This is a genomic window from Paenibacillus sp. J14 (assembly GCF_000518465.1).
Lineage (GTDB): Bacteria > Bacillota > Bacilli > Paenibacillales > Paenibacillaceae > Fontibacillus > Fontibacillus barengoltzii.
In genome coordinates this window covers 1-115,343 of the sequence record NZ_JADQ01000001.1, presented here as the reverse complement: position 1 = coordinate 115,343, position 115,343 = coordinate 1, and the positions used below count along the sequence as shown (strand labels likewise).

Sequence of the window (115,343 nt, the reverse complement as noted above, 5' to 3'; positions counted from 1 at the left end):
CAATCGCCCGGCCGCCAAATTGCTGAATGGTTTGCACGGTCTCTTGGGCCTCCGTCTCTGAACGGGAGTAATTGACGGCAACCCTTGCCCCGCGTTCAGCCAGCAGCGTTGCCGTCGCCCGGCCGATCCCCGTAGCGCCCCCGGTAATTAGCACAACTTTGTTATGGTAACTCATGCTTCCATCTCCTCCTGTAAGCGAAGTACACTCGATTTATTTTTTTCAGCCGACTGGCTGTTACTGCTTCCCTGCCAATTCACCAGGAACACCCCTACACAAGTCAAAGCCCCGCCAACATAAACGTACCAAGTGATCTGCTCACCAAGCAGCAGCCAACTGCAAATGACGCTAAAGATCGGCACAAGGAACAGGAATGAACTGGTTTTGCCTGGATCGCTGTGGCTGAGCAAATAAAACCAGATCGTAAATTGAATAATGGAACAAAAGATCACGAGCCAGATGACCACGGACGCGGACGACAGGTTCAATTCAAAGCTGGGATGCTCCCCTGCAAAGCTGAAGATTAACAGCATCACGCCGCCGAGCAGCATTTGATAGGCAGCCAGCACTCTTTTGTCAAACGCCGGACCAATGCGGTTAATGATCAACGTGGCCACCGTGAAGCTAACGGCTCCCGCCAATGCAAATACCGTACCAGGGTTAATGCTCAGGTTCATGCCAAAGGTGATAACCACACCAGCAAAGCCAATCACCACGCCAACCCATTGCCTTACGCGATAGGCAGTTCCCATCAGAGCTCCCCAAAGGATTAGCATCAACGGGCTCGTGCTTGAGATGATGGCGGACTCGCCAGAGGTAATCCAGCGCATGCTGTAAGCGGTGAACCCCATCACCCCAACCGATTGGAACAACCCGAGCAGCAAAAGCTGCAGCCAAGACTTCGCACCCTTAGGCTGAGGTTTGTTGGCGCTGAGTAAGGCGAGCAATCCCCCGGCCAATAAGAATCGGATCCCCATCAGCATGAGCGGAGTGGTATGCATCATCCCCAGTTTGGCAGCCGGATACGCCGTCCCCATCAAGAAAGTGGTCAGCAACAGCAGACCGGTATATTTGAATATATTCACGTTGTCGTTTCCTCCTTAGGTGTCACTTTCATGATTTGTATTGTATCGGAGGTTGGTGATTATGTATAATGATTGATAAAGATATCTGATATCATTTTTAGTGATGACAACGGGCCAAAAGGGAGGCATTCCATATGGATAGTGCGGAATTGCGGATATTTCAAGCCGTTGCTCGGGACGGCTCCATCACAAAAGCTGCCGCCCGGCTGGGCTATGTGCAGTCCAATGTGACGGCTCGCATCAAGCAGCTGGAGACGGAGCTGGGGACTGATTTGTTTTACCGGCACAACCGGGGGATGACCTTAACCTCCAGCGGCAAGATGCTGTTGGATTATGCAGACAAAATTATCGGTTTGCTGGACGAAGCGGCGTCGGCGCTCTCCTTCTCCGGCGAGCCGACCGGTCCGTTGCTGATCGGCTCGACGCAAACGACGGCGGCGGTGCGGATGCCTAAACTGCTCAGCCAGTATTATGAAAAGTATCCGAAGGTGGAGTTAACCCTGCTGACAGATATGTCCGATCGCCTGATGGAGAGAGTACTGCAGTATGAGTTGGATGTCGCTTTTGGCAGCTTCCGATTTAATCATGAGGATCTCACGCGCCTTCCCGTCTTTGACGAGGAAGTGGTGGTTATTTCTCCACCGGGCATTGAGAGCTTGGACGAGGCCCTGTTGAAGCCTAGCTTGGTGTACAACCGCGGCTGCACCTTCCGCGAACAACTCGAGGAGATGAAGAAGACCCACGGCCAAACCAACGTCGCCACGATGGAGTTCGGCACGCTGGAAGCAATTCTTGGCGGCGTCTCCGCCGGACTTGGCATCTCGCTGTTGCCGCGGATGGTCGCCGAGCAGAAAGCGCAGGAAGGCACTATGCGGATTCACGAAGTTCCCGAATCGATGCGCTACTTGAAAACCGAGATCATTTACCGCAAAACTGCCCAACCCACCAGCGCACTCCGCGCGTTGATTGAGTTGCTGGGAGAGCAGGAAAGGATGGTTTCGTAAGTGAGGAGCGGTGCCTGCTCCTGCCGCCGCCATAGCTCTCTGTGGAGGGGATGACAGTTGCAAGGGATGATGAATGTACGGGAAAGGTTGCGCAACAGAGTAATGGTGACGGTAGAAGCTACCTGCGACGAGTGAGGGTACGATGACGGTGAGGTGCTGCGCTCGACGCGGTGCCGTGCTAGGGACGGTGCTGCGCTAGGGCAGTGCGGTGCAAGGGGCGGTGTTGCGCAAGAGGTGGCGCTGTGCAAGAGGCATGCGGTGGAAGAAACATGCGGCGGAAAAAGCATGCGGAAGAGGCGTGCGGAAGAAGCGTGCGGCGGAAGGAGCGGCGTATGAGGCACGGCAAAATCATGAGGCGGTGCGGCGCAAGAGGCGCGGCAAAATAGCGGTAAAAAATGGCCTTATTTTGCCTTTGCCGCGGATTTGATGAAAAATAAGGCCATTTTAGGGCCTTATTTGTGGGAGGTGGCGCGGATTCCCCCCGTTTTTAGGGGGATCCGCGCCAGATAAGGGAAATTTTTGGCGTTATTTACGCCAAAAATTTGGGATTTGGCCGAATAGCGGAATGAATTACCGCTATTCGCAGGACGAGCCGGCGGGATCTCCGATCGAAGGGGAGATCCCGCCGGCTCGTTTTGGCGCGGCCGTACGCCCGGCGAGGCCGCGGGCAGGTTCGCGCGCTAGGCCTGCTCCGCCTCGTTGAGCGCCCGCAGCAGCGTGCGGCGGTCGCGCACGCGATGGGCTTCGCGCAGGCTGCGCGCGAACAGCTCCTCGCCGACGCCCAGCTCGGCGAGGGTGGACGGCCCGCCGGCCTGGCGCAGCAGGCCGCGGAGCTCGGCTTCGCCGGGCAGGTCCCGCAGCCAGGCGCGGACCTGCTCCCGGTGCTCCCGGAGCGCCGCAGGCTCGGCGCCCGGGAGCGTCCCTTCGCCCGCGGCGTGGTACACGCGGGCGATTTCCGCACAGGCAACGCCAACTTTGGCACCGTGCAGCAGCGCCCGACGGCCCTGGCGCAAATACTCCATCTCCCAATAATGGGAGAGATGGTGCTCTGCGCCGGAGGCCGGGTGCGACTGCCCGAACAGCAGCATGGCGATGCCCGATTCGATCAGCGCCGTCATCAAGGCGCGGATCCCTTCTTCCGTGCGCGCGCCGATGGCTTCGGCGTGCGACACGCAGCTGCGCAGCGCGCGCTCGGTAATCGCCGCCGCCTGTTCGTCATAAGGTTCCCCCGCTGTCAGGTGGGAGAACTTCCAATCGAACAGGCTCGTGTATTTCCCGAGCATATCGCCAAAGCCCGCAGCCACCAACCGCTGCGGGGCCGCCATCAGGATGTCGAGGTCAGCGAAAATCGCCACCGGCGGCACCGCCGGCACCGTCTTTTTGACCCCTCGCACAATCAGCGGCGCGCCCGCCGAGGTGAAGCCGTCCACGGACGGCGCGGTCGGCACTGACACAAACGGCTTGCCGGTTTTGTGGGCGGCAAACCGGACGATGTCGTGGATCGTCCCGGAACCCACCGCCAGAAGCGCACCCGTCTCGTCAGGGCGGATCTCCAGCAACAGCTGAACGAGCGCAATCTCGTCAGCAACTACATCGCCTTGCGCATCCGGTTGAATGAGAACAACGCGCGTCTTCACGCCCGCCGCTTCCAGCAACCCCATCAGCTGCTCTCCCGCCGCCGCATACGTGTGATCATCCGCTACCAGCAGGATTTGGCGATAACCTTGTTCTAGCAAGTAAGGAGCAACCTTTCGGATGACCCCGCGGTCGAGTTCAATCACCTTCAACTGCTCCAACGTTCTGTCTTGCAGCATGGAATTCCCTCCCTTGACCATCCATCAACTTCCTGCAACTTTCTGAAAACCACATCCAAAACCTCATGGTCCTACAAATGCCACACTTCCCCGATCAGCGAAAAAAGTTCCCTAACTCATCACTCGCAACACCCACGGTTCCGGCTTAAATCAGCGATTATGAACTTAGCATAAGGGGAGCGAAGCTTCCAGTCCTTACACCGTCCTTGGACAGCCCTTGAACAAGTTTCCTCACTCCCCTGCATCTTCCCTCCGCTTACTCCGCCGATTGCTTGATTCGCTTCAGCCGCTTCATCACGTCGTTTGCGCCGCGGCCGAAGTAGTCGTGCAGATGGCTGTATTCTTGATACAGCTTCTCGTATACATCAACGTGCGCCGGGATCGGCTTGAACGTTTCTTCTTTAACGCGAGCCATGTTCTGGGCTGCATCCAGAATCGAGTCGTAGCCGCCCGCTTCCGCGCCTGCCGCCACCGCTGCGAACATCGCCGCGCCGAGGGCTGGCGTCTGCTTGGAATCTGCCACAAAAATCTCGCGGTTCGTCACATCCGCATAGATCTGCATCAGCAGGCGGTTTTTCTGCGGCAGTCCGCCGCAGGCATACAACGCGTCCACTTGCACCCCATTTCGAACAAACGCATCGATAATTTTGCGCGTACCAAAAGCCGTTGCCTCCAGCAGCGCCCGATAAATCTCCTGCGGTTTGGTCAGCAGCGTCATCCCGAGGATCATGCCGGTCAAATCCGTATCCACCAGCACGGACCGGTTGCCGTTCCACCAGTCGAGCGCCAACAGACCGGTTTGTCCCGGTTTATACGCCGCCGCTTCCCGCTCCAGCCATTGGTGAACGTTCAGGCCTTCCTTCTCTGCCGCTTCTTTCACGTACGCAGGCAACGCTTCCTCAACATACCATTCAAAAATATCCCCCACAGCCGATTGCCCAGCTTCATAGCCGTAAAAGCCAGGGATGATCCCGTCCTCAACGACGCCGCACATGCCTTCCACTTGCTTCTCTTCCGTCCCCAGCAGCATGTGGCAAATGGAGGTCCCCATCGCCATCACCAGCTTGCCCGGCGTCACAACGCCAACCGCCGGTACGGCGGCATGGGCGTCCACGTTGCCCACGGCCACGGCAATGCCCGGCGTCAGGCCCATCATCTCGGCCATCTCCGGCAGCAGTCCGCCCGCGTTCGTCCCCAGCGGGATCACGTCGCCGCGCAGTTTGGTATCCGTCAAATGCTCCAGACGAGGATCCAGCGCTTTAAAATACTCCTTGCTCGGATATCCGTCCTGCTTATGCCAAATCGCTTTGTATCCCGCTGTGCAGCTGTTGCGGACGATGTTGCCGGTCATTTGCGCGATAACCCAGTCGGTCGCTTCCAGAAAAAGATCCGACTTCTCATAGATCTCCGGCGCTTCATCGAGAATCTGCCATACTTTTGCAATCATCCACTCGGACGAAATCTTCCCGCCGTATCGCGCCAAAAACGCTTCTCCCCGCTCCGCCGCAATCGCGTTGATTTTATCTGCCTCCGGCTGAGCCGCATGGTGCTTCCACAGCTTCACCCAGCTATGCGGGTTATCGGCTAACGCCGGATCGAAGCTGAGCGGCTGGCCTTGCGCGTCCACCGGCAGCATCGTGCAGGCGGTAAAATCGATCCCAATCCCGATCACATCCGCCGGATCGATACCCGATTCCTGGAGTACTGCAGGCACCGAGCGACGCAGCACCTCAATATAATCGCCGGGATGCTGCAAGGCCCAGTCGTGCTCCAGTTTGATCCCGGAGCCAGGCAACCGCTCATCAATCACATGGTGCGGATACGGCGTCACATGATCGGCGACTTCGCGTCCGTCCGACAAATCCACCAGCACGGCGCGGCCGGACTGGGTGCCGTAGTCAATGCCAATCGTGTATTTTTTCCCCTTGCTCATCGTAACCCCTCCCTGCTATGTTCTCGTTATTTCTGCCCGTAATAGGCATTGGCTCCATGCTTCCGCAAAAAATGCCGATCCAGCAGTGCCTGATCCATCGCCGGCGTATTCGGATTGATCTGCAGCATGCGAGCGGCGATCTTCGCCACCTCTTCCAACACGACCGCGTTATGGACTGCATTATGCGCATCCTTGCCCCAAACAAACGGCGCATGCGAATGCACGAGCACTCCCGGCATCTGGTTCGGATCCAGTCCCAGCTCGTTAAACCGCTCTACGATTACATTTCCTGTCTCTAATTCGTAAGCGCCTTCAATTTCGACTCGTGTCATCGGGCGCGTCACCGGAATCTCTCCATAAAAATAATCCGCATGCGTCGTTCCATACGCCGGTAACGACCGCCCTGCCTGGGCCCAGCTGGTTCCCCACGGCGAATGGGTATGCACAACCCCGCCGATATCGGGGAATTCACGATATAACACCCGATGCGTTGGCGTATCCGAGGACGGGCGCAGATTGCCTTCCACCACATTACCGTCCAGGTCGACCACAACCATATGCTCCGGCTTTAGTTCCTCATACGGCACGCCGCTCGGTTTAATGACAAACAGTCCGCTCTCCCGGTCAATCCCGCTGACGTTTCCCCACGTAAACGTGACCAGTCCATACTTCGGAAGCTCCAAATTGGCTTCCCAAACCTGCTGTTTTAAGGCTTCCAACATCGCAAGCTTCGTCCCCTTTCCTTCTCCCATGTCTTTCAACCCCATAAAAGGTACGTACAAGTTACCAAGCACCTATTCCGGCTTAAAGCGTCACCGCCCAGCCGATCTCCAGCAGGACGGTGACCGACAAGTGGTCTATTTCCCGTTGTGTCTGATCTGATAGCTCTCTTGTACCAGTTTATTTCAAAACCGTTCGTTCCAGCACCGAATCCCGTTCAATCAGCTCCGGTTCAAACACCGTATCGCCCGGCGCCTCTCCCCGTTCGATCATCCCGATTAGCTGGCGGGCGGCAAGCTCGCCCATCGCCGTTTTGGGGTGGGTCAGCGTCGTCAGCTTCGTGCCCGAGGCCGACGCCAGGCTGGAGTCGTCAAAGCCGATAACGGACAAATCCTCGGGAATCCGCAAGCCGCACGCGGCGGCAGCGTCCATCAGCCGCACCGCTAACTCGTCGTTGTAACATACCAATGCGGTTGGCCGCTGATCCTCCGATTTTTGCAGCAATTCCAGCGCTTTTTGATAGGTGTAATCACCTTTTTGCTCCGTCGTAAACGTCACCACGTGCTGCGGCGACACCGTAATCCCAAAGTCCCGATGGGCGGATAGGAACCCTTTTAGCCGGTTAACGCCCTGCAGGTCATCTCTTTTGAAAAATCCAGCGATCTGCCGGTGCCCTTTTTCCAGCAAATACAGCGCTGCCTTCCGGCCTCCCGCCTCGTCGTTCACCTTCAGGCACGGACATTCAAGCTCAGGGTATCTCGCATTGATCATCAAATACGGAATCCCCTTCTCCTGCAACTCCAAAAAATACCCCAAATTCGGGTTCCCCTCCGCACTCTTTGTCGGCTCGATGATCAGTCCGCTGAGCGGCTGGCTCGTCATGAGCTGCAGGCTGTCCCGTTCCTTCTCCTTCGTATTGTCCGTGCTCGACAGCATCAAGCGATACCCATGTTGGCGCAACTCCGCTTCCGCCCCTCGAACGATATGGGGAAAAATATAATCGGAAATGTACGTCGTCATAATGCCGATCGTCTTCACTGCTTCGCTCTCCCGGCGGGCGGGATGCCGGACAAACGTACCTTTGCCCTGGATGCGCTCCAGCCAGCCTTCCTTCTCCAGTTCGCCAAACGTTTGCCGTACCGTCTGCCGGCTTAAGCCAAACTGCTCGGCAATTTCGTTCTCGGACGGAACCTGTTTCCCAGGCTGAAGCTTTCCTTGCTCAAGCCAAGACAATAGTTCGTTTTTCAGCTGCATATATTTCGGAATTTTCCGGTCGTTCATGTTTCGTCCACCCTTCACCAATGCCACCGTTCTCTTTTTACTACCCGTTATTGTAACATAGGCCGGGCGAACGCAGAGGGCTGTTCCCACACCTTATCCAATAGCAAGCCCGTTTGGCGTCACACCGCTGTAACTCAAGTCACTGCCGCTGCGATTAGCGCAACCGGTAAGCCGCATCGCTCCAGCGCAGCTCGTTCTTGAAGCGAGGTACCGAGGTATCCTTGTCGATGATCACCGCTTCGATACCGGCCATTTCCGCCCAGTCGGACAGGTTCTCGGCCGTAATTGCGTAGGACAGCACCGTATGATGCGCACCGCCGGCCAAAATCCACGCTTCCGCCGATTCACGCAACGAAGGCTGCGGCTTCCACAACACGCGGGCTACCGGCAGCTTCGGCATCGGCTTTTCCACCTTCACGCCGTCAACCACGTTAACCAGCAATCGGAAGCGATGGCCCAAATCCACAAGCGAAGCGTTGACCGCCGGACCTGCCTGACCGTCGAACACCATCCGTGCCGGATCGGCTTTGCCGCCGATGCCCAGCGGATGCACTTCAATCGTTGGCTTCGTCGCCGCAATCGTCGGGCATACCTCCAGCATGTGCGCGCCCAAAATCATGTGATTGCCTGGCTCAAAATGATATGTGTAATCCTCCATAAACGAGGTGCTTTGGTTGTTCGCCAGTACTTTGAGCACACGAGTCAGAGCCGCTGTCTTCCAGTCGCCTTCCCCGCCAAAACCGTACCCGGCTTCCATCAACCGCTGCACAGCCAAACCTGGGAGTTGCTTGAGTCCGTGCAGATCCTCAAACGTCGTCGTAAACGCCCCGAAGCCGCCTTGCTCTAAGAAGCGTTTCATGGCAATTTCGAGCTTCGCCTGATACGCGATGGAATCGCGAACTGGCCCGCTGCTTAAACCAGCTTGCGTAATGGTGTACTGTTCGGCATATTCCTTCAGCAGCGCTTCGGCTTCCGCATCGGTGACTTCGTTTAGCACCTGCACCAGATCGCCAACGCCGTACCCGTTCACTGACCAGCCGAACTTGATTTGCGCTTCAACCTTGTCGCCTTCCGTCACGGCAACTTCGCGCATGTTATCGCCAAAGCGCGCCACCTTCAGCTGCCGGCTCTCGGCGTAAGCGACCGCCGTCCGCATCCAGCCCGCCAGCGATGCACGAACTTCCTCGTCCTCCCAATGTCCAACGACGATTTTGCGGTTGAGCCCAAGCCGAGCACCGATATGTCCATACTCGCGGTCCCCATGCGCCGATTGATTTAAGTTCATGAAGTCCATGTCAATCGTTTCCCACGGAATATCGCGGTTAAATTGCGTATGGAAGTGCAGCAGCGGTTTTTGCAGTTGAGATAAGCCAGCGATCCACATCTTAGCTGGCGAGAACGTGTGCATCCAGGTGATCACCCCCGCACAAGTCTCGTCGCTATTTGCAGCTAGAATCAGCTTGTAGATCTCGTCCGGCGTCGTCACGACCGGCTTGAATACCACCGGGAACCCAATCGCCGGGTCTTGGTCCAATTGTTCTGCGATAATACGGGAGTGATCAGCTACCTCCTCCAGTGTTTCAGGGCCATATAAATGCTGGCTGCCAGTCACGAACCAAAATGAATGCGGTTTCAATTTCATGCCAAAGCGCCTCCTTAGGTAAAATGATTGCTCCCTAACTTGTACATACCATATGATTAATTCCGACACTTTATTACTAATTGTACGTACAAGTTGAATTACCCTCATTGTACTTCCCGTGACTTCAAATGACAATAGGGTTCCCGAAATTAAAATGAATTTTTGGCAGCACGAGCCCCAGCGGCATTAGCACCATTCGGTTCCATCCAGCTCCATTCAGTTCCATCCAGCACCATTAGTTCCATCCAGCACATTGATCAACGCCAACACTATCCATCACCATGCTGCAACGCCAGCTCCACCCTGTTCCGTCACCATCCAGCGCTTCCAGCACCACCCCTGCAGTGCTAACGGACCGAGGCGCCCTTATTTTGTTCATATGCGCCTTCTCCCAATTTTAACGGACAGAGGTGACCTTAGTTGGCCCCAATCCGGTGTCTTAGGCTTGTTTTGGGCAGAATAAGCGCACTGAGGTCCGTTAGAATCAAAAATCCAGCAAAATGGTGCAAATAACGTCTCCTGTGTCCGTTAGCCCAACTCATCAAGCGGCTTTCCTACACATTAAGCTCCTTCCAAACTCATCAAGCGTACAACAGCACACCAAACTCCTTTCCAGCTCATCAAGCTCCTTTCGAGAAAACCTCATCACGAAAAAACAGACCCCATTTAAAACGGAGTCCGTTTTCATGCTCTGGACATGTCTACTATGTCTACGATTATTCTCTCCTCTATACTAGCTCTCCATCCTTTCCCTCATGCCCTCCACGCACAATCCAAACCTCAGCATCTGCCCACGGCTTGTGCCCGCGGACCGAAACTGCTGTATCTTTCCCTAGCTCAAAATCCCTGGCTGCGGAGTTACGCCAAATGCGGCCGCTAAGTCGCGCAGCTGAGCGTCGGTGATTTTTTGCAACACCGGGCGATCGCCGAGCAGCATGTAGATTTGCGCGGCCTTCTCCACCGTCTCGATCAAGCCAAACGCTTCGTCGATCGTCGTGCCGGCGGCAAAAATCCCGTGCTGCGGCCATATCACCACGCGGTGCTCACGCATCTTCGCTGCAGTCGCCCGCCCGATGTCCGGGCTGCCGGGCACCATCCACGGCACGATCCCGATGCCGTCGGGGAATACCACAAGGCATTCCGTGCACATTTCCCACAGCGTTTTCGTCAGCTTTTTCTCGTCCAGCTCATGGACAAAGGTCATCGCCAGCGTATGCGTGGCGTGGCAGTGCATAATGACCCGGTGTGCCGGATCGACCTTCAAGCGCTCGATATGGCTCATCAAATGGGACGGCAGCTCGCTGGTTGGCACCGCCCCATCCCGCAGGCCCCACAGCACCTCAATCTCATCGCCGCTATCACTCACCCGCAACACACCCAGGTTTGCCTCCGGATCGGAGATCACATTTTTGAAATACTTGCCCGAGCCCGTTACGATAAAATAACATCCCGCCAGCTCCTTCACCGGAAACGTCAGCGGCAGCTTACGGCGTACCGCAGCAGAGGCGGTTCCGATATATTTTTCTACCTCCGCCTCATGGAGCAAATAGCTGATGTTGCCGCCGTTGCGCTCATCCCAGCCCAACCGCCACATATGGTACGTAATTTCCGCCATCTCCCGGATAAACGGGACTTCCAAACCTGGGATCCGCCAACCCTTCTCCACTTCCGATAACATTGTACTCACAGTAGGTTCCTCTCCTTACTCAAATATATAATGCTAAAAAAAGCAGCTGCATGAGTTACCTTCGTTACCGCGCCGCGAGCACCTTCGTCTCGTAGTCTTTCACTTCCGCCAGCCACGCCTCCCGCACCGGCACACCTTGGGAAGCGCAGAAGTAATCCCAAATCGCACCGTACGGATACGATTTAAACTCTTCGACCAGCGCCAGTCGAGACGTGTAATCGCCGTCCAGCTCCAGCTGCTTTAACGTGTCAACCGGCTCCAGCATCGCCCGCAGCAGCGCTTTTTGAGTGTTGCGCGTACCGATGACCCAAGCCGCGATATGATTGATGCTGCCGTCGAAGAAATCGAGACCGATATGCGTGCGGTCCAGCAGTTCCCCACGCACCAGCTCACGAGCGATTTCCAACAGCTCGTCGTCCATCGTTACGACGTGGTCGCTGTCCCAGCGCACCGGACGGCTGACGTGCAACAGCAGCGCACGGCCAAACAACAGCCAGGAGGACAGCTTGTTGGAGATCGTCTCCGTTGGATGGAAATGACCGGCGTCGAAGCAAACCGCTTTGCCCCGGGATAACGCATAGCCCATATAAAATTCATGCGAGCCAACGACATAACTTTCCGAGCCAATGCCAAACAGCTTGCTCTCGACCGCGTCGATGTTGTATTTCTCGTCGATTGGCTCGGCAAAAACCTCGTCAAGCGCCTCCATCAGACGGGCCCGCGGTGAAAGCCGATCCACCGGCGAGTCCTTGAACCCGTCCGGAATCCAGACGTTGGTGACGCAAGGCTGCCCAAGCGCGCGACCAAACGATTCAGCAATTTTGCGCGACGCCTTACAGTGATCGATCCAAAACTTGCGAATCTCCGGGTCCGGATGGCTGAGCGTAAATCCGTCCTTCGCTTTTTCATGGGAGAAGCAGGTCGGGTTAAAATCCAACCCCAGCCCCCGCTCCTTCGCCCAATCGACCCAACTAGCAAAATGCCGCGGTTCCAGCGCGTCCAGCTCAACGGGTTCATCCGTATCTGCGTAAATTGCGTGCAGGTTGACTTTATGCTGACCCGGAATCAAACGAAGCGCTTGGTCCAGGTCTTGGCGCAGTTCCTCCGGCGTCCGTGCCCGCCCTGGATAACTGCCGGTAACCGCCAGGCCGCCGCCCAACTCCTGATCCTTGTTGAGGAATCCCTTAACGTCATCCCCCTGCCAGCAATGCAGCGAAATTTTGATTTGAGCCAGCCGGGCCAGCACAGCGTCGACGTCAATTCCATGGCGTTCATATAGCTTCTTCGCTTCGTTGTAGCTGGTTTGAATCGCGTTGTCCATGTTTGCTCCTCCTTTTTGGCTTAGATTCATATTCATTTAGCTATCCGCTTCATGCTCTAATCATCGATCCAACCGTCACCGCGCCAGCAAAGCCGCGAACCGTTCCCTTGCCTCTGCAATCTCATCGGCATGGTTCCCGCGAGGAACATACGTCCGGATCGAAAAAGACCGCCGAATCAGCTCACGTCCCTCGCTAATATCGCGAATGGCGCCGCTGCTAATCATCTGTACCAACAGATTCCCCAGCGCGGTGGACTCCGTTGGCCCGGCTTCCACCGGAATGCCTGCTACGTCCGCAGTCCATTGGCACAGCAGCTCATTGTTGGCACCGCCGCCAACGATGTGGAGCGTTTTCGGTTTTTGGCCGGTGAGCCGCGTCAGCTCCTGCATGTAAACGTCATAAGATAAGGCCAGACTGTCAAAAATGCACCGCGCTACCTCACCCGGTGTACTCGGAACGGGCTGATTCGTCTCCCTGCAATACTGCCGGATTTCCTCGGTCATCTGCGCAGGATTTAGGAACCGGTCATCGTTGCAGTTGATCAGGGACCCAAGCGGTGTCACAGCCCCGGCCAGCTCCACCAATTCCGCATAGCTGTGCTGTTTTCCGTAATCCTTCCGGACCTCTTGGAGCAGCCACATGCCCATGATGTTTTTCAAAAAACGGTACGTCCCGTACGCGCCCCATTCATTCGTATAATTGTGCTCCATCGCTTCCGGGGTCGCGAGCGGCTCCTGTCGCTCCACCCCGATCAGTGACCAGGTCCCGCTGCTCAGATACGCCCACGAATCACCGCTGGCCGGTACGCCCAGCACCGCAGAAGCCGTATCGTGCGTCGCCGCCACGATCAACTCGCATTCGGGCAGCCCATACTCCTGAACCAGCTCCGGCTTGATGGCCCCCAGCCGCGTCCCCGGCTCCGTCAGAGCCGGAAACTTCGATCGGGACAGCCCCAGAAGCGCGAGCAATTCCGGATCATAGTCGCGGGTTTGCAGATTCAGCAAAGAGGTGGTTGACGCATTAGTCATCTCGCTGATCCGCTGCCCGGTCAGCAAATAATGGAGATAATCCGGTACAAGCAAGATGTGCTTGGCTTTCGCCAACTCCTCACGATCGTGCGCATACAACTGATACAACGTATTAAAGGCTAAATGCTGAATCCCCGTTTTCTCATAGATCCGTGCAAATGGGATAATCGCGTGTACCTGAGGGACCGCCGCGTTCGTCCGGGTATCGCGATAAGCATATACTTCGCCGATCCGCTCACCTTTCTGGTCCAACAACGCATAGTCCACGGCCCATGTATCGATGCCCAACGTGCAGCGCTCGATGCCGAGCTTTTTCGCCTGTTGCAAGCCGCGGAGAATTTCTCGGTACAAATGATCGATATCCCAGTAACAATGCCTGTCACGCTCAGAAAACCCGTTATCAAACCGGTGGATATCCTGCAGCGACAGATGTCCGTCCTGCAGGGTTCCCCTTACCAGCCTCCCGCTGGAGGCGCCGATATCCACGGCAACGTAATCTCTCATCGCTAAACGCACCTCGCTCTGGAATGCTGCCTGTTCCTAATTTCATCCTATGTCTGTTTTTCTTTGAAGTCAACATAAACAAACAATTAATATGTTGTTTTATTTTTGTTTTTGTCTTTTTCGTGAAAATGTTCCTCTGGTCGCCTCCGCTCGCTTCCTCATAACCGGTTGCCAATCGCCCCTTTTTCTCGCTATGATGGGAAGGAATCAAGACCCTGGCGTCTTGACAATATGAACGGACCCGAGGTGAACGCCATGTTGGCGGCAGAACGCAAACAAAAAATTATCGACCTGCTGTATCAGGACAAGCGTGTTCTGGTATCCGAGCTCAGCCGGATGTTCGAAGTGACGGAGGAGACGATCCGCCGTGACCTGGAAAAGCTCGAGAAAGAAGGTATCGCAACCCGCTCCTACGGCGGCGCGATGCTGAATCGGCACACGAACGAAGACTTGCCATATACGACGCGGAACACGCTGAACGTGGAGATCAAGCGGGCCATCGCACTGAAGGCCATCGATTTGGTAAACGACGGCGACACGCTGATGGTCGACCCGAGCTCGACTTGCTTTGAATTTTTGAAGACACTGCATTCGAAGAACAACATCACCGTCATTACCAATTCCGTCAGCGTCCTCCACGAATTCGCCAGTTCGAACCTGAACATTATCTCCACCGGCGGTTCGCTGCGCGCCCGTTCCCTGTCGCTGGTTGGTCCTGCCGCCCAGGAAACGGTGCAGAAGTACAACGTCGACACCGCCGTGATCAGCTGCAAGGGCATGACGCCGGACAAAGGCATCTCCGATTCCAATGAGCCGGAATGCGAACTGAAGAAGCATATGCTTCGCCATGCCGACAAAGTGATTTTGCTGGCTGACCATACGAAGTTTGACAAGAATGCCTTCGTCAAGCTGGCCGATTGGGAGCAGATCGATTATTTAATCACCGACCAGCGCCCTTCGGAAGCTTGGCTGGAGCTGCTGCAAAGCAAGAACATCGAAGTGTTGTACTAGCACACTCGTTTCCTCACTCGGCTTAACCGACCAGCAGGGCGAACACGATGCCTGGGCCATGCACTCCAATCGTGAGATCGTTTTCAATATCCGCCGAGCGGCTGGGGCCGGAGATAAAATGGATGCCCGCAGGCAGGGCTTCACGCCCGGCTGCATCAAACGTCTCCAGCACCTCGCCCAGGCGGGTTTTTAGCCGTTCGACCGGGACGATGGCGAACAGTGCTGTCGGCAGCAGGCTGACCGAGCGCCCTTTCTCTGCCGCAGACTGAACGACCAGCGAACCGGTGTAGGCGACGGCAGAGTCCGCCGCTACGATGCCGAAGTCCGCTTCTGCGGCCCGGGCGATCCAGGCCTCATCACGGGGCCCGTTCCATACGGACACCTTAGCTCCCACGGCGGCCAACGCTTCATCCAGCCCAAGCTCCGTGAGTAACCGATCGTCCTGGCGCACGATATAACGGGCGCCAAGCTCTTGCGCCTTGACCGTGATAAACTCCTTGGCCGCCTTTAAATCGGGGAGTCGGGCAACATGCCCGCCGGCTGCTGTCAAATTGTCTTCAAATCGCGCCAAGCGCTCCTCCAGCCCCCATTCCAGCTCACGCCAATACGTTGGCGCACCTCGAAACGGATGTGCCGGTGCCTCCTGCTGCCGCGGCCGTTTCAACTTCCCGGCTATCCGGTTCATGAACTGCTCCTGCTTTTGCCGCGCTTCCGCTTCTTTCTTTTTTAGCCATGCGTTATATTCGTTATCCATCATAGGTTTGACCTTCTTTCCGTACGAACGCAGGACCAGCATGATCCCCGGCGCTTCTTTGGGTTCGATCCGCTGCTTCACGCCCTTCCACCTTCGCCGCACGCCGGTTTAACGCCGCCTTCATTCGCTCCTGTGCCGCCTGTGCAGTCACGGTTAGGGCAGTGGATGCTCGCAACTCATGCTGAAGAGTATCCCAGCGCTCACGGAACGGTTGGTTAGCCAAGCTTGGGGCAATGCGGTATTTGTTCCACCCCTTGAGCGGACCGATCCGCGCCGGAATTTCCCCGTTGCGTACAACTAGCCGCTGGACAACTCTTCCGGCCTTCAGCGCGCGATGAAATCGTTTGGAACTCGCCGTCACTGCGGCAAATCCCTTCATCCCCGCCGTCTCCAGCTTGTTGCCATAACCTTGCTCAACCTTGCGGCGACGCAAATACACAAGCATGTCGTGCAGCGGGATTTTGACCGGACAAGCTTCATAACAAGCGCCGCACAAGCTGGAGGCCGAAGCAATATCGTCCCATTCCGCTACGTTCTTGTTAAGCGCTGGCGTCAACACCGCTCCGATCGGGCCGCTGTACGTTCCGCCATAGGCATGACCGCCAATATGGCGATAGACCGGACAAGCATTCAGGCATGCGCCGCAGCGAATGCAGTTGAGCAGCTCCTGAAACTCCGGATCCCCCAGCTGCTCGGATCGGCCGTTATCGAGGATGATGATATGCATCTCCTCCGGACCATCTCCATCCGCCGTACGGCGCGGGCCGGTGATACCGGACATGTACACCGTCAGCTTCTGACCGGTGGCCGATCGCGGCAGCAGCGTAGCCATGACCTCCAGGTCACTCCAGGAGGGGATAATGCGCTCCATGCCCATAAACGTAATTTGCGTTTTGGGCACGGTCGATACCATGCGGGCGTTGCCTTCATTCTCGAACAGCACAATCGAGCCCGTCTCGGCGATGGCGAAGTTACAACCGGTCATGCCAATGTCCGCAGAGAGAAACTTCTCCCGCAGCTTCCGGCGCACAAACCCGGCAAGCACACTTGTCTCCGGCGGCAGCTCTTCCCCGGCCTCGCGGGACAGAAGTTCGGCGATCTGGTGACGGTTCTTGTGAATCGCCGGGATGATGATATGCGAAGGTGCTTCCCCTGCAAGCTGAATGATATACTCCCCCAGATCGGTCTCCACCGCCTCGATGCCCGCTTCCTCCAGCGCTCGATTGATGTGCAGCTCTTCGCTGACCATCGATTTCGACTTCACGACAGAGCGGGCTGCTTTATGAGCAGCAATCTCCAAAGCGATCTTCACCGCTTCCGCTCCCGTTTCGGCAAAATGGACATGCGCCCCATTCGCCCGGGCTTGTTCGGCAAACCGATTCAAGTAATAATCAAGATGCGCGATCGTATGCAGGCGAATTTGCCGTCCTCGTTCCCGCCATTCCTCCCAGTTGCCATGGTCTTCGGAGGCTTTGCGCTTCCCGTCCCGCAACCGTTCGGTTGTAAAGCGCACTGCTTTGCGCAAAAACTCATTGTTGAGCGCCAGCTCTGCCCGTTCCTTCACAGTCCTCATGCTCCGCTCACTCCTTCGTACAGCAGTTCAGCCAGATGCATGACTCGTACCGGCTGGCGGCGGTAGCGCAGTTGACCGGCGATATTCATCAGGCAGGCCATATCCAGACCGGTCAGCACCTCAGCGGACGTTTCCAGCACGTGATCCGCTTTTTCCGTCACCATCGCTCCGGAAATATCCGCCATCTTCACCGCAAACGTTCCGCCGAACCCGCAGCAGTCCTCCGCAAACGGAAGCGGGACGAGCTCCAGACCCTTGACGTTTTGGAGCAGCGCCATCGGCTCCTCCTGAATGCCAAGCAACCGGCTGCCGTGACAGGACGGATGATACGTGACCTTATGCGGAAACGCCGCCCCAAGATCGGTTATGCCCAGCACCTGGACGAGGAACTGGGTAAATTCATACGACTTTGCTTTCAGTTCTTCGGCCATCGCCAGCCGCACCGGGTCGTGCTCAAACAGCTTCGGGTAGTGATGGATCATCCCGATACACGAGCCGGAAGGTCCAATCACGAAATCGCTGTCCGCAAAAGCCTCCAGCAGCGTAGCCGCCGACCGCCGAGCTTCCTCCCAATACCCGCTGTTAAACGCCGGCTGGCCGCAGCAAGTCTGACCTTGCGGAAATTCCAGGCGGACCCCCACCCGGGCCAACAAACGGGCCATCGCTTCCGCGATTCGCGGGTACACCGCATCGCCGATGCAGGTAGCGAACATGGATACTTTGATGTCCGTCTTCGCCGCTGCCGTTATCGTGTCCGTTTGATTCCTCCGCTCCATCCTCGCACCTCCCATGACTTGATCTCCAACTTAGAAGCAATCTTCACATGTAAAGATTCTGCCTTACCGTACAAAAGCCGCCGGAACACCGCCATCAATCGTCAACATGCATCCGGTCGTTTTCGCCGCCTTGGACGAAGCGAAGAAGGCAACCCCTTCCGCAATATCTCGCGGATAAATATTAACCAGCAGCGTCGTACGCTTGCGGTAATACTCCTCCAATTGATCCGGCTCAATACCATAAGCGGCCGCTCGTTCGTTCCGCCAGTTGGAGTTCCAAATCGCCGAGCCCTGCAAAATCGCATCCGGCAAAATCGTATTCACCCGAATGCCAAGTTCTCCCCCTTCCGCCGCAATACAGCGGGCTAAATGAGCCTCCAACGCCTTGGCGGAGCTGTAGGCCGTAACGTTTTTGCCGGCATATACGGAGTTTTTGGAGCCAATGAACACCATGCTTCCACCGAGCCCCTGCTCCTTCATCAGCTTGAACGCTTCCCGCGCAACGAGAAAATATCCCGTTCCCAGCACCGACATATTCAGATTCCATTCCTGCAGCGACGTTTCGGTGAACGGGCTGGACGTGGCTAAACCAGCGTTGTTGACGATAATATCAACTCCACCGTAGGTCAAAGCGGTTTTGGCATACGCCTGTGCAACCTGCTCCTCCTGCGTTACGTCCATTTTCACGGCCAACGCTCGATTTTCTCCGTATTTGGCGTTGATCTCGGCAGCAACCTTTTGCGCCCCTTCCAGATTGAGGTCCGCCAGCACGACATGAGCCCCTTCTTCCGCCAATCGGCGTGCCGTTTCGCTTCCGATGCCGCCAGCGCCTCCAGTGATAAACGCAACCTTACGCGAAAATTCAGCTTCGGCAGGAGCCAGCGACAATTTGTACAACTCCAGCGGCCAATATTCAACGTTGTAGGATTCGTTTTCGCTAAGCGATACGAACCGGCCAATGGCCGTCGCGCCTTTCATCACCGCGATCGCCCGATGGTATAACGCTCCGCTGAGCTTGGAATTCACCCAACTTTTTCCAGCGTTTAACATCCCGATGCCAGGAATCAAAATTACCCGCGGTGCCGCATCAAACATCACGTCATTCGCCTGCTTGTTGCGTTCGAAATAAGCCTGGTACTGAGCTTTATACTCGGCAATGCCCGCCTGCAGCTTCTCCTTAAGCCCAGCGACATCGGCAGCATCCGGCTTCCAGTTGATAAACAGGGGAACCACTTTGGTGTGCACCAAGTGATCCGGACACGCGGCGCCAACCTGCGACAGCTCGCCTGCATCCCGGCTGCCAACGAATTCTAGCACATCCCCCTCATCGTCAAACGTCACGATGACCGGCTTCTCCCCGCTCGCGAGCCCCCGAACCAGCGGCATGATTTCGGCTGCAATGGCCCGGCGTTGCGCTTCTTCCAACGGCTTCGCAAATTGCCCGCCAAATACGCGGCCTTCCGCGGCTTGAGCAGCGCTTTTTGCTTCAATATACGCTTCCGCCTCATTGATAATGGCTATTGTTTTAGCGTAGCACTCCTCCTGCGTCTCCCCCCAGGTTACCAAACCGTGCTTCTCCATCAGCACCAGCTCCGCATTGGGGTTAGCCAGCACGCCTTCGGCGATCATTTTGGACAACTTGAAGCCCGGACGAATGTAAGGCACCCAGACAAAACGGTTGCCATAGATTTCCCGGGCAATCTCTTGGCCGTTGTCAGCGCAGCACAAGCTGATAATCGCATCCGGATGGGTATGGTCCACATGCTTAAACGGCAAAAACGCATGCAGCAGCGTTTCAATTGATGCCCGTGGATGTTTGGCGTCAATCATGCAATTTGCCAGATAAGCGACCATCTCTTCGTCCGTCATTTCCTCCCGCTCAAACAGCGGACGGATGTCGTCCATGCGCAATCCGGTGAAGTTGCCCGCCTTCATCGTCGCCAGGTCCGAGCCGCTGCCCTTCACCCACATCACCTCAATGTCACGGCCGCGGAAGTCTTTCTCGATCGTTTTACTCGATGTGTTACCGCCGCCCCAGTTACAAACCCGACGATCTGCACCAAGCAGATTCGATCGGTAAACCAGCTGCTCCAAATCTGAGGATAATACCGATGCTTTAGATGAGTCCCATAAGTTCTGTACCATGATCTCTTGAACTACCTCCATTTGGGTTTGTTTGGTTTTTTCTTTATTTTTGTTTGTTTTAATTTTAAACCATTTGGGTTGTTTTGGGTATAGCGCTTTCACAAAATATTGCTTTAGCACTCTGTCCCCCTCACTTGACCTCGCTTGACCTCTCTTACCCCTCTCTTCTGCCCCTTTTGCACCATTATCCCTTTCGCTCAGGTGGTGGTCTGGAGCTCAGGAGGTACAATTCAGAGAAAGGATCTGCATTATTTGTTGCTTCGTGAGGAACGAGAAATGGAGAATCGGTAAGGGAATGGAAACAGGGAGCGGGGAACGGCAACGGGCAACGGACTGCGGCAGCGGGTAACAGAGAGCAGAGAATAGAGAACGGAAACAGGTAACAAAAACAGAAACAGGAACAGGAACAGAGCATAACAAAGCAGAGCAGATACAAAGCAGAGCAGATACAAAGCAGAGCAGATACAAAGCACAAACAGAATCAAGCAAAACAGAAGCAGAGACAGTATCGGAATCGGAAGCAGAAGCAGGAACAGAAGTAAGAACAGAGGTAAGAACAGGAAACGTCGTATGGGGAACGCCACCCTGTTTTGCACCTGAACCTGACTAAGCGGGATAATCCTTAAAAAGACCCGCAACGAGCACCTCATCTCCACCTCCTCCATCAAAAAAAGAACTGATCCCATAAGCAACTGATGTGCTATAAGGATCAGTTCTTCCTTTAACTTATTTTGCTTTTGCAGCCCACTTGGCCCCGCCCCGCAGCAGCTTTGCCACTTCGGGATGCTGGAACGAAGGCAGATGATGCCCCGGCATCAGGAATACCACTTTGCCAAGTCCGTATGAATGCGCCCAAGCCGCCGGCCAATCCTGGCCCTCATGGCGGTACGTGAGCAGCACCTTTTTGGCACAGAACGGATCGAATTCGAAGCGGTAAGGCTCCTCCGCCAACGTAAACGGTTCGATTCCCTCCACAACCGGATGACTGGCGCCGCCAGAGTCAACTGCCACCCCAAACTCCAGCTCCGTGTAAGGCGGATGCTCTATAAATTTAGCGCCGATCAACTGGGCCAGTTCCGGGCGCACCTGCAGCGAGATTCCGTTGTGCACGACAAGCAGCCCGCCGCCATTCGCCACATAAGTGAGCAGTCCCGCTGCCTGCTCCGCGCTCACCGCCTCCTCCCAGCGGTCGGTATAGGAGATGAAGAGGTCGTATTTCTCCAAGGCACCTGAGGCCAACTGATCGTAGTCCAAGCTGGTCGTCAGCTCGAAATCGTCCTGCAGTATCTGCCGTAACTGTTCCTGTACTGCGTCCAACGGATGATACGGCGCATCCGCGTTATTCCCGATCACCAAGGCTTGCTTCCGCACATGACTCATCTTCCGTCTCCCCCTCTCTTTTTACCAAGCATAAGCTTGAGGTGCTGCACCGCCTGGGCCTGGGAAAATTTCATCCAATCGCTTCATCACCGCTTCATCCAGCTTGATCTCGACCACTCGGAGCGTATCTTGGAACTGCTCCAACGTACGCGGTCCGATAATCGGTGCAGTCATCGCCGGATGCGCCAGTGTCCAAGCTAATGCCACGTTCGCCTCGCTTTCACCCAGCTCCCGGCAAAGTGCCGAAAACGCCTCAAGCTGCGTACGGAATTTCTCGTAGCGGTTGTCATTCGCTGTGCGCGAACCCGCCAGCTTCTTCGCCGCGTTGCCGCCCAGCAATCCGCCATCCAGCGGGCTCCAGGCTACGACGCCAATCCCGAGATGCTCCGCCGCCGGCAGCACCTCCAGCTCCGGTAAACGGCAGAGCAAATTATATTTGTGCTGCTCCGAGACGAGGCCAAGCATATGGCGGTTCTTCGCCTCATATTGCGCCTTCACCAAATCCCAGCCCGCAAAGTTGCTGGACCCGACATAACCGATTTTCCCTTGGACAATCGCAATTTGGAACGCTTCCCACAACTCATCCCAGGACACATTACGATCAATATGGTGCATCTGGTACAGCTCGATATGGTCGGTTTGCAAACGGCGCAGCGAGCCTTCCAGATGCCGGCGGATTTTGTAGGACGACAATCCTGCCGGACTATTCGGACCGTCCAATGGATCGCTCATATCGCCGTGTACCTTCGTTGCCAGCACGACTTTTTCCCGGCGTCCGCCCCCTTGGGCAAACCAGCGGCCAATGATTTCTTCGGTCTTACCGGCGTTTTTGCCCCATCCATAAATGTTCGCGGTATCGAAAAAATTCACTCCCGCGTCCAGCGCCGCATCCATGATCCGGAACGCTTCCTTCTCATCGGTGTTCACGCCGAAATTCATCGTGCCCAGACACAGCTTGCTTACCTTTAAACCGGAACGTCCCAAATACGTATACTCCATTGATCATTCCTCCATTTTTTATCCATTAATTTCACTAATGAAAAAATAAGGTTCTCAACCTACCATGGTAACACCTGACCCTCTATATCGAGGAATATGGGCTTCTCCAGAGGTCTGTCTTCCCGTTCCATCGCCTCGCGGATAATGCCCCACAGTTTGCTAGCGGATTGCTCCGGTGTGAGGGTCGCCGCAGAATCCTTCTCGCCGCGCATAAACGTCTGCACCCAACCGGGATGCAGCACCAGCACTTGTCCGCCTTGCGCTTTGATGCCGTTATGTACGACGTTCGAGTGCATATTCACCGCCGTCTTCGACATCGTATAAGCGAACCAACTGTCTCTGTAGCACTGGCCAACGCTGCCCGCTTCCGAAGAGATATTGACGATCGTACGGCCGTTGCTGTTCAGGATCAGCTCAATTATGGCATTCGTCATACGCAGGCTCCCCAGTGCATTCACGTTATACACCTGCAGCATGTCTTCAAAATTCAGTTTGCCAAGCACCGTCGTTTCGATATCGCCCAGAATCGCCGCATTATTGATCAGCAAATCGAGCGAATCCGTATGCTCCTTCACTTTGGCTGCAGCAGCCTGTACACTGGTATCACTCCCCACATCCAGATCCACGAGGATAAGCCGATCGCCGTACGTTGCAGCCAGCTCCGGCAACGCCTGTTCCTGAAGGTTATATCTCCCGGCAAAAACCAGGTGCCCTTCCTCAAGCAGCTGGCGTACCAATGCCAAACCGATGCCGTGATCGGCCCCGGTCACCAATGCCGTATACCTCATTGTCGTCCACTCCTCTCCTTCGAAGCTTGCCTGTTTATGTTCATCTGACAGGGCCGCAATCTCTTTTATTGTAAACGCTTTTATCCGACGATAAAAGAGGGCATACCTTGCGGCAGCCCCCCAGATCCGTGTTTGAGCTTTAGGGTGTGACGACGCCCTTTTTCAGAATGAGATTGGCATATAACGCTCTCTCCCCGGTGGAGACGATCGCATACGCCTGTTTGGCCCGCTCGTAAAAAGCAAACCGCTCAACCTCTTCAAACGGCTGGTCCGCTGGATGATAGCGGCTTACAATTCTGCGATAGTCGTCCCAGATTGGTGTTTCCACTGGGTCGCCGGGCATCACCGCCATCAACGCTACCGGATGGTCCACGTAGCTGTCGAGCGGGAACAAGGGCAGGATCGCTTCCAGCAAATCGGGAATGCCATGACCGTCACAACGAATCAATCGCTGGGCATGGCTCGCAGCTGGAAAATTGCCGTCGGCAAGCACGATCTCGTCCGAATGCCCCATCTCCATTAAAACCTTCAGCAGTTCCGGCGAAATTAAGCTGGATATGCCCTTTAGCATGGGATCGACCTCCCTAATCGTTCGAATCGCTCATAGGCGGCAGCCCAGAGAGCGCTGCGTTTCTCGTTCTCCGGCCTGGTCGCTTGCTCCGGCTCATACACCTGTATCGGGAATGAAGCCTTCACCATTTCCAGGCCTTCTTGCAGGTCATGCAGCCAGCCGCCGGTCCGCAGCTGAACCAGCAGATTGCCGATGGCGCTGGCCTCCACCGGTCCCGCCCATACCGGGCGGCCAATTGCCTCCGCAGTTAAGCGGCAGAGCAGCTCGTTCTGAGTTCCGCCGCCCACCATATGCAACCCGGTAAATCGAGAGCCGGTCAGCTCTTCAGCCTGCTCCAGCACCTGGCGGTAGCGGAGCGCCAGGCTTTCGAGGATGCAGCGGGCGAAGGCACCAGGCGAATCCGGTACCGGCTGACCGGTATCCCGGCAATACGCCCGGATCTCCTCCGGCATATCGGCCGGATTCATAAACCGCAGATCATCCGGATCGATCAAGCTGCGCAACGGCTCGGCCTGTTCCGCCATTTCCACCAACTCGGCATACGTGTAGGCTTCGCCAGCCTGCTCCCATTTGCGTTTACATTCCTGAAGGATCCACAGGCCCATGATGTTTTTGAGCAAATGGTACGTGCCGTCTACGCCGCCTTCGTTGGAAAATTGGCGTTCCAGCACCGCCGGCGTGAGCAAAGGCTTCGCCATTTGCGTCCCCAGCAGCGACCAGGTGCCGCTTACCAAATAGGCGAACGCTGGTGTATCCGCCGGCACCGCCGCCGCAGCGGACTCCGTGTCGTGCGAAGCGACGGCCACGACCTTGATCGGCGGCACATCAAGCTCGGCGCACACCTCCGCCGTCAGCTCCCCGATCACGGTTCCAGGGGGAACCGGATCGGAGAAGATTCCGCTCGGGATGCCCAGCTCATCCATCAACGCGGCGTTCCACGCGCCCCGCCCCGGGTCGAACAGCCCGGTCGTGGTCGCCATCGTAAATTCACAGACCCGCTGGCCGGTCAGGAAATAGCTCAGCAGATCCGGCGTGAGCAGCAGCGTTTCGGCCAGATCGAGCTTGGGGGAGCCGGCTTTTTTCATGGCATATAGCTGGTATAACGTATTAAAGGGCATAAACTGCAATCCGCTTTCGCGGAACAAACGCTCTGCCCCAACCAGGGCAGACACTTCCTCCACCAATCCTTCCGTTTGACGATCCCGATAATGATACGGGATGCCCAGCAGCTCGACGTTCCGATCCAACAGACCAAAATCAACGCCCCAGGTGTCGATGGCGCAGCTTTCGGGACGATACCCGGCCTGGAACGCTTTGCGAATGCCCGACTTGATCTCCCGCAGCAGCATCGGTGTATCCCAATGCAGGTGCCCGCCAATCTGAACCGGAACGTTCGGGAAACGGTGGATTTCGGTGATGTGCAGCTTCCGAACGCCAGGCATGACAGCGGCGGCACCGGTGGTGTCATCCGGGCTTTCAGAACGGATCTCGCCGATGAACGCCCGACCGCTGCTTGCGCCCAAATCAAACGCAAGGACGCAAGGAATGCGTTGTGGTTCCGATGACATGCGTGTTCACCGTCCGATCACTTCATTTTTTGAAGCAGTGCAATCCGGTAGTCTTCACTTTCGAGGGCGGCGATGTCTGCGACCTCCTGATCCGTTAGCGGGACAGGGGTTCCCGCCGCTTTGGCGCTTAAATAAATTTTCGCGCTCTCCTCCACTACCTGGGTCCGGTAGAAGGCCTCCCGCAAATTTCGGCCCGTCGTCACCAGGCCGTGGTTCCCCAGCAAAATCGAGCTCGCTTCATTCACCTTCTCGGCGACTGCATTCGCCAGCAATTCCGTCGTTGGGATCAAATAAGGGATAAATGCCGTTCGGCCGACCAATGCGGCCTGGTCCGGGAACATGATTGGCAGCTCCCGCTCAATCAACGTAAACGCGATACAATGGGATGGGTGCGTATGCACCATTGCTCCCATGTCAGGCTTTTGGCGGTAGCCGTAAAGATGCATCAGCACCTCAGACGACGGGCGCAGGCCGATATCGGTCACCTCTCCGGTTGGGATATCCACCTCGATCCACTGCTCCGGCTCGATCTCCTCCAGCGCGAAGCCGCTGGGCGACAAGTACATTTTGTCGCCGGACCGGGCGCTGATGTTGCCCCCCGGCCCAACGACCAGCCCGCTGTCGACGATTTTGCGGGCGTATTTGCACAGTTCTAGGCGCGTTTCCATGTTTTGCATGGCGTTGTTCTCCTTTTTTATGAGGCTTGGTTGTCGAGTCACAGCTTATTTGTATAACGGCCCAAACGCAGCGCAAGCCCGGAAGTCGGCGCTCTCCGCATCCTCAGTACCGAACAGGCCCCAAGCCCGCGGGCGGAACACCTTCTCCTTCGGTACGTTGTGCATGCTGACCGGAATGCGCAAAATCGAGGCCAGCGTAATCAAGTCGGCGCCGATATGGCCGTAGCTGATGACCCCGTGGTTCGCGCCCCAATGATCCATCACGTCATAAACGCTGGTAAACGCGCCGCTGCCGGTCAGATTCGGAGCAAACCACGTTGAAGGCCACGTCGGGTCGGTCCGCTTGTCGAGCGTATCATGCACATGCTCCGGCAGGTCCACCGAGTAGCCCTCGGCGATTTGCAGCACGGGGCCAAGCCCTTTGACCAGGTTGAGCCGGGTCATCGTCATCGGCATGCCGCCGCGGGTCAAGTAGTCGGTGGAGAACCCGCCGCCCCGGAAATATTCCAGCGAAGCCGGACGGAACTGCGTGGCCTGCAGCATGCGCGCGACCTCTTCCTCGCTGATCTCCCAGAACGGCTTGATGACGGGATCGCCGTCTTTCATCTGCTCGCCGGTGCCGTCAAGCGCCGCCGAACCGGAGTTGATCAGATGCAGGATGCCTCCTGCTGCCCGGCCCTCCAGCTTGTAGCCAGTCACCCGCTCCACGGATGCCGGGCTCCAGTACGTCCGCACATCGGCAAAAATTTGCGCCGTATTCGTCAGCAAATAGCCAAACAACATGCCAACGCCGTTGAGGCTGTCATTTTCCGTAGCCACAATATAAGGCGCACGCGTCCCGTTCCAGTCAAACGACGAGTTGAGGATCGTCTCCATAAAATCGCCGTTCGGGAAATGATCCGTCCACTGGCGCTGTCCCTGGAAGCCGGAGGCGATCGCGTGATGGCCTTGCGCTTCCTCCTCGTAGCCCAATTCCGCTAGGCGCGGGTTGCCGATCATCAGGTCACGCGTGATCAGCGTCATTTTGACCACCGTCTCCCATTCCAGGTCTTTCCGCTCCCGCGATGTCTGCAAATGGGCCGGGTTATTGTCCGGACCTTCTTGGCAGTTCTGCTTCACCCAAGCCAGCGCCGCCTGGTATTCTTCGGGATCGTATATCCCTTCCTCCATCCGCCGCGTGAACTCGGTCATGTCGATATACTCGTTGCGCATCCCCAGATACTCTTGGAAAAAGGTGTCGTTCACCATCGAACCAGCAATTCCCATCGACACCGAGCCCATCGACAAATACGCTCGATCACGCATCATCGCGGCTGCCAGCCCGCTCCGGGCAAAACGCAGCAGCTTCTCCTGCACGTCCGCCGGAATCCGGTCATCGCCTTCATCCTGCACATCCTCGCCGTAGATGCCAAAGGCCGGAAGCCCTTTTTGCGCATGTGCGGATAACACGGCGGCCAAATACACCGCTCCCGGTCGGCCGGTGCCGTTAAAGCCCCACACCGCCTTTGGAATCTGCGGATCGGTATCCATCGTTTCCGTGCCGTAGCACCAGCACGGCGTTACAGTGATGGACACCCCGACTTCCGCCGCCTTGAATTTCTTCGCTGCCGCCGCCGCTTCAGCGACGCCGCCGATGCAGGTATCAGCGATCACGCATTCGACCGGTTGTCCGTTCGGATAACGGAGCTCCGCCTCTAACAGCCGAGCTACCGCTTTGGCCAAGTTCATCGTTTGCTCCTCCAGGGATTCGCGTACCCCTCTTCGTCTGCCGTCAATCGTTGGACGAATGCCGATCTTCGGGAACCCGTCCCGCCATCTGTAACCGTTTTCAACCATAGCCAACCTGCCTCCTTGGACAATGAATTATAGTCCCATTCTATCGTTCGCTCCGCCCGTTCGAGAACCTACTATTTTGCCATCTTCCCCGCACAACATCGCAAAAAAGTGAACCCTCCCGTGCCTCCGCATCTGCCTATTCCTAGAAAATCCTCCCATCCTGCCTCACATCCGTTATAATGGAGCTATCCAATGTTCGGGAGGAACTGATCGTGCCGAAAATCGAAATTCCTTATCGCAAAAGCGACCGTTTTCGTTTCAAAAAAACGCCCGAATTACTCTACGCCGGCCAGGTCGTCGACGAACGCCGCTTCTACGCGCCGCCGCAGATCCACGATTATTGCGAGATCCTGTATATCGTCGAAGGCCGCGGGGAATTCCGCATCGGCGGCACCATCTATGAAGTACATCCCGGGGATGTCGCTGTCTATAATGCCGGCGTCCCGCATGAAGAGCGTTCGATCAGCACCGAACCGTTTAAGGTCATTTATTGCGGTGTCGGCAACGTGCATATTGACGGCGTACCGCCGGGGCAGCTGCTGCCCGCCTCCGTCGACCCGGTCATTCCGTGCGAGAAATACGCCTACAAAGTGGAGAGCTACCTGTCGGAGATGCTTCAGGAATGCGACTCCCAAGTGCTCGGATACGAGACGCTCAGCAATAATCTGCTCATGTCACTGATCACGCTGCTATACCGGATCGTGGACGTGAAGCATCCGTTTGATCCGCTGAAGGACAAGAACGAAATTACCGTCCGCACCAAGCAATTTATCGATAAGAACTACACCCGCAGCATCACGCTTAAAGAGATCGCCGATACCCTCTACGTCAGCCAACACTATTTATCTCATCTCTTTAAAAAAGAACTCGGCGATTCCCCCGTCAACTACCTTATTAACCGCCGGATTGAAGAGGCCAAGCGCCTGCTCCGGGAAACCAATGCGCCGATTCACGAAGTCGCCGCCCGGGTCGGTTACGGGAACGACAAATACTTCTCGATGCTGTTCAAGAAGGTGACCGGCCAATCGCCCAGCACTTTCCGGGAAATGAACTAAGCCTTGCAGCGATAGGCTGCAAGGCTTTTATTTTGCCAATTTCAAGGCGTAACCTCCAGTTTGAATTCCATATGTGAGACAGCCTCTGGCGCCCCCGGGCGATAGGGATAAATAATTTCCACGCAGCCATCCCGTTCCCGGATGATCGGCTCTGGAGCCGCAGCTTCCACACGCAGCGCCAATCCGGGAAAAGACCAACTCGTGGGAGTCACGCCTGTTGCGGTCACCGCAGGGCCGCACACCTCAAAATAGACGTCCAGCGGTCTGTCCTGCTCCAAGATCACCGAGGCGGTCAATTTACCCGGCGACGCTTCTGCTTCCACATAATAGCCGCGCAGATGGGTGTTCCAGCTGCCCTCCGGCTCCCGGCGGATTAACCGCAACGCGTAGCGGCCTCCATCCTCACTCTGCCAATGGATCGTTGCCGGATGCAGCTGACCGTTCGTATTGCGGCTGCCTGAACATGCGCCGATCATCAGGTTCCGCCCCAGCCATGCAGTGGCCGTACACACGAAGCGGTTCTTACCGGGCTGATCCCGTTCGCACAGCTCGCGATATTGCCGAGTCACCCTCCGCTCCTCCGGCTCGCCAAGCAGCTTGGGCTTAACTGGCTCCGGTACATCCACGCCAACCAGCGCGATTATCGGATCATGCCCCGTCTCACAATTCACCCCGGCCAGATGCTTGAATCGTTCGCCAAACGCGAGATACAAGAACACGCCCAGCGAGCTGTGGGCCGTCATTTCCATCTCGTAGGCGCGGGCATAGGGGCCAGCCATATTTTCCAAGCCCGGGTGATAAAATAACGCAATCGTCTCCCACAACGCCTGCTCAATCGTATGTCCTATCGTTTTGAACCGATCGGTTCGGGCATATTTGCGGATTAGACCAAGCACGGTGAGGTCAACACCGTAATAGGTGGTCGAATTAAACTCGGCGAGCGTGCCAAATTCATGAAATTCTTCGAGGAATCGCTCTGCCTCACCGTCGGCATGACGAATCCACGCTTCATTGCCATAACGATACCCGTAATAATGGGTGATAAACAGATGCATCAGCTCGATGTTCGTATTCATCGGCACCGCATCCGACAGCCTGCGGTCGATGGAGCCGGTGACAGCTTTGACCATCGCATCATCCATGCGCTGAACCAACTCCCGGGGGAGTCTGGGCTCAAAATGCTCCAAAATCACGGCGAACGCGCAGGCGATAAACTCCCGCCAATTCGGGTCATAGCTTCGCCAGACCGGGGGAATGACTCGATCCGCCGCCCTCGCCAAGGCATCCTCTGCTTTCTTCCTGCTGACGTTTATTTTCCCGTTGCCTGCCGCACCAAGCTCCTCGGCCAGATGACCGGAGATCTTCTCCAACAGGCTTGTAACGTAGTATGCGAAGCCCGGTCCGAAACGTTTCCACGGATAACCGCCCCGGGGAGGATCTGCCGCTTGCGGTGCAGTTTTAAACGTGCCGTGAAAGATTTCGTCCGGCGCATCAAGTTGCAGGTTCAGCACCTCATTCAACACAGCGCAAGCCCGCTCCGTATCCCCTTCGCCGTTCCGGATTAACAATCCGACGGCATAATGCGCACTGCCGCGAGTTGAATGCCACTCGCTCCGCCCGTCCTCCGCATTTCGCAGCAGGTGTTTGGCCTCGTCATAATGACGGTCCATTTCCTCCATCGCCTGCTTCACCAAAAACACCTGCTCCGGTGTCATGTGCTCCAGCATGCTGCCCGCCATTTTATCATCGTCCTTCCTCGGCAGATCCAAAGGCCTTCAACTGCATCACTTCCACTGCGGCCAACATCATAATGCCGATGCCGTGATTGTCGTTCCGAACCGTCCGCAGATCCTCCATATAATAATCCGGCGAGAAGGAATACCGGGAACCGCTGCAGACGCCATGGACATTGCCCTGGCGGTCAATCGCCTGCGCGGTCAGCCCTCTCCATCCTTTAAGCGCCGCCTCAGCGTAAGGCCCCTCGCGATCAAGCCAGCCGAAGCGAACGCCGCGGGAAAAGGCATAGACAAACATCGCAGTACAGGATGCCTCCAAATAAGCGTCCGGCCGATTTAGAACCTGGTGCCATAACCCGGAATCAGATTGAAGTGCGGCAATGCCTTGACTTAATTCACGGAACATCGCCAGCAGCTTCTCCCAATCCTCATGCGTTTCGGGCAGCCGCTCCAGCAGCTCGCTTAACGAAAACAGCACCCACCCATTCCCCCGTCCCCAAGGGATTCGGGTTGGCAGGCCGTATTTAAAGTCATAAACATGGGACATGATCTGCTGTTCGCTCATAAACAGATAGCGCTTAAAACGTAAAAACTGCTTCGCCGCTTCATCGATAGCATCAGCCTCCCCCGTCACCATCGAATAACGGACGAGAAACGGGGCGCTCATATACAAATCGTCTGCCCACATCGTATCAGCCGAATATTCACCTTCACAACGCCGGTAAAAGGCTCCGTCCTCCCGACGTTCTAACCGATGCAGCATAAAGTCGGCGATCGTGTCCGCAATCTGGCGGAACTCAGCCTGCTCCGCTCCATCTAAATAAGCTTCCAGCATCGCGGATCCGAAGGAGCCGCAATTGTCCAGCATCCGCATGAGCACCAGCTGATGGTTGATCCCCGGGAAACCGTATTCCTCCCGGTCCCAAAGCGAGTATTCATACATTTCCGTACAGGTGGAAATATGGGAGAGGGCATAGCGCCGGATGTCTGGGCGATTTAATGCCTTCGCCGTGCGGAGTAAGCCATACATCGTCACGCCCAGCGGGTAATCCCAGCGCCCGAAATTGGTGGCTCCTTCTGTTGTCCACTTGTTGCTTAGCATGGCATTTTCGTAAAAAGGCCGCACGCGCATCTCCGGAGCATCCACCTCCCAGTAAATCGGGCCTCCCAAACCGTCAAACGGCCTCTTGAGCGTGCGGACCTCTTGCGGCTTCAGCATCCTTTCCGCCGGAAAGGGGCCGAGGTACAACCACGGGCTGGGATTGCCATGAACCTTCACCGGATCAGTGAAAGCCAGCGGCTTCCCCCCGGCTTCCGCTGCCAGTTCGAAGCCCCAGCGTTCCTTGGCGCTTTCCGTTCGCACCACGATCTGCCGAACTCCCGGCTGTACCTTTACTTGAATATGGAACGGTCCACCGCCCGTAACGGTGGTTGCCAGCGTATCATCCACCCAGATCTGCGTCGTTCCCCAAACGGTTCCGCTCAGTTCGATCTGATCGGCCGAGGCTGGGATGCGCACCGAGCTCCACCCATAAGCCGCTGCAGACTGGGCCAGATTTCCGTAGATTCGTTCCAGATTTGGTACGGACTGCTCCTGTTTCGCATCTGGCCATTGGGTTGCTGGCAACCATCTCAACCCGGTTGCAGCTTCGGGTTCTTGCCAATTCGGAAAAGCTTGGCCTAGGTCGCTTCCACCAAAGCAGGCCGTCTTTACCGGCTCCGAGAACACCCAGCCGGCGCTCCCCTGCCGGTCGGCAAACGGGGCCAGAACTTGCAGAATCCGCACCTTCGCTTCATCGGCACCGAATCGGCAGCCGAAGCCGGAGCGGGTATTGCGCGCCTCAATCAGTAGAGTGTTCCAGCCGGGGGTGAATGCAAGCGGTACCTTGATCCGAGCCTTAGGGTCGAGTTCGTCGACTACTGTAGAACGGTATTCCAGCTTCTCGTTCACGAACAGACGTATCGGCCCCAGCGGCTCCAAGAGACCGTCGATCTCCCGCTCCCCATCGCTCCAGACCAGCCCGAATGCATAGGCGTAATCACCATCCTCCGCATGCGGAAGCTTGGCGGGAAAGTCCATGTCATACAAGCCTTCTGCCGTCTGCAAAATTCCCGTTTTGGAGAAAGTGCGCAGCGCAAACGGGATCGGCGGATTCGCCCCGATATACCTTGCGGCGATCACTTCCAATATCCGTTCGTCTTCTTCACCGAAGCCATAATAGGAACTTTTCCGATCCTCCATATATTCGCCCAAGTTGATGTCTCCTTCCCTTCTAACCCTGGCTAGATCTTTGATTAGGGTGAAAGCTTGAGTTCAAACGTCCGGTCATAAGGTGTCAGCAGATTCACGACGAGCGCCCGGCAATTGACGGGGATCGCGGTATTGTTTAACCCTGCAGCTTGATGTTCCATCACACCGCCATGCAGCTCAATCCAATCCTCACCGGAGGAGAAGCGGACCTTCCCCTGCTTCCAGAACCACATCCCGTTCTCCGCCTGTTCCACCATCTCTTCGCCCGACATCTCGCTTTCTTGGCCAAAGAGGAACGTAAGCTGCGTTAGAATCGGTTCTTCACGGGCGCATTGAACGCGAAGGCTCCACCCCTCTGCGGTCTCCAAGACCTCGACCTCGACCCGATGCTGCTGCTCATGGGTAACCGCCCGCTGATGATGGGGCAGCAAATACCAGGGGCTCACCGGCCCACTCGCCGTTTCGGGCAAGAGCTCCTTCACAACGGGAGCATAATATCCCTTGCGTTCCGTAGCAGATAGGCGGTAGCCAGACTTTGAGCTTCGTCTCAAGCCGCGCTCCTGCACCTTACCCTGCTTCTCTCCCTGGTCGTGCACTTCCCTCTGCGCTTGTGCCTCCTCCGCCGCATGCTCAAGCACCTCCATCCGCTCCAGCTTCACGTACCCTGGCGCGAACGCAGATGCCAGCTGCACCGCCAGCAGCCGCACGCTGCCGTGTCGCAAGGCAAAGAAGGAATTCGCTTCCGTCATCACGGTGGCACTTGTCTTCCCATGCCGATGACGAGCAATTGGTGCGCCAAAATCGGGATGCAGCTTGCTGTGGTATATTCGCCCGTGGTGTCCGGCCGCCTCCATCCCGCTTAAGTATCGCTCACGTGGAAAGCTGCCGTTGAGCACGACCCGATAGTCTTCCGGCAAAGGGATAGGTGGAATCGCCGGCTGACGGAGCTCGGGATAACGAAGCAATCCCAGAAGCGCATGGTTCGGCAATCCGCCCGGATGCCTCAACGAACGGCCGGCCAGTTCGGCGATGGCCTCGAACAGCGGGTCTTTGTCGCGGTTCGCCAGCCATTTAGCCGCAAGGAAATAACCGCTCATATCAAACGGATAGCCATAATCCTGGCGTCCGGAGTAATCCGTGACCACCTCTCCGTTCGGGTGGATCAAATACACCATCATCCGCAGGTTGCGGCGAACCGGTTCAAGCAGCGCAGGCAACCCCAATTGCTCGGCAGCAAAGATCATAACGATGTCGCTGACCGCGTTATAGATTCCGTTGCTGCGTTCCGTCCACTCGCCGTCTTCCGTGCAGTCGATCCCTTCCGCAAGCCATGCTTCCGCCCGCTCCTTCAACTCCGGCCGTCCAGTCAGCTTGTACATGAACCCAAGCGCAGAGCACAATACCCAGCGATGATTGGGTGTATGACAACCGCCCGTCAATAGCACCGGCAGCGTCCGCTCCAGGAAAAGCCGAATCTTGTCTGCCGCTTCCCGAACCGGGGCATATTCGACCGTATGAGCATCGAGCAGCTCATAGACCTGGGCAAGTCCGCTTACTACAAAAGCGGTATCAGGCGGCGAATGCAAATTGGTCCAGGGCGGCGTGATTGAGCCGTCGGCATGCTGCGACCGCAGCATAAACTGGGCCGCCAGTTCCAAACGCTTCAGCAATGTCTCGCTGTGATAAAACCGGGAATCCTCGTTCACCAGAGCGCATGCCCAGATGGCCATATCCTTCGGCGTTCCGCCGTGGCTCGGCCAAGCGATTCCGTTTGCCGGGTCGATGACTCCGCCATAAAAGCGATTTTCCGGATCAAGAACCTGCAGCTCCATCGCCGCTTGCGCGAACTCATCGTTCATAGCCACCAGCTTGTCGTAAATTTCCTGTTCCAACCCGCCTCTCCCCCTCCGTGTAGTCACAGCATCAAAAAATAAACCGCTCCGTTATCCCTTCACTGCGCCAAGCATCACGCCGCTGACGAAATAACGCTGCAACCACGGGTATACAAGCAGGATCGGAATTGTCGCGAACATCACGCTCGCTGACTTCAAGCCTTCCGAAACGAGCTTCGTCATCGCACCAGCGCCTTCCGCTGCCAAGAGATCGGAAATCATGTTATTTTGGATCATCTGATACAGCTTTAATTGCAACGGGTACAACTCCGGACTGTTAATATACATCAACGTATCTTGAAATCCGTTCCACCGTCCGACCGCATAGAACAAGCTGAGGGTCGCGATCACTGGCAGCGACAGCGGCAAGATAATATGGATCAAGGTGCGAATATGACTGCTGCCATCGATCTCCGCCGATTCCTCCAGCCCCTCCGGAATGTTGTTAAAGAAAGTGATCAGGATGATCAAGTAAAATGGATTAACGAGTCCTGGAAGCACCAGAGCCCAGATCGAATCCAACAGGTTCAAGCTGCGAACCAAAATATACTCCGGGATGATCCCTCCGCTGAAGAACATCGTGATCACGACGACCGTCATAAACAATTTGCGGCCTCTCAGCTTTCGCTTGGACAACGGGTAGCCGGCAGCGATCGTCATCAACATGCACAGCAGCGTATACAACACCGTCAACAGCACCGTAAATCCCAAAGATCGAATCATTGATGGATCCTTGAACACTTGTTTATAAGAATCAAACGTCAATTCTACCGGAAGCAAGCTGACCTTCCCGGACAGAATCGGCCCTGCTGAGCTTAAAGATACGGCGAGAATATGAACAAATGGAGCAAGACACAGCAACGTGGCGACAGCAATCACGACAAAATTGACAACATCGAACACACGGTTAGCGGTTTGTTCCTTCACGTCCGTCCGCTCCTTTCCTCAACGTGCATACCACCTAAACCTCCCTATACTTCCTATATGATTCCTTCATCGGTAAGCTTCTTGGAAATATGGTTGGCCGACAGCACCATCACCAGCCCAACAACGGCCTGGAACAAGCCAACGACCGTGGCGATCGTGTACTGACCGGATTGCAGCCCGACGCGATAAACGAACGTACTCAGCACATCGGAATACTCGCGTACGGCTAGGTTGCCAATCACATATGGCCGATCAAAGCCAATCGTAATTAAGTGGCCCAAATTAATGATCAGCAGCATCACGATGGTGGATTTTAATCCGGGGAGGGTAATATGCCAGATTCGTTTTAATCTACCGGCTCCATCAATGCTGGCCGCCTCGAACAACTCTTTGTTGATGCCTGTGAGCGCCGCCAAATAGATGATCGTCCCCCAGCCTGCACTTTGCCACATGCCGATGAGCAAATATGTGACCAGCCAAATATTTTTCTCGGTGAGAAAAGGAACCGCCTCAAAGCCCATCGAGGTGATCACATTGTTGATCAACCCGGACTGCGTCCCGAACACCTGCGCGGCAATCCCGCCGATGATCACCCAAGAGATAAAATGCGGGATGTAGAGAATCGTTTGCGACAGCTTCTTAAACCATTGAACCCGCATTTCGTAAAGCAGGATGGCCAGAATGAGCGGGGCCGGAAAGGAGACGAGTAAATCCAAAAAATTCAGCATCAGCGTATTGCGAAGCGTGAGATAGAAGTCCCGCATCCCAAACACTTCCCGGAACGCCTCAAACCCAATCCATTTGCTGCCCCCGATCCCTTGAAAGAAGTTAAAATCCTTAAAGGCAATCTGAATCCCGTACATCGGGCCGTATCGGAATATCACAAAATAAGCGAGCGGTAAGGCAAGCAAAGCGTATAACTGCCAATATCTGCGGATATAAACTTTCCAGCTCACAGCGGTCCCCTCCTGATGCGTTAGTCAACTGCGAAGAGGGAGTAAAACAACCCCACTCCCCGCAGTTAACCTAACTCGATTTATTTGGATTTCATTTCTTTGTAGACAGCTGTGCGCTCGTCAAGGATCGCTTGGCCTCCGCTGGCCATATAGTCCTTCATCATCGATTCGTATACGCTTTCGAATTGCTCCGGCTTAGCCATCGTCACCTTGACGAGCATCTCGTGGAACTTCTCCTGCAACGTGGTTCCGTACTTCGTCTGCGCTTCAATTGGTTTACTCATCACGACGGGCTGAATCAGATCCGTATTCGCGATCTCTTGAGCCTCCGCAACATCCTGCTGATATCTTGGCGGGAATTGCATCGCCCGGGCTTTCAGGTTTAATTCATCGCTGCCCAGCTGCTTGCCGTTGGAGATAATCGCCATATCGCCGCTGTTAAACAGGCGGCTTAAGGCTTCTTCCGTTGGGTTCTCTACAGCAACCGGTACGCCGTCGACCATGGTATAGTTCTCGCCTTCGACGCCGTTTTGCATATGGAACAGGTGGTCATCGGAAGCCATCCACTCTAGGTATTTGATCGCTTCCACCGCACGTTCGCTAGATTTCGGAACCATAATGTACATGCCGTTCGGGTTGTACATCGGTTTAGCGTGCTTGCCCTCAGAGTTGGTGAAGACGTCGACCGATTTGAGAATCGCGCCGGGAACATTTTCCTGGAGAGTGGCGTAAGGGCCGTTTTCATAGAATGGATTCACGTCATCCTCGCTGAAAAAGCCAACTTTCCCCGAGGATACGTCCTCGCCTAGTTTTTTCTTGTCTGTATCCAGCGCGAAGTCCTTGCTGATCAAGCCTTCATTGTAAAGCTTATTCATAAATTGCAGGCCGTTCTTAAAGCCTGGCAGCAACGTCGGATAATCATTGGAGCCTAGGGTTTGGGTCAAGGTGTAGGTTTGTTCTTCGGTTAACGGTTCGATGAAAGACCAGAGGAGAGGTTCATACTGCGCGTTGGCAACGGTCATGGCCATTGGGATGACTTGGCCGCCCGTTTCTCCAGGATCCTTCTCCTTAAAAGCCTTCAGCACATTGTATAGCTCCTCTGTGGTTTGCGGAACAGGCAGTCCCAGCTTATCCAGCCAATCCTGGCGGATGAAGGAAGCATATTTGCCCAACTGCGTACGTTTGGCCGGAACTGCATATTGCGTGCCTTCATATCGGCCGTATTGCAAAATTTCTTCGCCGAGGAAAGCCGTTAAGTTCGGGGCATATTGTTCAAGAAGCGGAGCCAGATCGGTCAAGCCGCCCTGAGAAGCATAGCGGTTAAACGTGTTGGTGTCATAGGTGAACACAATGTCCGGTACGTCGCTGCCGCTCGCCATCAAGACGTTCAGCTTCTCGACCTCTTCGGAACGGGGAATCGGTACAAATTCGACATCGATGTTATTCGGATCACCGAAGCTCTCCTGAACGTATCTCGTCAAGTAGTTGTCGGTAATCGTAGCTCCGGCCGGAGAATTCCCGCGATCGAACACCTCAACCTTCAGTGTAACCCGCTTGCTGCTGGATTCGCCCGATTGTGCTGAGCCACTGGGATCATTGGATTTCGAATTCGACGAAGACGAACAGGCTGTAAACAACAAGGAAGTAATCAAAATAATCGTAGTGATAGCTAATCCTGATCTTTTTTTGTTCCTCATCTTTCTTCATCCCCTTCTTCTCGAATAGTTGTATCCTCTGATCGGAAGACGTAAGACGTGAATTCGTGAATTGGCGGATTCACACTTTTTTCACTGCGGCTGACGCCCCCCGTCCAGATTGACCCAAGTATGCCATGGCTCGCAAAGGGGCAGCAATAAACTAGTTTCGGACGGATAAACCACCATCCCGATATCCAAATTATGGTAAAATAAAGCGATTTCCCGCAATAAACCAATTTCGTTATTTCTCGGAATGCCGGGACTTCGCGGGTTTGAGCCTCAGCCTTCTGAAATCGCCGGGCGTCACGCCAACGATCTTTTTGAATACGCGGCCAAAGGTAATCGAATTGGCATACCCTACGCGAGTAGAAATGTTCTGGATCGTCTCGTCAGTTTCAGCCAGCAGCTCCTGGGCTCGCTCCATCCGCAGCTGAACGATAAAGTCAACGAATTTCATGTTGAACTCTTCCTTAAACAGATAGCTCGCGTACTTCGCCGAAATATGAAACCGATCGCTGATATGCTTCAAGGAGAGATCTGGATTCTCAAAGTTCTCCTCAATGTAGGTTTTAAGCTCGCCCACCATCGCCCGGTGGTTTTTGGTTTCGCTGTGTGCCACATATAAGCGGTACAGCCCTGTTAAGTAATCGGAGTATAGCGATTTCAACTGTTCCAGAGTGCCTGCCTTTTTCACGTCATGCTGCAATTTCTTCATCGCTGGACCGTGAAAATAGTTGTGAATCTCTTCAGAAAGAGACGCCAGCTCGTAACCCAGCATATCGATCAGCATCTGCAGCAGCATTCGGATATCCTCGTCCTTCAGACAATCGCTGGCCATCCGCTCAAACCACTGATCCAGACGCATGCGCCATTCGCCGTCCAAGTGCCGGAAATCGCGCACCAGTTCGGAAATCATCATTACATCCTGATGCCATCTGCGTTCGGCAGCCTGCGGCAGATCTTCGCTCAGGAAGATCGCCTCCTGACCGAGCGACAGCTTGTGCTGTAAGACGTCAAGCGCTGCTTTATAGGAACGGTCAATGCGTTGCCATTCGTGCTCAACATGACCGGCACAGAATCGTAAGGAAAACCGCAGATGCTGCTCGACCCAGGCCTTCCCCTTATCCGCAAACCCGCGGATGGCCTGCGCCGCCGATTCATGAGTTGGGTCAACGCCAACGATCATGCCCAATCGATCCTCAGCGATCCATTCCGCCCAGCCGTAGAGCCCATCGATTTGCGCCAGCTCCTGAAGAACGTTCGTGAGTGCAAACTTGAGCGTATGCTGATCCCGTTCGGAGAACGAACTGCGAAAGTCCGGATAATTGCTGATTTCCACGAGAACAAACGCCAATTGGAGCGGCTCCTCCTTCGGCTGCACGCCCAGCTTCTTCAGGCGATCCCTGAGCATATCCGGCGTCTCGCCCTGCATCAGGTCATAAAACAGCTGGCGACGGCTGATCAGCAGGTTCTCGCGCTGCTGCTTCTCGTAATCGGCAGCTTGCTGAATTAAATCCTCCAGCGCCCGGTCGATCAGCGACAGCTCATCCATCTTCAGGCCAAGCTCGTCCTCCCGCTGCCTGAGCGATTCGATGCGGCCGACCATCGCTCGGATCGGTTGATAATTTTTTCGAGTGATAAAAATCAAATACACCAGAGCGGCAACCACTGTCGCAATCCCAAGCACGACCCAGATATAAGAGATAAATGAGACCCACGTAAACAGCTGCCCGGCGGCAAGGCCACTCTCGAAATGCCATCCGAGCACCTCCGATGTTACCCGATTGACAACGCGGTTCTTCTCTCCCTGTTGCGGCATATCGGAAGGACGCGTAGAGAACAGCAGCTCTCCAGATGCATCGCGCACGTCCAGGAAAGAAACCTCGCTGTCGTTCATGGAGCGAATCATTCGCTCGATCGCATACATATCGAGATTGATGACGACCAATCCATCATCACCGAAAGGGAGCGGTTCTCGCTTGTAGCTGGATATCACTCGTTTCTCCTGATCCGTGCTAAACTCCCGGTAGCCGCGAATCGGCGACCAGCTTCGATCCTCCAGCTTCGTTAAGGCGGCCTCAACGAAAGCGCGGTCGGCAAACGTTTCTAAATCCATCAGACCGCTGCGTGTCAGTACTCTTCGATCTTTGATCCGATAAATATAAATGGATTCAATCAGGCTGTCCCGAGAAGCCAATTCGCGAATGCTCGCTGCTACATCCAAGATGATCTGGCTGTCCTGTTCGGTGAGTGCCACGTTAAGGAAATCCTCGTACCGTTTGTTTTTTTCGACTTCCTCCAGCACGTCCATCTCGATGCCTTTCAGCGAGCTGGTCAGCCGCCCTACCACATAATCCGTTGTGATCCGATCGGCCTTGACCGTCTGCTTATACGAGATATCGCTAACGATAATTACGAAGATAAAAAACAACACTGCCACCGTGATCAAAAAGATGGGAAAGTACGATAACAGCATCCGTCGGTACCAATTTCCTCTCATTTCACCACTCCCACATCGAATGCATTTTCGTCGTCCACAAAAATAAAAAAGAAAGCGTTTTCTTAAGATTGTATGGACAGCCATTGGCGAAGTCAACGAATAGATGGAAGCAGAGAGGATTTTTTTAGGGGATGGGTAGTTTCGAGCATCCTTTTGCATCATTATCCCTTTTGTTAAGGGAACAGGTTGGAGGTATAGCATAAGAAGGATATGAGGTGCAGAGAAATGGAAGCACGGAAGCATCGGAGGTATGGAGGTATGGAGGTATGGGGGTATGCCAGGTATGGAGGTACCAACTGACGGATCAAACGGGATAATGGTGTAAAAGGCGCCCAAAAACAGGAGGGAGCCAGAAATTAATACAGCGCGAGCATCCTGACTGACACCTTGGACTCTCGCGCTGTGGCTTATGAACTTTGTACTCGCGTTATCAAACCGTCACAGTTAAATCGGCTGAAAGGGCGGCTTGGCTGCTGCCACCAACTATTACCGTGACTTTACATGGAACCGTTGCAAAACGCATCTCCCGGGTCCAAATCCCCAGTTCTTCCCGCCCCAGGCTAAATTCAACAGTGCGGCTTTCCCCCGGGGCGAGCTCGATTTTGGTGAAACCTTTTAGTTCGGCGATTCGCCGGGTGATCCCCGATTCCCGAGCTCGAATGTACAGCTGGACGGTTTCTGCACCGCTTCGTGCTCCCGTATTTTTGACCTCCACCTGCACCATGACCCGCTCCCCGTTCTCAAGCGCAGTCGTCGAGACGGCAGTCCTGGATAAAGACAGTTTGGCATAAATAAACTGCGTATAGCTCAGGCCATAGCCAAATGGATACAGCGGTGCAGAAGGCATATCGACGTAATTTCGGATCCGTCCTGGATCCTTTTGGTTGTAATATATCGGAAGTTGGGCGGAGGATCGCGGCAACGTCACCGGCAGTTTCCCGCTTGGGTTCACCTTCCCAAATAGGATCTCGGCGATCGCCCGGCCGCCTTCCGTTCCGGGATACCATGCGCAGAGGACTGCATCGCACAGTTCAACAACCTCGCCAAGCGCATGCGGCCTGCCTTGAATGATGACGGCGACGACGGGAGTGCCCGTGGCGGCAACTGCCTCGGCGAGCTCCAGCTGGACCCCGCCGAGTGACAGATCGGCCAGGTCTACGCCTTCGCCGCAATCCATCTCAGACGGGCTGCCCTCCTTGACGATCGCAGCTCCGTTGTCTTCGAACTCGCCCCCGAACTCTCGGGCGCTGCTCCCGCCGAGCACAAGAATCGCCAGATCCGCCTCCTTCGCAGCAGCCACCGCTTCCGCGAACCCGGCCTTGGAGCGATCGCGAATCCCGCAACCCAAGGCGTATACGATGTCGACACCTTGCGGTGCACACGCACGGATGCCCTGAAGCACCGTCGTGCCGGTCCCCTCACGTTGGACGCTTGTATAGTCGCCCAGTTGATTGTACAAGCGATCGGCGTTCGGACCAATCACCGCAATCCGACGCGGCTGGCCAACGATCGGCAACTGATCTCTTTCGTTCTTCAGCAGCACGACCGACTCACGGGCAACCTGCAGATTGATCTTCTGGAAATCCGGACACCCCACCACGGAAATTGCCCGTAACTCCGGCACGTATGGTTTGTCAAACAGGCCCAGCCGAAATTTCAGCCTCAGGACGCGCGCTACCGCCCGGTCGATATCCGCTTCCAAAACCAGCCCTTGACGAACCGCCTCCTCCAACGTGGTAAAAGCGGTATCCCATAGGCTAAGATCTACACCGGACGACAGCGCCAGCGCCGCTGCGGACTCGTGGCTGCCGGTAAGCGCCAGCAACCGGTCCACCGCGCAGCCATCCGCCATCACCAGGCCTTCGAAGCCCCATTCCTCTCGCAGGATGCCTGTCAACAAATCGCGGTTGGCATGACAGGGCACACCATCGATTTCGTTATAGGCCGCCATAAAGCCAGCAGCTCCGGCGAGCGCACCTGCCCGTGCCGCTGGAAGGTGGATTTCCCGCAGTTCTCGCGGCCCGATGGCCGCCGGACCTGCGTTACGCCCGCCCTGAGCTGCCCCCTGGGCGCATAAATGCTTCAGGACGACCGCAATGCGGTTCGGTGCATCCAGCCTGAGCGGGTCTTCGCCCTGCATTCCGCGTACCGCGGCTTCCGTAAAGCGGGCAGCCAAATAGGGGTCCTCGCCGAAGCATTCCTCGGAACGCCCCCAACGCGGTTCCTGCAAAATATCAAGCGCCGAGACCAACCCGACGTGCGCCCCGCGGCTGCGGATTTCCGCCGCCACCCGAGCGTAGGCCTGTACCATCAGCTCCGGATTCCAGGTGGCTCCGGCAGCGAGATTCACCGGCAGCAGCGTTCCGTCCAACGCCTGGTGGCCATGCGGACACTCTTCCGTCAACAGGACGGGAATGCCCAACCGGGTATGCTCCAACACATACCGCTGCACCATGTTCGCTACCTTCGCGCTGTCCGCCGCTGCAATTCCGTTCGCGTAATTCACGCCAGACCAAGGATCGCTGCGGAATAAGCCGTACAGCGCGCCCATCCCGCCGCCTCGGGCCACTTCGTCCTTAAAAGCATCGGTCAGCTCAAACGCATCTCCTTGACGGTTGTAGGCGTCCCAGCCGTACATCCGCTGATTCAGCTGTCCAATCTTTTCCCGGAGCGTCATCCGGGCCAATAAATCCGCTACCCGTTCTTCTATCGGAGCGGACGACAGCTTATAAATTTCCATCCGTATTCCCCCCGGCTCCAGACATTTCCCTGCTGACACGCAGACCGCGGTATTCCTTCGGTGTCATGCCCGTATAGGTTTTAAACACGGACACGAAATACTTATACTCTTTATAGCCGACCTTGTCCGCGATCTCGAATACCTTATCTTGCGTCGTGGCAAGCAGATGCTTGGCTTGATCAATCCGCATCTCGTTCATGTATTCCGTAAACCCTTTTCCCGTGCTTTGCTTAAAAATATAACTGAAATAGCTCGGTGTGATTTTCAGCCAAGCCGCAACTTCGGAAGCCTTAAGATCCGTGCGGTAACGTTCGATGATGTACTTTTTCGCTTTTTCAACGATCCAATAAGACTTGTCGATTCCGTTCTGATCGATTAATCGCTGCAGCTCCTCCATATCCTCGATCACTACCGTTTCCAGTCCGGCATAGGAGTTATATATATTCGGGTCCGGCTGCCCCCGGCGGGCGTAGTCCAACCCGGTCATCCCGCTTTTGCGCAAGCGCTGGCGGAGCAGGGCAAACAATTCCTCATACAGGTTCCAAGCCTCCGGCAGAAGATAACCCGATTCCCGGAAAAAACGGAACATGTCCTCCACCAATCGGTGAACTTCTTCCCGATCCTGCTTGAATAACGCGGATACGAGACACTGCACTGCCTCTCCACTATCGAAGGCTGGCAACGACCGCTCGGACATCACAGCCTCTCCATAACTGGGCGTCAGGACTTGTCGGCCGTCCAATACATGGAACGTCAGCAGGCGTAACGCTTCGGCACAGCGAACTGCGGTCTCCCCCAAATCCTCGTACACGGTGGAAATCCCGCCATAAATTTGCTCCCCTGTTCCAAGGCTGATCGAACCAATAGCTTTTGCCACCCACTCATCCCACACGACGGGTTCGATGCGACTCTCCGCTGCCAGTAAGGTCATCAGCAGGTTTTCATGGTCGAAGACGGATACGGCATGGAATGGACTGCCTTCCAGAGCACGTTGCAAACCGTGTAGCCAAGCCTCTTGAACGGCTGCGTATCTCTCCGCCTCCATATTGGCGAAATGTTCGTGGAATTCAGCTAGCTGAGTCGCTGCAATGCGGAATTGTGCGCCGTTCAGCGAAGCCGGAGGCTCCTGGCCGAACGCCATCCCGTGCCGGGCCATGCCCGACAGCCACAACTCGATCTCCCGCGTCTTCTCTTCCTTGCCGCCGGTGCGGATGGCGGCAACGATTTTTTTCACGACAGAGCTCAATTCTTCAATATCTACCGGCTTCAGCAAGTAGTCGCCTACGCCGACCCGGATCGCCTGGCGCGCATATTCGAAATCTTCATAACCACTGATAATGACGATTTGCACCTCAGGATAGCGTTGCCGTACCTGCTTCGCCAGTTCCAGCCCATCCATGCCGTCCATGCGGATGTCGGACAGCACCAGCTGGGCTCCGTACTCTTCAATGAGCCGCAGCGCTTCGAATCCATCATACGCCTCACCTACGACTTCCACGCCTAGCTGCGACCAATCGATCGTATAACGCAACCCCTCGCAAATGACAGCTTCATCGTCCACAATCAGCATTTTCACAAGTTTACCTGCATTAGCAGGTGCTACATTCATGACTCGAACATTAGGATTCATAGGGCTCACCTCCCGGATGGCCGGGCTCGGCAATAGGGAAACGAAGCCGTACCCACGTGCCTGCGGCCGAAGTATCGACAATTTCCAAACCGTACTCCTGTCCGTAAAAAATCGTTAGTCTTTCATGGATGTTTAGCAAGGCCCCTTCCCGGGTTCCGCCGGCTCCTCGCCGCTCCAGCGCGTTTCGGATCGCCTCAGCTTTACCGGGATCCATTCCCTTGCCGTTATCGATGACGTCCACCCAAATTTCGCCTTGACGGGCGTAACAGCGTACGTTTACCTCGCCATACGGCTTGCTGCGGTCCAGGCCGTGCTTGATGAAATTCTCCACTAATGGCTGTAGCGTAGCTTTCAACGTTACGGCGTCCTCTATGCCCGCCTCGATAAATAGGGAATACTTCAGCTTCTTCTCACCTAACCTGCGCTGCTGTAGGTACAAATAAGATTGGGCAAATTCCAGTTCTTTGCGCAGCGTGGTTTGGTAGCTTCCATTATTCATGCTGGAGCGAAAAAATTTCGACAGCATTTCGATCAGTTGGCTCGATTTCGATGCCCGCTCCAAGCGTGCCGTCCAACGAATCATATCCAGCGTATTGTACAAAAAATGCGGATCCATCTGGTTTTGCAGGAGCTTCAGCTCGGATTCCCGCTCCCTTAACTCCAGCTTGTATTTATGCTCAATCAGTTGTTGGATCGTGGCGACCATCTCGTTAAACTTGCGGTTTAGTTCGGAGATCTCGTCATTGGAATTGACCGGAACCCGGGCGTTAAAGTCCCCGTAGGTGACTTTGCTGGTTTCTTTTTTCAACCGCAAAATGGGGCGAATGATCGTGTAATGGAAGCCGATCAACGCGGTTAAGCCCAGCATCATAATCGCCGCCAGGATGACCAGCATCGTCACTTTAATGCCGCGGAACTCCTCAGAAACCTTCGCTTCGGGAATCATGGCGACCAGTGTCCAATCCGTGTTCTCCATACTTTTATATAAAGTTAAATAACGTTGACCTTTCACCTCGCAGGTCAGATCTCCCTTTCCGGAGGACGACAGCTTGTCCAGCAACGACGCATCCGGGTGAAGGGCTTCCGGCAACGGTTGAGTCGTCCCTAAAATCACCTGGCCTTCTGGGCCAACGATAAAGACGCTCCCAGCACCGTCCTTAAAGATCCCTTTCTCCAGCAAGCCCACTATGCTCGCTTCATCCAGACGAATAATCAACCTTCCCAGCGGTAGGGTGATTTGACTGTAGGAGTTGAGAATGCGGAACATCGACAACACCCGAACCTCGCCGTTCCAATCGCTATGCAACGTATACCCTTCGGTCCAGGTAATCCCGCCTTTTCGAGCTTTGGCGGCCTCCTCCCATTTCGATTCGTCGCCACGAAACGGCTCGCCCATTTCAATCGAACTGCCGTTAAACCCGTGAATCTCAATGGAACGAATATACCCCTTCGACATCAGCTGAAACGTCAGGAAATCCTCAATGTTCCGCTTCAGTACCGCTTGTTGTTCACTGCTTAGCGGAGGGGAGGTGCGCAGGAAGTTACGCATATCCGGACTTAAAATCAAATAGTTGGCGATATCCTCCACCATTTTGGTCTGCTCGCCAAGCTGGCCAGCGACATTATCAAGGTTCCGCTTCGTGGAATTGATGAACTGATCCCGCAGCACCTCGTTAAATTGAATTTGCACGACCACGCCAACGCCAAACGTCGGCAAAATCACGAAGATGAGGAAAATGACAAGCGCCTTTCGCTTTAAGCCAAAGCTGCCGAGAAACCTTTTGTAGCTTGCCATCGCACTCGCCTCCGTCCGGTCATGATGCCTATGAGAACCTCGGTTACCCTTTGACAGCCCCTGCCGTCATGCCGGTAACCAGTTGTTTTTGCAGTAATAAATAGAAGATAATGATCGGAATCAGCGCCATCGTCAGCGCTGCCATTTGCAACGTAAGACTCGCCGTTTCGATGCCGACGAAGTTGGCCAAGCCAAGCGGCAGCGTCTTGAGCTCCGACGAGCTGATTAATACCAATGCGAACAAATATTCATTCCAGTTATAGATAAAGTTGAGGATGATAACGGTAGCCATTGCAGGTCTTGTAATGGGGAGAATGATCGACCAGAAGATTCGGAAAATACCCGCGCCATCCATGACGCCCGATTCCTCCAGGTCTTTGGGGAATCCCCGCATGAAGCCCTCCAGAATAATGATCGTTAAAGATAGGTGGAACGCCGTATACGGCAAAATCAACGATAAATGTGTATCCAACAGGTGCAATTTCTGCATGATCAGAAAAATCGGAATCAATGTTGCATGAATCGGCACGAGCATGCCAAGCAGAAATACGCCGTAAGTGATGCCGCGCAGTCGAAATTGAAACCGCGATAGGAAATAGGAGGCCAAGGCTCCTAAAAATACGGTGACTGCTAATGAAGCAAAGGTAACAAACAGACTGTTTAGAAAATACACATTCATATTCGCGACTTGCCACGCTTCCGCGTAGTTGGAAAAATGCAAGGCTTCCGGCAGCGAAAACGGGCTGGCTGCGTATTCCTGTTCATTTTTGAAAGAGTTAACGACCATCCAGAACAGCGGGACTATATTCATGATAGCGAATAGACTTAAAAAAGTGTATGCCAAAATTCGGAAGCCTACTGACTTCATGCTCATGGCCATTCCCTCCTTTCCTTAGGCATCTTTTTCTCGGCCTAGGCGATTGACAATCGAGATCACGATCAAGCTGAACAGCAGGATTAAGATCGCTACTGCGCTGCCGTATCCGTAGCGCATATTCATAAAGGCGCTGTTGTACATATGGATGGACATGACCTCGGTTTGGTGCGCCGGACCGCCGCCCGTCAAGATCTGAATCAAGTCGAAAACGCGGAAGGAGTTACTGATGCTATAGACAACCCCAACCATCAGCGTACTGCGAATCATCGGGATCGTAATACGGAAGGTGCGTTTCAGCCCGGTGGCCCCATCCAGCTCGGCAGCTTCGTTGACCTCATCGGGAATGTTTTGCAATGCGGCCAGAAAAATAACCATATATAGTCCACAGTTCTGCCAGATATACGCAAGGCTGATCGACAGCATGGACCAACGATCGTCACCAAGCCAGTTCTGCTTCCAGCTATCGAGACCCACGATGCCCAGCAGGTTATTTAACATCCCGTATTCCGTGTTATAAACCATGCCCCAAATCAAGGACACCATGACAGAGGAGATGACGACGGGCATAAAGCCTACCGTTCGAAAGAACCCGGAGCCCTTCAGGCCGCGGTTCAGCAACAGTGCGAGCAATAACCCAAGCGGGATTTGGCCGATCAGGCCGGTCACCATAATGATGACGTTATTTTTGACGGACAGCCAGAAGATGTCGTCACCCAGAATCTTCACGAAATTATCCAGACCAACGAACTTCATCGATCCGATGCCGTTCCAGTCCATTAACGAGTAGTACAGCGACACGCCAATCGGTACAATGGCGATCCCCAGATAGATGACCAGGGCAGGTAATAAACCAATAAATATGGCCAGCTTCGCACCTCGTAACGTTTGCATCAGGGGTTCCCTCCTTTATGTCGTAATGTAGATTCAACACCGATGAATGAAGAAAACCCGGGGATCGGGTTTTCTATCACGCATCGATATTGAAGGATCAATTTCAAGAGATCAATTTCGGTAGTTATCCATCGCTTCCTGAACTTCCTTCGCCAGCTCTTCCGGTGTGCCGCGGCCTACGGTCAACGCTTGCAGTCCGTTTTGCAAGACGTCTACTACCTGCGTAGGAATGACACTGTCGAACACCGGCGCGGTTCCGTTACCGGTCAGCGCCAGCATTTCCTTCAGATACGGGCTGGCGTCATCAGGAATTTCCACCTTCGCTGGCACGACAACCCCGTTGCGGATCAGTTCTTTATACAAATCTTCGTTGACGAAAAACTTCAAGAACTCTTCAGCAGCTGCTTTCTTCTTCTCATCTAGGCCGCTCTTAATTGCAATGCCGTATTGCACAATACCTGCGCTCTTCTTCGGATCGCCTTTACCGCCTTCGACACTTGGGAACAAGGCGATGCCAAATTTATCTCCCTCTTCGTTGTTAATCCGCACTCTTGCGTCAACGGTAGCGGAGGAAATATGCATCGCTGCTTTCCCTTGGATCAAGTAGTCCTGGCCTTGAACGGAATCCATGTTGTTGGCATCCGTATTAAAGGCGCCCAGTTTACTCAACTCGTCAATGACCGAAAGAGCTTTTACGAACTCGGGATCGGTAAATTTCGCTTTGCCTTCAAGCACGGCCGGGAGGAAATCACTTCCGGTGAACCGGTCGCCAATGATCGAAATGTAGGACGATTGCAGCGGCCACTGTTCTTTATTGCCGAGAGATATCGGGGTGATGCCCGCGGCTTTCAGTTTTTTCACTACATCGATGAATTTATCGTAGGTGTCAGGGAATTGATCATAGCCGACTTGTTTAAACATCTCTTTATTGTAGTAAATGATATCTACGAAGTTTTGTTTGGTTGGGATCGCATATTGTTGTCCGTCCACGTTAAATCCGGAAAGTGCGGCTTCTGGCAAAATCGAACCCCAGTTGTCCATGAGATCGTTGATCGGCTGAAGCAGATTACCGGCAACAAGCGGTGTCAAGTCCGCTCCCGGCCAAACGACGTTGATGTCGGACAGGTTGTTGGCGGCTGCCAGCGTGCGCAGCTTGGTCTTATATTGGGCGGATGGAACGCCATCCTGCTTGATCACGATGTTCGGGTGCGTCTTCTCGAACTCGGCGATCCGCGCTTTGTAGACTTCGTTGTCCACGTTCGGGGAAGTCCAAGGATGCATCATGTTCAAAGTAATCGTTTCCGCTTCGTTTGCGCCGCCGGCGTTGCCGGTGCTGTTACCGCCTGACGCGTTTTCTTTGCCGCAGGCCGCCGCGAACAGCGTCAGCACCGCAACCAAACCGAGCAATACCCATTTCTTGCCTCTGTTTGTTTTGCCCATAATCAACCCTCTTCTCTTGTTATTTTTGATGACTTCCATAAACATAACAGGAGATGAACGCTTTTATTTCGACACCTGTTATATGACTTATTATAAAAGCCAACTCCGATCGACTATATCCCATAAATTTTCGATTATATCCGAAATATTCAGCCGATTTTTAAAGGATATCCTGTCAAACTCGTAAATTCATGTCATATTTTTTCACATAATTTATGGGAAGCGTTTGCAAGTCTTACTCTTTGAAAAACCGCTTTAGTGCGGTTATTCAAAGGCAACCTTTAGTCTTGCGGCTCATTCAGAATATAATCCACGAGTTCATCCAGCGGCACTGTCGCCAGCGCGATCGCGGTATCCGTCACCCCATAGTAGATATAGAGTAAGCCGTCTTTAACGACATTCCCCGTGGGGAAGATGACGTTTGGAATCTGATAGCCAAATTTCTCGTAGTACGTTTCCGGCTCCATGATGAAGTTTTTCGTGCGGGCAATGATTTTCTCTGGATTCTCCAGATCCAGCAGCATCGCCCCTACGCGGTAAACGACCTCATCATCGACGCCGTGGTACAACACGAGCCATCCGCGATCCGTCCTGATCGGCGGCGTCGATCCCCCAATTTTTCGCGATTCCCAGGCCATGTTCTCCGCTTTCGCCAGCAACTTCGGCTCTTCCCAATGGATCAGATCCTCGGAATAGGTAATCCACATCGCTGCTTTTTCCGTGCCGTACGCATCGCCGACGTATTCCTCCGGCCGCCGCAGCAGCACGAACTTGCCGTTAATCTTCTCGGGGAACAGGATGTTGTCGCGATCATTGATATCCAGCGGCGTTGTGTCGGCAACGAATTCCCAATCGATCAGGTTCTTGGAGGCAACAATGGAGGAACGCGTCAGCCAATGTCCTTCCTGCTCTCCCCAACCGTCTGGGTATTTCGGAATGGAACGCTCCGGAACGCCTCTTCCTGTTGGATAATAACTCATTGCACATGGACGCAGCGCGTAGTTCATATAAAACGTGTCATCGATTTTTACAATCCGCGGGTCCTGCACACTGCCGTACGGGAAACCTAGCATGTCCGGCGTAATGATCGGCTCGTCCTTTACATGGGTGAAATGCACGCCGTCTTCGCTTTCCAACAGCCCCAAGTAGTTTTTGCACGGAGTCAGCGATCCTGCCGTCCGTTCGATCATATAAAATTTGCCGTTATCCATGATCACCGCCGGGTTGAATACCGTCACTTTTCTCCACTCATATCCTCCCGGCACCACAATCGGGTTTTCCGGATGTCTCGTGATCTTCACCTGCGTTCCTCCTCTTAAACCCCTCTAACAATCTAGGTATCAAAATCTGTATTGTTATTATAGCCCCGGCGTTCTGACGGAAATATCCCATAAACTTTCAAAAATATCTGAATTATTCAGATCATTTATGGGGCAAAAAAAAACAGATTGCGGCATTTAATGCAACAATCTGGGGCCTGGCATTCTCCTTGTTATGCATCATAATCGACAATGTAACTTTGCAATTCCGTATTATAGTACCCAACGCTATATTCGGCCAATCTTCCCTGGGCATCCCGCGAATACCGCAAACGCTTCAGCACGGGGACTCCGTCTGCCAATCCCAGGAATTGCTTCGCCTCGGCGGGCGGAAGAGCCACCGTGAACTCGTCCCTCAGCTTGTCCAGCGATACGCCCCACTCTTCCAGAACCTCATAGAATGAGTGGTCGCGGAAATCTTCAAGCTCCGGTTCCGACGGTTCTTTCCAAGTGACGGCCAAATAATGCTCGTAAAAAATATAAGGCTCGCCGTCGAGATGATATGCTCGTTCCAGCTTCAAGCAGCGCTCCCCGAACAGCTTGTGAAGCTCGGAGCCCGCCTCGTTCCACAACGATGCGGCACGGAGCCATTCCTTGCGAATCTGATGATTCTCCTCCACTAGAATCTCCGTGAAGTGCTTCCATTTCGACCATTTGGAGGCGGCTTTGTTGCGGATCACTTTAGTACCTTTGCCGCTGCCCTTCTCCAGATAGCCTTCCTGGACGAGTTCCTGAATCGCGCCGCGGACGGTGATTTTACTCACGCCAAATTCCTGCTCCAGCTGAGGCTCCGAAGGGATATTCATACCAAGCGGGTATACGCCATGTAAGATCCGTTCTTTCAGGATGTTTTTGATTTGTAAATACAACGGTCGATCTTTGCGGGACAACCTCACGAACCTGTACCCTACCTTTCCACATCGCCAGCGGCGGATTGCTCCATCGCCCGGAAGATATCTGCCTCCGTCGCCATCGGGGTATCACCCGGCACCGTATGCGCGAGCATGCCTGCCGCTGCCGCAAACCGGACGGTCTTCTCCGGTTCAAAGCCCTCCAACTCCCCATGGATCATCCCGCTCGCAAAAGCGTCTCCTGCCCCTATTCTATCATAGACGGAAAACGTCAGCCGTTCGGAGAACGCAAAACATCCCCCTTTGTACAGAAATCCGCGCAGCGAATGCGAGTTGTCGCCGTGGATCTGGCGATGGGTTCCGGCAATCACAGAAATGCCGTAGTTATCCGCCACGATCGGTATCAGCTCCTTCAACTGCTCTTCCCGATCCTGCTGGTTCGTAGTCATTCCCAAGGTCAGCAGCGCGTCTTTTTCATTCATCATCACGATGTCCGCCAATCGCAGCATCGCTTCATAATGCGGTTTCGCTTGGACATAGCCCTCTTCCCCCCATAGGGACGGACGGTAGTTGCAGTCAAAAATCACCTTGCCCCCCTGCCGCTTCACGGCTTCGGCGAACAACTTCATATGGGATCGTACGTCATCGTTCATCGCCAGCGTGATCCCATCGAAATGGACCGCCTCCATGCCAGCGGCAATGTCCTCGTAATCATAGGTTCCTTCCGGCGCAGTGTTAAAGCTGCTGTCCAACCGATTCGTATAGGTGACGCGGCTGGGCCGCACGCCAAAGCCATTTTCCAGGAAGTACATGCCTATGTACTTGCCTCCCCGGACAATGTGGGCCGTGCCGATGCCCAACTTGCGAAGGTAGGCGACAGCTGCATCGCCCAGCGGATTATCCGGCAACCGTGTGACTAGTACACCCTCATGCCCGTAGCGGGATAAAGCCGACACCACATTTACGCCGGTACCCGAAAAAGAATACTTCAACGTATCCGCCTGCGCTAACGTCTCATACCCCGGGACCTGCAGGCGCATCATTACTTCACCGAAGGCGGCAATACGATGTTTAGGCATAAGCATTCGCCAGCTGTTTCATGATTTGGGTCAGCAGATGCACATCTTCGGTCCGGGTATTGCCGGTCGCCTTGTCGATGATCGAGGTATATACATGCGGAATGACCTGTGGAACCCCGGCTTCCAAGGCAATGCGCACGATCGGCTCAAAATTGTCCAGGTCGATTCCGCCGGTCGGCTCCAGCGCAAAATTCTCCTTCGCACAAGCAGCCGCTACCGCGCGAAGCTCTTCTTCGCGGCTTAAGCCTTGCATTGGGAAGTATTTGAGCGCATTGCCGCCCATATCGCGCACCAGCGCAATCGCTGCTTCAACCGGAACAATCGCTGGCTTCTCCTGGGCTGCGCTGGCCGGGCCGGTGGAGATGTTCACGTATCCCGCTTGCCCCGTCGGGGAGACCAAGCTGTTGATCCAGCCATCCTGTGCGCCAAGATTCGCTCGGGTCGCTCCAACCGCCGGGAACACCTGATTGATATGGCTGCCGGCATAATGCTTGGCGATCTCGGCAACGACGGCCGCCTGACGATTATCGCCGGCACCCAGACCGATCGACACTGCATCGTCAATTACCCGGCCGTATGCCTTCATTGCCGTTACGGCTTCCTCAACGCTAGCGTAGTCCTTCGACAGGACCCCAACGAGCACATAACCTTCCGCCGCTTCAAACACTTCCTTGGCGTTCGGAATATCTTTAGCCAGGACGTTGAGGGCTACCCGATTTTTATAAAAGCGTTTTGCGATTTGCGACATCTTATTGTCCTCCTGCCAATTCGCGAATTTTTGCGGCAATGACCTCGATATCGTCCCCCATCAGCGGGCGTGGATCGATATCAAAATACCCTTGTCTCACCCCATAATCCCGGGTGTAAATGGCAATATCCCCCGTTTGCAGCGCATGTACCATGTCCTTCGCCGAAATTCCAGCTTGCTGCGGGTCCACCTGCACTCGCGCCCGGAAAATCGCTCGCCCGGCTTCGTCCTGCACGATAGAGACCCGGATTCCCGGAAGCTCACTCAGCGGCATCAAGGTTTGCAAAGCCTCTTTTTCGCGCTCACTGTTGTCGGGTTTCACGGCGTACTCGTCCAGGGCTTGCAGCAACCCAAAGGTCGTTTCCTTGCCCACCTTCATGCTTCGTCCGATGCCGTGCAGCTGCACCTTTACCCATTCGATGTACTTGCGTTTCCCGGCAACGATACCGGAGGTCGGGCCTTCAATCGCTTTGGAGCCGCTGTAAATGGCCAAGTCGGAGAATTTCACGTACTTTTGCAGATCCTCCTCCGCCGCGGCATCGACGATCATTGGAATTTGATTCCGCTGCGCGACCTCCCACGCCTCTTCAACGGAGATCATGTTCTTCTGCACGGCATGATGTGATTTCACATAGAGGATCGCCGCAGTTCTGTCGCCGATCGCGTCTTCAATGTGCTCTGCTCGCCCTTCATTCGCGTAGCCCGCCTCCACCAGCTTGCCGCCGCCGAGGTACACCATCGTTTCCACGGGAGCGCCGTACTGCACGTTATGCCCCTTCAGCATGATGATTTCGTTACGGGGGATTTCCTCCTGATGCAGACGCAAGCTCTTGCGTCGGTCGCCTTGCGTTACGATTGCCGCAACCGACAAAGCGATGCCGCTGGATGCCGAGTTGACGACCACCGCTGCCTCCGATCCCACATGTTTGGCGACATAGTCTCCCGCCTTGTCCACGAGGTCAGCGATTTCGACGTAGCTTTGGCCGCCCCGCTTCATCGCGTCCATCACCGTGTCGCTTGGCGCCGATACGCCAAGGATGCTCATCCGCCCGCTGGCGTTAATCACGCGCTTAAGCCCATACTTCGCATTTAATGAATTTTCCATGGACGATCACTCCTTTCGCTTCGATACGGCGCTTCGAGACGCGCCGTTCTCCTTCCGAATCAACGAGTTCCACAGGTTCTTCCTTCACGACGAACAACGTTAAGTGGGCCGGGTCTCCAACCTGAATGCGGCCCAACTTCTCACGGCCCAGCCATTGTGCTGCTTGAGTGGTTACCGCAGCAATGACTTCCTCAAGCGAATAGCCAAGATAAAGAAATTTGCTCAGCACGTTGGCCATGCTGTACACCGGACCATTCAGCCGGTTCCCCCGGTAGATGTCGGTGCTGATCGTATCAGGGTGGATCCCTTGTCGCTTCGCCGCCTCGGCCACCCGAAACGAGAAGCTGGCCGTACCATGGCCTACATCAAGATGCACCCCGCGGCGGATTGCCTCGTTTAACACCGGGAGCGGTTCGCCAGCTTCATCAAATAAATTGTTCGCTTTCCCGTTGAGATAATGGGTAATGATATCTTTTCGTTGCAGCAGCGGGATCACCTCCCGGATATCGGGCGGCGCTGAGCCGATATGCACCATCAGCGGCAGCCCCGTCTCCAGCGACAGCTCCCTTCCGATCCGCAGCGGCATGACGCCGTTGTCGCGGACGACGCTCTGGCTGATTCGCGCTTTCAGGCCAACGATGGAGTCCCGATACTCGGCAAGTGCAGCCTTCAAGCGCTCACGGTCGATCCAAGCTAACTCCGACAGTTCGTCGATGCGTTTCAGTCCAATCCGCGAGATGTTCAAAAAAGCCAACAGATTGGTCTCCGCGTGCTTGCCGCTGGCCAGCAGATCGCCGATCCGATCCGCACCGCAGCTGCCGGCATCTATAATTGTTGTGACGCCTTGCTTCACGCCAATCTCATCGATCTCGTCACCGTACGGGTCGAACTCTGGAAATGCGTGGACATGCATATCGATCCAACCGCTGGACACATAGTGGCCGGTCCCGTCCCAGTCCCGATCGCCGCGAGCCTGGCCGGCTTCCGTGATCTCCACGATGATCCCATCCTCGATCACAATGTCGATCGCTTCCCCGTTAACTCTTTGGAGATGGCGATAAACGACTCTTTCCTTCATCATAGCTCGCCTCTTTTTAATAAGGATCGTTGTCATGCCTGCCTCTGATTGAATTTAGCATAACATGGAAAATGACTCTTGAGAATATAACGTTATAATGTTTAAACATTGGATTTCTCGTACACTAATTTCATCTTAGCCTCCCGAAAGTCCAGAAAATATCCCACGAAATTACGATAATATCCGAAAAGTTGTAATTACACACTGTGTATTATGAAAAAGCCCCCCGTATCACTGATAAGTGATCGGGAGGCTAGTAATTCGGAGATTTTATGCTAACTCTACCAAAACAAAAAGAAATAGACCCCCACGCGTTAGGTAAGGGTCTATTCCTTTTACCAAACATATTGACAATGCACCTACAAATCATCAAGATTTGAAATGCAAAAAGGGCCGCTCGCGAAGCGAACGGCCCAAAATATAGGGAGGCTCAGGAGGCAGTATGCCGCCCTTTTGCCACAGGTACACAAGCTAATATGTTCTCGATCCGAAAAGCCCGAGGGGCATGGGAAGTCAGGCAAGTCGCCCGGACCAAACCGCCCCGCACATCATGAACTTCGATCCGCCGCTGCGTAATCTTGCCTGTACGGTCAAGGTAGATGATTTCTACGGTGCGACCGATGTATTTTTCCACCAGGATCATCTCCATATAGGAACGTTTGTTTGTATTATATGCAAACAATTGATCTTTATTCAAGTGGAAATGACCTCCAAGCAAGATCATGCTGTCCCCGAAGCCCGCTTATTTGTCCTTCGTTCTTCCTTGGCGTTTGTTCCCGAGCTCAAACAACCCGGTGGCCGATAAACCCGCTAAACCTCCCGCCCACAGTCGCAGCACCAGCTCCATTTCCGTAAATGGGTACGCCGCTGCTCCAACCAAAATGCCGATGATTACCCCGATGAAAGGGATCAGATTTTTCGGCAGGTTGAAAGTTGTTTTCACAAGTTGAACCAAAGCTAATACAAATACGGACAAGACCGAGGCAAAGGCCAGTACATTGGTTAAAATCTCGTTTTGCATGACGATGATTCCCCTCCTTCTTATTGCTCCGGGATGCCCGCCGCCCGGCGCAGGTAGTTTGCTAAGTTGTTAAAATGCTGCGCTCGTGCCATATTCCCTTCGTCCCGTGCCTTAAACCATGCCGGAGAAAGCCAGCGGAAGATGATTTCCTGTGCATTGCTTTTTGGCAGTGGAATCAATGGGCCGGGAGTGGACGAAGAGGCTAATGGAATGCCTGAGGCCACCCGTAGATTGTTCGCTAAATTGTGAAAATGCGTCATGCCAACTTGGTCCCCTTTGGCACGTGAAGCAAACCATGCAGGAGAAACGTAGTTGTCGATCAGCGACTGTGCGATGGAAGCGGGCAATGGCGTAAACGATGTATTTGAGTTTGACGTCGGGCTAGTTGTACGCATGGTCTTGAGTTCGGCTGAGATATCGTCCAGCAATCGGTTCATCGTTTTCCCGCCTGTAGCCAGAGCTTTATCAGGATCCTGTCTTCGCGCGGGATCGAGTTGCCTGTGAGATGGAATAAAGACGTAAGGGTTCTTGTTCCATTTGTAACAGCAATAAGCCAGATACCAGACATACCGCTTGTACGCTTCCGTAAATTTTATGCGCCCGCCGTAACAAAATTCCACCCCGATGGCCGCATCGTTGGCATCATAGCCAAATAAATCGTTGTCCGTCGTCACGTTGTACAGCACGTGCCAAGCTTTTTCCGCAGGATCCGAGCCAGTGCCTGTCGGGATAATTTCAAGAATTTTTGTATCATCGATAAACACATGGGCCGAGGCCGTACGATCCTTCAGCGCGTTGAAATAGGCATAGTGGTTGTCCGCCGTAGCCCCCGGATTCCCCGTGTCATGCGCCACAAAAAACTCCGGGGTTCCCGTCGTCAACCTCGTCCCTGGTCGGACGTTAGGCCGCTTTGCAATGTATCGCCTTTCAATCCGGTATTTTTGTGCATCCATAAGCGATTTCACCCCTTCCATTTATGCTATTCGTCAAGGTATCCCCTTCGCTTGTGCGCTTGTGAGTACGATTCTAGGATTTTCATCATAAAACAAAAGAGCCTGCGATGATTTAGCAGACTCTGGTATAATTTAGCATGTACAACTGAACTTGGGTGGGACAGTATCGCCTCCGGATGGGAGGTGATGCGTATGCAATTTTCGTTTTCGGAAGTGATCATGCTAGGCATGTTTGTCCTTGCACTGCTTACTTATCTGAATAAACGAAAATAACCCGCCCAGGTTAGCGCCGAGGTGCGGGTTATTCTCTGAAGTACATTTGGAGGTTTCCCACCCAAGTGTTGTACCGGGGAGGCTGTGGCGCAGCCTCCTTGTTTCTATTGTTATCTTAGCATACTCTTCCATATACCTCAATCATACCCAAGAGCTTATTCCTCCAGCCGATCGATCCGTTTATGGGCTTGTTTTGCTGACTCTTCGACGCGGGTTAGCCGCTCGGAGAAGGCTTCAAATCGCTGGCCTTGAAGCTTCTGCTCGATTTTCATGTCGTCAATGAGTCTCTTGAGATTTACGATCTCTGTTCGTCTCATCGCCTCAGCTTCAGCCGCTTCCTCAGCTTCCCTCCGCATCGCTTTCGAGCGCCCGGCCCAGCCTAATGCTATCCCACTAATTGCCGCTAAGGCCGATGTGATCGAAGTTAGTGCAGTCATGTCCATAAATCTCACCTCTCTTAAGTTTCTTTAAGCGAAGTTTATTACCATTTTGGAAATCCCTATCTTCCTTATCTTCAATTGAGCTTGTCCAAGAAAAGTTTGGATAGAGTGTTTTCCACCCTCTTTTTTACCAATTTGGTAACCGCAACCTGATTATATGTTGCCATTTTGGTAATGTCAAGCCATATGATTACCGATTTGGTAATATAAAAAATTCCCATCCTTACCGCCTTCTCTTTACCAATTTGGCAACTTGTGCTACACTAAATGAAACGGTTAGGAAGAGGAGTAACCATGCAAACGCTAGGCGAACGAATCAAATATCTTCGTGAACTACGTCAGCTCACGCAAAAAGACCTCGCCTCCCAAGCCGAAATTTCGGTCGTGCAACTGTCTCGGTATGAGACCAACGACCGCAAGCCGGATCCGGAGGTGCTGCGTAAAATCGTTGACGCTCTGGATACCAGTGCCGATTATTTACTAGGCCGGACCAACGACCCGTCTTCAGCAGTGGGGAAAGGCATGAGTTTGTCTTTTTTCGGAGGACCTGAAGCGTATACGGCGGATGAAATCGCCATGATGGAGGCAGCTCTGAAAGCATATCGGGAGCAGAAGAAGAAGCTGCTGGACGGAGACGAAACGAAAGGCTAAATTATTCGAAGATAACGAGTTACATATAAAGTCAACAAGACAACTACAACGGCCCTGATCCTAAGGGCCCTTATTTCGGACTATAGACCGAACATACATTCTTATCCAAGAGGTGACTTGAATGTTGTACGCCTATTATCGCGAGACTCATCTGGAGCAATGGATGAATACCAAATATCTGAATCACGGGATCTCGTCCCCCGCCGATCTCGACATCGACCGCATCGCCGAAGCCTTCGGGATCGGGTTAGTCTACGGGAATCACCCGTCCTTTTCGGACAATGAGGAGAATGTGATTTTCCTGAACAAAATGATGCAGGCGGATCAGACCCGGGTCGTCTTCTTCCATGAACTTTGCCATGTGCTGCGCCATGCTGGAGATCAGCGGCGGATGACCGAGCTGTTCATGCATGCCCAAGAGACCGAAGCTGAGCAGTTTGTGCTGTATGCCGCCATTCCTTTCTATATGTTCGCCAAGCTGCCGGTGCCGGATCATCGCAGCGAAGCGGTGGCTTACATTGCCGAACAGTTCCAGGTTCCCCCGGAGCTGGCGGAGCAGCGGTTGGACCAAATCCAACGGCGGGTGCTGCAGGGCAGCCTCATCGCAGCTGCCCAGGAGGCAACCCGCCGCCAGCGCGAAGCGGAGCAGAGCTGGTCGCCGGAAACCCGGCGGGTACTGTCCCAGCTGGAACGACAAATCGGAAGTCGAGGAGGGCGGTAAAGAATGCGGATTGCGGCATATTGCGATTATTATACGGACTCGATCCGTCCGCTGCAGTTAATTGTGGATCTCCAGCCAGGGGATGTGGATTGGTCGGAAACGCTGTATATCCCGGTTTCGGGACCGTTTGAGCCGTTTGCTCCCGAGGATTTTGGCGACCTGCCCTGCGTATCTGTCCTGCTGGAAGACCTCGTTCGACCTAAGCTGGAACAGGAGCCATCAGATCAAATCTCAGCTGGCGCACCGGACACATCGCACTCCCATCCATCGCAACAGCTGCTGGGCATCCGCCTGCCGCAAATTGCTGCCCGCTGCGGCGATCCCTCGGACATCCAGCGCCTGGTGTTGCAGATGGACGAAGTCGAAGAAATTCTAGGCTATGTCATCGGTTGATTGGGATGGTCGTATTTGACAACCGGCCATTTTTGCTTGCGCAGCGCGTCCATCAGCAGCGGCCCGACATTCAGATTGCTCTCCACCAGCTGATGCGGCGTCAGCGCCATCCATTGATTGAGCGACACATCCGCAAATCGGTCACTGCGGAACATCTCCAGGAACCAGATGCTGCGGTCGCCGGTATTCTGGATATAGTGGCCATAGGCAAACGGTACATACCCTACATCCCCTGCTCTGACGTTAAAGGTACGGGCAGCGCCGTTACCGGCAAATACGGTCATCCGTCCTTTCCCGGACAAATAATATTGCCATTCATCATTGTTGGGGTGCCAATGCAGCTCTCGCATTGCACCAGGCTTAATTTCCACAAGGGCAGCCGCAATCGTCTTGGAAATGGGGAAGTTCCGCGAATCCGCGATCCGTACCGTCCCGCCCGGCGTTCGAATCGGCTCTTGGGCCAGCAGGCTGTGCTTGAAGCTGAGAGGAATTTCGCCGTACGGCGATTCAATCCTTTGCGTGTCGATCGGCCCCGGAACACGGTCCTGATAAATATACACCTGCTCTTTCGGGATATGGTCGAACGCCTTTTCAGGCACGCCAAAATTCGCAGCAAGCACCTCTTTGGGCGTATGGGCAAACCAGTCGGAGATCGTCAACGTATTGAGGTCAGAGAAATTCCCGTCATCGAACACAAGCAGAAACTCGCAGCCTTCCTCCAGCCCTTGAATCGAATGGGGAATCCCCGGTGGAAAATACCACAAATCCCCCACGCCCACATCGGCGATAAAGTTCCTCCCGTCCTGATCCACCGCTGTAACCCGGGCACTGCCCGAAATCATAAACGACCATTCTGCCTGCTGGTGCCAATGCAGTTCCCGCACTCCCCCCGGCGTCAGACGCATATTGACCCCCGCCAGCGTCGTGGCGATGGGCAGCTCCCGAACCGTAATTTCCCGGGACCATCCCCCATGGTTCAACTGCATATGCGTATCCGAAAAAGAAAACTTCAAATTCGGAATCAATCCGTTATCGGTCACTGGAGGAACCAGCATATCGGGATTCTCGCGATCCCGCATGACGTCACGCGGGCCTGTATCGGTAGCCCCGGCGCCGTCAGCCCGTATCGGCTGAGGGATCGACGACATCGCGCCAGCTTGATTCTCCGGCTGCCTGGAATCAGATGAATCCAAATGATCCGACATTCACCATCACTCCTATCTGGACATGTTGCTGCTAATTTTTACCAAAACTTATTTACACAGTGAACCTATTCCCGTATGAGCAAAAATATGTAGTGATTCATTTCCACTTTTCCCATAAAAATCGACGATTTCGGAGAAAATAACGTTAAGTGCTTGATAGTTGCCTAAGCTTCTGTATAATTAAAGTTAGTAAGTTTAGTCAACAAACTAACTAGGTAAAGGGGAATCCTTGTGGAAAAACCTGTACGTCCGAATGAACCACTTGTAACTCACATTTATACGGCAGACCCATCTGCCCATGTGTATGAAGGCAAGATCTATATTTATCCATCCCATGACATCGATCATGACGGTCCAGACAACGACAACGGTGACCAATACGCCATGGAGGACTACCATGTCCTGTCGCTGGACGACTTCAACTCTCCATGCGTCGATCACGGTGAAGTCCTGCATGTGCGCGACGTCCCATGGGCCAGCAAGCAAATGTGGGCTCCGGATGCGGCTTATAAGAACAATACTTACTATCTCTACTTCCCTGCGCGGGACAAAGATGGCATTTTCCGTATCGGCGTAGCGACCAGCTCTTCGCCTGCCGGGCCTTTCAAGGCGGAAGAAAACTATATTCCAGGCAGCTTCAGCATTGATCCGGCTGTTCTCGTGGATGACGACAATCGTGCCTACATGTATTTCGGCGGACTTTGGGGCGGCCAACTGGAGAAATGGCAAACCGGCACCTTCAATCCGGACGCAGAAGGCCCGGCACCAAATGCACCGGCGCTTGGACCACGCTTCGCCGAGCTGAGCGACGATATGCTGACCTTCAAATCCGAACCGCAGGAAATCTCGATTGTGGATGAGGATGGCAATCCGCTGTTAGCCAAAGATGAGGAGCGCCGTTATTTCGAAGGGCCATGGGTGCACAAGTACAACGGGTATTACTACTTGTCCTACTCCACCGGAACGACCCATACGCTGGTTTATGCGATCAGTAAGAACCCGCAAGGTCCTTTCGTATTTAAAGGTAAAATCCTGGAGCCAGTCATCGGCTGGACCACTCACCATTCGATCGTGCAATTCCAAGATAAATGGTACCTGTTCTACCATGACAGCTCGCTGTCCGGCGGTGTGAACCACAAACGCAGCGTTAAATATACTGAGCTGCATTACAATCCGGACGGCACCATCCAAACCATCGATCCATATAAATAAGCACCAAGAAGGAGCGCCCATCGGCTGAAGCAAGCCGGGTGGCGCTCCTCTTTTATTTCATTTCAGCTGTTCTCCGCCTTCTGCTCTCGGCATCGCGGTGTGCTCTGTCGATGCTTCCGCAATCTCATAGAATGCCCAATGCGTCTGCGGAACGTCACGCCACACCGGAAGTACGTCGGCTCCGCCAAACAGCGGCCCCCGCTCCAATGCGCGGTTCAACACCGTCACAGCCTCGGCCCGTGTGACCAAAGCCGTTGGCCGGAACGAGCCGTCAGCATATCCGCTGACGATACCCGCCGCTTGAGCCGCTAGGATCGCCTGCTCCGCCCAATGACCGGCAGTGTCCGAGAAGCCTGCGCCTCGCTGCCCTGCAGCCGACTTCATCAACTTCACGGCGATCGCCGTAATTTCCGCCCGTGTGACGGGCTTTTCCGGCTTGAAGCTGCCATCGGCATAGCCTTGCATCAAGCCCATTCTGTACGCTTTGGCAATCGCCTCAACGGCCCAATGACCTGCCGGAACATCGCTGAAGCGAATTGCTTGGCCCGCTTCCTTCATTTCCACCGTTTTAACTAACATGGCGGCCATCTCCGCGCGAGTGATCGGGTTCTCCGGTTTAAACAAACCACCGGGGTAACCGCTGATATAAGCCTTATGCATAGAGGTTAACGCTACGTCCGACTTCACTAAAGCAAAGGTGCTGAAATGATCGACGGTGAATTTCAACCCTTTGCCGTTGGCTAACGGAACAACTTCCCCCGTCAGGAACTCCGTTGTTCCGCCGGAATGTTCGACATAGACCCCGAGTTTAGTCGGGTCTACTTCATCTGCCATCCCCGTTAACGGCAGAACAAGCTCGACCTCCCGGTTTTGTAAATTCGTCTCGATTTGAACCGGGCGGCCGATAATTGTAACTTCATTACCTCCTGTAGCCGTAAGCACAACCTCAGCCTGGTTCGCGCGCCCTTCGATTTCCTTGGTTTGGGCGGCTGCTTTTACCGGCTGGATCGTCATCGTCACATCACCGCTTGCCCCCTGCAAGGAAGCTGCCGGAATCGTGATCTCCCCGTTTACGGTTCGAAATTGCAAGTCAAGTCCACGCCCCGTGAGCAAGGAAATGACGTCGCGGGCAAGCGAAATCTTGATGGTGCTCACTTCATCCTTCGCATCCGGGATCATCAGACTCAGCGAAGCGGCGCCTTCTTCCGCCAATTTGTTAATCGCTTCCCGAAGCTTAGCATCGGCCGTCAACTTGATTTCATCCTGCTTCGAGCCATCAGCTGCGGTCGTCCGAACGATGTCGACCGGGATAGGACTGGATGGATCGCGGATAATTTCCGGTTCCACTGGACGGCTAGGCGGCGTTGACGGTCCAGATGGAGGCGAAGGCGGGTTCGTCGGATTGGTTGGCGTTGTTGGCGGCGTCGATATAGATCACCCAATGCTCTCCCGTCTCAACGACGGACTCGGGCGCCGCTTGCTCTAAGCTTTCCACCAAGTTGCTCACTTCTGGCGCAATTGGATTCGTTGCATCGGAAGACTCCATAATCATGACGTTCAAATCTTGGGCATCCTGTACCAGCTCTTTACCGCCGTTGCGCGTCCAGCTTCCGGTATATTTCACGCCTGTGTCGTCATCATTCACTTTGGAGGTTCCGTTCTTGGCTGTAACCTTGAACAAACGCGAAGCATGCGGCTCCAAATAAATGTTGGTCATTCCGGTTGCATCATCGCCAAGCTCCTTATGGGCCCACAAATCGCGGACCGAAGCAGCGCCGTCCAAACCGATGTCGCTCCACTTCACATTCATGGATGCGCCTTTGGTGCCCAGATTAAACAAAGCCACCGTGTATGTGCCATCCCCATTATTGGCGTACCACACCTGTTGATTGGTTGCCATCGATACGGGATGTGCCGGGCGGCCGGCTTGGTTGACGGCGATCACCTCATCATTCGTCAACAGCTCCAGACCATAGCTGTCCAGGTTAGTTAAATCGTCGCCGGTGTAAAATTGCGCACAGGCAATCGCCCACAGCGTTGCCGCGGTCTGCCGCTCGTCTCGGGTCAAGCCGGACGTCTGCCCGTTCCCAATGTTAAGCGAGTCGAAATCGTTCCAACCGCCGGGGCCAGCGTCACGCCACCACAAGGCAGCATCCGGGAACAACCGGGCGATGTTCGACCATTGGGTCATCCCAATGTTGCGGTCATACGCCTCCACATCCCAATTGACGCGCCAGCCATTGGCGTATTTTTTCCAGAAGTCTACGTAGTTGTGGTCCAGCGCCCAGGACAGTTCCAGCCATATTCCGTGCTTGGACAACGCCATCGACCAGGCCTTTACGTCATCCCGCGCGTCGATCGATAGGTCGTTATGGCCAGACCCGGGAGTCACGCTGTCGAACTTCACGAAGTCAACGCCCCAGGAGGCGATCAGATCCGCGATGGAGTTCACATATTCCTGCGCCCCCGGCTTGGAGAAGTCGATTTTGTAATCGATATCCCAATAGTCCGCTGGTCGAAGCGGCTGAGCGGCGATGTCCTGCATATGGTATTCCGTGCCGTAAATCGGCAGGTTCTTCTCGTAAGCTTCTTTGGACAAACCGGGAATCAAATAGATCCCGACCTTCTGTCCATTATTATGGATATAGTCCACCAAATTCTCAAAACCGTTAGGATACAACGTTTCACTTGGAAGCGGCCGGCCGTATTCGTCCATGCTGCCGTTCCAGCCTGCGTCGATGTTGATGTATTCGTACCCGTGGGCTTGCAGCTTCTCGCGCATGGCATCGGAGATCATCTTCAGCTTCGCTTCCGAGGTCCAATTTCCCTCCGGCCCGTCGTACACCTGCAGGCTGTAGCTGCTCCAACCCATATAAGGCTTCAATGCCAGGCCGTTATCGGCGGCATGGGCCACCTTGCTCTCCGTGCCAAAATAAGCAAAGGGCACTAGAGTCAGCGCCGCCGCTAACCAGCAAACCAACGTCTTTTGCAGCAAACGGATCATCAATTCATCTCCTTTGGTAGATATTGTGGTCCCTGTTGGACGGTTGGTGGTTCAATGATTCAGTGATTCTGTGATTCATTGAAGTTCGGTGCCCTCCCCCTTTCTGCGATTAAATTATCTTGGTAGCGCTTACATATCTGTCCGATGAAATGATCTCATGAACGTGCCGGCTTCGCCTAGGTACATCTCTTCGTTTGGCGTACACTTCCTCCTGATTTCGATGGAGCATCCAGCGGATCTCAGCAACCATTTTTTCGGGCAAGGGACAATTTCCCATATATCGTTCCCTATATTTCCATTAAATGTATATTTACTCCGTTCACGGTACACGCTATCCCCATATCAATCATTGGAGGTCATGTTGTGGATAGCCAAGCTGGAACAAACTACGAATCAACGGAAGCCGAACATATTTTAACGGACCGTCAGGGTCACCCCATCACGGACAATCAGAACGTCCGGACCGTAGGAAGCCGGGGGCCAACCACCTTGGAGAACTATCATTTCCTCGAGAAAATCACCCATTTCGACCGGGAACGTATTCCGGAACGAGTGGTACACGCGCGGGGGGCCGGGGCTCATGGTTATTTTGAAGCTTACGGCAAAGTCGGGGACGAGCCGATTGCGAAATATACCCGGGCCAAGCTGTTTCAGGAGGCCGGAAAACGGACGCCGGTGTTCGTCCGCTTCTCAACCGTGATCGGCGGCGGGGAATCCCCCGAAACGCTCCGCGATCCGCGCGGATTTGCGGTGAAATTTTATACGGAGGATGGCAACTGGGATTTGGTGGGCAACAACCTGAAGATCTTTTTTATCCGTGATCCGTTGAAGTTCCCGGATATGGTGCATTCCTTCAAGCCCGATCCAGTCAGCAAGCTGCCGGACCCGGAGCGAATGTTCGACTTCCTGTCGCAAACGCCGGAATCGACACATATGGTGACTTTCCTGTTCTCGCCTTGGGGCATCCCGGCAAACTACCGTCAGATGCAGGGTTCAGGGGTCAACACGTATAAATGGGTCAATAAAGATGGAGAAGCCGTACTGGTCAAATACCATTGGGAGCCGAAGCAAGGGATCAAAAACCTGCTGCAGCACGAGGCCGACGAGATCCAGAAGACCAACTATAACCATGCCACGCAAGATTTGTATGAGGCGATCGAGCGCGGTGATTATCCGGAGTGGGAGCTGTGCGTGCAGATCATGAACGATGACGACCATCCGGAGCTGGACTTCGATCCGCTGGACCCCACCAAGCTGTGGGATCCCGAGAAATTTCCGTTTCTGCCGGTTGGCAAAATGGTGCTGAATCGCAATCCGGAGAATTATTTTGCCGAGGTAGAGCAAGCGGCGTTTGGGACCGGCGTGCTGGTGGACGGGCTGGATTTCTCCGATGACAAGCTGCTGCAAGGGCGGACCTTCTCTTACTCGGATACGCAGCGTTACCGCGTGGGGACAAACTATTTGCAACTTCCCATCAATGCGCCAAAAACGAAGGTTGCCACGAACCAACGCGGTGGGCAAATGGACTATCGGGTCGTCCACAATCCGGGCACGAACCCGCATGTCGATTATGAACCGTCAACGAAAGAAGGCCTGAAAGAAGCGGACAAACGAGGCAAAGACCATGAGCCGCATTACGACGCCAATCTGGTTCGACGGAAGATCGAACGCACCAACGATTTCGCTCAAGCCGGCGAGACCTACCGCAAGTTTGATGATGTGGAGAAAAACGAGCTGATTTCCAATTTGGTGAACAATCTGAAGGTGTGCAGTCCTAAAATACAGGAAACGTGGATCAGCTACTTTACCCAAGCTGACGAAGAGTATGGAAGACGCGTAAAGGAAGGGCTTGAAGCGGCCAAGCGGGAAATGGGAGCCGCAGGCAAGCATACCAGCACGGCGGACGCAGATCAAGCGATGGATAAAGCCAAAGGGATGGGGCACGAGTCCGATCGGTATTAATGAACAAAACCTGCGAGGGCCTTGTGGGCAATCGCAGGTTCTTTATGACTCGCCGCAGCCCAGCAAATCCAGCCGCAGCGGCGTAAAGGTCTCCCGCAGCTTGCTAGGCTTCAGCGCGCGGCAGCCCTGCAAGCAAACCGCTTGGGATCACCAGTGTTTTCCCCCGCCGACAGGAGCGTTTTGTCCCCATATTCCAGTTGTCCTTATGTTTTCTCCTTTAAACTTATGGGATAATGGCCTTATCGTTCCAATCTATGGGATGCGATATTCATCTTTACATGGTTGAAGGAGGATCCCTATGGACATGACAAGGGGAACTTACGGTTTCCGGTTCGCTGAAGACCAAGAGCTTCCGCTGTGCGTGTTGTTTGCCGCCGGCTATGACTCTATCACTGATCCTTCTTATCACTGGGACGGATTAGAGCGAACGGACGGACCTTTGCTCCTATTCCAATATACGTTCTCCGGAGAAGGGGTCTTTGAGCTGGGTGATTGCTCTCACCGCGTTACCGCCGGACAAGCGTTCCTCGCCGAAATTCCAAGTTCCCATCGCTATTATTATCCGCAAGAAGCTTCGGCGCCTTGGGAGTTCCTGTTCCTGCTGTTTCGGCCGAATGTGGTACTTCCCTTATGGCGAAAATTCCTCAGCGAAGCCGGAGCAGTTCCTTATCTTCCCGAAGACTCCACACCGGTGCGGTTGGCGCGTATGATCATCACTGATGCGGGAGCAGGTCGGATCACCGATCCCTACATCGCCTCATCTTGCGTTTACCAGTTCGTCACGGAATTAGCCAGAATGCAGGTTACGTCGCAGAAAAATAAAGAGAACTGGCCGGAAAGCGTCAAACGCGCCGCCGAGTTGATGGAGAGCAACTATGCGCAGATGATCAGCATCGATCAGCTCTCCGAGCATGTTGGCTTGTCCAAGTACCACTTGATCCGCCGGTTTTCGGACAGTACAGGTCTTACGCCAGGCGCTTATCTGACCCGTGTCCGCACCGAAAAAGCGATGGACCTGCTTCGCGGTACGTCACTTAGCATTGAGACCATTGCTGAGCGGGTAGGTTATTCCAGCGGAAGTTACTTCATTAAGGCCTTCCGCCGTTTGACCGGGCTCACCCCAGGAGAGTTCCGCAGCGGGGGCGAAAGTCTGGTCTATCGCAAGCTATTCTTCGATTAAACGCAATATTTTGCTATTCATATCGCAAAGTTACTATAGATATAGCAAAACTCCTTTAGGTAAGATGAACCTAACAAGAGCAATAAAGATCCATCCGTAAAGGAGTTTTGCAAATGAACCATCAGCAGATTGCCCCAACTCCACCGCTAGGTTGGAATAGTTGGGACTGCTACGGCGCAGCTGTGACGGAAGAAGAGATTCGGGGCAATGCGGAATACATGGCCAAGCATCTGAAAGACTTTGGTTGGAACTATATCACCGTGGATATTCAATGGTATGAACCAGGAGCCCTTTCGTCTCAATATCGGCCGTTTGTTCCGCTTGTGATGGACGGCTATTCCCGGCTGATGCCTGCCGAGAATCGCTTCCCCTCTGCGGCCGGCGGCCAAGGCTTCAAGCCGTTAGCGGATTATGTGCATAGCCTCGGGCTGCGATTCGGCATTCATATCATGCGCGGCATTCCGCGGCAAGCCGTTCACGCCGCCACACCGATCTTGGGGACGACCGCAACCGCACGTGATATTGCACATCCCAATTCGATCTGTCCCTGGAATACCGATATGTACGGTGTGGATGCCTCCAAAGAAGGGGCGCAGGCCTATTATGATTCGCTCTTTGCCTTGTATGCCTCATGGGGCGTTGATCTCGTAAAAGTGGACGATATTGCCGCTTCCCGGCTTTACGGCACCCACCAAGCCGAAATTGCATTGATCTCCGAGGCGATCAAGCGCTGCGGCCGTCCGATGGTGCTCAGCTTATCCCCCGGACCGGCTCCGGTGGAGCTTGCAGCTTTCTTCGCCGAACATGCCAACATGTGGCGCATGACGGACGATTTCTGGGACCAGTGGCCGCTGCTAAGGGACATGTTCGACCGCTGCCGGGCATGGCAGGGCGTCCCGCAAGCCGGGTCATGGCCGGACTGCGACATGCTGCCGCTGGGGCATATCGGCATCCGCTCGGTGGACGGCGGCGGGGCGGATCGCTGGACCCGGTTCACCCGCGACGAACAATTAACGATGATGTCGCTTTGGAGCATTTTCCGTTCGCCGCTGATCTTTGGCGGGGAACTCCGAGACAACGACGAATGGACCTTGTCGCTGCTGACCAACCGCGAGGTGCTGCGCATGCACCGGGAAAGCCGCGGCGCCAAAGAAGCCCTTCGGCAAGACGACCTGATCGTTTGGACGGCCGACCATCCCGAAGGGTTCAACTATGCAGCTGTTTTTAATGTAGGGGAAAGCGCGCTGCCGCTAGAGCTCCCTCTGGAGCAAATCGGTTTATCCGGCATTTCTTCCGGGACTGAGCTGTGGAGCGAAGCTCCTGCGGAGCTTACGGCGGCTGGGGAGCTTCGGACTACGATCCCGCCGCATGGGGTGCGGTTGTATCGGTTGGAATAGTCAGTACACCTGCTTCAACAACCCAATCATCTCATCCAAGGTCAGACCAAAGGACTTGTAATAGGACACTTCACTAGCCAACTGTTCCATCACCATTTCGTTGCGGATGCGCTGCATCTCTTCGGGGGAAAATTCAGCGACAAAACACCCTTTGCCAGTCACCGTATGGATCAAGCCGCGCCGCTCAAGTTCTTCCCACGCCTTCTTGACGGTGATGACACTCACCCGCAGCTCATGAGCGGCTTGCCGGATGGGCGGCAGGATATAGCCGCTCTCCAGCTCCCCTTTTAGAATTTGGGCGCTGATTTGCTCGAACAGTTGCTGATAGATCGGTTTCTCCGAAGTATTGGATATCGCGATGTTCATTGGATCTCCACTTGAAGGAATCGTTTGACCGCCATCCGGTAAGCCACTGCGGTAAGCGCAATGAAAATCACGATTCCTGCGATCAGAATATAGGCTTGAACTGCCAAATGATTCGCTTCCGTCCCATAAAACATACGATTCATCCCCGAATTCGCGATCCCGATCCACTGGGTGATCCCTGCAAACAATGTAGCTGCTACAGTGGAGATCAGCAGTGCCATACCAAATTTATACGCCGTCTTGTAATACATCGGAATAAAAATCAGGTTAAAGATCGCCAGCATCACCAAACAGAGACCAAAGAATCCTAAGTTCGGCGGGAAGAAGAAGTAGGTTATATCCGAATAGAAGCGCTGACTGACCAGGCCAAAGATTAGGGCAACCACCACATGCGCCAATTCCAGTCCGGCGATCACGATAATCCGCGCTTTCACAATGTCCCGTTTCGTAACAGGCATCATCGAGGTGAACATCAAATCGTTTTGTGCTCTCAGTTGGTTAAACATATTGGGGATGGTGATCCAACAAAAATACAAAATCACTATGAAGTAAATCCAGCCAGGAACAAACATCAAAACGCCCATTAACACAGGCATGCTCAATAATAGAGGATGTACACCCAGTCGGATATCTTTTCGGATCAAATTAATCATGGTTCTGCCCCCCTTTTCTCGCATAGTAAATCATAATATCCTCTAAGCTTGGCGTGGCGGCTCGGATTCCCGAAGTCGGGTCAAAGTCATCCGCATGGATCAAGCCCGTAAAGCCAAACGAGTTCGTTTTGTAGGAAATCATCCGGTCCTTCACCTGTGCAAGCTGGCCCTCGGAACCGTTCACGAGAAGATAGGATTCTTTGAATTCATCCTTCTCCCCGCTCAGCACAATTTGCCCGTTTGAGATAAAGGTAATATAATCTGCGCACTTCTCCAAGTCGGAGGTAATATGGGTGGAGAACAGAATGCTCACCTCGCCATCAGCAATCAGCTCCTGAAAAAGATCCAGCAGGTCATCCCGTGAAGCCGGATCCAGCCCGCTGGTCGGCTCGTCGAGGATCAGCAGCTTGGCCCCATGGGACAAAGCAAGCGTCAGGCTGTATTTGACCTTCATGCCCGTTGACAGTTCGGCGATCTTTCTATTCTCATCCAAGTTAAATCTCTTCATGTAGGAGGAGTAGATTTGATCGTCCCAATTTTCATAAAACCTCTTAATGGTATCCGTCAACGTCTTAATCTTACTGCGCGTGTAAAAATCAATGCTCCCGAAAGCAAATCCAATCTCCTGCTTTAATTCCAGCTCATGTTCCGCCATGTTCTTGCCCAGAATGTAAACCTCACCGCTGTCGATCCGAGTCATATTTAAAATCGACTTGATCGTCGTCGTTTTCCCTGCGCCGTTAACTCCGATAAAGCCCATGATGTATCCCTTCTCCAACTGGAAAGAAACATCCTTCAGCTCAAAGGCGGGGAATTTCTTATGAATATGTCGAACATCTAGTGCCAGCATGGAATACCCCCTCTTTTTAAATTGTGTATATCGTGTATACACAATATATCACGGATGGGAGGAGGTGTCAATCGAAGGCTGCCTTTCATATGTAAAAAAAACACCCGCTCAACATTGCAGTTGACGGGTGTTCAAAATCAGAATATACGTACAAAACTCAGAGCCCAGCGGCGCGTTGCAGCCGTTTCGCGATTTCCACCAAATCCTCTGGCGATATGCCGGGGGCGAATTCCTCCTGAATCGGCTCCAGTTCTGGAATTTCGCCGCTGTACCCCGGCAGTCCGGCAAATGCTTCCAGCCTGCCGCCGTCCGTCGGATGCTGGCCGCGCCAAATTTGGGCGATGCCGTGATAGTCATGATCGCTGAACGTATACAATCTGCGATGCTCACCAGCGGCTTCCCAAGGACGGGTCGCATCAAACTTCCGATTTTCAATTTTCGGGATGGGCAGCATTTTGGTGACATCCACTCCGGTTGCGATCTCAAGCGCCTTCGCATACGCCAACACGTGCACGCCGCCGCGCACAAGAAGATAACCGATCATTGCTCTGGCCGTCGGATGATCGGTCATTTCATAGACGCGGGCCTTATGCGTCCGTGCACCACACTCCAGGAAATAGTTATGCAGCAAGTCGAAGATCAAGTTGCCGCTGCTAACGACGTACGATCCGTTCCAAGGACGCCCCATTGAGTCATACGGCAGAGAGGTCTGAGCGGATTCAATATAGTGAGGGGAGAAACGAAGATCCTTCGTATTCCCTAACGGAGTGGAATCCGGATCCCCGGGACGAGTCGTACCTTCCAGCATTAAATTGATCGTATTCGACACCAGCTCAACGTGACCAAACTCCTCTGCCGTAATACTCGCGACGAGGTCGTAAAACGGCTTGAGCTTGCTTTTTCCCCGGAAATTAAAGGACTGAAACAAATAGTTATTTAGCGTCGACATTTCACCAAACCGTCCGCCTAACAGTTCCTGAACGACGCTGGCGCCATTCGGATCCGGGGCTTTCGGTCTGGGCAATTCAATGGCCAATCGGTTTACGCGTTTAAACATGCATGTACCTCCCCATAAGTATCAATTACTAAAAGCCTACGGGGGATAGCTCGGATATTATGCCGGACGGGTATTGATCGTCCGAAGCTTTGGTGTGGAAGTGCCTTTTGTTTATGGCTGGAAAACCTCTTGACCGTTGAGGATCAGTCTGTAGCTGATGTCGGCTTTCAGCGAGTCCGATACAGCACAATATTTCTCTTTGCCCATTTGAATGGCTTTCCAAATTTGATAATCTGGAATGTCTCCTTCAACGCGGAAAATCAGCTCAATGGCGGTAAAGCCCGACGGATTCTGCTCTTTCCGGGTACCGTCCGCTTCGATCTCTAGTGAAGTGATCTTCTCAAGGAATGAATTCAGAATCATGGTGATGTCAATGCCGATACATCCGGCCAGTCCGGCCAGCAAAAGCTCCATGGGTGTTGCGCCTGTGCCGTCGCCGCCGTATTTTGGCGTAGCGTCCATTCTTACCGGATAACCGGAATCCCCGACTGATGTAAACAAACGTTTTCCATTCCAGGTTGTCATAACCTTCATCATCATTACCTACTTTCTGTTGTTAATGCTCCTGAAGTTGATTGATAAACTTACGAGCTCTTTCGGACGCCGTATTCTGAAAAAAAACTTCCGGTTCCTGCGATTCCACAATTACACCGCCATCCATAAACACGATCCGATTGGCGACCTGACGGGCAAATTTCATTTCATGAGTGACGATGACCATCGTCATCCCATCCCGGGCCAGCTGGCGCATAACTTCCAGCACCTCTCCGACAAGCTCGGGATCAAGAGCTGAGGTCGGCTCGTCAAACAGCATGATCGCCGGCTCCATGGCTAATGCTCGGGCAATTGCCACCCGTTGCTGCTGGCCGCCGGACAGCCTCGAGGGATATTCATCCTTCTTCGCCAACAGTCCAACCCGATCCAGCAGTCGTTCGCCGATCTGTACGGCTTCTGCCTTTTTCATTTTCTTCACAGATAACAGCGATTCGATCACGTTGCCAAGCGCTGTCTTGTGCGGATATAAGTTAAACTGCTGAAAGACCATTCCCGTATGACGACGAATTTCACGGAAGGCGGCCTGTTTCTTCTTAGACGGCATGGACGCGTCCACTCGAACACCATTCACCTCAAGCGATCCGCCGTCCAGCTCCTCAAGCCCGTTCAGACATCTCAGCAGGGTGCTTTTGCCGGAACCACTTGGTCCGAGCAGCACAACGATTTCTTTGGGAGCCACATGCAGGTCAATGCTTTTCAACACCTCTGCTCCGTTAAAAGACTTGGACAGTCCTGTCGTTTGAATCATATTTGCTCCACCTCATGCCTCAATATACTTTGGACAACTGCTTCTCCACCGCATTCAGAATGGCCGAGAACACAGTGCTCATGATCCAATACATGGCGGCGATCCCAACGAAAAAAGGCATATAGACATAATATTGAGCGATCAGCAGCTGCGCTGAACGCAGCAACTCGGTGACCGTAATGGCCGACACCAGCGCCGTCTCTTTAAGCATTCCGATAAAGGTATTGCCCATAGGCGCAATGGCCACCCGAGCTGCTTGCGGCAGAATGATTCTTCTCATCGTCATCCAGCCCGTCATGCCCGTCGCATAAGCGGCCTCCGTCTGACCCTTCGGAATTGACTGAATCGCCCCTCTGAACGTTTCAGACAGATAGGCACCTACGTTGATGCTCAATGCCACATACGCGGCTGTCAGCGGCCCCAGCGTAATTCCGTAATCTACAACCCCATAATAAACAATAAAAATTTGGACAAGAAGCGGCGTACCTCGAATAATCGACACATATACACGGGCAATTCCGCGAACCAGCCAATTCCCTTTTAGTCGCGCAATCGCAACCACCAAACCGATGATCAGTCCGAAAAACATGGATACAACCGTAACAAGCAGCGTGTAATAAGCACCTTTCAGCAAGAAAGGAAGGTTATCCCATACCAGATTCATTGTCGTTTGAATCCCCTTTTGATTCCATGGTTAAAGCGAGAAGGCCATGAAAGAATACGAATTCTTCAAGGCCTTATCCTTTTCACGATTCTTTATTCTGCCGGCGGCTCTTCGCCAAACCATTTTTGGAAGATAGTGTTATAGGTGCCATCTGCTTTCATATCGGTCAAAGCCTGATCCAGAGCGGTCAGAAATTCCGGATTATTTTTGCGGATTGCGATACCCGCTTGGTCGGATTTGATCGCATCGCCCACCGCTTTAATTTTATAGCCGTTTTTGTCGACAATAGGTTTCAAGGCGTACAAGTTATTGATGGTGGCATCGATCCGTCCCGCATCCAAATCCTGCAGGGAAGTAATCACATCGTCATAGGTTTTGATCTCGAAGTTGCCAACCTGCGGCAGCACGTCATTCCGGAGATAGGTTTCATCGTTTGTGCCGAGTCCCACGCCGATATTTTTCCCTTTAAAGTCTTCCAGCTTCGTGATCGAGTTATTATCGTCTTTTACGATGATTTTAACTTGGTTCGTGATATACGGCTGGGTGAAATCAATTTGCTGCTTGCGTTCGTCGGTAATCGTAACCTGGCTGATAATGGCATCGATTTTGCCAGCCTGCAGACTAGGAATCAGTCCAGAGAATTCCTGCGGAGCAAACTCGACTTTAACGCCGAGCCGTTTGGCTACTTCTTTCGCAATGTCAGCATCAAAACCATCGATTTCCTTGTTGTCATTCAGGAAGTTGTAAGGCGCGTATGTCCCCATAAGCCCTACCTTTATCACACCCGCTGTTTTAATTTCGTTCAATAAATTACTATCGGCATTTGCGGAGCTTCCTCCGTTCGCCGCATTGTTGGAAGGAGCCGAGCTTGGCGCGTTATTGCCGTTATTGTTAGAACCGCAGCCAGTCAATGCCAGAACTACGAGCAATACGGCGGATAATGTTAGAAACAGCGGATTTCTGGATTTCTTACTTTTCAGCATGGATGTTCTCTCCTTTGTATTTATTGGGTAGCAGAATGGGTACAATTCCGAAACGGCAGATCATTATCCAATCAAAGCTAAACACCAAGCAAACCAAAAAATTCGAATCTGGCCGTCTCCGCGGCAAGCTGCTGAGCCGTTTTGGATTCGATCCCGCTGCCTGGCGGCGCGAACCCGAGCAACCAACGTGAAATGACGCCTTCGATCAAGCTCATAATCATCGTGGCACGGAATTCAGCATCGATGGAAGCCGGGAGCATGCCTAACTCAATCGCCCTGCGAATGTTAAGAAGAAAAGAGTTCTCCATAGCTGCTCTCGTTTCCCGGATCGCATGGCGAATCGTTTCAACCCCTTCACCTCTGCCGAAAATAAGCTCTATTAAATACCGGTTGGATTCGGCAAACCGAAACAGACTTTCCAGCAGAGCTTCGGAGGCATGTACCATGTCCTGCACCGATCCTGCTTCCCGTCGGTATCCATGACGGATGACGTCAAGCAATTTTTTCTGGCCTTCCTTCACAATTTCCAGCGCAATCGCTTCTTTGCTTTTGAAGTACCAGTAGAACGTCCCTTGAGCCACACCCGCCTCAGCGACAATATCGGAAATTTTTGTTGCATGATAGCCATCCTTGGCAAATCGCTTCATGGCAATTTGCAGAATATGCTCTCTGCGATCACTGTTGATTTGGGCTTCTTTCTCTCCGCTCAATCTGTTCCCACCCCACATGATTGACTAGTCAGTCAGTTTGTAATTAAATCCTATAGGATTTATATGATATTGTCAACTCTTGTATTGTGGAAACAAAAAAAGCGAGGTTTGCGCAGTAACGCAAACCCGCTTTTTTATAGTCATATTTCGAACAACGACAACATTATTTCTTCTTATAAAACTCATGATACAGCTTCATGAGCGCTCGCTTCTCAATTCGTGACACGTAGCTGCGGCTAATGCCGAGCTCCTTGGCGATTTCGCGCTGGGTCCGTTCTTCTCCCCCATGCTCCAGGCCAAACCGCCCTTTGATGACTTCCTGCTCCCGCGCGTCCAGGATGTCCAGGTTGCGATAGATTTTACTCTTCTCCATCTTTAACTGAACCCGGTCCACCACATCGTCCGCTTCCGTCCCCAAAATATCAATGAGGGTGATTTCATTCCCTTCCTTGTCGGTTCCGATTGGATCATGCAAAGAGACATCCTTGCGTGTTTTCTTAAGCGAACGCAAATGCATCAGGATTTCGTTCTCGATACAGCGGGCCGCAAAGGTTGCGAGCTTCGTCCCTTTATTCGGCCGGAAGCTCTCGATCGCCTTAATCAGACCAATCGTCCCGATCGAGATCAAGTCCTCCAAATCCTCGCCGGTGTTATCGAATTTCTTGAGGTTGTGAACACGAAACGATGTCGACTTCATGCTGAATAAATTGTTGGCGTTTTAACTCATCTAGTGCTCCGACTGCAGTAATCTGTACTTCGTTCCCGTCGTATCGGATAATGATTTCATCAACCAACATCTCTACAATATGGCGCTTTTCCTCAAGGGTAAGCTCACCACCGGCGCTCTCGATAAAGTTTCGGACAGCCTTGGAGACCTCGGCAATCCGATTGGCCGATATTTCCTTCTCCGCTTGTTCAGACAGCTGCTTTTCGTACCCCGCAAGCTCCTGCTCCAGCGTCCTCAGTCCGGCATTGATTTTTTGCATTTCTGTGAGCATCTCCTGCTCATCGATGACCTCCCGCTTGAACATGATTTTGATTTTTTCCTTTTCCTTCTCCTTCTGCTCCAGTTGACGTTTGATGTGGTCCGCGGCGGATTGAAGTTCCAGGTTAATCTCATTCGATTTGCTTTGCAGTCTTTCCATATAATCATCGGGATCCGACAATGTCTCCAAGATCAGCTTCCAGACGTAATGGTCCAGCATATCGGCGCGTAACGTTTGAGTCGGGCACTTCTCAACTCCTTCACCGTACTTCTTCGGGAATAGGTTCGGACACCTGTAGCAGGTATAACGGATCTTTTCTCCCGTTTCTTTATTTACTCGGCCTGTATAAGTAGTTGCTTGCCACATTCTGCCGCAATGCCCACACCGGATCATGGATTTTAACAAATACTCATATTTTACATTCCCTGACCGTTTCATGTTTTTCTCTTTCTGCACCTGGGCTAATTCGAACAGATTCGGGTCAATGATACTTGGCACGGTAACCTCGATCCAATCCTTCTCCTCGCGAAAGGAATATGTTTTTTTCGGTGTACCGTTCTTGGTTTTCTCCCCGCGAATCTTCCGGGTTTCTCTACGATTGTAATAGAATTTGCCGATGTATACCTCTGAAGTAAGGACCCTTCGAATAGAACTGGCGCTCCAGTTCCTGCTTTCCCCCCGTTTGGGTACCGCCCCTAAGGAATAGAGTCGATCCCCGATTTCACGAAGCGTATAGTTCTCATGAACATACCAGTGGTATATCTTCCGGACAAATTCGGCTTCCTGCTCATTGATAATCAAAGTATTTTCATGAAGGTCATATCCATAGGGAGCCACACGCATGGGCATGATCTTCTTATCTTTTTCCACCGCTTTAAGTCTTCCACGTACCGTCCGCTTCTTGATTAAGGACAGCTCATATTGAGCAATCGAGCTCATGAGATTGAAAAACAGCTGCCCTTCCGGCGTATTCCGATATTCCGTGTCCACGAACACCAATTCAACCTGGTTCCGCTCCAGCTCTCGGCAGAGGATTAATTTATCGGTTAAGTCCCTTGTCAATCGATCGGGATGGGTAACAATCAATCGAGCGATCTTTCCCTGTGCGACGTCTTGTCTCAATTCATTCATCGCCGGACGGTCGATGTCCTCACCCGTAAAACCCTCTTCGCGATAAATTTTCAGATTGGCTTTCGGGATTCCCAAATCCTTGGCTTTCCGAATACATAATTCTACTTGCGCATCCAGGCTGGTGCCCTCTGATGCTTGCATCCCTGTAGAGACCCGTGGATATATGGCCGTATACATGGAGTATCACCACTCTCCTTTCTTACTGTTAATACTTCCCAGTATGGACAAAGGGAGAAACAAAAAAACCGGCTTATTCAGTCGGTTTCAAGATCAAACGCTTTAAGATGTAATCTATAACGGCATTTTTGGCTTCTGCAGCGGATAAGGTGTTTGAGATTTGTGCTGTATCACTGCATAAAGTATGAGGCACATATACGATTTTGATTGTCGGCATTCGCTCCATACTTTTCACCTCAATACACCTTATTCCGTCTGCGGTTTGTCCTATCACAAGCGCATGGTGTTTTGGATATACTTGAACTCCGTTTCCATGATTCGAACAATAGCCGATTCATTATCCGCCCCAATGAATGTCCAGTACCGGTGCCCAGGTACAACGGATTGACTAATAGATCCTGACCATTTGAAGGAAGTGGTTTTTAGAGTAGTCATTAGATGATCCAAACTTAATAAGTCACCATGATAAAGATCTACGACGATCACATCCGCTCGTGATTCTAATCGGATAAAACGTTCTTGATCCGTATTTGGCTGAAGAACATATCCATTTACATCTCTGCTACGATCCTTAGCCAGTCTCAATAACGGAACTATGTCTTCCATACAAGTTAAAACTGTCCCGCTAAAATCAAAATTTTTTAAAGTCCCATCGTTCCATTACAAGCCCATCCTTATATACCCAATCAAAAGGCACGCGGTGGATAATGCCAAATTTGGCCAGCAATTCATTGCTGAATCTTCTGGATTTCGAAGGATTAGTTAGGTCGGAAATCGTAGAAGAAGATTCCGAAAATTCTCCTAGCAAGAGTGTTCTTAACTCCGCTGTCCTTAAACCAAAAGCCTGTATCATTGCTTTTCTACGATTAGGCAAAGAAAGTTTCCGTAACAAAATACCGAAAGTTACTGGATCGGTAGAAGCCAGTTCTTTAACCTCATACCAGTCCCAATCGTGCTTACTGACATAAGTTATTTCATCTATTTCATCATGGATGAATTTAAAAGCCAGTTGAAGAAGATCTACCTTCAACCTAAGCTTTACCCTCCATCAGCTTAATCCCGTATCAAGGCATCCATCATCATCTCTCCATATATGGAGCAGATTCTTGTTTCTTTCGACCAAAATCCTCGCACAACCCGAAAATCAACGTGTTTTTGCTCCAAATGTGGAGCAACCGGGACAGAAGTCAAAGCAAATGATACCTTTACATCAATGATGTGGACCATCGGGCCCCACCTCCTTTCTAAGCAAAAACTGCGGTCTGAACGGTCGATGAAACAGAATCTGAGGGAGAGATGTAGATGGATAACGTTCAGAATATTAGAGATATCGATATTTTGGGATTCATGAATTCATGTCATTGGAAGCAAAATGCGAAAACTACTTCAGAGAATGCTTCTTATGAGAACTCTACTTCGCAAGAATGTTTACAAACCGCCCCAAATGGCAATCATGATATCAAGAGCTTAAGTTGGGAGAAGGTGCTGTTGTTCTTGAATACAATGTATGCATTTCGTTGGCCTGAAGAGGACGTCGAGATATGTTCACCAGAAAGTGGTTCTCTTGCATTAAATGAATGGATCTTTTCAACCCAGATTCAAGGCAAAATCTTTGCCCCCGTGCTACTGGATTACCTTGATAATAAAAAGTCGATCAAATCCACCAGCTACTTTTCTTTGATGGAATACGCACTAGAGATCATTGATTTTTTTAAAACCCGTTATGGGCTTGATGCTAGATCCATTCAAAACAAAGAATTGGCAAATAAAGATGCACTTATTAATTTCATTGAGCATTCTTCCTACAATTTCGTTCAACATGACATGATTCTAGCAATAGCTCGCAAATTAATCTCTAATGGGTTCGAATTAAAGAAATCAACAAACGGTATTTCTACAAAAAAGAGGACTCAAGATATAAATCATCCCGCTATCACTGCGCATATTAAAGATTTACACCGTTCAGGAGTCAAGGAAAAAAGCGTTAACGGTAAATATAAAATCAGTTACGCCCTATTTTTAAACTGGTTGAATAAAACATACGTTCAGTTCCAGAGCACTTCATGCGACGAATTACCATTGTCATTAGTTACTGAGGAGCATTTACTCGAATTCAAGCAATATTTACTCCGTTTGGAAAATAAAGGGATATATACCAAGCAAACGGTTAGCAATTGTTTTTACGATATCCGATTTCTTCTGGCTAACCTCTATAAATTGGGCTGGCTTGCTAAAGACATAACAATGGATGTTACAGGAATCCCGTACGAGAGATACTATTATCGCGAGTTACCAACAGATGCTAAACTCCAGTGTTTTTTTCATAATATCCAACTCTATTCTGATCATCCCACATTGGAACTGGCAGCCTTTGGGTTGATGCTTTGTCTCGGTTTGCGAATTCATGAAGTTGCTAACATTCGCTATCAGGATATCAATGTCGAGAATAGAACCATCTCTGTCTTCGGAAAAAACGAGAAATCGGCCATTCTACCCTTACCTGATCCGCTACAGAATTACTTTCAAAAGCTTGTTGTCAACAAAAGTCAGGATGTCCATCTGTTTGGAAACAACAGCCAATCAACTATTCGCAAATTAAGGGCACAGTACAAACTTTATTCTTTTGTCTCGGGATGGAAATATCCAGGGGGGCCCCATTTACTGAGGCACACTTTCATCAGCAGGTTGTCAGAACGTACAGATTGCCCGTCACAATTGCTTATGTACTTGGCAAGGCATGATCGGCCAGAAAATACTGCACGATACGTCCACCGGAGCCCCAATCAATTAACAAGTGCTGTAAACAAAATCAATTACTGAGGAGGTTCCCATGCCTAAAGTAATCAACGATACAAAGTATACCGAACTTAAAGAACAACTGAATCAGCTGTTATGTCTTTATGGTCCAGAGAAAATGCGGCAAGTTATGGAAACCTTGCCTGTCCAGACACAGCCAAAACCTAATATGCCCCCGGCAGTGCGGAACGTTTCATTTCTCGAAGCCGTTGATGCTTTCTATCAAAGCAGCAAGTTTTCTGGACTTAGCCGGACCACGCAAACAACGTATCGGTCAGAGATGAAACTTTTCCAGCAACATGTGAAGGAAAAGTTTGGCGACGATCCGCAGTTTGAAAAGGTATCAAACGGCGAATTCTTGTCCGACTATATTAAGCTTAATGAGGATCCTAATACAAAAGCCAAGAAGTCTTCCTTTCTTCGAACCTTCATAAAGACCACATACAAAATATTCTTTGGTCATCAGGATCTCGGGGACTTGAAGACTATACTACGCGTTCGATGGTCAAACGATGACGCACCAAAAGCCTTTACTAAAGTGCAGATCGCGGAAATCTTGCAGATCGCTCAATCTCGTAACCACGATAGCCTTTACACTGCAATTATCTGGACTTTCCTTGGGAGTGGAATTCGCATAAACGAGCTCTGCCATCTAAGAATCGGTGATATCACTCCTGATACTCAAACAATCAAGGTAACACCCAAAGGGGCTGAGAATACCAAGAAAGTCCGAAAAATCAACGAGCTCGCCTTAATGATGCTCACAGATTTTATAGAGAAAAAATACAGTCGCGCTCGCGAGGTGATGCCAGATTCCGATTATCAAAGGCTCTATATCTTTTCAAGCACTGCCGGGGATAAACCCATCACATCTAGAGCCATTCAGCAATTTATGAAACGTATTATTCGCGAGTCTCGGTCGATAAAAGAGGAAGACAAAGATCGTTTAGGTCCTCACTCTTTTCGTCATTCTTTTGCCGTTCAAGGCCTTGAAGCAGGGATCGATATATACACCCTCTCAAAACTTCTAGGTCACGAGTCGATCGACAGCACGATGAAGTACTTGCGGCTTTTCGATGATCAACTTCGTGACGCCATTAACAAACACCCATTTGCCCAAGAGATTATTCAAAAAATTAGAGAAAGGTTGGAGAACAAATGAAACGTTTGTTATTGGATTCCCCTTACTATGCCAACTGGAAAAAACATACCCATCTCAAGGATTCTGCAATTTACGCTTATAGTCGCCAATTCATGAAATTTGAACAATATCTGAGCTTAGACTTTGAGGGAGAGCTGGATTTCGATAAATTTTATTATGATACTGAATCCGAGACTTATCGCCCGATCGATACTGAATGTATTGACGGTTATATCCAGTTTCTCAAGAAGAGGTTTCAGGCAAGCAAGAATACTATCTTCAATAACATTGTTTACCTGAAACATTTTTTCACGTTACTTCACGGTCTTGGGATGATTAAACAAAACCCCATGAAGAATTTTCCGAATCCGTATTATGAACGCCGAATAATAGATCGTTCCCTCTCCATTGGTGAATGTCAACGATTATTTCAAGCAGCGCTTAAAGCCGATCCATTTGTCCGGAAGTTCTACATCCTCATATTGCTAATGTCAACGACCGCTCTTCGAAACAGGGAGATTATACAGCTAACGTACGAACAGATTGATTTTGAGCGCAAGGTTATTCTGGTTAACAAAGGGCAGAAAACCTCCTCCGAAGTCGTTTATATGCCCGATTCCCTCGTTGTTGAGTTGGAGCGTTATTTGCATCATCCGGTTGTAGAAGAATGGCGGAATTCCGGACATTCCGAGGTTTTCTTTGAAAACAATCGACCACTAACAAAAGCAGCATTAAACCGAATCATCAAGAATCTTTGCCTAGAGGCCGGTATACAAAAGACAGTCACTGCCCATAGTTTTCGACATACAACGGCATACTTGATGCAGAGCAGCGGGATTGACATTATCGCTATAAAACGACAACTACGCCATAAGCAGCTGTCGACAACTTTGCGATATGTTCCTCCAGTTGACGCTGCCAAGCTGTTGAATGACGCGTGTTCCGATCTTCTTCAATAACAACAAAAAGAACCCGAAGAAAGCAAAGAAAAAATGCTTCATTCGGGTTCATTATTTGAACAATTATAGTACACAAGGACAGGCTACTCCCGTGTTGTAATTAATCACCATAAAGGGAATTGGATACCGAAAGCACCTGGCTCGAGGAAATGGTATCAATTAACTGTCCCGCGAGGACATGATTTGGGCCAGAGGATGGCCACTCATTAGGCTTCCGTTGGGAACAGAAGCGATAGAAGGAACAAATTTATTATATAGTGGATGTGCTTTGAAATCAATAATAGCAAAGGTCACTGTTGCTCGGCTAGTTCTCGTATCTCATAAGGACTAGCCTCTTCCGGAACTTTCATTTCATGCTCCCTTCTTAACTCTCAAAAAAATGGCATATTAACTTTATGAACTCTTTTTGTATTTGATCCAGGTCTTCGGAAGCAATGTCAATATGAAGAGCTGATATCCGGATCTCCTGATTTCCGTTATGTATCAAATAGGTTGCTAGCGGATTCTGGAAATATTTATTCGCACGGAAAACTGGGTATACCAGAAACAACCGATTGCATTGATAACGGACTGCATAGGCCAACATTTGGTAAACATCCGACTCCGAAAGTCGAGTATTCTCTTCAGAAATGGGATTTTTATATTTCGCATCTACAATCATTTCGATTGGCGTGTCTGATCCTGCTCGGCTGCATGCGATTGTAATATCGGGTCTGAGCAGAAAAACCTCTTTTTCAGCATCCAAGTAACGTTGTGGCGTCTGATAACGGACCACCCAATCATCCGAAGATAACCCCTTATCCAACCATTGATATAACGAGAACTCAAATAATTGATTCAATGGGATCAAAAAGGTAAAGGTACGCTCGTCGCCCGCATGGACCCCAGGTTGACGGTTAAGGTAAAACATCTTAGCGAGTTCAAACACCGGCCGATAGTCTTCGTTTAACCGATTGAATCGTACTCTTTGGAACATCGATTCGGTAAGCCGGATGGGACAGATATCCTCTAAAAGCAAAAGCGCATGGCTCAAACTAGTTTTGTTTTCCTCGTTTTTCGTCAATGTTCTAAGTGAAATCATTGTGGCTTTAATGATTTGGTTAAGCAGATTGTCTTCCGTGAATTCCTGATAACTAACATAATGCTTATGCTTAAATCCCCCATTCCTGAGCAACTGCCGCTGAAAAAGGATCCTTCCTCTAATGAAGGCCAGGTTGCCCTCAAAATCTTCATATTGACGATGAATTTGCTTCTGAAAGAGTTCCAAGAACCTCTTAATGAAAATGTGAATGAAAATCTCCAGCAAATCTCCGTTCATAGCCGCTATAAGTTGAGGTTCCGGAATATCTTTGACTGAAAGGAACCCGCTAGATGCCAGCAAACGGAACAGCATCCGAACGGACGAACGTTTTTCCTCTTCGAAGTCTTCAGCGGATGCCGCATCTTCATAAAGTTTGGGCAGAATCTGTAGCTGCAAGGAAGGAGTGGCGATAAATCCAACATACTTCCTTAGCAGCACTCGGTTATCTACACTGAAGCTAATATTTTGCCTTCCCCAAATGGACTCCAACGAAGATAATTCCATCCTATGTTCATTCGAGATTGGTTCCAACGAATACCTGTCTTCAAAGACGGTGATGAGTTTCGGCATCAGTCTTCTATTCCTTTATAGAGGGTCAACAAGGCCTTCTCGAAGTCGGAAACCGTATCTTTATCGGAAGGCTGCGTGCTTAAGAACCGCATGCTTCCGGATTTCTCGAAGAACTTGGTTCCAACAACCGACTGAATAGCAGCGACATCGTTGTAGAAGTATTCAGCGATTAATGGCAAAATTTTATAATACCAGCTCTTAAAAAGATCATCGATCGTTAAAACATCCATCAAATAGGCGTGGCCGATCCGATGGTCTCGATCCAGCTTCTCCGATATTTTTTCGTTAAGGCTGCGCAAAAGACTTGCAAGTTCCACCGAGCCCACTTTTGCTGTATTTTGTTCGAAAACCGCATAATCTGGTTCCATTTCCGCGAATACGAACCGTCTTCTTAGCGCGGTATCCAGCATCGCGATCGATCGATCGGAAGTATTCATCGTACCGATAATATACAGGTTCCTAGGCAACGAGAAAGGCTTTTTGGAATAGGGCAAGATCGTGCTGACCGTTTGCCTTTTGTCCTTTTCAATCAATGTTATCAGTTCGCCAAAGATTTTAGAGATGTTACCTCGGTTGATTTCATCGATGATCAAATAGTATGGTTTTTGCTGATGCTGCTGTGTCTTAACCGTTTTATTTATATCGTTGGAAATACCGATCAATTTCTGAACGTCGGACATTTGAATTCGGGGAAGCTCGTAAATCGTTTTGAGAGTAAGACTTACTCCGCCGTTCATATCGTAAATATCCGCGGGGTCCGTAAATTCTTTCAACCACGCAACCGGCCGGACATGTGGCGCCACATGTCCCTTTCTGTAAGCATAATCCCCTGTTATCACACCAATATCCCGAATCGTCCGAGGGCCATCATAGACAAATACGATATCACCTCGTTCCATTTGGTTAATGAGAGTATCTAGCGTATTGGCATCCATTGTAGGCTTTTGAGCCCCATCATCCCGCTCATTCTCAAGCAAGGAATAAATTTCGTCATATGATTTGTCTGTAAGGTCGATGTGATCGAGAAAATCGACCGCTATTTGTTTGCCTGCTTTACATTGGTTGTAAATGTGATCGCTGTTGCGGCGGCCGAGCGATACTTTCCAGACACGGGATCCCGAATGTATGAACTCGGCTCCCGAAATACCGGAGGACTCAGATTCCGCTTTGATAATTTGTGCTGACGCTTCTTCCACCATCTTTTTCAGAACGCCAGGCTCCACGCGGTACCGAATCTCACCACCTGCTTCGTCTTGCTTCATGTCTTCTTCCAATTGGGGGCGAATACCCTCAATAAATTCCTCATACGAGTAGGACTGGTGGAAAGTGATGAAACGTACCCGTTCTTCCCGTTCAACTTGGACGAACGGGATATATCTTTTACGGAATGTATACTCAAACGCTTCAATGATGTTCTTCGTAGCGAACGTCTTCCCTGTTCCCGGCGGTCCGTATAAAATCAAATTGGGGTTGAAATCCAGCAACTCAGCATACGCACGGTATTGTTCAAACAATTCCGGCGCGTCCTCGACATCCGAAGATTCTAACGCATGCGTGATTGGCGTTTTCCCATCAGTTCCAACTTCCATATTCGGTTTGCTGATCGGTGTCTTGCGGCGGCCAACCAAGACGTTGTCATAAAGGCGAATAGGATTATCCACTACAAAATAACCTTGCTTTTCCAATTCATTCAGGACGCTTTTCAAATAGTTACGTTTAATCGGCGCTTCCTCTTCGGCAAATTCAAGCAACTGTAGCAATGTATACCGTTCATTGACGGAATTTTTGTCCTCGTACAGTTTCTGCAAACTGGCATAAGGTTGGGATTGTCCATTCTTCCATTCCAATATCCCGACTATTCTTGATGTTACGAGATTGTCGATTACAACCATGATGTCGTTTTCTGCAACTGGCGGGAGTTGAGAACTTAGTGTGACGTAATAACGACGAACCGATGTAAAAGAAAGCTGATCCCAGTTTTCCATGGGAAACGCCGAGGTTGTCTCAATGGGAAAGAAACCGTGACCTGGAGTAGCTTTGTTAATTTTATTAAGCAAGTTGAGATCCAAATTGAAATATGGACTTTTAATAAATTGCACGACGGGTACAGGATGCGGAAACCGCTTGATTTCTTCGAAAAAAACAACACCTGTATCCGACGGATTAATAGGATTTACCTTATGCCCATATTCCCTCACTTTCCATAACGCAATTACGTTGGCATTGGTCACCACAAACACGAAATCCCCCGGTTCGATCCCTCCGTACCAGGTACTCTCCTTGGCGCCGGCGGCGTAATACTTCTCTTGGATTTGATGCGGTCTTCTACTGTCAAACTTGCCGAAATATACTTTGCTCATATTGGATCTCCTCGATTTCATTTATTGAAATGATGATAAATCTCATGCGGATATAAGTTCAATAGCTGCATCAGCGCTGTGCAGAAGCCGATCAGGATGATTGGCCCTTCACTATTCGACTGAAACTCGATCCCGCGTTCCACCAAATAGTTAGCTAGACGATCGAAGTCTGCCTCATATTTCGGGACTCTTCAAGCAACTTAAACCGTGATTTGTACCCGAGGCCTTCCACCAGCCCCTTATAGTACCATTCCTGACTATCACGTCCTCGTTTGAAACGAGACCATGCCTCCTCACCGTACTGCTTCAAGTCCCTCTTAATCGAACGAATATTGTGTAGTTTGTCTGCACAGGACGTCTGCCGAATAGCAACGGTTGCATGTTTAAGTTCATCGAGCGTATGCTGCTTTCTTTCCTCCCATGATGCACCTTTGTCCGGTTCTGAGCAGCCTTTTACGATTTCCAATACTTTAGGACCGAAGAAGGCCAGTAAATCCTCCTCCGTTGTATCGGTATCTTCCAACGTGTCATGCAAAATTCCAGCCGCGACAACTTCCTCCGAACAACCTGCCCGCTGCAAAATCATGCCCACAGCATAAGGATGACTAATGTATGGTATCTCTGTGCCTTTTCGGCGCTGTTCCCGATGTGCAACGGCAGCAAACTCAATTGCCTTATCGATTAAAGTCATGGACACGGTTTCCTCCCTTCAATTTCAAAGATCAGTTTCTCATGAATGGTTGCAAACCGGATATTTTTGCAGGTGATTAAGAACCAGCAAAGCCCCAGCCTTATGCAGCGGCTCATTCTGCTTCTCACAATGAAACAGCTGAATGCAGGATGGGCAGCCGTCCGAACAACCACAGCTGCTAATGATCTGTTGGGCTTTCTCCAAGAGAACCCCGAATTTTTCCGCAACGACCTCGACTATACCTGAACCTCCCCCTGCTTGGCTGTCGTAGAAGAACATTCCGGGCATTCCAAACAATGCTGAGCCAGAATAAAAAGAGGTGTGCTGAAAATCAGCCATACTGCACCTTACAACGGCCGGTATCGCCGAAGCTATGGCATGTTCAACCGCATGAAGGCTTCCCTCAGCCATGGTCTCCAAGTCAATGGTATCGCGATCCAGTACATCATTGAGCAGACCTTTAAGTTCATCCCTTCCTTGGTGATCCCACATCAGCCAAAACGCCTCGGTTTGGAAACTGACAGGATATGTGTTTGTCAATTGCACGGTTTCGGGAGGCGTTGCGCCGTGATTGTAGATTTTTTTGTAGCCAAATGTGCTTCGTTTTACGATGATGTTTCCAAGATTGGATTTGATCGCCGCGTCACTTCTCAGTGGATGGGTGATGTCATGGATTTCTATGCTATCGCGGACTATTCCGCGAGTATGATAATCCGTTCTTACCGGCTCCACAACCACTTTGCGTTGCTTACCGTTGACCCACTTGACCTTATAGAAGGTACGATTGTCTGGTCCCAGAAATACAGCATCGACATGATAATCTCGTATTAAGGAACGCCCGTCGACACTTTGGAATAAGATATCCTCATTCCATCCGTTCTTGGTTACAACCGTATAAGTAGCCCCCATTGTAAACAAAGTTTGATATCTTGGCGTTTCACCATGATAGAGGAGTTTTCCTTCGATCTGCTGCCACTGGTCGCTTGCTTCCGCAACCACTTTGCGAAGCGCCGAAGAGCGAACATAATTCATAGCATTGGTCAACGTTCCTCCCAGTTCGTGAGCTGCGTATGCGAGATGCTCCTTTAATAGCTTGGGATTCGTTGTATTAATCGCTGCTGATTCAGGCGGGAGCTTAAAGAATTCTTCAGGGTTGCGGGCGAAGTATTGCTGCAACGGCTCTTCCTGAAGCATCATAATCACCACACCGTCTCTGCTGCGTCCCACTCGTCCAGCCTGCTGCCAAAAGGAAGCCTGGGAGCCAGGGTATCCGAGTAAGATACATACATCCAGACACTTCACATCAATTCCGACCTCTAGGGCGCTAGTAGTGACCACTCCAAGGATCTCGCCTTGCTCAAGTTTTTGTATGGTTCGTTCTTTAACTTCTTGCGTGAGGTATGCATGGTACGGCAGAAAAAACTCATGTGGTTCGTCTGCCGAAAGCCCGCCATGATCATGAAGATGGCTGCGCAATATCATGTTTAATTCACGACTTAAAAGCTGGGCTTGCTGGCGGTTGCTTGTGAAAATGATACTTCTTGGCCATCTTCCATCCTTGTAGATCGTGCGCAGAATTTCATAGAGATCGGAAACAACAGCCCTTTTCTTCTGCTCTTCGTCTGATAAGCCAGGATTCCACATCAAAATCGCTTTCTTCTTTACTGGCGCTTGTACACCCGATATTTCATGAAATCCTTTCAGTCCACGCATTCCTGTTAATTCTTCAGCTAGATACTTTGGATTAGCAATTGTAGCCGAGCAGGCAATAAACTGGACGTTTTTATTTCCCAACCTGTCACATAACATTCTTAATCTGCGAAGGACCAAAGAAACCTTTGAACCTAACAAGCCTGAGTATTGATGCAGCTCATCAATGACGACAAACCGAAGATTTTGCAGAAAGCGCAACAGCCCAGGGCCTTTTCCCTTAGGCGAACCTGCACCTTGAAGAATTAAATGCAGATAGTGTACGTTGGTCAGCCAATAGCGCCCCTCAGAGAACACGAAGCTAGATGCCTGATCTTTTCTCATATGCTCTGGAACGTTACGTTGCCCGTGGAGAACCCCAACGGATAATTGCTGTCCATTAACAGAGAATCGAGAAAATCCATTAAGCGAGATTTGATTCCCCTGCTCTTCTACATCATCAGCCCATTTTTTCAAGTGAGCGTACTGGTCCTCGACTAATGCCTTGAACGGGGCCAAATAAAGCGCACAGGCATTCGGATCAGCAACCAATTTTTCGATGATGGGAACATTGTACGCCAATGATTTTCCAGATGCGGTTTTCGTGCAGAGAACGACATTTCTGCCTTCACGGATGTTCTGTATAGCTTCCCCTTGATGCTCATACAGTTTATTAATCCCCAGAGAATGAAGCTTCCGCTGCAGCCAACTGGGCATAAGGATTTGGTCAGCATAAGCGCCTTGGTTGGCGTCAATTTGATGCACGTGGACGTCACTTCGAATACGAGTTCCGAGTTCGAGCAAATTCTGGACGAGTTTTTCACTATCGAATACATGTTGAACAGGAAGTCTTCGATCTATGAGCAATTCCGTTTCTTCCGGTGTCAACATGTCATCCAAGATTGAACATCCATCATGAGAACAATAAACGCCGGATGGTTTGTTTATATAGGACTCCATATCGGGTTCAAGGGAGCGCCACTGTGAAACTCGAATCCCGTTTGCACGTTGATGGATCTTACGGTAATAGCCCTTTGGATCCGCCTTATAGCTGATTTGAATGAAGTCCCCGTAAGGTCTTTGGCCTCCGCAAGCGGAACAGATTACAGGCATTCTTAATCGATCCCTTCTATCAAAATCTTCAGCAGCATTTTGGCTCCAGGTTTGAACAATTCAATATTCCCTTTACCTGGGAGCTGCACGCAGCTAGGACATCCTTCGGCACAAGGGCAGCTCTCAATAAGTTCAAGCGCTTTTCGAAGCACTTGCGGAAGTTTCTCATAGATCGCTTCGATGGTCCCGAGACCGGACCCGTTCTCGCCATAGAAGCCGATAACAGGTCTATTGGCAAAAGCCGTCATCCCGCTCGCCGAAAAGCCTGTAAAGTCATTAGCGTCACAAATGATGAGGTCAGGAATAACCGAAGTCATAGCGTGACCTGCAGCGTGAAGGGAAGCTTCAGCCAATAAGTCGATGGATCTGCCCTCATCCGCTAACTCCTGAATGCCATTTTTCAATTGGCTCCATTGAGAATCCGTTAGTGTAACCCACATTCCTTCCGGAGTGAATCGGGTGACGGACGGATGATCCAATTGAACCTGCTCCGACTCATGCTTCTGTCCGAAGTAAACTTTTTTATAACCGAAGACGCTCCGCTTGATCTCCAGTTCACCATAGGCCATATCGATGCCTTCGATATTTTGCTTCTGATAAGTCTGCATAATGTCGATGACATCACGATAAGTAGATTGAGTGTAATAGGTTAGTTCCTGAATAGGCAATACAATAATTTCACCTTTTCTGCGATTGATAGAGTCTACTCGATAGCCTTTCTCTCCAGGAGTCCAATAGATCGCGCCTTCATAAAAATCACGAAGAGCACTCCACTCATCCAAACTGTCTACTATCGTTTGATTTTGTCCCCGAATGGTTACGCTGTAATTTTTACCAGACATTGATCGAAGACTAAACTTGTCATCAACGATCGCCTCATCGTTAGCTGTTGCAGCTACTTGCAGTACAGTCTCAATATAATCTTCGAGTAATCCAGGAAACATGTCCTGCAAGTCTTCCTTCGTGACTTCTCTCCCGAGCTCTTCTCTTAGTAACGGGATGTGCATGGCTAACAACTTGTAATTTGTTGGATTAATCCTAACTACCTCGGGAGCTTTATAGATAAATTCAAGCGGGTTACGCATGTAATACTGCTGAAGCGGTTCATCCTGCCAGATCAATATGGCAACACCCTCGCCTTTGCGGCCAACACGTCCGATCTGTTGGGAGAATGCCGCTTTCGATCCGGGATAACCAACAAGAACGGCAAGACTCAAATCACCGATATCAATCCCGACTTCAAGGGCATTGGTAGTAATAATGACATGAATGTCGTGGGACTTGAGTCTCTCAATAATCCGTTTCCGAGTATCATTCGGCAGTATTCCGGTATAAAATGCCGCGAGTTTTTCTCCTTCCACTTTCTCTTTTGGTAGTCGGAGAGGCTGGCGCAAGACGTCTTTGATATAACGGGTAAATACCATCGTCTGGCTGCGAGAAGGCTGAAAAATAATGCTCTTAATCACCTTCTGATCCACAGTCATAATTTGTTTCGCCATCGTAATCGCATCGGTAGAAGGCGCGCGGCGGACTTGTTCATCGGCTGACATACCGGGATTCCAGAGGACGATCCCCTTTTTCTGATGGGCGGAACCATCTGTATTGATGAGGGTGAATCCGCTAAGACCTGTAAGATCCTCTGCTAATCTAATAGGATTTTCAATCGTTGCTGAGCTCGTAATAATCTGGATGTTGTGAGTATTACCAAGTTCTCGACAAACCTTAAGCAGGCGTCTGAGTACCAATGCGACATGACTTCCGAATGTACCTCGGTACATATGCATCTCATCAAGCACGATAAATTTGAGGTTCCGCAGATAATTCCGAATGTGGTGTGCGGTCGCATACTTCACCTTCTGAACTTGCCCGAGAATGGAGTAATGAATCATATCCGGATTCGTCATCCATACCTGTGCTTTTTCCATAATTCGCTGCCGCGGCCCATTCTCGGTATCCCCATCCAGCCGGCCGATATGAATCAGGCGATCTCCTAAGTGCAATTGAGTTTCAAACCACTCATCCAAGGATGATTGATCCTTCGTTTCATCCGTACCAAAACGTCTGATTTGATCTAGTTGATCATTAGCTAATGCCTTGGTAGGAAATATGTACAATGCCCGTTCTTCAGGATGATTATACAACCGGCTAAGAATCGGCAGGTTATAGGACAACGTCTTTCCAGATGATGTTGAAGTGACCAAGACAACATTCGAACCAGAATGGACTGCATCGGCTGTTTGTGCTTGGTGAGAATATAACTGCGTAATTCCCATTCGATGTAAGGCGTCCTTGATGGGCTCTGGCGTTGATTCAGGAATATCCGCAAAAGTAGCTTCTTTCGCAGGAAGTGTATGAACATAAATCTCGGCAACTTCTTCCTCGGCCAACTTCTTCAGCTTATCCAGTACATCATCGGATGAAAACTCATGACTTACTACGCCGGGAATTCGGTTATCTTCACATAGAATAAATTCTTCTTTCTCTAGAGGAACGATAGCAAAACAAGAAGGGCAGTAAATTCCCTCTTCGTATCCTCGGAGGTTTTCAATTACAGGAGTCCAGTCTGAGCATTTGATCCCTGTTGGCGAATATTCTAGGAGCCGTTGCTCCCCAACTTGACTGATCTTATTAGAAATTTGAATCGCCTTCAGCATATTGGTGCATTCCGAGCATTTCAGAAATGCCATACCCAATCCCTCCATCGCTAATGTCTGCTGATCATATTAGAACATACTGATTAGACAACATGTTGTCATAGAATATACGTTCTCATGGAATAAAACCCCCTTGCTGCTAATTCGACAATATAGGCAATAAGTCCTGTAAAAATAAGAAAAACCCAAACAAAGTAATAAAGAAACGCTTTGTTTGGGTAAATTGTATTGTATATTTGTTATTGTTAATGGGAAAGGCTCAATCAATCACGATACCTGTGCATGAGGGATCTCACTCTGATCAGCTTCTTCTACTCCCATCATCATTTTATAATGTGCATGATGATTTGTAACTTTGAATATTTTTTCAAATATATTAAGGTATCTAGCGTTTGTATCTAATGGATGTTCAATATACAAATCATCACTTGCAAAATGTGACCCGTCATTTGCCCAGGATAAAAGCGATTTACATATTAACTTTTCCTCTTCATCGAATTTATTCAGTATATCATCTTCACTAAAATTACCAAATACTTTAAAATAGTTTTCTATAATTCTACGAATCAAGTTTTGAACCGTTGTTGAAGAACTACTCTGTGTTGCAAATCTAAGTTCTTGCCACATTAACTCATATGAAGTTTTTATTGGATTTGTATCATAGGATTGAGCCTCAGTAACATTATTAACTTTTCTTATAATCCAGAATGTTTCATCATGTAATTTTCCGCCTTTTGAACGCTTTTTATTAAAAGTTACTTCTTTGTGGAAATATACATTATGGGTTAAAACAAATAATTGAACAATATTATTTTGATTGTTCCTGATATCATCAATAAGTTTTAAAATAAGATTGCTAACGATAAATAATACATTGCTATCCAAACTAGAAATAGGGTCATCAATTACAACGACTTTATTCTCTGTAATAAGATCTCTGTTATTACTTCCATTCAACAAATGCATAAAATATAAAAACGTTACGAATGTCTTTTCACCTTCACTCAACGTCTGATTCACATCTTCTCCAGTGGATCGTACCAAGCGATAATTTCCCTGGTTTTGTGTATACGCAAACTTAAAATTTGTAAAATTATACGCTTTTAACAGACGATTCATTTCATTAACGGATGGAATTACACTAGTGATTTGAGCCTCTAAACCCTCGATTTCTGAAATCAATCTGTTTTTCTCAGATGTTTTTGATGAGATCCCATCTTTTATCCCTGTAATCGCATTCTTAATATTAAATTCTTTGCGTACATATTTTTCGTGATTATGCAGATTTTCATTTGCAATGAATCTCCATATTTGATCCTTAAGAAGCTGTTCTTCATGGGCTCGGTTATCAACCAACCTGTTATGTCCAAGGATTTCCTGATTAACCCTCTCAATTTCTAAATTGATAATTTTTACAAATTCGTCAACAGGAACTAATGCAATTTTCTTACTTGGTTCTTTTTGTTTTTGTTCAATTAATTCGAGATTGATTTCGTTTTTCGATCTTATTATTTCTAACTGTTGATTTATTCTCTCTTTATCGATATATGGTACTTCTTTTTCCATTAGATCCTGGATCGAAGTCTCAAGATTATCATATGATTCCATGTATAGTTTAACACAATTTGCCAATTCCTTCATTTCATTTTCATAGGTTTCATTAAAGTACTCTTCCAATTTATTCAAAAAACCATCCGGCAATGACTGTTGACAAAAAGGGCATTTACCTTCCGACTTATGTATATGATCATATCCTCTTTTTACCCAATCGCTTATAGCCAGTCTAGAAATGAGAGCGGCGATATCGACCTCCTGCTTACCAACAATTTGTTTTTGGAATATTCGACTTGAACAAGCAACGTTTAGTTCGTCATTCTTTATTGATTGCAACGTTTGAATTTTCACTAAACTTCCATTAAATAATTTATTTGAACGAGCACGTAAATCCTCTAAATCACATAACTTATTTTCAAGTGAATGCGACTGTTTACATTTATTCATAAAGTTCATTTTATTATTTCGAACACCTGAAAAAGCTTGCAAAAACTCGTTATCATATTTTCTTTTCAATTCCCAGCAATCTTCTATAAATTCATTTTCATTCGCGTTATATTCCTCTTCTTTATTGGACAAGTTAGTGCGCAATCTACGAATCTCTTCGTCTAATTTATCAACAAGCCTCTTCTTTTCAGCAATTTCATTTTTTATTTCAGTTGACTCCTTACCTAATGTGAATATACCCTTAATGTGCGAATCCTGATGGAAATTTTCCTCAACGAATTTCTGGTTATATACCAATGTTTTTAATGGTTGTGATGCCCAATCAATATTACAATCCGGGAAGTTCTCAATATTTTTCATAGCATTTGATAATGATGTTTTCCCACTTCCATTGGAACCGTAGAAAAAATTAATTTTCTTTAATCCACTAAAGACAACACCTGTACTATCATAAGTTGCTATCTTCTTAATGGAAATTTCTTTAATCATTACTTCTTCACCCCGAAAATGTTAATTTAAAAAAGACGTAACTAAAATAGATGTCCATTTTAGTTACGCCCAGATGCAAGTAATTAAATTAGTAGTAGTATCTACAATCCGAAAATACTAAGCCCCAACAACCTCAGCGTTCTTATTAATCGTATCAATAATACCGATAATTGCTCGTGCATCGTCCAGATTATTACTAAACAGTTCCGTGATACTGCCGACCGAGCGGAATGGCTCCTCTTGGAGTACGGATTTTTCAAGAATACCGTTTTTCACTACATAATCGATAATCAGCTTCACAAACCGTAGTTGATGGACATTCAGACGGTTTTCCTGCAGGAATACCGTGAATGCTTCATTCGCGGCTTCCTGGTCGAGCCCTACGACCGTCCGTACAAGCTTCGTTACCGGTAAGTCTTTATATTCCCGCTCATAATCTTTTTTGGTTCCGAGTTCTGCCCATAGAATATGTTCAAGCGTCTCCAGATCTTGTTTCGTGATCGGTTTGTTGTTGCGCAATTTATAGATAGCGATTTGATCCTTGTTCGTTTGTAAATACTGGTTGACCTTTTTACGGTAATTTTGCAGGTCATTGGTGTTATAGAAGCCTCTACTTTCCTCTACAGCAAGCCATTCATCTTTGAAGTTCGTATAATAGATTTGTTGTGTTTCCCGTTCCAGGAATTTAATGAGATCCCGTAAAGCAACACGAACTTTCTCCATTTCGAAGATGTCCGCTTCTTCCCAGAACTCTGTCGTCAAGACCTTCTCTATGACATGTCGCTGTGCGACGACTTGAGGAATCGTACCCAACTTGGAGAGTTTTTCTGCCGTCTCCATGACTTTGCGAAGCGGCTTCACCGATTGTGTTCCCTGAAGCTTAGCCAATTCGATGATCATCATCATATAATCAAACCGCTTTGCTAATTCGTCATGGTCTAAAGAAACGACAAGAGGAGCAATATACTCCTTCAAATCCCCCATATCAGTATCGGTTAAGGAGCGCCATGCAGCGTCATTTTTATACTTATGGACATACTGGATATGCTGTCTGATGCGAAAATGCTCCTCATTTAGCGCACTCACGCTATCCTTCAACAATTTCACCAATTCCGTGCGATGTTCTATATATTCGGGTTCCTGATAACGCAGTTGTTGAAGTTCACGTACAATCTGAGTACGAACATTGAACAATTTTTCCGATAAGGTCTCGGCAATATCGGTATCCTTCCCTTTCGGATTGGCCCGGAAATACTCAAAGTTACGGCAGAAATCAAAGATCAGGAATTCCTGCTTGTCCTCACCAATACCATGTAGATCTTTACACAACCGTGTCCCTCGGCCCACCATCTGCCAAAACTTCGACTTCGAGCGAACTTTCTTGAAGAATACCAGATTGACAACCTCAGGGATGTCTACGCCTGTATCGAGCATATCAACGGAAACAGCAATTTGAGGAAGCTTGTTCCAAATGGAAAAATCATCAATCAGAGATTGATAATAATTCGTTTTGATATCAATGACCCGTGCAAAATGCCCCTTTAATTCAGGATACAGGCTATCGAACCGCTCTACAATTGCAACTGCATGCCGATGGTTTTTGGCAAATATGATGGTCTTGCCCAGCTTATCTCCGCCTTCTACCTTCAAGCCCCGCTCCATAACAAACTGCAGCACACGGTCTATCGTATCCTGGTTAAACAACCATTCGTTAATCGCTGCACTATCAATATCCCGCGGCTCCTCTTCTTCATCCTCCAGCAACACTTCTTCGTATTGCTCTTTTTCCTCTTCGGACAGATCATCGTAGCGGATGCCGTCGTCCATGATCTTGGTTGTTGTTTCCACGGTACGGTAATCCACCAAATATCCTTCCTTGACTGCTTGCTCTAGTTCATAGGCAAAGGTTGGAACACCATTTTCCAGACGGAACACGTCATATGTGTTTTTGTCGACTTCATCTTTGGGAGTTGCCGTCAAGCCCAGCAGGATAGCATCAAAATAATCGAATATGGCCTTATATTTCTTATAGACGCTTCGATGCGATTCATCAAGGATGATCAAGTCAAAATGACCAACCGTAAACAGCTTTTTGCCGTCCTTTCGCTTGGCCTCATCGATTGCGTTCATCATCGTCGGGTACGTAGAGAAAACAATTCTCGCCGTTTCCGGATTATCCTTGCTGTCCAGCAAGTTGCATAGTGTCATATCGGGCAAATACTGGCTGAAGCTGTTTTTGGCTTGACGAACAAGCGTTGTACGATCAGCAAGAAACAACACATTCTTCACCCAGTTATGTCGGCTAAGCACATCAACAATAGCACTCGCGGTACGTGTTTTACCGCTGCCTGTCGCCATGACAAGTAAAGCGGTCCTCTGTCCTTTGTTTAATGCATCACAAACCGAGAGGACTGCTTCATGCTGATAAGGACGATTTACAATGGAGTTGTTGATTTGTACACCCTGCAGCGGCCTTCGGATCGAGCGCCGGTTCACGAGAAGCTGCAGCTCATCCTGACTGGCGAACCCGGATACTTGCCGACTGGCATAGTAAAGATCATCCCAGAAGTTCGTTATAAAACCGTTCGTATAATAAATGACCGGACGCTGTCCGTACCTTTGCTCCAAACAATCCGCATAAAGCTTTGCTTGCTGCTTACCTATATTGGGATCAGAACTTGTTCGTTTCGCTTCCACAACGGCAAGGGGCTTCCCGTTCTCACCGAATAACACATAGTCGACATAACCGATCCCTTGTCCGTTTGGCATACCTTGGACTTCAAACTCTTCCAATACATTTTGCCGGAATGTCCATCCTGCAAGCTTTAGCTCGAGATCAATATAACGTTTGCGGGTCTCATATTCACTGATTTGATCCGGCGCAAAGTCATACTCAAGGGTATTCTGTGCTTTGCGTTCTGTCAGCAGCTTCCGAAGCTCTTCGTTTTCTTTAATCAGATCTTCCAGCTTACGGTCCTTTGAACCTAAACGGTCGTATAAGTCCTGGAGTTCCTGAGGTCTCACTTTCTCTTGGCGCTTGTTCTCTTCCAACAGGAGTTTTTCATCAAAGCTTCTCGCGGTATACTCGACCGAATAGCAATAATCAATCCAGCAGATAAAGTTATGCAGGTTACGAAGTGACAGAATTGCTTCGCCGCGGCTGATCGTCGCATTCGAATGTACAGCGGCATTGCCTAGCTTCGTGATATATTTCAGCTGAGGTAACATGGATTGATCGATTACGCGGAGAAAAGTTACATCGTGAATCAAGCTTGACAGATTGTCTTGATAGGGAACCTTCAAGTCGCTATCATAGGTAAACAGCCATTTTACAGCAAGCTCCAAAGCCCGTCTGCACAGGATAGCACTGGTCGCCGGACTGACAACCAATGCTTTCTCCGCCTCTACACATGCACCTGCAAAGCTGGCATATGTTTTATTTGCACTGAGAAATCCAAAATTTGATAATTGTACATCGCTCATCTAGACCGCTACACCGTCCTTCACTTTCAATTCGCCTTTAAAAGCTTTTTGAAGCAGGGCTTGGAAGTTGGATTCTAGTTGTTGGAGAGAATGAAATTGCTTCCTCTTTTGTAGTTCAATCTTATGGACTATCGCAGAGAATTTATTTTGTAATTCTGGGTCAGGAAATATTACTTCAAAATTTAATAACTTGCTCTTTGATATATTTGGCATGGATCCGGCAGTACCGCCTGCTAATTTTTGAATTTGCTTTTTATATTTGGGATAATTAAATAGTTGCCACAAAAAGAGCTTATTCATTTTACTATCTTCTCTTAAAACAAATCGGAAAATGGTATCGGGCAACATTAATTTTGAGGGTGTTTCAAAAACATAAGCACAAGTCCCAACAAGATCTAATGTATTTTTCCTAACAAATAATAAGTCTCCCGCTCTAACTTCTAAGCTAGGCTTTGGAATAGTACTTTCTGTTATTACTTTATTTTCAGAGGCATTGTATAATCCCGACGTAATTGCACTTAACTTAAGAACTCCCCATTCATCACTGTTTGCTTGAGTGGTTTTACATACTGGGCTCCATCCACTCTCAATATCCTGAATAAATTTGTTAAATATGTGTTGTTCCCAAGACTTATCATTACTAACTGGATCACCAAACATATCCAAAAACACAGCTTGAACCAATTCATCAAGCTTGGCTATTGCTTGTTTGCGCTTATTAATTAAAGTTTGGGCTTTATCTAGTAAATATGCAATTTCTTTTTGTTGATCATACGAAGGTAACGGGACTTCAATATCTTCTAAAACTTTCTTATTGATATGCGGAATTGTTGCCCCAGTGCAATTATCTCTTAGATAAGAACTCTTTGATCGAAGAAACATTGCTATATATGGAATATAATTATCGGAATCCAGTGGTCTTAATACAGCTAATGTACTGCCTATAATTCCCGTGAGATTATAGCCAACTGTTCCCGCATTGGCGCCGTCCCATGCAATCAATACATCATTACTTGTTACGTATACGCCATTATCAATTTTGTTTACCATTTTAATGTTGTTGTCATTTCGTAGGTCTTCTATCTGTATATAACGAACCATCTCGTTCGCAGCATTTGCTTGAGCATCTTCATATTTTTTTCCTTTAGCAATTGTAAATAAATCTCCAATCCTTCTAACTCTCACCCTAGCAGCGCCTCCAGTTCCTCGAGACCTTTAACAATTTCTTCCTCTAGTTGCTTGATCGAAGCCAGAATAGCTTTCGGGTCCTCGTACTTAACTTCCTCATACTCTGTTTCTTTGTAACGATTAATACTGAGATCATACTCATTGTTACGAATCTCATCTACCGGAACCAGGAAAGACTTCTCCGTGCGTTTACGCTCTTTCTCTGCATCCCAATTACCAAAACGCCCAACAATATCGGGGATATCATTCGCCTCAATCGGATTCCGCTTATCATCTAGCGAGTAACCATCCGCCTTCATGTCATAGAACCAAACGTGATCTGTCCCGCCTGCACCTGTTTTGGTAAAGATCATAATAGCTGTCGAAACCCCAGCATACGGCTTGAAAACCCCGCTTGGCATTGAAATAATTGCTTCAAGTTTGTGATTCTCAACAATTTCCTTACGAATATCTTTATGAGCCGTACTGTTCCCGAATAAAACACCGTCCGGTACAATGGAAGCGCAGCGTCCCCCAACTTTGAGCATACGTAGGAACAGAGCAAGGAACAGCAACTCCGTCTTCTTTGTGCGGGTCACACGCAATAAGTCCGCTGCTACCGCATCCGCATCAAGCGACCCTTTAAACGGCGGATTGGCTAAGATTAGTGTATATTTGTCCTTGTCGGTATTGTTTTCATTCAAGGAATCACGGTATTCGATATTCGGGTTATCCACTCCATGAAGCAGCATATTCATAGCACCGATACGAAGCATCGTACGGTCCATATCGAAACCGTAGAACATATGATTATTGAAATGCTCCTTTAACCCCTGAACTAGGAATAGATCGGCATGATGGTTACGCAAATATTCTCCCGCGGCAACGAGAAATCCCGCCGAACCAGCAGCCGGGTCACAAATAATATCTTCAGGCGTCGGTTTCATCAAAGCGACCATCATTTCGATAATGTGTCTCGGAGTCCGGAACTGTCCGTTCGTTCCAGCTGTAGCTACCTTGGATAGCAGATACTCATACAAATCCCCGTTAGTATCTCTATCCTTCATGTCAATCGTATCGATGCCTTCGACAATGCGTACAAGCATATTCGGAGTCGGGATCATAAAGATGGCATCACCCATGTATTTGGCATAGGCTGAATCCTTATCTCCGTGAAGCGTCTTGATGAAAGGAAATACTTCGTTCGAGACAACATCATACATCCGCTGAGGATCGAACAATTTAAATTGACTCCAGCGTAAGTGTTGCTTGTCACTTGGAAATAATCCGGTAAAAGGTAACGACAGCAGCACGGATTCATTTTCCTTACGCGTTTCCGCTTCGTCCAGTCCTTTAATGAACAACAAATATGTAAACTGTTCGATCACACTTAATGGGTTAGTGATTCCGCCGGTCCAAAATGTCTCCCAAATCCGGTCTACTTTTTGCCTTAATTCACCTGTAATCATAACGATCTCCTCTGCCATGTAGATTCTTGTCTAATTATACTACGGACTGTCCTAATATGACATGTTTCTGCAAACTAACAAAATACAAACCAGCTTCCTTCACTTGATAGCCGAATGTCTCCGACCAGGGTTTAGCATAAGCCTGCACTTGTGGCGCATAAAACCGGACAAACTGCTCCAATTTGTTCTCATCCAATTGATCCGTTTTGAAGTCGACGATCACCCAGCCATCTTCCTCTTCGAAAGCGAAATCTATTACACCCTTCACCAAGAGATTGCCGCCGTTATTGGACTGTTGTGTTAATGCCGCGGCGGCTGTTTCCGACATCGTTTGCTCGGTTGCGGGATAAGACGTTGTCTCCCTATTGCCCTGAACCATCATGATCGGGATTTCAAACAACCGTTGCTTCGCTTGCAGACTGCGCTGCCAGAGTTCACTTTCTAGAACTTCTCGGAGAACAGGCAGGGCATCCCCCGCGTCCTTCTCTGATACTCCTTCGGTCTGGCAGAGGTATTGAACGTATACAGGCAATTCGCTCATCGGAAGACCTTTTCCAACTGCTTCAAGCCCCTTATGGATCACGCTGCCGAAAGATTGGCCCCTCCCAGTGGCTGACCATTCCGGCGTGTCGCTCATGCTCTTCGTCAGCCCGGTAACGGTTGATTCGGCATAAGTCGGTTGGCGCAGTTGATGGAACACCTGCTCTCTCTGGGCCAAGTAAGCACCTAGATCAATGGATGAGGCTTCGGACCCGGATAAACCAGATGAAGTTGTCCCAATTACAATATCTCCGTCAAGTTCCCGATCATACTCATCTGTTTGAACATCCGATTCCGGAACATCCAACTCCCGGATTAGCTCCATCCCATCCATGAGTGAACTCCACGGGCACTTGGCAGGTTGTTCGGGATAGAGACAGACCACTAGCATTTGTTTCGCTCGTGTCGCCGCGACATAGAGAAGTCGATCCCGCTCCGCATGCATGAATGCTCGCTCCCGCACGCTCATCGCTTCCCAGCCAACCGGCTGGGCAATCGTTTCCTTCTGGAACCCTTTCGATTGTTGGATCAGGAAATAGCCCGCGGCCTCAGCCTCCGAACGATCAACAAACTGGTCGGCGTCATGATCCTTCTCCCCGCAAGGACAAGCGAGAAACACGATAGGCGCTTCAAGCCCTTTCGCCTTATGCACGTTCATGATCCGAACCGCTTGCCCTTTGCCCGCGTAGAGACTGGCGGTTTCCATGCCGTTACTCTCCCGAATGTTCGAAATCGCACGCGTCAGTTCATGCCAATCCGATGCGAGCATGGCGTCACGTTGCAATAATTCCAGCATTTTAAGCAGTGTTCCCGAACGGTTCGCCCCTGCTTCTTGCACCGTGGAATAAGGCAAAAGACCAGTATCCTCCAGAATGCGGTACAAGGCTGCCCATGCAGGCAATTCTTTCACCCAGCTGGCATATTCCCGCAGTTTCCGGCATGCAGCGACAACTCGATTATCCTGTTCTGCTGACTCCTCTGGCAGCCGGTAGATCGACCACGCATTCCCTTGAACACGATACGCCATTAGTTCCTTGTCGCTAATCCCGAATAGAGGTCCGCGCAAGACGCTCAGCATCGCCACCTGATCGGATGGATCGGCCAGGTAGAGGGCCAATTGTCCCAGCGTATGAAGCTCGGGGTATAGAGCGGAGCTTCCGACAGTTTCCGCAGCAACGCCCCGCTTCTCCAATTCTTCTGCGTAGAGATGCAAATAATGCCTCGTTCTTGTCAATATAAGAAAATCGCTGGGCTGCGCCTCTCTGAGCACCCAAGATGAACCGTTGCGCTCCTGAACCTGCAAATTTCCGTCGCGGCAAGCCCACGCGATGGTTGCGGCAATACGCTGTGCGTCAACCGCCGCTACTTCATCCTTGCCTCCGGGAATTTTCGGGTAAGTGAGTGCATAAACCCCGTGACCCGCGCGCTTATTCCCCTTTGGATTCGGTATATTCGTTTCCATCCGGACATACGCCGCTTGAACATCGGTTTCCCGGACGGGAAGCTTGCCGACAAATTGCCCGTTCACAAAATCGCCGATCGCATCGACGGATCGGAAATTGCTGGTCAAGTGAAGCACATCTCCACATGCTTGAATCCGCGATTTAACCTCGTTATAAATGGAAATATCCGCGCGGCGGAAACGATAGATGGACTGTTTCGGGTCTCCCACGAGGAACAAGGAACCCGGCTTTGGAGTAAGCTTCCGCCAATTCCGTTCATTCGGATCATCGCCGGCCCCCGTTAAGAGAAACATCATTTCCGCTTGGACCGGGTCGGTGTCCTGAAATTCGTCGACCATAAGCCGTTGGTAGCGCCCGGCGAAAAATGCGCGAACCTCCGGGTAATCACGCAGAAGACGGCAGGCATACATCAGCAGATCCTGAAAGTTCAGCTTCCCTGCCTGCAATCGCCGTTCTCTGCAATACTCCAATGCAGGCAAGACAAATTGAATGACTTTCGGATACAGATATTCCCGCCACGATTGAAGAAAGGGGAACAGGACCGTAATCTGCCAATCGTGAAATCGTTCGGATATGGCTTTGGCTTGCTTCTTATCCGTCCATTTGTACTGCTTCACATCCAGTTTGAAGTCAAACATCTTCGCAAGCGTTAGCATCAACATATCGTCCTGCTCATCCGACAACCGCAGCATACGATTAGCAGTACGCAGTTTTGCCTGAAGATTATCCCACCCTTTTTCCGGTTCAGCTGTCGGTAGAAACCTGTTGGCTTCTTCAATCATGGGAAGCAAGGAGAGTCGGATGAGGTTGAAATCAGGACGATGAACCGGTTCGCAAGGGATTTGGAGATCCGTAAAAATAGATACCCGATCATAGACATTCTTCAGGATGCTGACGTCGATTCCCACCTCGGTAAAGGAGGCAAGTGCTTCACTATCTTCCTCCTGCAGCTGAATCAGATATTCATCCCAGCATTGATCGTGGAACGCGCGATTCATTTCATCATCCATTTCTTCGAAAGAAGGGTCCAATCCGGCCTCAATCGGACGCTCGCGAAGCATGGAGGAACAGAACGCATGGATCGTTCCAATGAAGATTTGGTCCAGATTGGCCAAAGCTTCTTCCATTCGTTCTCTAGTTTCGCCTTCAATATCAGCCGTTTTCCGCTCTAAAGCAATGCGGAAACGCTCCTTCATCTCATCCGCCGCTTTATTCGTAAAGGTGATCGCCGCAATATGCTCCATCTTCGCCGTTCCGGACTCGATGAGCGCCAGCAATCTGCCGACCAAGCTGGTTGTCTTTCCCGAGCCTGCACCGGCTTCTACCAGAAAGGTCGTGTTCAGCTCCTCCAATATCCTCTTTCTAGCTTGTTGATCAGATGGTTCATTCAATGTTCTCCACCTCCAGCAGCGTGTGCAGTAGCTCCGAATTCACTTCGTCCTTTCGCTTATCGGCCATCATCTCTGCGTGCTCTCCGCATACAGCCGCAAAATCGCAATATCTGCAGACCCCAGGATTTGAAGCGGGAATAAACAATCCCTGTTCCATCGACGAAAGGATTCCTCGGATCACCTCGGTGACTCGATGACGTTCGGTTTGCGAGCACGCAATCACTTGCCCGTGCCCCCGTTCGCTTGGAAAGACGTAAGACGCTTCAAGCACTTTTGCATCAGAATCCACACCCGTTTGCCGCATCCAAAGCTCCGTCCCCATTGCGTAAAGCGCGTGTTGCAGCTGCGTACCGCCTGCGAACATGCCATTTTCCTTGTAAGGCCGAGGACTGCCGGTCTTATAGTCGATAATTCGATATTGATGCGACGCAACTTGATCGATCCGGTCGACGATCCCGCGCAGCGTAATCGCCATGTCCTCGCCAAGCTCAAGGTGCAACGGCTGGCCGTCCACGATGAGCTCTTGTTCGAAAAACCGGGGGGCCGTCTTAGCCTGCAATTCCATGCGATAGAACACGTCCACATCCCGGAGCATCGCTTGCCGTTCCCTCTCAAACACATGAGGGCTCGGTGCCGGAATCCGCTCGGCATATAAGAGAATCGTCTCCTCCGCAATACGAAGCAAACGGGCATGATCGTGTGTAATAGACACGGCTTTACTTGCGCTGACTTCCGTCATATAACGACGATAAACCTCGTGCAGCAGCGAGCCTCTTTCATTCGGCTTCAGCCAGGAGGTACGGTCAAAAGTCACCTGATCTTTCACGCGAATCCTGAGCACATATTGGAAAAAGTACCGCATCGGACATTCCGCGTACTTCTCCAATTGACTTGCGCTAAGCGTCCGTTCGTCCCGGCCTTTCCAATAATCAGCCCATTCATCCCCCGCAATATATCCGTCATGCTCCGTCACTTGCGAGCTGCCGCGTGCCTCGAGTGCAAGTCTGCCTTGACGTAGCGACGGATAGACCGATTCGATGAAGGATTGCCGGTCCCTCATAAGGTTTACATTCGCATGGATTTGTCGGAAGACATAATGAGAGCCGTCCAATGGCAGTCCATTTAGCTCAGTAGAGGATGGCTGTTCTACATCCAAATACCCGACAGGTTCGCCTAAGCTTCGGTGCAACATCTCATAGTCCGCATTCGTTTCTCCGGATACTTTTCGGAATACCTGTAGAAGTTGAAAAGCCGGGCTTGCTGTCGCTCCTTCTGCCAAGTCATACGACGAGAAGCTAAATGTGATATTGCCGCTTATCATCCCAAGCCGACCATCACGAAGGCGTTGCCGATCTCTTTGTCTCTGCACGGCTGTTTGAAGCCCGGCACCGATCCGTCCGCACTCTTCATCGAGAAGCATGGGATTTTGCCTGATATTCCCGGACCACGACTGTTCATCCATCCCGAGAAGAAACGTATGTTTTCTCCCGCTGATCCCCCCGTTCGACAAACTCGATATGTACAGGAATCCGGGCTTGGGTAACCGTTGCACCCCGACTCGAAGTTCCTGCAGCATGTCTCGGGCATACAAGAGCATTTGCTGAAACGGCATCGAGTCCGGAACAGGACATTCCTGCAGTTCTTTAGCGATACCTTTCATTTCTTGCAGGACGATCGCATCATCTCCCGTTCCGCATACACCAAATCGATCCAAGATGTTAACGAGCCATCCCCAGATTCCCTTAGGAGAGGAGAGCGCCGCTTCGTCAGGAAACAATTCTCCCAGGAGGTTTGTCAGATGCTTCTTGATCTCGTCATCCCGCTGTTGTTGTTCCGTCCGCTCCCATTCTTCGGGTTTTTCATCTGCATCCCCTTGGAACCGAACATGCCCCGACCCCAGCAACTTGATATACCGTTCTTTCCCCCAGCCGATTCCGCTTTTCTCCAGAGCTCGAATACAATCCGCATTCGTTATTCCTTGCTCACGATCGGAGAACGTAATCAATTGCTGCTGCAGCATCGATACGAGCGGCCGCACCTGATAACCGGACTCCAACCAGTTCAGCAGGAAATGGGCGGCTCTTCCCATTCCGGATGTAATCACAGGCAGCCCGTCTGCAAAGGAACAGGGAAGACCGAAAGAAGCACACATGGTCGAAATAACCAACGCATATTCTTCATCCGCGACGATCATCTCTACTTCATCCAATGGAATCCTACACTGAATGATTCGTCTCAATGCTTCGCGAACCTCCGCCAGCCTTCCGGTCGCATGATAGAACTGAACCTCTCCGAACGGCATTGTGGATTGGACGTCAGTGAAGGAAGAAACCGCTATAATCCTCGTCATCCGTCCGTTTGACAACCGCTCCATCATCCGGGCGGAAACCGGTGAAAGCGGCATAGGGTCTGGCAGAATAAGCTCCACGTTTTCCGGCAATTGGGTTGGTAAATGCGACAAAAGGCCGGGGAAATCGATCCAGCTCCGCTGATTCAGAAAGCGCTCATACGCTGACAGCACCTTTCTGACATAGCTGCCTTTTTGCTGGCTCAAAAATTGATCGCTTCGCAGTTCTTCTGCTTTCACCCCGGCACGGCGCAGATCCATAATGGCTTGGTGAACATGCATGGCAATACCAGGCTTTACTTGATCCACCGCGATGTAGGAATCCGGCTTGGAAGCCATTTGTTCCATGACATGATGGATAATCCAAAAGGACCGCTGTTCCCCGATGAAAGTCAGCCCTTGTTGATACAGGGAGAACTGAACCTGACTTCTTACAAAGGATTGAACCGTTTGGACCTCCACGTTCATAACCGGCCCTAATTCCCGGCATATTCGCATCAACCAGGACTGTCCTTCGATGTAGGAAGGAGCAATAATCATTTTGCGGCGAAATGGCTCTTTACGGATTGCATCATATAAACGTTCTAGAAACGTGCCTGCTATTTTCAAAAGGGACACCTTCCTTTCGTCTATCGTTCAACAACAGCACCTTACTGCCCATACAACTTCCCCCAACGCTGTAGCTGTTCCTTGAACTTTTCCCGGACAGATGCAGGCTCTAAAATCTCCGCTGAAGGTCCGTACTGAACCACCCAATTCATAAACTCCCGCTCGTGGTTGACGGTGACCTCGAATAATAAGCTGCCGTCCGGCAGATCGGTCATCTTCGGTCTCACGAATAATTCTTCTTCCTTCACATACCGTGCGACATCAGGTTGGAATTTGATCTTAAAAGTGATTAAAGAATCCCCGCGTTCAATCGACCAGGTATGCTTCATATACTGAGCAATGTTAAAATCACCCTTGTCGAATCGATTACTTGTCAACTCTACATGGCGGAAACGGCTTATACGAAACGTGCGAATGTCCTGCTTGGAATGACAATAGCCGATCAAGTAAAACCGTTGATCCCTTGGAACCAGGTAGTACGGATCAATTTCGCGCTCCGTCAATTCATTCCGGCTCTGGGTATGGTAAACAGCCCTGATCGTCTTACTGGCGATAATCGCTTCCATGATGGGCAGCAAGAAGTTGGTACTGTTCTCCCGATAAGCCGGGGTGCCCATTTGGATCATGCCTGCGACATTTTCCAATGTATCGTACCGCTTCCGGGTTTCTTTCACATGGTTAGCCATCACCTTGTCGTAGGCGGATTCAAAGCCTGGGGGCAACTTGCTGGTGTCCAACACGGAGGGCAGGACAGAGAACACCAACGCTTCCTGCTCCGTGAAATTCAGCGGGTACATGGCGAAATTACCGACAAAACGGTACCCTTTCCCATAACCCTCGTTCGTGATCGGTGCGATCAAATCCAAAATCCTCAAGTCTCTGTAAATCGTTCGATCTGTTGTCTCGCATTTGTCCGCCAGCTCCTTGGCCGAAATCCCCGGATTGGATTGAATGGCGAGAAGTATTTTAAAGAGCTGAATCACTTTATCCGTCATGCTATATCTCCTATCGTGGCATATAGAATGTAAATCCTTATCATCATTGGGATTCTACGCTTTACCTGGTTCTTCCTGCCTATAAGGAGAAAACGCAACGGCGCTGCGGCATCCTTTCGGTACGGTATGCGGACTGTTGGCGACATAACCGATTTTGCCCAATGGGATCATATCCACCTTTATCGCTTCATGGTCATGCGGATTATCCGGGTCTTTGATCAAGTGAACGATTTGACCCGGCTTTAGAAATGCTGCTCCGTAGTAATGCTGCGTGCCTGTGACGGCGATATAGATCGGTTGATCCACTGTACTCACTCCCGCATGTCTTTCCTCCATTATGACAAATCGCAACGACCATAGATTGTCAGCGAATATATGTTCTTCGCACAAAAAAAAAGCACTGCGGCATCTCAACTTGAGATCGCAGTGCTTCATTCATTTTAGAAAATGAGCGAACTGATCCGGGGCATTCCGAATGTCTTGGGCCAGCTTCTCGTACTCCGCGGATAATTTGATCGAACGAACTCTTTTGGCGTCTTGATCGCGCGGCTCAATGAATCCTTCTTCTCTCCAATGACTTACCTTTTCCCTTATTGAACGGTCCGACAAACGCAACAGGTCCCTCATTTCGCTTGTCGTTAGGGTGTCTTGTTTAAAGGTTAATTGAGCAAACACCATTCTTTGCTGGGGATCTAACTTGCGAATTAGATCCGGTTCGATTTTCGTCATTTGAGCAGATTTCTCCGTTACGATGGCAGCGGCTTCTTGAAAAACCTCCGCCAAACCATCGATAAAGAATTCCAGCCAAGGCGTCAAATCAGCTTCATTCCGACCAAAATAATAATTGTGATGGAGACCCAACTGGAGTCGGCGATAATATTCAGCCAAGTTGCGGTCATAGAAATTCTCGAGTACAAATAACCCCTTTAAGCCATATCCGCCGCGTCGTAAAAGATATGTCGTGATCATCCGAGCCGTTCGGCCATTCCCGTCCAAATACGGATGAATCGTTAGGAACTGCCACATGAATATGCCAGCCTTGATAGGAACCGGAACCGAATAGGTTTCCGGCGAGTTCACCCAGGCAACCAAATCCTCCATTAATACCGGGACATCTTTCCATTCCGGCGGCAAATAAAAACCGGAGGCATTGCGGCTGCCTACTTGATTCTGTTCTTCGCGATACTCGCTAACACGCGGTCTTCGTCCGTGTGATATTCGGATAATAGCATGCAGCTTTTTAATAAATTCCTCTGTGACCGGGAGCTGTCTTTTTTCGGCTTCATCCAGGTATTCCAAAGCTTTCATTAAGTTATAAACTTCCTGCTCTTCATTGTCATTGCTGGTTTGGTACAAGACTTTTCGCTTCGTCGCCTCGTCAAGCGTGTTTCCTTCAATTTTCGTTGAAAGAATGACCGTCTTTTCCATCGATTCTTTCTTAAGCAAATCCAGAATAGATGCGGGCAGTGGAAGTAAATCCACCACAACACTGGCGCGTTGTATATCCATTAGTCTGCGGGCTATGGTGTCCGTTATTGAATATTTGGGTGTAAACATAACATCACCTTCCTCAATAACATTATACCATTGCCGCTATTTTGCCGCAAAGTATTTTTGTTTCATTGCATTTTCTTCGTATATTTTAATTTCTACAATGACATCCGGTACAACGCTTTATTCTCCAGCCCTCGGACTGGCTGTGTCCACAACTCCTTGTCCGAAGTGGCGCTTAGTGCGTCCTCCGCCATCTGGAGTTTGGCATCCAGTGCGTCAATATAGTGCAATGCTACCGCTTCTGCCGTTTGCGGCTGTACCGGGCTCCCCCATTCTCCGAGGTTATGGTGAGAGAGAATAAGGTGCTGCAATCCGATTACTTGTTCCGAATCAAGCGGAAGTTCCAGCCGCAATGCAGCTTCTGTGATCCAACCAGCTGCCATTGCAATATGACCGATCAACTTTCCCTGAGTGCTATAATCTGTCACGACCCCAAGCTGAGCGATCATCTCCTCTGGCTTTGCAATATCGTGTAGGATAATCCCGGCTTTGATCATATCCTCTTTTAGAAATGCCCTCTGCTTGCAAAGGAACTCGCCGATCTCTAGCATACGAACGATATGATAGGCCAAGCCTGCAAAGTATGCATGATGGTGCATTTTGGCTGCCGGATAATGAGCCAGTTTCTCACTCACCTTATCGACGCAAAAGCTTACAATATCACGAATGACCGGGTCCGAAATACTCTCGATTACTCTGTATATGACCTCTAATAATTCCGCAGATCCAATTGGAGCCGCCCGAATAAAATCGGTTAGAGACACACCGTCTTCATTACTTACATTGCGAATCCGGGTGATCTTAACCTGCGGCTTTTCCCGATACAATTGAACGATTCCCTGAACCTTGACTAGCGTCATCGGAGAAAAGCTGTCTTTTTCTGTTTCCTTCACATCCCAATACTTTGCAGGGAGCTGGCCGCTGGCATCACACAGCACCAAATCGAAGTAATCCTTTGCCGGGGATGTATTGGTCTGCTTCAGCTCCAGCTCTTTCAGCAAATAGAAGCCGACGAATTCATCATTCGTACTCAGATCTTTAATCAATGTCATTCTTTTCACCCCCATCTACAACTCCAAAAACTCTGCCTCTGCCTCAGTGATCTAGTATATTTTTATTTTATAATTAAGTCATGACAACTTTTTGTCAGCGAATATATGTTCTGCACAAAAAAACGACCAGATCTAATCCGGTCGCGTAGAATTCCTTATTCACATTGGGAGAAATGTAAAATTCAAGATTTAATCATCTTCGGTTAGTAGTAATTCCCTTTTACAAACATCACACTGGACCTTGATAACCAATCCTAGACTTGTTGGTATAAATATGTACGCAAACTTTGCTCCCGTTACATCTTTGGGTTCACATTTATCCCAATTATTAACCTGAATTTCGAAAGTGCATAAGATCAATGCAAGATGCTAAAGCAATGGCGACTTAAGAAGTGAAAAGGTGGGAGTTTCCCATGTTTTAGTGGAGACGGAAGCTTGCGGCAGATGGTCTTTCCCCCTCCCCAATGAAGAGGCAGTCCTGATTTCCATGTAAAATTTTGCTTATCATTATTCTAACTGCGCCACTCGAACCTCGATTCGTTTCCAGACATAACGGCTGGGAAAGTCCCTCGCAAGCTTGAGTAGGATAGAGCGACCATGCCGAATGAGCGTTGCGGCGCAATAAAAGAATTCCAGACGGAACCGGGCAATCGTATAGCCTTGATGGACTGGCTCACAGCAGTCACGTTTGAAGCGCTCGAACAAATTGTAGGCCAGCAGCTTGATCAGCAGATCCAGACCATTGGCTTTGAAATCACCTGTCGCAATGCGATCGATGGAAAACCCGTTCTTGGCTTCCTTAATGTAATTTTCCATGCAGCAGCGCTGATTGTAGAATCGCCACAAATCGATCGGTTCCCATTCCAGATTAGTCACCATGGCTTCGTACTGCCAGTCCGAATCGAATACAATGCGGCCTTGGCCCTCCTCGAACACTTGCGCCTTACGGATGATCGCTACACGACGCGCCTTGTTCCAGGAGGTCGCTTGGTAGATCAAGCAAATACCTTCGATGATCCACTCTTCGTCGACATATCGCGTCCAGTAACGACAAGCCCCAACTTCCTTGGCCAGCCGCTGGGTCCATTTCAGCTTGCCGACATAGCCGATGTGGTGCTGCTCCCACAAGCTGTAAAAATCTTCACCGCCAAAGCCTTTGTCGAACCTTGCGTACTTCACTTTGTGTTCGTCGAGCAGTCTAAAGGTTTGCCGCAGGAAGTCGGCCGCATCGGTGGAAGAGTGCGTATTGCCCGGTCGAAGCACGGCGTTCAAGTTTAGTCGGCTCTGGCCTTCAAAGGCAAGCAGGGGATGATAGCTCTTACGCCCGGGCTTGTGTGGATTTGTGCCTTTGGCCGCGCCGGACTGATCGCCATACACGGTCTCTACCGTGGAATCCAGATCGAGAATCAGCTCAGGTGGCAAGCAGGGTCGAATGATCTCTTGATTCAGCCTCCGCAGTTCGTTAACCAGAGAGGGACAGAAACGACCAAGCCGGATCAATTCCTTGTACAACAGACTGTGATGCGGGCAGCGGCCGCCGAGAAAGNGCCTCAGCAGCACGTCGCTTTGCAAACGACGGAAATGAAAAATCCGTTCGCAGCCAAGCATCCAGCCAACGATGAGATAGAGCAGAATACGGTAAACGGGGAAGAGGGAGTTGCGCGCTTTGCCGCCGGAGAGGCTGCACATCGCCTCCGGCAGTTTGATTTTTTCGAGAAAGGCCAGGAAGATTTTGATGCCGCCGCAGTTTGTTGCGTTTTGTAGTGAAAATTCT

The 115,343-nt window shown here is 51.1% G+C and carries 90 protein-coding genes and 1 pseudogene (1 of these 91 running past the window's edge); 14 read left to right on the top strand and 77 right to left on the bottom strand.

Features of this window, described 5'->3' with window-relative positions; all coding sequences use genetic code 11:
* Both M891_RS0100465 and M891_RS0100460 read right to left on the bottom strand, forming a co-directional pair.
* Nucleotides 1-175, bottom strand: the 5' end (the start) of a protein-coding gene (locus M891_RS0100465; protein ID WP_028537412.1) for an SDR family NAD(P)-dependent oxidoreductase. Its footprint begins 563 nt before the window's first position; only the first 175 of its 738 coding nucleotides appear in the window; it begins with the start codon at nucleotides 173-175; the stop codon falls past the left edge of the window.
* Nucleotides 172-1,083: a DMT family transporter gene (locus M891_RS0100460; RefSeq protein ID WP_028537411.1), complete on the bottom strand. Its 912-nt coding sequence runs from the start codon at nucleotides 1,081-1,083 to the stop codon at nucleotides 172-174. The genes M891_RS0100465 and M891_RS0100460 overlap by 4 nt, the downstream gene beginning before the upstream one ends.
* A gap of 134 nt (nucleotides 1,084-1,217) precedes the next feature.
* Here M891_RS0100460 and M891_RS0100455 point away from each other — a divergent pair, with 134 nt between their 5' ends.
* Both M891_RS0100455 and M891_RS25185 read left to right on the top strand, forming a co-directional pair.
* A complete protein-coding gene (locus M891_RS0100455; protein WP_028537410.1) occupies nucleotides 1,218-2,087 on the top strand; it encodes a LysR family transcriptional regulator in 870 nt (289 codons plus the stop codon).
* Between the two features lie 253 nt (nucleotides 2,088-2,340).
* Nucleotides 2,341-2,514 (top strand): hypothetical protein, encoded by a 174-nt coding sequence (locus tag M891_RS25185; protein WP_157268729.1) that lies wholly within the window; start codon nucleotides 2,341-2,343, stop codon nucleotides 2,512-2,514.
* Between the two features lie 898 nt (nucleotides 2,515-3,412).
* Here the strand turns inward: M891_RS25185 and M891_RS26105 are convergent.
* The 9 genes and pseudogenes from M891_RS26105 to rhaB form a co-directional block, all read right to left on the bottom strand.
* Nucleotides 3,413-3,901: pseudogene (locus M891_RS26105) on the bottom strand (iron-containing alcohol dehydrogenase); the annotation flags it as partial.
* A 256-nt stretch (nucleotides 3,902-4,157) separates the two neighbouring features.
* Nucleotides 4,158-5,834, bottom strand: coding sequence for a ribulokinase (locus tag M891_RS0100440; protein ID WP_028537409.1), 1,677 nt, complete (start codon nucleotides 5,832-5,834; stop codon nucleotides 4,158-4,160).
* Between the two features lie 26 nt (nucleotides 5,835-5,860).
* Nucleotides 5,861-6,556, bottom strand: coding sequence for an L-ribulose-5-phosphate 4-epimerase (araD, locus tag M891_RS0100435; RefSeq protein WP_028537408.1), 696 nt, complete (start codon nucleotides 6,554-6,556; stop codon nucleotides 5,861-5,863).
* A 178-nt stretch (nucleotides 6,557-6,734) separates the two neighbouring features.
* Complete coding sequence (locus M891_RS0100430) at nucleotides 6,735-7,835, bottom strand: GntR family transcriptional regulator (RefSeq protein WP_028537407.1); 1,101 nt, start codon at nucleotides 7,833-7,835, stop codon at nucleotides 6,735-6,737.
* A 154-nt stretch (nucleotides 7,836-7,989) separates the two neighbouring features.
* Complete coding sequence (gene araA / locus M891_RS0100425) at nucleotides 7,990-9,477, bottom strand: L-arabinose isomerase (RefSeq protein WP_028537406.1); 1,488 nt, start codon at nucleotides 9,475-9,477, stop codon at nucleotides 7,990-7,992.
* 235 nt (nucleotides 9,478-9,712) lie between these two features.
* Nucleotides 9,713-9,856 (bottom strand): hypothetical protein, encoded by a 144-nt coding sequence (locus M891_RS25180; protein WP_157268727.1) that lies wholly within the window; start codon nucleotides 9,854-9,856, stop codon nucleotides 9,713-9,715.
* Nucleotides 9,857-10,309: 453 nt separating this feature from the next.
* Nucleotides 10,310-11,155, bottom strand: a complete 846-nt coding sequence (gene rhaD / locus M891_RS0100420) for a rhamnulose-1-phosphate aldolase (protein WP_406878484.1) — start codon at nucleotides 11,153-11,155, stop codon at nucleotides 10,310-10,312.
* 73 nt (nucleotides 11,156-11,228) lie between these two features.
* Nucleotides 11,229-12,485 (bottom strand): L-rhamnose isomerase, encoded by a 1,257-nt coding sequence (gene rhaA / locus M891_RS0100415; RefSeq protein ID WP_028537404.1) that lies wholly within the window; start codon nucleotides 12,483-12,485, stop codon nucleotides 11,229-11,231.
* Nucleotides 12,486-12,560: 75 nt separating this feature from the next.
* On the bottom strand, nucleotides 12,561-14,018 hold the full coding sequence (gene rhaB / locus M891_RS0100410; protein WP_036699024.1) for a rhamnulokinase: 1,458 nt from the start codon (nucleotides 14,016-14,018) through the stop codon (nucleotides 12,561-12,563).
* A 255-nt stretch (nucleotides 14,019-14,273) separates the two neighbouring features.
* On the opposite strand from rhaB, the gene M891_RS0100405 reads away from it, so the two are divergent.
* Nucleotides 14,274-15,029 carry a DeoR/GlpR family DNA-binding transcription regulator gene (locus tag M891_RS0100405; protein ID WP_028537402.1) on the top strand — a complete coding sequence of 252 codons (756 nt, stop codon included), beginning with the start codon at nucleotides 14,274-14,276 and terminating at the stop codon, nucleotides 15,027-15,029.
* A 22-nt stretch (nucleotides 15,030-15,051) separates the two neighbouring features.
* Here M891_RS0100405 and M891_RS0100400 read toward each other — a convergent pair whose 3' ends face one another.
* The 11 genes from M891_RS0100400 to M891_RS0100350 form a co-directional block, all read right to left on the bottom strand.
* Nucleotides 15,052-15,783 carry a LutC/YkgG family protein gene (locus M891_RS0100400; RefSeq protein WP_028537401.1) on the bottom strand — a complete coding sequence of 244 codons (732 nt, stop codon included), beginning with the start codon at nucleotides 15,781-15,783 and terminating at the stop codon, nucleotides 15,052-15,054.
* Entirely contained in the window at nucleotides 15,776-17,356 is a 1,581-nt protein-coding gene (locus M891_RS22975) for a LutB/LldF family L-lactate oxidation iron-sulfur protein (RefSeq protein WP_084628772.1), read from the bottom strand. The genes M891_RS0100400 and M891_RS22975 overlap by 8 nt, the downstream gene beginning before the upstream one ends.
* A complete protein-coding gene (locus M891_RS0100390) occupies nucleotides 17,353-18,081 on the bottom strand; it encodes a (Fe-S)-binding protein (RefSeq protein WP_028537400.1) in 729 nt (242 codons plus the stop codon). Before M891_RS0100390 ends, M891_RS22975 begins: the two co-directional genes overlap by 4 nt.
* Before the next feature lie 114 nt (nucleotides 18,082-18,195).
* Nucleotides 18,196-20,277 carry a bifunctional rhamnulose-1-phosphate aldolase/short-chain dehydrogenase gene (locus tag M891_RS0100385; protein WP_028537399.1) on the bottom strand — a complete coding sequence of 694 codons (2,082 nt, stop codon included), beginning with the start codon at nucleotides 20,275-20,277 and terminating at the stop codon, nucleotides 18,196-18,198.
* 726 nt (nucleotides 20,278-21,003) lie between these two features.
* Complete coding sequence (locus M891_RS0100380; RefSeq protein WP_028537398.1) at nucleotides 21,004-21,657, bottom strand: ThuA domain-containing protein; 654 nt, start codon at nucleotides 21,655-21,657, stop codon at nucleotides 21,004-21,006.
* A gap of 21 nt (nucleotides 21,658-21,678) precedes the next feature.
* Nucleotides 21,679-22,656 carry an aldo/keto reductase gene (locus tag M891_RS0100375; protein ID WP_016311327.1) on the bottom strand — a complete coding sequence of 326 codons (978 nt, stop codon included), beginning with the start codon at nucleotides 22,654-22,656 and terminating at the stop codon, nucleotides 21,679-21,681.
* A 59-nt stretch (nucleotides 22,657-22,715) separates the two neighbouring features.
* The gene (locus tag M891_RS0100370) at nucleotides 22,716-23,444 is read right to left on the bottom strand and encodes an SDR family NAD(P)-dependent oxidoreductase (RefSeq protein ID WP_028537397.1); all 729 of its coding nucleotides are present in this window, start codon (nucleotides 23,442-23,444) and stop codon (nucleotides 22,716-22,718) included.
* A 139-nt stretch (nucleotides 23,445-23,583) separates the two neighbouring features.
* A complete protein-coding gene (gene fucU / locus M891_RS0100365; protein WP_016311325.1) occupies nucleotides 23,584-24,015 on the bottom strand; it encodes an L-fucose mutarotase in 432 nt (143 codons plus the stop codon).
* Nucleotides 24,009-25,583: a rhamnulokinase gene (locus tag M891_RS0100360; protein WP_028537396.1), complete on the bottom strand. Its 1,575-nt coding sequence runs from the start codon at nucleotides 25,581-25,583 to the stop codon at nucleotides 24,009-24,011. Before M891_RS0100360 ends, fucU begins: the two co-directional genes overlap by 7 nt.
* 17 nt (nucleotides 25,584-25,600) lie before the next feature.
* Complete coding sequence (locus M891_RS0100355; RefSeq protein ID WP_028537395.1) at nucleotides 25,601-26,260, bottom strand: class II aldolase/adducin family protein; 660 nt, start codon at nucleotides 26,258-26,260, stop codon at nucleotides 25,601-25,603.
* 45 nt (nucleotides 26,261-26,305) lie between these two features.
* Nucleotides 26,306-28,096, bottom strand: coding sequence for an L-fucose isomerase (locus M891_RS0100350; RefSeq protein WP_028537394.1), 1,791 nt, complete (start codon nucleotides 28,094-28,096; stop codon nucleotides 26,306-26,308).
* A 212-nt stretch (nucleotides 28,097-28,308) separates the two neighbouring features.
* On the opposite strand from M891_RS0100350, the gene M891_RS0100345 reads away from it, so the two are divergent.
* Entirely contained in the window at nucleotides 28,309-29,151 is an 843-nt protein-coding gene (locus M891_RS0100345; RefSeq protein ID WP_016311321.1) for an AraC family transcriptional regulator, read from the top strand.
* Nucleotides 29,152-29,192: 41 nt separating this feature from the next.
* Here M891_RS0100345 and M891_RS22970 read toward each other — a convergent pair whose 3' ends face one another.
* The 23 genes from M891_RS22970 to M891_RS0100225 form a co-directional block, all read right to left on the bottom strand.
* The gene (locus M891_RS22970; RefSeq protein ID WP_036699021.1) at nucleotides 29,193-30,890 is read right to left on the bottom strand and encodes a hypothetical protein; all 1,698 of its coding nucleotides are present in this window, start codon (nucleotides 30,888-30,890) and stop codon (nucleotides 29,193-29,195) included.
* Nucleotides 30,891-30,894: 4 nt separating this feature from the next.
* Entirely contained in the window at nucleotides 30,895-33,141 is a 2,247-nt protein-coding gene (locus tag M891_RS0100335; protein WP_157268725.1) for a glycoside hydrolase family 88/105 protein, read from the bottom strand.
* 41 nt (nucleotides 33,142-33,182) lie between these two features.
* Complete coding sequence (locus M891_RS0100330) at nucleotides 33,183-35,030, bottom strand: hypothetical protein (protein ID WP_307719236.1); 1,848 nt, start codon at nucleotides 35,028-35,030, stop codon at nucleotides 33,183-33,185.
* A 51-nt stretch (nucleotides 35,031-35,081) separates the two neighbouring features.
* Nucleotides 35,082-35,957, bottom strand: a complete 876-nt coding sequence (locus tag M891_RS0100325; RefSeq protein ID WP_028537391.1) for a carbohydrate ABC transporter permease — start codon at nucleotides 35,955-35,957, stop codon at nucleotides 35,082-35,084.
* Nucleotides 35,958-36,010: 53 nt separating this feature from the next.
* A complete protein-coding gene (locus M891_RS0100320) occupies nucleotides 36,011-36,913 on the bottom strand; it encodes an ABC transporter permease (RefSeq protein ID WP_028537390.1) in 903 nt (300 codons plus the stop codon).
* An 80-nt stretch (nucleotides 36,914-36,993) separates the two neighbouring features.
* Nucleotides 36,994-38,610 carry an extracellular solute-binding protein gene (locus M891_RS0100315; protein ID WP_028537389.1) on the bottom strand — a complete coding sequence of 539 codons (1,617 nt, stop codon included), beginning with the start codon at nucleotides 38,608-38,610 and terminating at the stop codon, nucleotides 36,994-36,996.
* 241 nt (nucleotides 38,611-38,851) lie between these two features.
* On the bottom strand, nucleotides 38,852-41,110 hold the full coding sequence (locus tag M891_RS0100310) for a helix-turn-helix domain-containing protein (RefSeq protein WP_028537388.1): 2,259 nt from the start codon (nucleotides 41,108-41,110) through the stop codon (nucleotides 38,852-38,854).
* Nucleotides 41,111-41,540: 430 nt separating this feature from the next.
* A complete protein-coding gene (locus M891_RS22965) occupies nucleotides 41,541-43,850 on the bottom strand; it encodes a glycoside hydrolase family 3 C-terminal domain-containing protein (protein WP_036699017.1) in 2,310 nt (769 codons plus the stop codon).
* Nucleotides 43,837-45,480, bottom strand: a complete 1,644-nt coding sequence (locus tag M891_RS22960; RefSeq protein WP_051416778.1) for a response regulator transcription factor — start codon at nucleotides 45,478-45,480, stop codon at nucleotides 43,837-43,839. The genes M891_RS22965 and M891_RS22960 overlap by 14 nt, the downstream gene beginning before the upstream one ends.
* Nucleotides 45,470-47,275: a cache domain-containing sensor histidine kinase gene (locus tag M891_RS0100295; RefSeq protein WP_009224245.1), complete on the bottom strand. Its 1,806-nt coding sequence runs from the start codon at nucleotides 47,273-47,275 to the stop codon at nucleotides 45,470-45,472. The genes M891_RS22960 and M891_RS0100295 overlap by 11 nt, the downstream gene beginning before the upstream one ends.
* Before the next feature lie 43 nt (nucleotides 47,276-47,318).
* A complete protein-coding gene (locus tag M891_RS0100290) occupies nucleotides 47,319-48,155 on the bottom strand; it encodes a carbohydrate ABC transporter permease (protein ID WP_009224246.1) in 837 nt (278 codons plus the stop codon).
* A 12-nt stretch (nucleotides 48,156-48,167) separates the two neighbouring features.
* Nucleotides 48,168-49,043 (bottom strand): carbohydrate ABC transporter permease, encoded by an 876-nt coding sequence (locus tag M891_RS0100285; RefSeq protein WP_028537386.1) that lies wholly within the window; start codon nucleotides 49,041-49,043, stop codon nucleotides 48,168-48,170.
* Nucleotides 49,044-49,154: 111 nt separating this feature from the next.
* Entirely contained in the window at nucleotides 49,155-50,483 is a 1,329-nt protein-coding gene (locus M891_RS0100280; RefSeq protein ID WP_028537385.1) for an extracellular solute-binding protein, read from the bottom strand.
* Between the two features lie 281 nt (nucleotides 50,484-50,764).
* Nucleotides 50,765-51,784, bottom strand: a complete 1,020-nt coding sequence (locus tag M891_RS0100275) for a glycosidase (protein ID WP_028537384.1) — start codon at nucleotides 51,782-51,784, stop codon at nucleotides 50,765-50,767.
* A 191-nt stretch (nucleotides 51,785-51,975) separates the two neighbouring features.
* Nucleotides 51,976-52,698: a GntR family transcriptional regulator gene (locus M891_RS0100270; protein ID WP_028537383.1), complete on the bottom strand. Its 723-nt coding sequence runs from the start codon at nucleotides 52,696-52,698 to the stop codon at nucleotides 51,976-51,978.
* A gap of 11 nt (nucleotides 52,699-52,709) precedes the next feature.
* Nucleotides 52,710-53,732, bottom strand: coding sequence for a sugar kinase (locus M891_RS0100265; RefSeq protein WP_028537382.1), 1,023 nt, complete (start codon nucleotides 53,730-53,732; stop codon nucleotides 52,710-52,712).
* Nucleotides 53,725-54,480, bottom strand: coding sequence for a 2-dehydro-3-deoxy-phosphogluconate aldolase (dagF, locus tag M891_RS0100260; RefSeq protein ID WP_028537381.1), 756 nt, complete (start codon nucleotides 54,478-54,480; stop codon nucleotides 53,725-53,727). The genes M891_RS0100265 and dagF overlap by 8 nt, the downstream gene beginning before the upstream one ends.
* Before the next feature lies 1 nt (nucleotide 54,481).
* Complete coding sequence (locus tag M891_RS0100255; protein ID WP_016311302.1) at nucleotides 54,482-55,585, bottom strand: DgaE family pyridoxal phosphate-dependent ammonia lyase; 1,104 nt, start codon at nucleotides 55,583-55,585, stop codon at nucleotides 54,482-54,484.
* Complete coding sequence (locus M891_RS0100250; protein WP_028537380.1) at nucleotides 55,551-56,663, bottom strand: amidohydrolase/deacetylase family metallohydrolase; 1,113 nt, start codon at nucleotides 56,661-56,663, stop codon at nucleotides 55,551-55,553. The genes M891_RS0100255 and M891_RS0100250 overlap by 35 nt, the downstream gene beginning before the upstream one ends.
* A gap of 430 nt (nucleotides 56,664-57,093) precedes the next feature.
* Nucleotides 57,094-57,360: a hypothetical protein gene (locus tag M891_RS0100245; protein WP_307719237.1), complete on the bottom strand. Its 267-nt coding sequence runs from the start codon at nucleotides 57,358-57,360 to the stop codon at nucleotides 57,094-57,096.
* Nucleotides 57,361-57,405: 45 nt separating this feature from the next.
* Complete coding sequence (locus M891_RS0100240) at nucleotides 57,406-57,684, bottom strand: holin (protein ID WP_016311299.1); 279 nt, start codon at nucleotides 57,682-57,684, stop codon at nucleotides 57,406-57,408.
* A gap of 20 nt (nucleotides 57,685-57,704) precedes the next feature.
* On the bottom strand, nucleotides 57,705-58,637 hold the full coding sequence (locus M891_RS0100235) for a peptidoglycan recognition protein family protein (protein ID WP_036699055.1): 933 nt from the start codon (nucleotides 58,635-58,637) through the stop codon (nucleotides 57,705-57,707).
* A gap of 428 nt (nucleotides 58,638-59,065) precedes the next feature.
* Nucleotides 59,066-59,353, bottom strand: coding sequence for a hypothetical protein (locus tag M891_RS0100225; RefSeq protein ID WP_028537377.1), 288 nt, complete (start codon nucleotides 59,351-59,353; stop codon nucleotides 59,066-59,068).
* A 291-nt stretch (nucleotides 59,354-59,644) separates the two neighbouring features.
* Here M891_RS0100225 and M891_RS0100215 point away from each other — a divergent pair, with 291 nt between their 5' ends.
* The 3 genes from M891_RS0100215 (at nucleotide 59,645) to M891_RS0100205 (ending at nucleotide 61,115) form a co-directional block, all read left to right on the top strand.
* Nucleotides 59,645-60,001 (top strand): helix-turn-helix domain-containing protein, encoded by a 357-nt coding sequence (locus M891_RS0100215; RefSeq protein ID WP_016311280.1) that lies wholly within the window; start codon nucleotides 59,645-59,647, stop codon nucleotides 59,999-60,001.
* A gap of 121 nt (nucleotides 60,002-60,122) precedes the next feature.
* Nucleotides 60,123-60,722 (top strand): ImmA/IrrE family metallo-endopeptidase, encoded by a 600-nt coding sequence (locus M891_RS0100210; RefSeq protein WP_028537375.1) that lies wholly within the window; start codon nucleotides 60,123-60,125, stop codon nucleotides 60,720-60,722.
* 3 nt (nucleotides 60,723-60,725) lie between these two features.
* Nucleotides 60,726-61,115, top strand: a complete 390-nt coding sequence (locus tag M891_RS0100205) for a hypothetical protein (RefSeq protein ID WP_028537374.1) — start codon at nucleotides 60,726-60,728, stop codon at nucleotides 61,113-61,115.
* Here M891_RS0100205 and M891_RS0100200 read toward each other — a convergent pair.
* Nucleotides 61,100-62,263, bottom strand: coding sequence for an oxalate decarboxylase family bicupin (locus tag M891_RS0100200; protein ID WP_028537373.1), 1,164 nt, complete (start codon nucleotides 62,261-62,263; stop codon nucleotides 61,100-61,102). The two genes, M891_RS0100205 and M891_RS0100200, sit on opposite strands and share 16 nt — an antisense overlap.
* 288 nt (nucleotides 62,264-62,551) lie before the next feature.
* Between M891_RS0100200 and M891_RS0100195 the strand changes: the two genes are divergently transcribed.
* Nucleotides 62,552-63,532 (top strand): glycoside hydrolase family 43 protein, encoded by a 981-nt coding sequence (locus M891_RS0100195; RefSeq protein ID WP_028537372.1) that lies wholly within the window; start codon nucleotides 62,552-62,554, stop codon nucleotides 63,530-63,532.
* A gap of 57 nt (nucleotides 63,533-63,589) precedes the next feature.
* Here the strand turns inward: M891_RS0100195 and M891_RS24500 are convergent, their stop codons facing one another.
* Both M891_RS24500 and M891_RS22950 read right to left on the bottom strand, forming a co-directional pair.
* Nucleotides 63,590-64,879 carry an S-layer homology domain-containing protein gene (locus tag M891_RS24500; protein ID WP_051416777.1) on the bottom strand — a complete coding sequence of 430 codons (1,290 nt, stop codon included), beginning with the start codon at nucleotides 64,877-64,879 and terminating at the stop codon, nucleotides 63,590-63,592.
* A 7-nt stretch (nucleotides 64,880-64,886) separates the two neighbouring features.
* Complete coding sequence (locus M891_RS22950; RefSeq protein WP_051416776.1) at nucleotides 64,887-66,536, bottom strand: glycoside hydrolase family 27 protein; 1,650 nt, start codon at nucleotides 66,534-66,536, stop codon at nucleotides 64,887-64,889.
* Between the two features lie 363 nt (nucleotides 66,537-66,899).
* Here M891_RS22950 and M891_RS0100180 point away from each other — a divergent pair, with 363 nt between their 5' ends.
* From M891_RS0100180 to M891_RS0100170, 3 genes are all read left to right on the top strand, one after another.
* Nucleotides 66,900-68,498 (top strand): catalase, encoded by a 1,599-nt coding sequence (locus tag M891_RS0100180; protein ID WP_176222372.1) that lies wholly within the window; start codon nucleotides 66,900-66,902, stop codon nucleotides 68,496-68,498.
* 298 nt (nucleotides 68,499-68,796) lie between these two features.
* Nucleotides 68,797-69,678, top strand: coding sequence for an AraC family transcriptional regulator (locus M891_RS0100175; RefSeq protein WP_028537370.1), 882 nt, complete (start codon nucleotides 68,797-68,799; stop codon nucleotides 69,676-69,678).
* Between the two features lie 113 nt (nucleotides 69,679-69,791).
* The gene (locus tag M891_RS0100170) at nucleotides 69,792-71,075 is read left to right on the top strand and encodes a glycoside hydrolase family 27 protein (RefSeq protein WP_028537369.1); all 1,284 of its coding nucleotides are present in this window, start codon (nucleotides 69,792-69,794) and stop codon (nucleotides 71,073-71,075) included.
* On the opposite strand, the gene M891_RS0100165 is transcribed toward M891_RS0100170, so the two are convergent.
* The 13 genes from M891_RS0100165 to M891_RS25175 form a co-directional block, all read right to left on the bottom strand.
* A complete protein-coding gene (locus tag M891_RS0100165; RefSeq protein WP_028537368.1) occupies nucleotides 71,076-71,441 on the bottom strand; it encodes a GntR family transcriptional regulator in 366 nt (121 codons plus the stop codon).
* Nucleotides 71,438-72,094: an ABC-2 transporter permease gene (locus M891_RS0100160; RefSeq protein WP_028537367.1), complete on the bottom strand. Its 657-nt coding sequence runs from the start codon at nucleotides 72,092-72,094 to the stop codon at nucleotides 71,438-71,440. The genes M891_RS0100165 and M891_RS0100160 overlap by 4 nt, the downstream gene beginning before the upstream one ends.
* Nucleotides 72,087-72,944 (bottom strand): ABC transporter ATP-binding protein, encoded by an 858-nt coding sequence (locus tag M891_RS0100155; RefSeq protein WP_009224292.1) that lies wholly within the window; start codon nucleotides 72,942-72,944, stop codon nucleotides 72,087-72,089. The genes M891_RS0100160 and M891_RS0100155 overlap by 8 nt, the downstream gene beginning before the upstream one ends.
* Nucleotides 72,945-73,101: 157 nt before the next feature.
* Nucleotides 73,102-74,001, bottom strand: coding sequence for a manganese catalase family protein (locus tag M891_RS0100150; protein ID WP_009224293.1), 900 nt, complete (start codon nucleotides 73,999-74,001; stop codon nucleotides 73,102-73,104).
* Between the two features lie 111 nt (nucleotides 74,002-74,112).
* Nucleotides 74,113-74,535, bottom strand: a complete 423-nt coding sequence (locus M891_RS0100145; protein WP_016311267.1) for an OsmC family protein — start codon at nucleotides 74,533-74,535, stop codon at nucleotides 74,113-74,115.
* A gap of 22 nt (nucleotides 74,536-74,557) precedes the next feature.
* Nucleotides 74,558-75,304 carry an amino acid ABC transporter ATP-binding protein gene (locus M891_RS0100140; protein WP_028537366.1) on the bottom strand — a complete coding sequence of 249 codons (747 nt, stop codon included), beginning with the start codon at nucleotides 75,302-75,304 and terminating at the stop codon, nucleotides 74,558-74,560.
* Between the two features lie 19 nt (nucleotides 75,305-75,323).
* Nucleotides 75,324-75,968 (bottom strand): amino acid ABC transporter permease, encoded by a 645-nt coding sequence (locus tag M891_RS0100135; RefSeq protein WP_028537365.1) that lies wholly within the window; start codon nucleotides 75,966-75,968, stop codon nucleotides 75,324-75,326.
* A 92-nt stretch (nucleotides 75,969-76,060) separates the two neighbouring features.
* The gene (locus M891_RS0100130; protein ID WP_028537364.1) at nucleotides 76,061-76,948 is read right to left on the bottom strand and encodes a substrate-binding periplasmic protein; all 888 of its coding nucleotides are present in this window, start codon (nucleotides 76,946-76,948) and stop codon (nucleotides 76,061-76,063) included.
* Nucleotides 76,949-77,028: 80 nt separating this feature from the next.
* The gene (locus tag M891_RS0100125) at nucleotides 77,029-77,679 is read right to left on the bottom strand and encodes a TetR/AcrR family transcriptional regulator (protein WP_036699013.1); all 651 of its coding nucleotides are present in this window, start codon (nucleotides 77,677-77,679) and stop codon (nucleotides 77,029-77,031) included.
* 145 nt (nucleotides 77,680-77,824) lie between these two features.
* Nucleotides 77,825-78,358, bottom strand: coding sequence for an RNA polymerase sporulation sigma factor SigK (gene sigK / locus M891_RS22945; protein ID WP_157268721.1), 534 nt, complete (start codon nucleotides 78,356-78,358; stop codon nucleotides 77,825-77,827).
* Nucleotides 78,312-79,955 (bottom strand): recombinase family protein, encoded by a 1,644-nt coding sequence (locus M891_RS25655; protein ID WP_036699011.1) that lies wholly within the window; start codon nucleotides 79,953-79,955, stop codon nucleotides 78,312-78,314. The genes sigK and M891_RS25655 overlap by 47 nt, the downstream gene beginning before the upstream one ends.
* 631 nt (nucleotides 79,956-80,586) lie before the next feature.
* Nucleotides 80,587-80,985 (bottom strand): hypothetical protein, encoded by a 399-nt coding sequence (locus M891_RS0100110; protein WP_028537362.1) that lies wholly within the window; start codon nucleotides 80,983-80,985, stop codon nucleotides 80,587-80,589.
* Between the two features lie 23 nt (nucleotides 80,986-81,008).
* A complete protein-coding gene (locus M891_RS25175) occupies nucleotides 81,009-81,182 on the bottom strand; it encodes a hypothetical protein (protein WP_157268719.1) in 174 nt (57 codons plus the stop codon).
* 75 nt (nucleotides 81,183-81,257) lie between these two features.
* Here M891_RS25175 and M891_RS0100100 point away from each other — a divergent pair, with 75 nt between their 5' ends.
* From M891_RS0100100 to M891_RS0100090, 3 genes are read left to right on the top strand one after another with little or no spacing between them, the layout of a single operon-like run.
* Nucleotides 81,258-82,775, top strand: coding sequence for a tyrosine-type recombinase/integrase (locus M891_RS0100100; RefSeq protein WP_028537361.1), 1,518 nt, complete (start codon nucleotides 81,258-81,260; stop codon nucleotides 82,773-82,775).
* 10 nt (nucleotides 82,776-82,785) lie between these two features.
* Nucleotides 82,786-83,913, top strand: coding sequence for a tyrosine-type recombinase/integrase (locus M891_RS0100095; protein ID WP_028537360.1), 1,128 nt, complete (start codon nucleotides 82,786-82,788; stop codon nucleotides 83,911-83,913).
* On the top strand, nucleotides 83,910-84,851 hold the full coding sequence (locus M891_RS0100090; protein WP_023554866.1) for a tyrosine-type recombinase/integrase: 942 nt from the start codon (nucleotides 83,910-83,912) through the stop codon (nucleotides 84,849-84,851). The genes M891_RS0100095 and M891_RS0100090 overlap by 4 nt, the downstream gene beginning before the upstream one ends.
* A gap of 364 nt (nucleotides 84,852-85,215) precedes the next feature.
* Here M891_RS0100090 and M891_RS0100085 read toward each other — a convergent pair whose 3' ends face one another.
* The 16 genes from M891_RS0100085 to M891_RS0100005 all read right to left on the bottom strand — a co-directional run.
* The gene (locus M891_RS0100085; protein ID WP_023554867.1) at nucleotides 85,216-86,502 is read right to left on the bottom strand and encodes an McrC family protein; all 1,287 of its coding nucleotides are present in this window, start codon (nucleotides 86,500-86,502) and stop codon (nucleotides 85,216-85,218) included.
* Complete coding sequence (locus tag M891_RS0100080) at nucleotides 86,502-88,862, bottom strand: AAA family ATPase (RefSeq protein ID WP_028537359.1); 2,361 nt, start codon at nucleotides 88,860-88,862, stop codon at nucleotides 86,502-86,504. Before M891_RS0100080 ends, M891_RS0100085 begins: the two co-directional genes overlap by 1 nt.
* 154 nt (nucleotides 88,863-89,016) lie before the next feature.
* Nucleotides 89,017-89,553, bottom strand: coding sequence for an HD domain-containing protein (locus M891_RS0100070; RefSeq protein ID WP_028537358.1), 537 nt, complete (start codon nucleotides 89,551-89,553; stop codon nucleotides 89,017-89,019).
* 39 nt (nucleotides 89,554-89,592) lie between these two features.
* Entirely contained in the window at nucleotides 89,593-92,133 is a 2,541-nt protein-coding gene (locus M891_RS0100065; RefSeq protein ID WP_232228248.1) for a DEAD/DEAH box helicase, read from the bottom strand.
* A 224-nt stretch (nucleotides 92,134-92,357) separates the two neighbouring features.
* Entirely contained in the window at nucleotides 92,358-95,042 is a 2,685-nt protein-coding gene (locus M891_RS0100060; RefSeq protein ID WP_028537356.1) for a DEAD/DEAH box helicase, read from the bottom strand.
* Between the two features lie 234 nt (nucleotides 95,043-95,276).
* Nucleotides 95,277-97,499: an AAA family ATPase gene (locus M891_RS22935; protein WP_036699007.1), complete on the bottom strand. Its 2,223-nt coding sequence runs from the start codon at nucleotides 97,497-97,499 to the stop codon at nucleotides 95,277-95,279.
* A 117-nt stretch (nucleotides 97,500-97,616) separates the two neighbouring features.
* Nucleotides 97,617-100,982 (bottom strand): DEAD/DEAH box helicase family protein, encoded by a 3,366-nt coding sequence (locus M891_RS0100050; protein WP_028537355.1) that lies wholly within the window; start codon nucleotides 100,980-100,982, stop codon nucleotides 97,617-97,619.
* The gene (locus M891_RS22930; RefSeq protein ID WP_051416774.1) at nucleotides 100,983-102,167 is read right to left on the bottom strand and encodes a restriction endonuclease subunit S; all 1,185 of its coding nucleotides are present in this window, start codon (nucleotides 102,165-102,167) and stop codon (nucleotides 100,983-100,985) included.
* Nucleotides 102,164-103,618, bottom strand: a complete 1,455-nt coding sequence (locus M891_RS0100040; protein WP_028537354.1) for a class I SAM-dependent DNA methyltransferase — start codon at nucleotides 103,616-103,618, stop codon at nucleotides 102,164-102,166. The genes M891_RS22930 and M891_RS0100040 overlap by 4 nt, the downstream gene beginning before the upstream one ends.
* Before the next feature lie 34 nt (nucleotides 103,619-103,652).
* Entirely contained in the window at nucleotides 103,653-107,012 is a 3,360-nt protein-coding gene (locus M891_RS0100035) for a UvrD-helicase domain-containing protein (protein ID WP_084628768.1), read from the bottom strand.
* Entirely contained in the window at nucleotides 107,005-109,968 is a 2,964-nt protein-coding gene (locus M891_RS0100030) for a PD-(D/E)XK nuclease family protein (RefSeq protein ID WP_028537352.1), read from the bottom strand. Before M891_RS0100030 ends, M891_RS0100035 begins: the two co-directional genes overlap by 8 nt.
* A gap of 41 nt (nucleotides 109,969-110,009) precedes the next feature.
* Nucleotides 110,010-110,963 carry a helix-turn-helix transcriptional regulator gene (locus tag M891_RS0100025; protein ID WP_028537351.1) on the bottom strand — a complete coding sequence of 318 codons (954 nt, stop codon included), beginning with the start codon at nucleotides 110,961-110,963 and terminating at the stop codon, nucleotides 110,010-110,012.
* A 54-nt stretch (nucleotides 110,964-111,017) separates the two neighbouring features.
* A complete protein-coding gene (locus tag M891_RS22925; protein WP_198032006.1) occupies nucleotides 111,018-111,269 on the bottom strand; it encodes an HIRAN domain-containing protein in 252 nt (83 codons plus the stop codon).
* A 129-nt stretch (nucleotides 111,270-111,398) separates the two neighbouring features.
* Entirely contained in the window at nucleotides 111,399-112,520 is a 1,122-nt protein-coding gene (locus M891_RS0100015; RefSeq protein WP_028537350.1) for a Fic family protein, read from the bottom strand.
* Between the two features lie 92 nt (nucleotides 112,521-112,612).
* Complete coding sequence (locus M891_RS0100010; RefSeq protein ID WP_028537349.1) at nucleotides 112,613-113,569, bottom strand: 3'-5' exoribonuclease YhaM family protein; 957 nt, start codon at nucleotides 113,567-113,569, stop codon at nucleotides 112,613-112,615.
* Between the two features lie 507 nt (nucleotides 113,570-114,076).
* A partial coding sequence (locus M891_RS0100005) for an IS1380 family transposase (protein ID WP_028537348.1) occupies nucleotides 114,077-115,343 on the bottom strand: 1,267 nt, incomplete at its 5' end.

Bases quoted from the DNA above. Each gene is read 5' to 3' on its own strand.
- M891_RS0100455 (WP_028537410.1), top strand. From the start codon at position 1,218: ATGGATAGTGCGGAATTGCGGATATTTCAAGCCGTTGCTCGGGACGGC.
- M891_RS25185 (WP_157268729.1), top strand. From the start codon at position 2,341: ATGCGGTGGAAGAAACATGCGGCGGAAAAAGCATGCGGAAGAGGCGTG.
- M891_RS0100440 (WP_028537409.1), bottom strand. From the start codon at position 5,834: ATGAGCAAGGGGAAAAAATACACGATTGGCATTGACTACGGCACCCAG.
- araD (WP_028537408.1), bottom strand. From the start codon at position 6,556: ATGTTGGAAGCCTTAAAACAGCAGGTTTGGGAAGCCAATTTGGAGCTT.
- M891_RS0100430 (WP_028537407.1), bottom strand. From the start codon at position 7,835: ATGAACGACCGGAAAATTCCGAAATATATGCAGCTGAAAAACGAACTA.
- araA (WP_028537406.1), bottom strand. From the start codon at position 9,477: ATGAAATTGAAACCGCATTCATTTTGGTTCGTGACTGGCAGCCAGCAT.
- M891_RS25180 (WP_157268727.1), bottom strand. From the start codon at position 9,856: ATGAACAAAATAAGGGCGCCTCGGTCCGTTAGCACTGCAGGGGTGGTG.
- rhaD (WP_406878484.1), bottom strand. From the start codon at position 11,155: ATGTTATCGGAAGTGGAGAAGGGTTGGCGGATCCCAGGTTTGGAAGTC.
- rhaA (WP_028537404.1), bottom strand. From the start codon at position 12,485: ATGGACAACGCGATTCAAACCAGCTACAACGAAGCGAAGAAGCTATAT.
- rhaB (WP_036699024.1), bottom strand. From the start codon at position 14,018: ATGAGAGATTACGTTGCCGTGGATATCGGCGCCTCCAGCGGGAGGCTG.
- M891_RS0100405 (WP_028537402.1), top strand. From the start codon at position 14,274: ATGTTGGCGGCAGAACGCAAACAAAAAATTATCGACCTGCTGTATCAG.
- M891_RS0100400 (WP_028537401.1), bottom strand. From the start codon at position 15,783: ATGGATAACGAATATAACGCATGGCTAAAAAAGAAAGAAGCGGAAGCG.
- M891_RS22975 (WP_084628772.1), bottom strand. From the start codon at position 17,356: ATGAGGACTGTGAAGGAACGGGCAGAGCTGGCGCTCAACAATGAGTTT.
- M891_RS0100385 (WP_028537399.1), bottom strand. From the start codon at position 20,277: ATGGTACAGAACTTATGGGACTCATCTAAAGCATCGGTATTATCCTCA.
- M891_RS0100380 (WP_028537398.1), bottom strand. From the start codon at position 21,657: ATGAGTCATGTGCGGAAGCAAGCCTTGGTGATCGGGAATAACGCGGAT.
- M891_RS0100375 (WP_016311327.1), bottom strand. From the start codon at position 22,656: ATGGAGTATACGTATTTGGGACGTTCCGGTTTAAAGGTAAGCAAGCTG.
- M891_RS0100370 (WP_028537397.1), bottom strand. From the start codon at position 23,444: ATGAGGTATACGGCATTGGTGACCGGGGCCGATCACGGCATCGGTTTG.
- fucU (WP_016311325.1), bottom strand. From the start codon at position 24,015: ATGCTAAAGGGCATATCCAGCTTAATTTCGCCGGAACTGCTGAAGGTT.
- M891_RS0100360 (WP_028537396.1), bottom strand. From the start codon at position 25,583: ATGTCATCGGAACCACAACGCATTCCTTGCGTCCTTGCGTTTGATTTG.
- M891_RS0100355 (WP_028537395.1), bottom strand. From the start codon at position 26,260: ATGCAAAACATGGAAACGCGCCTAGAACTGTGCAAATACGCCCGCAAA.
- M891_RS0100350 (WP_028537394.1), bottom strand. From the start codon at position 28,096: ATGGTTGAAAACGGTTACAGATGGCGGGACGGGTTCCCGAAGATCGGC.
- M891_RS22970 (WP_036699021.1), bottom strand. From the start codon at position 30,890: ATGGCGGGCAGCATGCTGGAGCACATGACACCGGAGCAGGTGTTTTTG.
- M891_RS0100315 (WP_028537389.1), bottom strand. From the start codon at position 38,610: ATGAGGAACAAAAAAAGATCAGGATTAGCTATCACTACGATTATTTTG.
- M891_RS0100310 (WP_028537388.1), bottom strand. From the start codon at position 41,110: ATGAGAGGAAATTGGTACCGACGGATGCTGTTATCGTACTTTCCCATC.
- M891_RS22965 (WP_036699017.1), bottom strand. From the start codon at position 43,850: ATGGAAATTTATAAGCTGTCGTCCGCTCCGATAGAAGAACGGGTAGCG.
- M891_RS22960 (WP_051416778.1), bottom strand. From the start codon at position 45,480: ATGAATCCTAATGTTCGAGTCATGAATGTAGCACCTGCTAATGCAGGT.
- M891_RS0100295 (WP_009224245.1), bottom strand. From the start codon at position 47,275: ATGGCAAGCTACAAAAGGTTTCTCGGCAGCTTTGGCTTAAAGCGAAAG.
- M891_RS0100290 (WP_009224246.1), bottom strand. From the start codon at position 48,155: ATGGCCATGAGCATGAAGTCAGTAGGCTTCCGAATTTTGGCATACACT.
- M891_RS0100285 (WP_028537386.1), bottom strand. From the start codon at position 49,043: ATGCAAACGTTACGAGGTGCGAAGCTGGCCATATTTATTGGTTTATTA.
- M891_RS0100280 (WP_028537385.1), bottom strand. From the start codon at position 50,483: ATGGGCAAAACAAACAGAGGCAAGAAATGGGTATTGCTCGGTTTGGTT.
- M891_RS0100265 (WP_028537382.1), bottom strand. From the start codon at position 53,732: ATGCCTAAACATCGTATTGCCGCCTTCGGTGAAGTAATGATGCGCCTG.
- dagF (WP_028537381.1), bottom strand. From the start codon at position 54,480: ATGTCGCAAATCGCAAAACGCTTTTATAAAAATCGGGTAGCCCTCAAC.
- M891_RS0100255 (WP_016311302.1), bottom strand. From the start codon at position 55,585: ATGGAAAATTCATTAAATGCGAAGTATGGGCTTAAGCGCGTGATTAAC.
- M891_RS0100250 (WP_028537380.1), bottom strand. From the start codon at position 56,663: ATGAAGGAAAGAGTCGTTTATCGCCATCTCCAAAGAGTTAACGGGGAA.
- M891_RS0100240 (WP_016311299.1), bottom strand. From the start codon at position 57,684: ATGCAAAACGAGATTTTAACCAATGTACTGGCCTTTGCCTCGGTCTTG.
- M891_RS0100235 (WP_036699055.1), bottom strand. From the start codon at position 58,637: ATGGATGCACAAAAATACCGGATTGAAAGGCGATACATTGCAAAGCGG.
- M891_RS0100225 (WP_028537377.1), bottom strand. From the start codon at position 59,353: ATGGACATGACTGCACTAACTTCGATCACATCGGCCTTAGCGGCAATT.
- M891_RS0100215 (WP_016311280.1), top strand. From the start codon at position 59,645: ATGCAAACGCTAGGCGAACGAATCAAATATCTTCGTGAACTACGTCAG.
- M891_RS0100210 (WP_028537375.1), top strand. From the start codon at position 60,123: ATGTTGTACGCCTATTATCGCGAGACTCATCTGGAGCAATGGATGAAT.
- M891_RS0100205 (WP_028537374.1), top strand. From the start codon at position 60,726: ATGCGGATTGCGGCATATTGCGATTATTATACGGACTCGATCCGTCCG.
- M891_RS0100200 (WP_028537373.1), bottom strand. From the start codon at position 62,263: ATGTCGTCGATCCCTCAGCCGATACGGGCTGACGGCGCCGGGGCTACC.
- M891_RS22950 (WP_051416776.1), bottom strand. From the start codon at position 66,536: ATGATCCGTTTGCTGCAAAAGACGTTGGTTTGCTGGTTAGCGGCGGCG.
- M891_RS0100175 (WP_028537370.1), top strand. From the start codon at position 68,797: ATGGACATGACAAGGGGAACTTACGGTTTCCGGTTCGCTGAAGACCAA.
- M891_RS0100170 (WP_028537369.1), top strand. From the start codon at position 69,792: ATGAACCATCAGCAGATTGCCCCAACTCCACCGCTAGGTTGGAATAGT.
- M891_RS0100165 (WP_028537368.1), bottom strand. From the start codon at position 71,441: ATGAACATCGCGATATCCAATACTTCGGAGAAACCGATCTATCAGCAA.
- M891_RS0100160 (WP_028537367.1), bottom strand. From the start codon at position 72,094: ATGATTAATTTGATCCGAAAAGATATCCGACTGGGTGTACATCCTCTA.
- M891_RS0100155 (WP_009224292.1), bottom strand. From the start codon at position 72,944: ATGCTGGCACTAGATGTTCGACATATTCATAAGAAATTCCCCGCCTTT.
- M891_RS0100150 (WP_009224293.1), bottom strand. From the start codon at position 74,001: ATGTTTAAACGCGTAAACCGATTGGCCATTGAATTGCCCAGACCGAAA.
- M891_RS0100145 (WP_016311267.1), bottom strand. From the start codon at position 74,535: ATGAAGGTTATGACAACCTGGAATGGAAAACGTTTGTTTACATCAGTC.
- M891_RS0100140 (WP_028537366.1), bottom strand. From the start codon at position 75,304: ATGATTCAAACGACAGGACTGTCCAAGTCTTTTAACGGAGCAGAGGTG.
- M891_RS0100135 (WP_028537365.1), bottom strand. From the start codon at position 75,968: ATGAATCTGGTATGGGATAACCTTCCTTTCTTGCTGAAAGGTGCTTAT.
- M891_RS0100125 (WP_036699013.1), bottom strand. From the start codon at position 77,679: ATGTGGGGTGGGAACAGATTGAGCGGAGAGAAAGAAGCCCAAATCAAC.
- sigK (WP_157268721.1), bottom strand. From the start codon at position 78,358: ATGAAGTCGACATCGTTTCGTGTTCACAACCTCAAGAAATTCGATAAC.
- M891_RS25655 (WP_036699011.1), bottom strand. From the start codon at position 79,955: ATGTATACGGCCATATATCCACGGGTCTCTACAGGGATGCAAGCATCA.
- M891_RS25175 (WP_157268719.1), bottom strand. From the start codon at position 81,182: ATGGTCCACATCATTGATGTAAAGGTATCATTTGCTTTGACTTCTGTC.
- M891_RS0100100 (WP_028537361.1), top strand. From the start codon at position 81,258: ATGGATAACGTTCAGAATATTAGAGATATCGATATTTTGGGATTCATG.
- M891_RS0100095 (WP_028537360.1), top strand. From the start codon at position 82,786: ATGCCTAAAGTAATCAACGATACAAAGTATACCGAACTTAAAGAACAA.
- M891_RS0100090 (WP_023554866.1), top strand. From the start codon at position 83,910: ATGAAACGTTTGTTATTGGATTCCCCTTACTATGCCAACTGGAAAAAA.
- M891_RS0100085 (WP_023554867.1), bottom strand. From the start codon at position 86,502: ATGCCGAAACTCATCACCGTCTTTGAAGACAGGTATTCGTTGGAACCA.
- M891_RS0100080 (WP_028537359.1), bottom strand. From the start codon at position 88,862: ATGAGCAAAGTATATTTCGGCAAGTTTGACAGTAGAAGACCGCATCAA.
- M891_RS0100070 (WP_028537358.1), bottom strand. From the start codon at position 89,553: ATGACTTTAATCGATAAGGCAATTGAGTTTGCTGCCGTTGCACATCGG.
- M891_RS0100065 (WP_232228248.1), bottom strand. From the start codon at position 92,133: ATGTTGACACCGGAAGAAACGGAATTGCTCATAGATCGAAGACTTCCT.
- M891_RS0100060 (WP_028537356.1), bottom strand. From the start codon at position 95,042: ATGGCATTTCTGAAATGCTCGGAATGCACCAATATGCTGAAGGCGATT.
- M891_RS22935 (WP_036699007.1), bottom strand. From the start codon at position 97,499: ATGATTAAAGAAATTTCCATTAAGAAGATAGCAACTTATGATAGTACA.
- M891_RS0100050 (WP_028537355.1), bottom strand. From the start codon at position 100,982: ATGAGCGATGTACAATTATCAAATTTTGGATTTCTCAGTGCAAATAAA.
- M891_RS0100040 (WP_028537354.1), bottom strand. From the start codon at position 103,618: ATGATTACAGGTGAATTAAGGCAAAAAGTAGACCGGATTTGGGAGACA.
- M891_RS0100025 (WP_028537351.1), bottom strand. From the start codon at position 110,963: ATGACGGATAAAGTGATTCAGCTCTTTAAAATACTTCTCGCCATTCAA.
- M891_RS0100015 (WP_028537350.1), bottom strand. From the start codon at position 112,520: ATGTTTACACCCAAATATTCAATAACGGACACCATAGCCCGCAGACTA.
- M891_RS0100010 (WP_028537349.1), bottom strand. From the start codon at position 113,569: ATGACATTGATTAAAGATCTGAGTACGAATGATGAATTCGTCGGCTTC.